Source organism: Methylorubrum salsuginis (assembly GCF_900114375.1).
Classification (GTDB): domain Bacteria; phylum Pseudomonadota; class Alphaproteobacteria; order Rhizobiales; family Beijerinckiaceae; genus Methylobacterium; species Methylobacterium salsuginis.
Window position 1 is genome coordinate 1 of record NZ_FOSV01000001.1, and the last position, 112841, is coordinate 112841.

Here is a 112841-nt window from a genome sequence, read left to right on the forward strand (position 1 = left end):
GGCCTGCACGCCCGAGACCACGTCGAACTTGACCACGCCGTGATAGCGGTCGGCGCTGGCCTCCGCCGGGCCATAGCCCTTGCCCTTCTGCGTGACGACGTGGAGCAGGATCGGGCCCTGGTCCGAGTCGCGCACGTTCTTGAGCACCGGCAGCAGGTGGTTGAGGTTGTGGCCGTCGACGGGCCCGACATAGTGGAAGCCCATCTCCTCGAACATCGTGCCGCCGCCGACGATCAGCGAACGGGCATATTCCTCCGCCGCCGCCGCGCGCTCGTAGAGGGCCTTGGGCAGCAGCTTGCCGAGCTGCTTGGCCGTCTCGCGCAAGCAACGGTAGGTGCCGCCCGAGGCCAGCCGGGCGAGATAGGCCGACATCGCGCCGACGGGCGGCGCGATCGACATGTCGTTGTCGTTGAGGATGACGATCAGGCGCGAATGCAGGGCGCCGGCATTGTTCATCGCCTCGTAGGCCATGCCCGCCGACATCGAGCCGTCGCCGATCACCGCCACCATGTTGCGGCGCCGGCCCGGCGCCTCGCCCTTCGCCTTGGCGTCGGCTTCCGCGAGGTCGCGGCCCACCGCCATGCCCAGCGCCGCCGAGATCGAGGTGGATGAGTGCGCCGCGCCGAACGGGTCGTACTCGCTCTCGGAACGCTTGGTGAAGCCCGACAGCCCGCCGCCCTGGCGCAGCGTGCGGATGCGGTCGCGGCGGCCGGTGAGGATCTTGTGCGGGTAGCACTGGTGGCCGACATCCCAGACGATGCGGTCGTCGGGCGTGTCGAACACGTGATGCAGCGCCACGGTCAGCTCGACCACGCCGAGCCCCGAGCCGAGATGGCCGCCGGTGATCGAGACGGCGTCGATCATCTCGGCGCGCACGGCGTCGGCGACCTTCTGCAGCTCGCTCTCCGGCAGAAGCCGCAGCCGGTCGGGCGTCTCAAGACCCTCGAGGATCGTCGTGTCCGCTAGTGCCACCGGAGCAGCCTCATGCCCGAAGAGAAGAAAGGCGCGCAAATCCTTGCGCACGATGATGTTTTGCGATTTGCCGAACGAGCATCCCGCGCCTACTCGACATCGAGCGGCGCGGTGCCGGCGGCCCGGCCGTCGGGCCCGACCGCGATGGTCTGGATGCGCGCCTCGGCCCGCTTCAGCAACGCCTCGCAATGGCGCTTGAGCGCCTCGCCGCGCTCGTAGATCGCCACGGATTCGTCGAGGGGCACGTCGCCGCGTTCCAGCCGGCGCACGATCTCTTCGAGCTGCTCCATGGCCCGCTCGAACGGCAGATCGTCCGGCAGCGCCTCCGCGGGCGCGGCAGGTCGTTGAGCGTTCATCCCGGCTTTCCTGCCCGATCCCCCATCGGGCGGGTTATGACGGGCCGGCTTCCGTCGCACAAGCCCGGGTGGATTGCGTGCGACCGATCGGAGGGGCACGTTGACGCGAGCCGGCCCGCGCCGGCCTCAGCCAACCTCACGGCAACGCGACCCGCTTATACCAAGCGGCACGGAACCGGACCGATGGTCCTGTTCCGTGCATCCGGCGGACGCCCGCCGCCCCGCATTCGCGGGGGGCCATCGGCGATGCGTCGGGATCATCGCCGATTTGTATTATGGCAGAATAAGCCGAAACGGCGTGCCCTCGAATGCCTCGGCCCCACGGCCGATCGCGGCGATGGCGGCGCTCATGCGGCCCCGGCGCCCGAGCAGGCCGTCGGCGATCTCGACGAACAGGCGATTCGGCGTGGCGCTCGGTGCGAGCCGGCGCAGCGTCCGGGCCAGTTCCGCCTCGTCGCGCTCCGGTGCCAGGGCGCAGGCCACCGCGTAGGCGGCGGCCGTCGAGCGGCTGATGCCGGCATAGCAGTGCAGGAGCAGCGGGCGCTCCCTGTCCGGCCCCTCTGCCCAACCGGCGGCGAAGTCGAGCACGGCGCGCACATGAGCCTCGCCCGGCGGCAGGTGGCCCTCCATCGGCGCGACGATGTCGCTGAAGCCGACCCGCAGATGGTTCTCCGGGGCGATCGTTTCCGGGCGCTCGATGGCGAGCCCCGGACTCCCCAAGGTCGCCAGCGTCACGAGATGGCGGGCCCCGCTCGCCGCCAGGGTCTCGGACAGGCGCGACAGCGGGCAGACATGAAGAGCCGACATGATCAGGCGCCCGCCTGGAGCGCGCCGAGGCGGGCGAGGTAGGCGGCCTCGGCCTCCGCGGTCGGGCGGGGGGTGAGCAGCGCCTCGATCGCCGGCATCGTCTCCGCGGGAAGAGCCGGCGGGCGCCCGAAGATCTGGTCGGCCTCGGCCATGGAGAAGCCGGCAAGCCGCGTCGCCTCGAGATAGGCCGCGATCCGGTCGGCGCGCTTGACCAGGCGGGTGAGGGTCGGGGCCGGGGCGGCCAAGCCGACGCGCTGGCGGATCGCCCCGAGCAGGCGCCGCTCGACGCTGCGATAGGCGTCGCCGATGGCGTTCTTCAGGGGCGAGATGATGTCGCCGATGACGTATTCCGGGGCGTCGTGCAGCAGCAGTTCCAGCCGCTCCGGGGGGCCGAGCCGCGGGTCGAGGGCGCCGCCGATGGCCTCGACCAGGAGCGAGTGCTGCGCCACCGAGAAGACGTGCGGCCCCGCCGTCTGCCCGTTCCAGCGGGCGACGCGGGCGAGCCCGTGGGCGATGTCGGCGATCTCGACATCGAGCGCGGAAGGATCGAGCAGGTCGAGGCGGCGCCCCGACAGCATCCGCTGCCACGCCCGCGGTTTTTTGGGAGTTCGCGTCGGCGCGTTCACGGGCGGGGCGCCTCGCCGAGGGCGGCGCAGGCGGCGTGGCGGTGACAACCGACGAGATGGTCGTTGACCATGCCGACCGCCTGCATGAAGGCATGGACGATGGTGGGGCCGACGAAGGTGAACCCCTTCTGTTTCAGGGCCTTGCTCATCTTGCGCGAGATCTCGGTCTCGGTGGCGATGTCCGCCCGGCTCCTCGGATTGGTCTGGATCGGCCGCCCGTCGCAGAAGTCCCAGAGAAAGTCCGAAAAACCGGGCCCGCCCTCCTCGATGGCCAGCCACGCTCGCGCCCCACTGACCGTCCCGCGGATCTTGGCGCGGTTGCGGATGATGCCGGTGTCGCCCATCAGCCGCTCGATGTCGTCCTCCGTGAAGCGGGCGACGCGCTCCGGCTCGAAGTTCTGGAAGGCCCGGCGAAACCCGTCGCGGCGGCGCAGGATGGTGATCCACGACAGGCCGGCCTGGAACCCGTCGAGGATCAGCTTTTCGTAGAGCGCGCGGGAATCGTACTCGGGCACGCCCCATTCGGTGTCGTGATAGGCGACGTAAAAGGGGTCGAGCCCCGGCCACCAGCAGCGCGGGCAGCCGTCGGGATGCGTGGTGATCAGGCCGTCCGCACTCATCCGGCGGCGGCCGTGTCGGTGGGGAAGGCGAAGGTCGCGAAACCCGGCTTCTCGACGCCGGCCACGCCGCCGCCGGCCCGCACCGGCTCACCCGCGGCGAGCGCGTCGCCGAGGCGGTCGAGGCGGATCGTGGCGAGACCCCGCCCGCCGGCCGCGCTGCCGGTGACACCGAGGCTGCGGGCGCCGGCCGTCACCTCGGTGCCGGGCGCGGGCGCCGTCCCCTCGGTGAAGACGAGCGGCAGGATGCGGGTACGGGCGGTGCCGCGGTGCTGCATGCGCGAGACGACCTCCTGGCCGACATAGCAGCCCTTCCTGAAGTCGACGCCGCCGAGTTGGTCCATCAGGGCCTCGTGCGGAAACGCATCGGTGAACGCGAAGTCGCGCCCGCCCTCGGGGACGCCGAGGCCGATGCGGTGGACGTGATAATCGTCTTCCGAGGTATCCGCCGAAAAGGCGCCCTCGGTGAAGTAGAGGCGCTCGCCGAGGGCGGGCAGGCGCCCGTCGCGCAGCCGGATGGTCTCGGCCGCCGTCCCGGCGCCGTCCCAGGCGGCGGCCACGCCCAGCGTCGGGTCGGCAGCGATGCCGACCTTGGCGCGCAGGCGGTAGAGCCCGAGCCTTTTGACGAGGTCGGGCGCGCGCTCGGCCGCCACGTCGAGCCGGAAGCCCTCCGCCCCGTCGCGCGACACCAGAAAATCGAACTGGATTTTTCCCTGCGGCGTCAGCAGGGCGCCGAGCCTCGCCTCGCCCTCGGGCAGGGTCTCGACGTTGCAGGTGAGGATGCCTTGGAGGAAGGCGCTCGCCTCCGCGCCCGTGACGGCGACGACGGCGCGGTCCGGCAGCAGGGCGATCGGCATGGTCTCTCCAGAGGTTGGCGTTGCATGGGGTCCGCGGCTGACATAAGCCGCCCCCATCCCGGCCTCAATCGCCCGACCGGAGAGAAGAGCCCCGATGGACACCCCCATGGATATTTCCCTGGACACCCCCTTCGATCTCGTCCTCGCCGGCGGCACGCTGGTCAACCACGACGGCGCCAACCTCGCCGACCTCGGCATCCGCGGGGGCCGCGTCGCCGCCATCGGCGATCTGTCGAACGCGGCGGCGAACGAGCGCCGCGATTGCCGCGGCCTGCATCTGCTCCCCGGCGTGATCGACAGCCAAGTGCATTTCCGCGAGCCCGGCCTCGATCACAAGGAGGATCTGGAGACGGGCTCGCGCGCCGCGGTGATGGGCGGCGTGACGGCGGTGTTCGAGATGCCCAACACCAACCCGCAGACCACGACCGCCGAAGCGCTCGCCGACAAGGTGGCCCGCGCCCATCACCGGATGCATTGCGACTTCGCCTTCTGGGTCGGCGGCACGCACGAGAACGCGGGCGAGGTGGCGCGCCTGGAGCGGCTGCCGGGGGCGGCGGGCATCAAGGTGTTCATCGGCTCTTCCACCGGCTCGCTGCTGGTCGAGGACGATGCGGGCGTGCGCGCGATCCTGCAGAACATCCGCCGCCGCGCCGCCTTCCATTCAGAGGACGAGCCGATGCTGCGCGAGCGCAAAGGCTTGCGCGTGCCGGGCGACCCGGCTTCGCACCCGGTCTGGCGCTCGCCGGAAGTCGCGGTGAAGGCCACCGAACGGCTGATCGCGCTGGCCCGCGAGACCGGCGCGCGCATCCACATCCTGCACATCTCGACCGCCGACGAGATGCCGCTTCTGGGCGCCGCCAAGGACGTGGCGAGCGTCGAGGTGACACCCCATCACCTGACCCTCGACGGCACCGAGGCCTATGCGCGGCTGGGCACGCTGGTGCAGATGAACCCGCCGGTGCGCGACAGCGCCCATCGCGACGGGATCTGGCGCGGCCTCGCGCAGGGCGTCGTCGACGTGCTCGGCTCCGACCACGCGCCGCATACCCTGGACGAGAAGGCCAAGCCCTATCCCGATTCACCGTCGGGCATGACCGGCGTGCAGACGCTGGTGCCGATCATGCTCGACCACGTGGCGGCGGGGCGGCTCTCGCTGGCCCGCCTCGTCGATCTGACGAGCGCGGGCCCCAAGCGCCTGTTCGGCATCGCCCGGAAGGGCCGCCTCGCCCTCGGCTACGACGCCGACGTGACGGTGGTGGACCTCAAGCGCCGCGAGACCATCCGCAACGAATGGATCGCCTCGAAATGCGGCTGGACGCCCTATGACGGCGTCACCGTCACCGGCTGGCCGGTCGGCACCCTGGTACGCGGCGTGCCGGTGATGTGGCAGGGCGAATTGGCCAACCCGTCGCGGGGCGAGGCCGTGGTGTTCGAGGAAGCCCTGCCGGTCTGACGGGCCTCCAAGCTCCTGTGCCGCATCGGCTTTTTCCGAAAGCCGGGAACCACCTTTTCGGGCCGATGCTCTACTGCGGCTGCGCCCAGATCAGGTGCAGCCCGGTGCGGCTGCGGAACCAGCGCGTCATCGGCGGCAGGTCGCAGCCGTTCTCCTCGAACACGCCGGCCAGACTCTCCACGAGTTGCCCGGCGGCGCGCCGTCCTTCGATGTCGATGGCCAATGTCTGAGACGGATGGACGACTTCGGGGTCGATCCGGCGATACTTGATCGCAAAACGCATAGCACACACCCTGACGCGTTGTTGACGAAAGCCCGACAGGGCTCACCCTAACAATCGCACGACTTGGCATGCCGCTGCATACGCAAAATGAGAAACTGCATTGTTGTGCAGACAAGACAAAAATATAAGTAAAATTTTTTGTATTTACGATGTCTTCGACGCCATCGCGACTTCTTCCCCTCGATCCTGAGGTGCGGAGCCGATCGCAGCACCGCAGGATCAGGGAGATCGATGGAACAAGCCGGGCGAGCGGGCCCTCAGTGCTGCAACGTCGTGGTGAAGCCGCCGCCGCGGATACGCTCGGGCAGGGTCTCGGCGTAGCGGGCGGTCGCGTCCTCGCCATACGTGGCGACGAGCTCCTGGAAGGCGGCGAACAGGGCGGCCTGGGCCATGCAGTCGCCGTCGATCCCGTCGAGGCAGCCTTCGGCGAAGGCCTCGGTCACGAGGCCCAGCGCGGCGCGCTTGCTCTCCGGATCGGATTCGAACGGAGCGGGGTCATGGATCATGGCGCGGACTTCGTTTCCCGGCCGGCATGATGCCGGCAAGACATCGTTACGATACGGCCTTGGGGACGGGCCGGGAAGCGGGGAATTGCGAAGAGGTTAACGCGGACGCTCGATTGCGAAGGTTTTTTCTACGGGGTCCGGCCTGTGGCGTTCGGGCAACAGAGCGCCTTCGGCAGCCGTGCGGCACCGCCGCGACGACGATCCGTCGGGCGACAAGACTCAACCGCCGAAGCGGCCAGCGATGGCGTGGGAGAGGCGCTCGCCCTCGGCCAGATAGCGCCGGGAGGCCTCGGTCGCGGCCGGCGTGCAGACCCGGTAGGTCAGGCTGTAGCCGCGAAAGCCGCGGTTATAGGCGCCGGCGAGGCGGTCGCGGCGGGCCGGAGTGACGCCCTCGCTCTCGAGGATCGCCTTCATCCGGGTCGGCCACTCGGCGGCGTCGGGGGCGGCGCAGAGATTGCGCAGGAAGGCCAGCGCCCCGACGATCTCGGACAGCCGCATTAGGTCGCGGTCGTAGGGCGCGGGCGGCGGCTCCGGCGGAGGCGGGGGCTCCTTCTCCTTTTCCGGCGGTTTGGCCGGCGCGCGCGCGGGCGCGGAGCGTTGCTGCGCCCACGCCTCGGAGGCCGCCAGCACGGGGCCGAGCACCAGCAGGGCGGCCAGAGCGAAGGTCGCCGGCCGCCTCATGCGGTTTTCTCTCCGGACACGCGAAAGAACGCCTCGCGCAGGGTGTCGATCAGGCCCGGCGTGGTGGCGAGGCCCGCGACCTCGTCGAGATGCGCCCAGCGCACCGCGAGTGCTTCCGGCCCCGGCGCGGGCTCGACCGCGCGCCACAGGGCGGCATGGGGATGGATGACGTAGTGGTGGCGCAGGCGGCCGTCGGAATCGCGCATCAGGATCTCGGTCGGCGTCAGGCTTGGGCCGACCACCTCGGCGCGGCTGCCCACCTCCTCCTCCAACTCGCGGAGCGCCGCCTCGGCCAGACGCTCGCCGGCCTCGACGAGGCCGCCGGGCAGCGTCCAGACGCCGCGCATCGGCTCGGCGGCGCGCTGCGCCAGCAGCACGCGGCCGTCGCGAATCACCGCGATGGAGACGCCGATCAGCGGACGGCCCGGAAACAGGCGCCCGTCGTCGGCGGGGGCAATCGCATCCGCGCTCACGGGGCCACCGTCGCGGCGGCCAGCCGCCCGTCGGCAAGGCCGACGAGGACTTTTTGGGGGCTCAGGGCGGCAACGCCGTGGGCGGCGGGGGCGGGCAGGGGGATGCGCAACCGCTCGACCAGGGCGCCGCCCTTCAGCGACAGCACGGCGAGGGCGTTGCGGCCCGCCAGCGGCAGCACGAGCGAGGCCGGCTCACCGGGGAGCACCGCGGCGAGGCTCGCCGCCTCGCCCGCATCCGGGCCGGCATAGCCCGACCATGCGCCGGCTTGCGTCAGGGTGCTCCCGGAGGGGCGCCAGAGCTGGAGTTCGCCCCCGCCCTCCGTCGTTCGCACAGCGGCGATTTCAGAGCCGGCCCCGGAGAAGGCGGCGATGCCGGCGACGCTCAAGGGCGCGCTGCCCGCCTGCGGCGGCGTCCGCGCCGTGAGACTCCAGCCGGCGTCCTTCTCCTTGGCGGCGACGACGAGGCTCGATTCCGCCGGGCCCTGTACCGTCACGGCGATCACCGCGGGGCGGCCGTCGAGGGTCGCGATGCGCGGCGCGCGGCCGGCGAAGACCTGATCGGGGCCGGGCGTCAGGGTTGCGGTCGCCACCGGCACCGCCTTCGGCTCGGCGGTGACGCCGATGGGCTGGCGCTCGCGGATGGTCAGGCCCGCGGCGTGAATCGTCTCTCGGCCCGGCGCGCCGCCGAGCGCCCGGGTCGGGCCGGTGAGGTAGGCGCGCAACGGGCCGTCCTGCGCCATGCGCGAGCCCGGCACCGCGCCGCGCGGGGTCTCGGCGGCGGCGAACCCCTCGATCGCCTCGGAGCCGACCAGCGTGGTGCGGAGGCGCTCGCCGTCGAGGTCGATCACCGCCCCGCCGCCCTCGCCCCAGACCACGACCACGGGCCGCGGCCCCTCATCCGCCTTCGACCCGCGCTTGGGATCGGCGCCGGCGCCCGCGCGGGCGACCGGCAGCAGGCCCGAGGTCGCCACCGCGAGCGCGACCTCGCTGCCGGGGCCGCGCATCGCCGTGACCCGGAAGGGCAGATCGAGCGGCTGCGCCTGGACCGTGGCGGGCTCAGCCAGGGCGGGGAGGGCGACGAGGGCCAGCAGGGCGGTGGGCGCCAGCAGGGCGGTGGTGGGCGCCAGCAGGGCGGCGAGCGCCGCCCGGCGGTCACACATGCTGGCCGCCGTTGATGTGGAGTTCGGCGCCGTTCACGTAGGAGGAGGCCTCGGTGCAGAGGAAGTAGATCGCCTTGGCGACCTCGTCCGGCGTGCCGAGCCGCCGCTGCGGGATCTGCTCCACCAGCTTGTCGGTGCCGGGCGAAAGGATCGAGGTGTCGATCTCGCCCGGCGAGATCGCGTTGACGCGAACCCCCAGCGGCCCGAAATCCGCGGCCATCTCGCGGGTCAGCCCGGCGAGCGCCGCCTTCGAGGTGCCGTAGGCCGCCCCCGCGAAGGGATGGACCCGCGAGCCCGCGATCGAGGACACGTTGACGACCGAGCCGCGGGCGCGGGTGAGTTCGTCGCGCAGGCCCCGCGCCAGAAGAATCGGCGCGAAGAAGTTGACCTGGAACACGCGGGCCCAGTCGGCATATTCGGTGTCGATGGCGCCCAGCCGCGCGCCGCCGGGGCCCTTGGGCGAGATGCCGGCATTGTTGACGAGCGCGTGCAGCAGGCCGCCCTCGGCGGAGAGCCGCTCGGCCACCTCGCGCACGCCGCGCACGGTGTCGGCGGCATCCGCCAGATCGACCTGGAGGTGATCCTCCGGCCCCATCTCCCACGGGCAGTTCTCGGGGAAGGGGTGGCGCGAGCAGGTGATGACGCGCCAGCCCGCGGCGGAGAAGCGCTTCACCGTGGCGTGCCCGATGCCCCGGCTCGCGCCGGTGAGCAGCATCACCCGTCGACGTTCGTTGGAGGCCAAGGCCGGTCCCTCGCTGCCCCGTTTCGCGGCATCGCGTGAGGGGCCTGTCCGTCCTCAGGTCTAAGCCGCGCGGGGGCGGAAATCCAGGGTCGGCGCTGCATTGCGAAAGGGGAAGCGATCCCCCGCGTTCGCACGGGGAATTGTCACGCGGATCGGCGGGAGCCTGTTATTTCGTTCGGAGGTTGCCCGGGCGTGCGTTCCGTGCGACCGGAGGGCCTGGGCGGGCTCCCGCAGGCGTCGAGGACGAAGAAGCGTGAGCGAGGCGCTGCCGAGGCCGACCGTGCTCGTGGTCGAGGACGACGCCGTCACCCGCCACGCCGCGGTCGCCATGGTCACCGATGCGGGCTTCTCGGTGCGCGAGGCCACCAACGGCAACGAGGCGATCCGCCTGCTCGACCGGGAGGTCGGCATCCGGGTCGTCGTCACCGACATCGACATGCCCCTCGGCATCGACGGCATCAAGCTCGCCGCCTGCATCCATCGGCGCTGGCCGGAGATCGGCATCGTCATCACCTCCGGCAAGGTGCGACCCAAGGACGGCGACGTGCCGGCGCAAGGCCGCTTCATCCGCAAGCCCTACAGCGAGGAGCAGGTGATCGAAGCGATCCGGGGCGTGCTGGCGCCTCATCGCTAAGTCGGCCCGGCGGACGACCGCCGCCGTGCGGGCGTCCGTGACGAGCCCGCCCGTCACGGATCGAAGTCAGGGATAGAGCCGCGACCGGCTCCAGTCGTCGCCCTCGCGGGTGAAGCGCACCCGGTCGTGCAGCCGGTAATCGCCGTTCTGCCAGAACTCGATCCGCACCGGATCGATGCGGAAGCCCGTCCAGTGCTCGGGCCGCGGCACCGGGCCGTCCTCGTACTGCGCCGAGAGTTCCGCCACCGCCGCCATCAGGGTCGGGCGGTCGGCCAGCGGACGCGATTGCTGGCTGGCGATGGCGCCGATGCGGCTGTCGCGGTGGCGGCTGGCGAAATAGGCGTCGGCCTCCTCGGGCGTCACCGGCGAGACCGGACCGCGGGCACGGATCTGGCGGCGCAGCGACTTCCAATGCAGCACGAGCGCCGCCTGCGGGTTGGCCGCGAGCTGCTCGCCCTTGGTCGATTGCGCGTTGGTGTAGAACACGAAGCCGCGCCGGTCGAAGCCCTTCAGCAGCACCACCCGCACGTCGGGCAAACCGTCCGCGTCGGCGGTGGCCAGCGCCATGGCGTTGGCGTCCTCGGGCTCGGCGCGTTCGGCCTCCGCCATCCACACCGCGAACAGCGCGAAGGGATCTGACGACAACGTGAAATCGGTCGCGTCCACGCCGGCGCCGGCCGGCTCACCGTCTCTTAACCGTTCGATGGCCATTTTCACCCCTGTGGCATCCGGGTCGGGGGGCACCGGCACGGGCAGCACACCCCGACGCGCAATCCGACCGTCGAACGGACTGCGCGTCAAAACAGAACTGCGAGCCAGGCTCGACCAGCGGTCGGGCATGGCTCGGACGGACCCTTCAGTCTGCCTCGAGTTCAGGTGTAATGCGTCTGCGTCTGTGTAAAGTCCTCGACCGGGCTCTCCCGGTGGCCTTCGCGTGGATGGCGGCGGGTTTCGTCGTCGCATCCTGCACCGGCTGCAGCGGCCCCGTGCTGTCCTTCCAGGCGAAGGAACCGGCGGCCGCGCCCGAGCCGCTGGTGACCGGCAGCATCGCCCGGCGCCCCACCCGGTTCGGCCCCGATCTCGGCGACGAGGATTGGCGACGCGCCCACGGCGCCCTGTCGATGGCCCTCGACCCGCAGGGCAACGGACGCCCGGTGAAGTGGGACAATCCCGAGACCGCCATGCGCGGCTCGGTCAACCCGACCGGCTTGCCCTACGTAGCGGGCGACGAGATCTGCCGCGACTTTTTGGCGACGGTGGTCGCGGGCGGGGAGGGCAAGGGCCGCTTCCTGCGCGGCACCGGCTGCAAGCTTACCGGCGGCGAGTGGGAGCTGAAGCGGCTGCGCTCGGCGAAATCCTGAGGCCGCTTCGGATGGCCTCACGGGGGTGTTGCAGAACCGCAACGGCCTTCCCACGTTGAAGCGACGCGGCCAAGGCCGTATCCCTCGACGGTTGATCCCACCAAAAGAACATCGATGCGCAACCCCTACGACGTGCTGGGCGTGCCGAAAGGCGCGAGCGAGGCCGACATCAAGAAGGCCTTCCGCAAGCTCGCCAAGGCCTATCACCCCGACAGCAACAAGGACCCGAAGGCCAAGGAGCGCTTCTCGGAGGCGAACACCGCCTACGAGATCCTCGGCGACAAGGACAAGCGCGGCCAGTTCGACCGCGGCGAGATCGACGCCGAGGGCAAGCCACGTGCGACCGGCTTCGAGGGCTTTTCCGGCTTCGGCGGCGGCGGCTTCGACGGCTTCACGCAGCGTCGCGGCGGCGGCGGGGCCGGCCCCGGCGGCGTCGGCGAGGATTTCCTCAGCAGCATCTTCGAGCAGGCGTTCCGCGCCGGCGGCGCGGGCGGCGCCGGCATGGGCGGGCGCGGCGGGCCGGCCCGCGGCGAGGACGTGGCGGCCGAACTCAGTGTGAGCCTGGAGCAGATCGCGGGCGAGGAGAAGATGCGCATCGGCCTGCCCGGCGGGCGCGACGTCGACGTCATGGTCCCCAAGGGCGTCGTCGACGGCCAGACCATCCGCCTGCGGGGCCTGGGCGGCCAAGCCGGCCCCCGTGGCGAGCCCGGCGACGCGCTGCTGACCATCCGCGTGCTGCCGCATCCGGTCTTCAAGGTCGAGGGCGCGGACCTGCGCGCCACCGTCGATCTGCCGCTGGAGGACGCGGTGCTGGGCGGAACGCTGCGCGTGCCGACGCTGACCGGCGCCGTCGAGATGAAGGTGCCGGCCATGACCAGTTCCGGCCGAACCTTCCGCCTGCGCGGCAAGGGCCTGCCGAAGAAGGACGGCACCCGCGGCGACCTGCTGGCCACCACCGCCGTCACCCTGCCCGCGGGCGAGGACGCGGCCCTGGTCGATTACGCCCGCCGCCGCCGGGAGGCGAAGGCCGGGACGGCGTAGGCCGGCGCTCGGCACGCGCGATGGCACCGTGCGGCCGGGCGCGAAGAGCGCCCCGCCCGAGCGGCCTCGGCTCGAGCCGAGGCGTCGAGCGGAGCGAGCAGCCTCGGGCCGCAGACGCGGCCGCCGGCGCTTGAGGCCCAACATGGAAGACGCCTTCAGGCTTCCCCCCTCGGCGGGCCTCCGCTAAGGAAGCGGCCTTGGGCGGCGGCCTCCGGCAGGGTCGGCCGCTTGACCGAAGCGAAGGTGACGCATGTCGGATCAGAAGGCGGGCGGATTGCTCGCGGGCAAGCGCGGGCTCGTGCTGGGCGTGGCCAACAACCGCTCGATCGCCTGGGGCATCGCCCGCAGCGCCGCGCAGCACGGGGCCGAACTCGCCTTCACCTATCAGGGCGACGCGCTCAAGAAGCGGGTCGAGCCCCTGGCGAAGGAGCTGAACGCCAAGGTCGTCGGCCATTGCGACGTGACCGACCCGGCCTCGATCGACGCCGTGTTCGCGGCGACGGCGGATGTGTTCCCGGGCGGCATCGACTTCGTGGTCCACTGCATCGCCTTCTCGGACAAGGACGAGCTGACCGGCCGCTACATCGAGACCTCGGAGGGCAACTTCACCAAGTCGCTCCTGATCTCCTGCTACTCGTTCACGGCGATCGCCCAGCGCGCGGAAAAGATCATGCGCGACGGCGGCTCGCTGCTGACGCTGACCTATTACGGCGCCGAGAAGTGGATGCCGCACTACAACGTCATGGGCGTCGCCAAGGCCGCGCTGGAAGCGTCCGTGCGCTATCTGGCCGCCGATATGGGCCCCAAGCAGATCCGCGTGAACGCGATCTCGGCGGGCCCGATCAAGACGCTGGCCGCCTCAGGGATCGGCGACTTCCGCTACATCCTCAAATGGAACGAGTACAACGCCCCCCTGCGGCGGACCGTGACCATCGAGGAGGTCGGCGAGACCGCCGCCTACCTGTTCTCCGACATGTCCAAGGGCGTCACCGGCGAGGTGCTGCACGTGGACGCGGGCTACCATGTGGTGGGCATGAAGCACCCCGACGCACCGGACATCGCCCGCGAGCGGGAGTAGCCAAAAGCAGCGCCGCCGCTCTTCCCTCTCCCCTCCGCGGAAGAGGGTGGCCCCCAAAGGGGGTCGGGTGAGGGGCTGGCTCCGCACTTTCCGACACCGTCGCTCCCCTCTCCCGCCCGCTCCGCGGGCACCCTCCCCCCGCAGAGGGGGGAGGGTTTGGCGCTGCCCCCGGCCGACGGCTCAATCACCCCGCGTCGCCGAGCCGCCGCGACCAATCCTCCACCGCCCCACTCGCCAGCCGCCGGGCGGCCAGACTCCGCCAGCTCTCCGAGAGTTCCGGCAAAGCCGCGATGTCCCGCAAAGCCGCCCCGTCGAGGCGATCGACGTAGACGTGGTGCAGCAGGCGCGACAGCGGCCAGTCCGGATGCGGGCGCTCGACCAGGGCGAGCCTGTCACCCGCGGCCACGATGCCCTCCTCGATCACACGATAGTACCAGCCGGTGCGCCCGCTCGCCTGGACCCGCCGGGCCATGTCCGGCACGCCGAAGCGCAGGTTCAGCTTGAAGCAGGGCTGGCGCGCCTGCGAGACCTGAAGCAGGGCGCCGCCCGCCCGCCATAGGTCGCCGACGCAGACCTCCGCCTCGGTCAGCCCCAGGGTCGAGACGTTCTCACCGAAGGCGCCGGACCGCTCGATCAGGTCAGGCGCCTTAGGCAGGTCCGGCGCCTCGGGGAGGTCCGCGCGCCACGCGGCGGCGTGGTCGAGGGCGTAGTGGTGGATCGCCTTCTCGGGGCCGCCGTGGAAGCGCCGGTCGGCCTGCTCGTCGCCCGCCAGCCCCAGGCGCCCGACCGCGACCGGCCCGGCGACGGGCCTCTTGTCGATGCCGCTGCGCGTTTCGCTTCGGCCGAGCGGCGCGACGCGCCCGGTCAACAGCGTGCGGATCGCAATCTCCACGCTCAATCCTCCTCGTCCGAAAAATCGCCGCCCAACCGAAGGCCCTCGATCCAGGTCGCGCCGTCGCGCTTCGTCACCACGCGCGGGCGTACGCCGCTGGCCTGCGCCACCGCGGCGGCGAGGCGTTCGGAATGGGTCACCAGCCAGACCTGCGTGCGCCGCGCCGCCCGCGCGATCATCTGGGCGAGCGGCTCCATCAGATCAGGGTGCAGGCTGGCCTCGGGCTCGTTCAGGGCCACGAAGGGCGGCAGGCGGTAGGCCAGCAGCGCGCCCGCCAGCACGAGGTAGCGCAACGTGCCGTCCGACAATTCGGAGGCCTCGAACACCCGTTTCGGATAATCCGGGAAGACGAGGCCGAAGCGCGCCTCGCGCCCCGGCTCCGGCACGACGAGGCGGGCGCCGGGAAAGGCCTCGTCCACCGCCGCGTCGAGATCGGCGGTGTCGCCCCGGATATGCGCGAGCGTCGCGAACACCCCGGCGAGGTCGCTGCCGTCGGAGGCCAGCGTCGGCGCGGTCACCGCAAGGCAGGGTCTTCGCAGCGGCGAGCCCGCATCGGTGCGGACGTCGTGGTAGAAGCGCCACGCGCCCATCGCCTGCCGGACGATCTGCAGTTCGGGGAAGTGCATCCCGTCCTGGAGCGCGGCGAGCGCCGTCTCGGTCGCGAGCAGGTCGGTGCCGAGCGGGCGCTTGCGGCCTTCCTCGTCGCGCACGAAGCCCGACGGCCCGTCGCGGTCGAGCACGACCGTGGGACGGGCGCCAGCCTGCACGGTGAGCCGCTCCGCCTTCACCTGCGGCTCCAGGCGGAACGCCGCCCCGAAGATCGCATCGCCGACTTGCGGCACGAGGCCGACCTCGACGGCGTAGCCGTAGCTCAAGCCGGTCTCGCCATCGGCCAACTCCGCGCGCAGGCGCACCCGGGCTGGCTCGGTCCGGCGGCGGGGGCCGGCCCACAGCACCGATTCCATCCCGCCTTCCGTGGCGAGGTCCCGCGTTAGCGTGCCGGTAGAAGCGGCCTGGAGCAGCGCCAGCGCCCGGTAGAGGTTGGTCTTGCCCGTGCCGTTCCCGCCGACGAAGACCGAGAGCGGGCCGACGGCGAAGCGCAGGCTCCGCAGTGAGCGGTACCCGGCCGCCTCGATGTCCCGGACCGCCAGCATCCGCGCCTCCGCCTCACTTGTGAGGCCCTGAACCTAGAGGGTTCGAAGACAAGCTGTCAGGGCGCCCGGCGCGGCTCGCGACATCCTGATGTCGTGCGAGACCCCTACCGGAACGCCAGCACCAGCGCCCCCACCGCGATCGCCCAGAGCGCCAGCGTCGACCACAGGGCCCGGCGCTGCTCCAAATGGGCGATGCGCTCCAGCGCCTTCACGTCCCGCGCGCCCTCCTCGTCGAGGCGGATCATGATGCGGCGGATGCGCTGGGCGATGTCGGGGATGTCGGAGACGACCTCGGACAAAGTCAGCGCGGCCCGCGCCCCGCCCTCGATCCGGCCGATGGGGCCGAGATGGCGGGTGATCCACGAGCGCACCACCGGCTCGGCGCCGGTCCACATGTCGAGCTGCGGATCGAGGGATCGGGCGACGCCCTCCACCACCACCATGGTTTTTTGCAGCATCACCAGTTCGGTGCGGGTGCTCATGTCGAAGAGCGCGGTGACGTCGAACAGCAGGGTCAGCACCTTGGCCATCGAGATCTCGTCGGCCTTCCGCTGGTGGATCGGCTCGCCGATGGCCCGGATGGCCTGGGCGAAATCGTCCACCGAGTGGTGGCGCGGCACGTAGCCGGCCTCGAAATGCACCTGGGCGACCCGGCGGTAGTCGCGGGTGATGAAGCCGAGGAGAATCTCGGCGAGGAAGCGCCGCTCGGCATGGCCGAGGCGCCCCATAATGCCGAAATCGACCGCCACCAGCTTGCCCTGCGGGTCCACGAACAGGTTTCCGGGATGCATGTCGGCGTGGAAGAAGCCGTCGCGGATGGCCTGCCTCAGGAAGGACTGGATCACCGTGCGCCCAAGCGCCTTGGCGTCGTGGCCCGCCGCGACGATGCCGGCGCGGTCGTTCAGCCGAATGCCGTCGATCCACTCGCTGGTGAGCACGTCCCGCGCCGTCAGCGCCCATTCGGGCCGGGGCGTGCGGAAATCCTCGTCGCCCGCGGTGTTCTGGGCGAGTTCGGACATCGCCGCCGCTTCGAGGCGAAAGTCCATCTCCATGGTGACGGAGCGGGCCAGGATCTCGACGACCTCGCGCGGGCGCAGGCGCTCGGCGTCGGGCAGCAACGCCTGGACGATGCGCGCCATGAAGCGCATCGCCTGGATGTCGCGGGCGAACCGTTCGCGCACGCCGGGGCGCATCACCTTGACGGCCACGTTGCGCTGGGTGCCGTCGGCGTCGAGCACGGTCGCCTTGTGGACCTGGGCGATGGAGGCCGCCGCCACCGGCTCGCTGAAGGCGGTGAACAGGGCCGAGACCGGCTTGCCGAATTCCTGTTCCACCACCCGCAGCGCCGTGCCTTGAGGGAAGGGCGGCACCCGGTCCTGAAGGCGCTCCAGATCGCGGGCGGCGGCCATGCCGACGATGTCGGGGCGCGTCGCCAGGAACTGGCCGAACTTGACGTAGGACGGCCCGAGCCGGGTCAGCGCCCGCTCCAGCGGGCTGGCGCCGGGATCGGCCGCGATGCCGCGCCGTTCCAGCGAGCGCCCGAGCCGGAGCGCGAGGCGCAGATGAGGCGGCAACGCCTGCGCATCGATCAGCGCGAGCCCGCCCTCGCGGGCCAGCACGAAGCCGACATGGGCGCCGCGGGCGAGGTGGAAGACCGCGCCTAGCATGGTTGGAACCCGCCCTGCGGTAATGCCGAATGCCGGGCGCGAAGAGCGCCCCGCACAATGGCCTCGGCGTCAGCCGAGGCGTCTAGCGGAGCGAACGCCCGAGGGGACTTCACCCCCGCGGATGCGGCCGCCGGCGTCTGAGGCCGGAAGAAAATCAAGTGATTTTCCAGCCCGAATGAATCGCCACGATCCCGCCCGACAGCCGGCGATGCGTCACGTGCGAAAAGCCCGCCGCCTGGATCATGGCGGCGAAGGTGGCCGGGGAGGGGAACTTGCGGATCGATTCTACGAGGTACTGGTAGGATTCCCGATCACCCGCCACCCGCTCGCCGATGCGCGGGATCACGTGGAAGGAATAGGCGTCGTAGATCTTTTCCAGCACCGGCAGGTCGACGCGGGAGAATTCCAGGCACAGGAACCGCCCGCCGGGCTTGAGCACGCGCCGCGCCTCCTTGAGCGCCGCGTCGATGCGCGGGACGTTCCGGATGCCGAAGGCGATGGTGTAGCTGTCGAAGGTGTTGTCGGGCAGCGGCAGGGTCTCGGCGTTGCCGGTGACGAAATCGATGCGGCCGTCGTACTTGTGCCCGGCCCGCTCGGCGCCGACGCGCAGCATCGCCTCGTTGATGTCGAGCACGGTCACCTGCGTGTCCGGGCCGCCGGCTTCCAGCGTGCGGAAGGCGATGTCGCCGGTGCCGCCCGCCACGTCGAGATGGCGGTAGGGGCGCGTGCGCGAGGGGCGCAGCATGCCGATGAGGTGGGACTTCCAGGCCCGGTGCAGGCCGCCGGACATCAGGTCGTTCATCAGGTCGTAGCGGCGGGCGACCGAGCGGAAGACGTCGTCGACCCGCGCCTGCTTCTCGGAGAGCCGGACGCGCTCGTAGCCGAAATCGGCGGTGTCTTCGCCGCCCGCTTCAGAAGCCGCGTCTCGGCCGATTCCGGTGCTGTTGCCGCTCATCCGATTCCGTGCCGTCCGCGCCGCTGCCGCCCTTGGCCGAGCCTCATAGCGAAAGCGCGCGGGAACCGCCATGCGGCAGGGGGAGCGGCGGAAGGCGCCGGTGCGGATCGCGCAGCGTGAGCCTATGTGTGAGCGTCCGTTTCGAAAAAAATCGCCAAAAGAATGCCCGAACTGCCCGAAGTCGAGACCGTGCGCCGGGGCCTCGCGCCCGCGATGGTGGGCGCGCGGATCACCCGCGTCTCCCTGCGACGGCCGAACCTGCGCTTTCCCTTCCCCGACCGTTTCGTCGAACGGCTGGAGGGGCGGCGCGTCCTCGACCTGTCGCGGCGGGCCAAATACCTGATTGCGGGGCTCGATTCCGGCGAGAGCCTGATCCTGCATCTCGGCATGAGCGGGCGCTTCGACGTGGCCTTGCCCGACGGCTCGAACCTGTCGCCGGGCGACTTCTACCTCGACGGGGCGCTCGGCACCCCGAAGCACGACCACGTGGTGATGGCGTTCGAGACGGGGGCCACCGTCACCTACAACGACGCCCGCCGCTTCGGCTTCATGGACCTCGTGGCGACGGACGGCCTCGAACGCTGCCGCCACTTCGCCCAGATGGGGATCGAGCCCCTGAGCGAGTCCCTCGACGGCGCGGCCATCGCCCGCCTCTTCCGCCACAAGATCACGCCGCTGAAGGCCGCCCTCCTCGACCAGCGCCTGATCGCGGGCCTCGGCAACATCTACGTCTGCGAAGCCCTTCACCGGGCGGGCCTGCACCCGGCGCTGCCGGCCGGCGCGCTGGCCAAGCCCGACGGCAGCCCGACGCCGAAGGCGAAAAAGCTCGCCAAGGACATCAAGGCGGTGCTGACCGAAGCGGTCGCCGCGGGCGGCTCCACCTTACGCGACTACGCCCACCCCGACGGCCAGAGCGGCGGCTTCCAGCACGTGTTTCGGGTCTACGACCGCACGGGTTTTCCCTGCCAGGCGCGGGGCTGCACCGGGCACGTGACGCGCATCGTGCAGGGGGGACGCTCGACGTTTTTTTGTGAGGTGTGTCAGGTGATGCCGGGATCGTGATCGCCCCGGAACGGTTTCCCCGCGCCCATCGTTCGCTTCACGGACATCGAACGGAGGAATCGTCCCCCATGCGTATCGCCCGCCTTCTGCCCGTCTTCGGACTCCTCGCCTTGGGCCTCGCTGCCTGCAAGGACGAGAAGAAGGACGCTCCGCCGCCTCCGCCCCCGCCGCCGGCCACCACCGCGCCGACCCAGCCGAGCGCGCCGCCGCCGGCCCCCGCGCCCGCCACGCCGCCGGCCAACAAGCCCGCCGGGCAGTAAGCGTCGTCACGAGGGAGGGCGCGCCCGCGCGGGCGGGCCCTCCTGCCGCAGGGGTGCGTGAACGATGAGGCGATGCTCGCGTTGGTTCGGCTGAATCCACCGAACGGGAGCAACCATGAAACCGCTGTTCCTCGCCGCCCTCGCCCTGCCGCTGGCCACCGCCGCTTTCGCGCAGACCGGCCCCGCCGAGATCAAGCAACCCGGCCCGAAGCAGACGCTCGGTCCCGCCGACGGAACCACCACGGTGGTCCATCCGGGGGGCGTCGACAATGGCGGTCCGGGCTCGGTCGGGACGGTGGCGCCGGGCGTCACGGGCTCGACCAACATCACCAACAATCCCGGCACCGCCGGCAATTCCGAGAAACCGGAGCAGCCGATCGGCAATGCCGGCTCGCCCGATACCGCGGGCGGCGGCTAGAGCCTCGGCCCGGAAGGTGGGAACCGGCTTTCGGAAAAGTCCGATGCGCCACAGTCACTTAGACAATCGCCTACTTGCCGGTCACTTGACGTAAAACCTCAGCCAGCTCCTGCGCCGAGTACGGCTTGCGCAGGAGTTCGAACCCGTGCGCGTCGTCCTGGGCCAGCACGTGGCTGTAGCCGGAGGTCAGCACCACCGGCAGCTCCGAGAATTTTTCGCGCAGAAGGCGGGCCAGCGCGATGCCGCCCATGCCGGGCATCACGACGTCGGAAAAAACCGCGTCGAACGGATCGGGCGACGCGGCGAGGGCCGCGAGCGCGGCCTCGGCGTTCTCGGTCCAGACCGGCCGATGGCCGAGGTCTTCGAGGATCTGGGTGCAGAAACGCCCGACCTCCAGATTGTCCTCGACCACGAGGACGCGCAGGGCCGCGGCCGCGCCGTCGGAGACGCTCTCGCGGCGCGCCGTCGGCGCCTCGGCGGGGGCGGGCACCTCGGGCAGATAGAGGGTGAAGGTGGCGCCCGAGCCCGGCTGGCTCTTCACGTCCACGTCGCCGCCCGATTGCTTGGCGAAGCCGATCACCTGCGACAGGCCGAGCCCCGTGCCCTTGCCGACCTCCTTGGTGGTGTAGAACGGCTCGAAGATGCGCATCAGGTCGGTGTGCGGGATGCCGGCACCCGAATCCGACACCGAAACGGCGACGAAAGCCCCCGCCGCGCCGGCATGGCCCCGGATCGGCGGCAGCGCCAGCGGCGCGTCGAGGCGCAGCGTCAGGACGCCCTCACCGTCCATGGCGTCGCGGGCGTTGACCGCCATGTTGACGAGCGCGGTCTCGAACTGGCTGGCGTCGGCACGGACGTAGCAGGCGCCGCCGGGCAGGTCGGTGACGACGCGGATGCGGGCGCCGGTCACCGAATCGAGCATCTCCGAGATGCCGCGCAGGCGCTCGCACACGTCGAAGGTCTCGGGCTTGAGCGCCTGGCGCCGGGCGAAGGCCAGCAATTGCCCGGTCAGCTTGGCGGCCCGGTCCACCGTGTCGGAGACCGCGTCGAGGTAGCGGGCTTTCCGCGCCTCCGGCAGCTCGGGCCGTCGCAGGAACTCCACCGAGGAGCGGATGATGGTGAGGAGGTTGTTGAAGTCGTGGGCGACGCCGCCGGTGAGCTGGCCCACCGCCTCCAGCTTCTGCGACTGGCGCAGGGCCTCCTCGGCCTGGCGCTGCTCGGTGATGTCGCGGCCGAAGCCGTAGAGCAGGCCGTCCTCCGGCACGATGGTCCAGAGCACCCGCCGCGGCTCGCCGAGGGCGGCGAGGCAGGTCAGCTCCAATTCGAGGTCCCGGCGGGTCAGGCCGTCGGCCACGAGCCGTTCGAGGGCGCCCGTGAGGGTCGCGCGCTCCTCGGGGACGACGAAGGCGTCGAGGGGCCGACCGAGGGACTCGGACGCGGGCCAGCCCAGCGCGCGGGTCCAGGAAGGGTTGACCGCCGCGATCCGCCCGTCGGGCGCGATCACCGCCTTCAGCACCGGCGAGAGCGCCCAGACGCGGTCGCGGTCGCGCCGCTGCGCCGTCACCTCGGCCTCCAAATCGGCGGTCTTGGCGTGAAGCCGGTGCTCCACGCGCCGCCGGGCGGTGATGTCTTGGAACAGCACCGCCACCTGCCGCCGCTGCGGCGGCTCGATGCGGAAGGCGGCGAGTTCGAGATAGCGGCCGGTCTCGACCAGTTCGCGCTGGAACCGGATCGGCGTGCCGGTGCGCAGGACCTCGCCGTAGAGGGCGAGCCACCCCTCCGCCTCGTCGTCCGAGACGATCTCGCGCAACCGCCGGCCCACCACGTTCTCGATGCCGGCATGCTGCGCGTAGGCGCGGTTGGCCTCGACATGGACGTAGTCGCTCAGCGCTCCCTGCGGACCGTCGAGGAACTGGATGACGCAGTAGCCCTCGTCCATCTGCTCGAACAGGGCGCGGTAATGCTGCGCGCGCTCGGCCAGTTCGGTCTCGTGGCCGCGCTCCGCGGTCACGTCGCGCACCACGCCCGCCTGGCGGACGAGCCCGCCCGCCGCGTCGCGCTCGGCCACGAGGGTGCGGTGCAGCCACGCCACCGCACCGGTATCGGCCCGGCGGATGCGGTAGACCGCCTTCTCCGGCGACGCCTCCCCGGAGAGGGCGGCCCCGTCCTCGGGCAGGGTCAGCGCCTCCACCGCGGCGAGGGGGAGGGTGGCCTGCGGCGCGAGGCCGTGCAGGCGGCAGAAGGCGGCGTTCGGGCGCAACATCGTGCCCGGCGGGTCGAGGGTGAAGAGGCCGAGCCCGGCGGCGTCCTGGGCGCGGGCGAGGGCATCGGCCTCCGGGGAGAAGGCGCCGGAATCCGGCTCGTCGATGGGGCGAAGGGTCTCGGTCTCGGTCACAGCCGCCATCCTACTCCACCGGACATGGCGTGGGGCTGATCTAAGATAGCAGCAGCCACGCTTCCGGACAGCGACCGAGGCGCGCAGGGGAAGCGTTTGTACGGTATCCGGAGGACCCGTGTCGGAGGCCGCCCCACGCTCTCGTCGCGCGGCGAGCGACCGGACGCCGTGTCATACCAAATCCGGCCAAATCCGGTTGATCCCTTCGGGATGGCGGATTTGGGCTTCGCTCAAGGGCCGCGCGGGCTCCTGACACGGTTTCCGCTCGAAGCAAGCGGAAGCCGTGTCAGTCGGCGTCCAGCTCCGGGTAGCGTCGAAAGATGCCCTCCTCGCTGAACGGGCGGCGCCGGTCGCTCGCCCGATAGGCGGCGATCCGCGGCAGGCAGCCGATGCGCTCGCCATGGGCGGCGAGGCGCGGCGTCGCCTCCAGCGCCCGGGCGGTCGCGGTCGGGAAGGCGTAGCGCAGGCCCTCGACCAGCTGGAACAGCGAGGTGTCGGCGTAGGAGACGGCGGCGCCGACGAGATGATCCGGTCCCGCCGGGTTGCGGGCGAGCACCCGCTCGAACCAAGCGAGGAATTTCGGGATGCGGTTCTCGCGGAAATCCCGCGCCCGGCGCAGGGCCTCGGGTTTCTGGTCCTCGTAATACAGCCCGACGCCGACCGGATGGTGGGTGTCGTGGGCCTCGGCGACCATGTCGGCGACGGTGAGCTGGATCTGGTGGGTCCAGATCCGGTCGGCATCCGTCGCGCCGACGAGGCCGATGCGGGGGCCGAGATAGAGCAGGATCGCCGCGGTCTGGCCGATGACGAGATCGCCGTCCTTGAGGAAGGGCGGGGCGAAGGGCGGGCGGATCGGCTCGTCCTCCAGCCGGTCCATCATCGCCGCGATGCCGCCGCCCTCTTCATGCGGTCGGCGGGCGACGTCGATATAGGCGGCGCCGGCCTGTTCCAGGGCGAGGCGGACGAACTCGCCCCGCCCCTGGATCATCGGCCAATAGTGCAGCTCGTAGGCCATCGGTGCCGCTACCAGCCGCGGGCATCCTCGCGGCTCGGCGGGCGGCCCTGCGGGGTGAGAGCGTCGATCACGCCGGGAAGCGCCTGGGCGAGCTGCCCGAGCAGGTCGTCGCGCGACAGGCCGGTCTCGCGGCTGAGCGACGCGACGGTGTCGGGGCCCAGCGCCTCGGCGAGGCGGTTGGGAGCGACCTGCTGGTTCGGGCCGTGGCCGATCCACGAGCCGATCACGTCGCCGAGCCCGCTGCGCTCGAAGCTCTCGATCAGGCCGCCGAGCCCGCCCGCGGCTTCCGCCCCGGCGGCATCCGCCTGATCCCGGTCGAGCCGCGCATAGGGGCCGGCACCGGGCGCGCGCTCGGCGTTGTCGCCGGGCCCGTCGAGCATGCCGGCAAGGTCGCCGAACTCGCCGCCCTCGTCTCGCTGAACCGGCGGGCCGCTACGGCGGCCCTGGCCGAACCCGCCGAGATCGCCGTCATCGGCACCGGGCTCCGGAAACCGGGATTGAGGGGAGGGCGGGCGGCCCTCGTGTCCGCCGCCCTCCTGTCCGCCGAGCCGGCCCAGGATGTCGCCGAGCCCGCCGCTCGCGCCCTTGGCGAGCAGCAGCATGAGCAGCGCCTTGACGATCGGCGACGACAGCGCGCCGCCGCGCCCTCCTCCCAGAACCTGTCCGACGACCCCGCCGATGACCTGATCGAGCAATCCCATAGGGCTCTCCCTTGTCCGATCCCGGTCCAACGGCCGGGTTGGGGCCGCGGTTGCGGCGCGGTTCTCCGGATCAGTTCTCGAGGCTGGAGCGGTAGCGCGCCGAGAGATGGTCGAGGGGGTTGGTGCGGGTCTTGCCGCCGTCGGGCACCACCGAGGTCGAGGGCCGGATCGCGCTCGGGGCCCGCACGTCGCCGGTCGGCCGGTCGGGGGCGGGATCCTGGCGGGGCAGCGTGCCGATGCCGGAGGGAAGGGTGCCGGCGGTGGGCTGATCGTTGGGGTTGGCCACGCTCTGGGCGAGCGCCGCACCGGGGAGGATCGTCGCGGCGAGGAGGGCCGCCGCGAGGGGGCGTCGAAGGGTAGGGCGCATCGGAGGGCTCCGTCGTGCGGCAAGCGGATCTGACAAGCCAATCCGGGCCTGCGGCCGAGGTTCCGATTTCGCCCTGCCGGAGTTTCGGGCATGCTTCCTCTCGGCCTCAATCGCCGGCGCCCGCCTCGGCGGGCCTAGAGCATCGTCCTGGATATCGGATCCAGGACGATGCTCTATGTGCTTGTGTTGCATCGTCTTTTTCTGAAAGCCGGAAACCACCTTTCGGGACGATGCTCTAGGCTTTCGCTTCGCTCGACGCCTCGGCAGAGCCGAGGCCCGCTCCGCGCGGCGCTCTTCGCGCCGCGAAGCCGCTGCGCGGCTTCGAGATCGCTCTTACCCCCGCTTGCGCCCGCCGCCGCCCTTGTAGCGGGGCTTCTGTCCGCCCAGCCCTTGCGTCGAGCGCGCCTTGGGCCGCTCCTGCCAGGGCACGGCGTCGGCGGGCAGTTCGCGGTCGGTGCCGGGGCCCATGTTGTCGAGCGTCGGCTTGGAGATGCGGCTGCCCTTCTGGCCGTAACGGCCGGCCTCGCGCTCGATGTCACCCTGGCGGGCCATGGGATCGTCGGAGACCATCAGTTCGGTCGTCTGGAGCCGCTTCAGCTCGTCGCGCAGGCGCGCGGCCTCCTCGAAATCGAGGTCGGCGGCGGCCGCCCGCATCCGCTTCTCGAGGTCGGCCATGACGGCCTTGAGGTTATGGCCGACGGTGATCGCGTCCTTAGCCAGCCCGGTATCGACGCGGACATGGTCGCGCTCGTACACGCTCTCGAGGATGTCGCTGATGCCGCGCTTGACCGATTGCGGCGTGATGCCGTGCTCTGCGTTGTAGGCGAGCTGCTTGGTCCGCCGACGCTCGGTCTCGGCCATCGCCCGCTCCATCGAGCCGGTGATGGTGTCGGCGTAGAGGATGCAGCGGGCGTCCGCGTTGCGGGCGGCGCGGCCGATGGTCTGGATCAGCGAGGTCTCGGAGCGCAGAAAGCCTTCCTTGTCGGCGTCGAGGATGGCGACCAGCGCGCATTCCGGAATGTCGAGGCCCTCGCGCAGCAGGTTGATGCCGATCAGCACGTCGAACGCACCGAGCCGCAGGTCGCGGATGATCTCGATGCGCTCCAGGGTGTCGATGTCGGAGTGCATGTAGCGCACCCGCACCGAGTTCTCGTGCAGGTACTCGGTCAGGTCCTCGGCCATGCGCTTGGTCAGCGTCGTCACCAGCGTGCGGTAGCCGGCCTGGGCCACCGCGCGGACCTCGCCCAGCAGATCGTCGACCTGGGAGCGGGCGGGGCGGATCTCGATCACCGGATCGACGAGGCCGGTCGGGCGGATCACCTGCTCGGCGAAGACGCCCTGCGTGCGCTCCATCTCCCACTTGGCGGGCGTGGCCGAGACGTGGATCGACATGGGCCGCATCGCGTCCCATTCCTCGAACCGCAGCGGGCGGTTGTCGAGGCAGGAGGGCAGGCGGAAGCCGTATTCGGCGAGCGTGGCCTTCCGCCGGAAGTCGCCCCGGTACATGCCGCCGATCTGCGGCACGGTGACGTGGCTCTCGTCGGTGAAAACGAGCGCGTTGTCCGGCAGGTACTCGAACAGGGTCGGCGGCGGCTCGCCGGGTTTGCGGCCCGTTAGATAGCGCGAATAATTCTCGATGCCGTTGCAGGCGCCGGTGGCCTCGATCATCTCGATGTCGAAGGTGCAGCGCTGCTCCAAGCGCTGCGCCTCGATCAGCCGGCCCATCTTCGTCAGCTCCTCGACGCGGAGCTTCAGCTCGGTCTTGATGCCCTTGATCGCCTGCTGCAGGGTCGGGCGCGGCGTGACGTAGTGCGAATTGGCATAGACCTTCACGAACTTGAGTTCGTTGATCTTCTTGCCCGTCAGCGGATCGAACTCGACGATCGACTCGATCTCGTCGCCGAACAGGCCGATGCGCCAGCCGCGATCCTCCAAGTGGGCCGGCCACAGCTCGATCACGTCGCCGCGGACGCGAAACGTGCCGCGGGCGAAGTCCGACTGGATGCGCTTGTACTGGAGCGCCACGAGGTCGGCGATGAGCTGGCGCTGCTCGATCTTCTCGCCGAGCGAGACCGTGAACGACATCGCCGTGTAGGTCTCGACCGAGCCGATGCCGTAGATGCAGGACACCGAAGCGACGATGATGACGTCGTCCCGCTCCAAGAGGGCGCGGGTGGCCGAGTGGCGCATCCGGTCGATCTGCTCGTTGATCGAGCTTTCTTTTTCGATGAACGTGTCGGAACGCGGGACGTAGGCCTCGGGCTGGTAGTAGTCGTAGTAGGAGACGAAGTATTCTACGGCATTGTCTGGAAAAAAACTCTTGAATTCGCCGTAGAGCTGCGCCGCGAGCGTCTTGTTCGGGGCCAGGATCAGGGCCGGGCGCTGCGTCTCCTCGATGACCTTGGCCATCGTGAAGGTCTTGCCCGAGCCCGTGACGCCGAGCAGCACCTGATCGCGCTCGGTCCCCTTCACGCCCTCGACCAAAGCCGCGATGGCGGTCGGCTGGTCGCCCGCGGGGGTGAAGTCGGATTTCAGGGTGAACTTGTAGCCGCCCTCGGACTTCGCCGGGCGCTCCGGCCGGTGCGGCACCCAGGCCTCGCCGTTCTTGAACAGCGGATTGCCCTCGGTGAGCAGTTTTTCCAGTGCCTCGACGGTGGCCGAGACGCCCTCGGTGGCCAGCGACGGGGCTTCCTCCGGGGTGTTGCCCGGCGCCGGGCCGTCGTCGGGCGGGGTCAGGCCGAGCGCCTGGGCCAGGCGCGGATCGACATCCGCCGCATCGCCCAGGGCGAAGCCCGCCTGCGGCGCCTCGGCGAAACCGTCCTGCGCGAGTCTTTTGCGAGTTTTGGCCGCGCCCTTCCGGTCGCGCGGCGGCTCCGGCACCGGCTCGGCCGGGCGGATGCGCTCGCGGTTGAGCGCCGGGCTGAGCAGGGCGGCCAGATGCTCGTCGAGGGGCTTCAGCTCGGGCTTGTCGGCCCGCGCGGTCGCGGCGCGCGGTTTCTTGGGTGCGGGCATGGGTGCAATATGGGCCGGACCGGGCTCCGGCGGAAGACGGTCGCGGGTTCGGTGTTGCCGCGCCCGCGGTCGCCCCATACCGTGGGGGCCCCGGCGGGAAGGGCGACAATCACGAGGCGGGTCGGCCTCCGAGGCCGAGACGGAGCCGTCGCGCCATGCCTGATCCGATCCATCCGCAGACCCGCATCGGCCATGTCCACCTCAAGGTCGCCGATCTGGAGCGGGCGCTGGGCTTCTATTGCGGCGTGCTGGGCTTCGCGCTGACGCAGCGTTACGGCAGCCAGGCCGCCTTCGTCTCGGCCGGCGGCTACCACCACCATATCGGTCTCAATACCTGGGAAAGCGCGGGCGGCTCGCCCCCGCCTCCCGGCACCACCGGGCTCTATCACCTCGCGATCCTCTATCCCGACCGCGCCGCGCTGGCCGACGCCCTGCGCCGGGTCGAGGCCGCGGGCATCCCGCTCGACGGGGCCAGCGACCACGGCGTGTCGGAGGCCCTCTACCTGCGCGATCCCGACGGCAACGGCGTCGAACTCTATCGCGACCGCCCGGAGGCCGAATGGCCGCGCGACCCGGAGGGAGGGCTCGCCATGGTCACCCGGAGACTCGATCTCGCGGGGCTTCGCACAGAGGCCTGATCCGGTTTCCCGAAAGGCTCGGCCCTGCGGCCGGTCGCCGGGGCAAGCCCCCGGAAAGCCGAACCCGCTTGACGGCTCTGCATCCGCGTGTACTTTGCATTGCAAAGTACGGCCGTCCTCGGAGGGGGCGCCCCATGCGCGATCTGGACAAGGCCCTGGCCGACATCGTCGCGATCCGGATGCAAATCGCGCGCGACACCGCCTTCCGCGGCCTCGGGGCGGCGACGCTCGCCGCGACCGGCGCGCTGGCGCTCGCGGTGGCGGCGGGTCAAGCGCTCGTTCTCGACGATCCGACCGGGCGGCCGGTCGCCTTCTTCGGGCTTTGGATCGCGACCGCCATCGCGGCCTGCGCGCTGATCGGCTTCGAGGCGGTCCGGCGCTCCCGCCGGGTCCATTCGGGGCTCGCCGACGCCATGGTGTTCAACGCCATCGAGGGGTTTCTGCCGGCGGGCGGGGCGGGGTTCTGTCTCGGGCTGGTCTTCGCCCGCTTCATGCCCGAGGCTTTGTGGATGCTGCCGGGCCTGTGGCAGGTGCTGGTCGGGCTCGGGCTGTTCGCCTCCGCCCGCATCCTGCCGCGCCCGGTCCAGCTCGTCGGCGCGTGGTATCTGCTCGCCGGCCTTTCCGTGCTGGCGCTGGCGAGCGAGGGCCGCCACCTCTCGCCCTGGTTGATGGGCCTGCCCTTCGCGGTCGGCCAGGGGCTGCTCGCGATCATCGTCCACCGCCAGAGCGAGGGAGGCCTCGATGCCTGACGCGACGGAAGCGCGCTTCTCCTACGAGGGGCTCGACCGGGTGATCCACGAGCGGGCGCGGCTCTCGGTGCTGACCTCGCTGGTCGCTCATCCCCGCGGCCTCGCCTTCCCCGACCTCAAGCGCCTGTGCGGGCTCACCGACGGCAATCTCAGCCGCCACCTCGCGGTGCTGCAGGAGGCCGACCTCGTCGCCTTGGAGAAGGGCTACGACCACAACCGCCCGCAGACCCTGTGCCGGCTGACGCCGTCCGGCCGCGCCCGCTTCCTCGACTACCTCGCGGTGCTGGAGCAGGTGGTGCGCGACGCCCAGAGTGCGGGCGGCAAGCTCGCCGGCAAGGACGCCGCGGCCACCGGTGGCAAGAAGTCCACAGGCCTCGCCGAGCCGGCCTGACCGGCACCGAATTCGCATCCGATCCGCGCGTTGGTGTGTTCTCGTTTCCGATTTCGTCCGGGAGCTTTACGATGCAAAGCAATTTCGACCGCAGATCGAAGCTCCATACGGCCATCATCATGGACGGCAACGGTCGCTGGGCCAGCGCCCGCGGCTGGCCGCGCGGGGCCGGGCACCGGGCCGGCGTCAAGACGATCCAGCGGGTGGCGGAGGCCGCCCCCGATCTCGGCATCGGGACGCTGACGCTCTACGCCTTCTCCTCCGACAACTGGCGCCGCCCGGCCGACGAGGTCGGCGGGCTGATGCGCCTGCTCAAAGCCTATCTGCGCAGCGAGACCGACCGTCTGGCCCGCACCGGCACGCGGCTCACCGTGATCGGCCGCCGCGACCGCCTGCCCGACGGCATCCCGCAAGCCATCGAACGCGCCGAGGCTGCCACCGCCGCCGGCACCCGGCTGACCCTGCGCATCGCCGTCGATTACTCCTCCCGCGACGCGATCCTCTCGGCCGCCGCCCGGCTCGGCCCGGAGGGTTTTTCGCGCGAGGCGATGAGCGGCGCCCTGGGCGAGGCCGGCGACGTCGATCTCCTGATCCGCACCGGCGGCGAGAAGCGCCTGTCCGATTTCCTCCTATGGGAGGCGGCCTACGCCGAACTCCACTTCACCGACCGGATGTGGCCGGATTTCGGGGAGGCGGATCTGGCGGCGGCGGTGAGCGACTTCACCGCGCGGGATCGGCGGTTCGGCGGGTTGAACGCGCCGCGGGTACCGGAGGCGGCGTGAAGTCCGGGGTTCCCAAAGGGCGAGCCCTCTGGCGGGGTCTCGGGGCAGCGCCCCGAGGCTGGCTTCGCCGACCCGGGCTTTGCCCTGGACCCACGAAAGGACTCGGTCCTTTCGAAACCGGGATTACCCGTAGGCCGCCATCGCCCGCACCCCGCCGGGCTCGGCCACCTGCACGCCGGCATCGACGTACTCGTTGAGCTTGTTGCGCAGGGTCCGGATCGAGATGCCGAGGATGCGGGCGGCATGCGTCCGGTTGCCGAGGCAGTGGTCGAGGGTGTCGAGGATCAGGTCGCGCTCGACATCGGCCACGGTGCGGCCGACGAGGCCGCGGGTGGCGGCTTCAGCCAGGCTCGCGGCGCGCTCGACCGGGCCGGACGGCGCGGGCGCCGCCAGGGAGTCGCCCTCCGGGCTCAGGATCGCGTCCGCGCCGATCTCAGCGCCCTGGGCCAGGAGCACGGCGCGGTGGATCGTGTTCTCCAACTCGCGCACGTTGCCGCGCCACGGGTTGCGGGCGACGAGACCTTGCGCCTCGCGGGCCAGCGCGCGCACCGGCACGCCGTTGATCTCGGCATATTTGCGGGCGAAGTGGCCGGCGAGTTCGAGGATGTCGGCGGGGCGCTCGCGCAGGGGCGGCAGGCGCAGGTGCACGACGTTGAGGCGATAGAACAGGTCCTCGCGAAACGTGCCCTTCTTCACCTCCTCGGCGAGGTTGCGGTTCGAGGTCGCGAGCACGCGGATATCGACCTTCACGGGCGCGGCGCCGCCGACCCGGTCGATCACCCGCTCCTGCAGGGCGCGCAGGAGCTTCGATTGCAGCCGCACGTCCATCTCGGAGATCTCGTCGAGGAGCAGCGTGCCGCCATTGGCCTCCTCGAACCGGCCGATGCGCCGGGCCACCGCGCCGGTGAAGGCGCCCTTCTCGTGGCCGAACAGCTCGGATTCGAGCAGGGCCTCGGGGATCGCCGCGCAATTGACCGAGACGAAGGGCCGGCTGCCGCGGTTCGACTTGGCGTGGACATGGCGGGCCAGCACCTCCTTGCCGGTGCCGCTCTCGCCGGTGATGAGCACCGAGGCCTCCGAGCGGGCGACCTGCTCGGCGAGCTTCACGACGCGCTCCATCGACGGATCGCGCCAGACGAAGCTGCGGGCGTCCGCCGCCACCGCCTCCAGCACCGCCGCGATCAGCTCCGGGTCCGGGGGGAGGGGGATGTATTCCTTGGCGCCGGCCTGGATCGCGGCCACCGCGGCGCGGGCGTCCGAGGCGATGCCGCAGGCGACCACGGGGGTGCGGATGCGCTCCTCGCTGAGCGCCTGCACCAGCCGGGCGATGTCGAGCCCGACATCGACCATGACGAGGTCGCCGCCCTTGGCGCGCAGCACCGCGAGCCCCTGATCGAGCCCTTCGGCATGGGTCACCGAGGCGCCCCGGTGCATGGCGATCTTCGAGGCGGTGACGAGCTCGCTCGAGAGCCGTCCGACGATGAGGAGCCGCATGGTGGGTTCTCCGGATTCTTTCTCGCTGCGAGGCGGCCCGCCCCGAACCCCGATGAATCCTCATCGGGGTTCGGCCCCCGCAATGGCGGGGCGGCGGCCGTCCGCCGGGCGCGCCACTCCCGACCCCGGTCGGGAGTGGCACAACAGGGAAATCAGTGATCGTTCTTGATGATCTCGGTCATGGTGACCCCGAGGCGCTCCTCGACGAGCACGACCTCGCCGCGGGCGACGAGGCGGTTGTTGACGAAGACGTCGATGGCCTCGCCGACCTTGCGGTCGAGTTCCAGCACGGCGCCGGGGCCGAGGCGGAGCAGGTCGCCGATCGGCATGCGCGAGGAGCCGAGCACCGCCGAGACCACCACCGGCACGTCGAAGACCTGTTCGAGGTCGGCGGCGCTTTTGGGGGCGGTCGGCACGTCGCGCACCGAGCCGGGGCCGCCCTCGTCGTAGGCGAAGTCGGCGTCGTTGAGCTGGGGCAGGCTGAAATCGTCGCTGGACATCGGGACCTCAGTCTTCGGAAGGGAGGCAGGGCGTCAGGGCGTCGTGGACGGCGGCCTCGATGCGGGCGCGCTCGCGGACGACGCCGCCATCGGCCCATTCGAGGCGGGCGTCGCCCGGCGGCATGTCGGGCTCGCCGAGCACGACGAGGCGGCCCTCGAAGCCGTGCTCGCGGGCGAGCCGCCGCATCAGCGTCTCGGCCTCCTCGACGAGGTTTTCGTTCAGGCGCAGCACGAGGTGGGGCACGCCGCGCAGGTGGCGCAGAGCGGCGCGGGCGGCCTCCTCGACGCCGGCGAGCGGCTTGGCGTCGAGGGCCTCGCCCGCGATCCGCTTGGCGAGCGCGGTCGCGAAATCCAGGGCCTGCGCCTCGCGCTCGGCGTCGCGGGCATCGGACTGGTGGATCAGGCCGGCGGCGGCCAGGCCGATCCGGGTGAGCGCGTCGGCGAGCCGCGCCTGCACCTGGGCGGTGGCCTCGGCCCGGCCCTCCTGCAGGCCGCGGGCATGGGCCGCCGCGGCGACCGCCTGGCGCTCGGCATCGGCGGCGGCTTGCTCGGCGGCGACGCGGGCGGCGGCCTCGGCATCGGCCGGGGAGGGGCCGCGGGCGCGGCCGAAATCGGTGTCGAACAGGAAGGGGCGGGAGGCGCGCATCAGTAGACCAGCTCCTCCTCGCCGCCGTTCTTGGTGATCATGATCTCACCCTTCTCGGCCAGTTCCTTGGCGAGTTCGGTCATCTTGGCCTGGGCCTCGTCGACCTCCTTGAGGCGGATCGGCCCCATCGAGCCCATCTCGTCGTTGAGGTTCTTGGCGGCGCGGCTCGACATCTGGGCCATGAAGAAGCTCCGCACCCGCTCGTCGGCGCCTTTGAGCGCCCGGCACAGGGTGTCGTTGTCGACCTTGCGCATCAGGGTCTGGACCGAGCCCGGATCGAGCTTGAGCAGATCCTCGAAGGTGAACATCAGCTGGCGGATCTTCTTGGCCGAGCCGCGGTTGGCCTGGTCGATCGCGGCGAGGAAGCGGGTCTCGGTCTGGCGGTCGAAGGCGTTGAACACGTCCGCCATCAGCTCGTGGGCGTCGCGGCGCGTGGTCTGGGCGATGGTGGAGACGAACTCCACCCGCAACGTCTCCTCGATGTGGCGCAGGGCCTCCTTCTGCACCGTCTCCATCCGCAGCATGCGGTTGAGCACGTCGATGGCGAACTCTTCCGGCAGGATCGTGAGCACCTTGGCGGCGTAGTCGGCCCGCACCTTGGACAGCACGACCGCCACCGTCTGCGGATACTCGTTGCGCAGGAAGTTCGCGAGGATCTCGGGGTCGATCTGGACGAGGCTGCCCCAGACGCGCTTGCCGGAAGCGCCCTTGATCTCCGCCATGATCGCCGAGACCTGCTCGGGCGGGAAGATCTTCAGCAGCAGCGACTCGGTGCGCTCGAAGTTCGAGGTCATGCCGCCGCCCGACGACAGGCGCGAGACGAAGTCGACGATCAGCTTCTCGACGGTGCCGGCCTCGAGCGAGCCGAGCTGCACCATCGCGTGCGAGACGATCTTGATCTCCTCTTCCTCGAGCCGCTGCCAGATCGGCGCGCCCTCCTCCTCGCCGAGCAGCAGCAGCAGCGCGGCGGCCCGCTGCGGCCCCGTCATCTGCGCGAAGGCCGCGGACGAGTCGATGCTCTCCATCGCGGCGGTGAAGTTCACGCCCGGAATCGGATTGATGCCTGCCGACATGATGGGTCTTCCTCCTCAGGCGGCTCAGCTGTCGTGGATCCAGTTGCGCAGCACCTCGACCGTCTCGGTCGGGCTCGCCCGCACCATGTCGACCACGCGTTCCACCGTCTCGGCCTGGATCTGGCCGTTGATCTTGGCCGACTCGAGGAACTTGTTGGTGCTGCTCTCGCGCACCGGCTCGGCGCCGGCCTCGCTCACAGCCCCCTCGCCCCCGGCCAGCGCCAGCGCCCCGGCCGGGCCCAGGATCGCGACGACCGGCGCCTCGGATTCGAGCACGCGCTTGAGCAGCGGGCGCACCACCGCCATCAGGACGATCAGGGTGAGGAGGCTCAGCACGACGAGTTCGACCATGCGCATCACCTCCTCCTTGCTCGGGTTCATGAGCGATTGGAGCAGGCCGGGCTCGGCGAAGTCGCCGGCCGCGGGGGTCTCGGCGAAGCGCAGGTTGACCACCTCGACCTGATCGCCGCGCGCCTTGTCGAAGCCGACCGCGGTGCGGACCAGGGCGGCGATGCGCTCGATTTCGGCCGGGGGACGGGGCTGGTAGGTGGCCTTGCCGTCGGCGCCGGGCACGTAGAGCCCGTCGACCACCACGGCGACCGAGAGCCGCTTGAGGCGCCCGCCCTCCAGAGTCTCGACGCGGGTCACGCGGGAGATCTCGTAGTTGGTGGTCTCCTCGTTCTTCTGGCTCTGGTCCTTCTGGGCCTGCTGGCCCTGGTTCTGGTTGGCGCCGGGCAGTTCGTTGCCGACGGTCACCTGCCCGTCCCCGTTCGAGGTCTGGGAATTCTCCGAGCGGGTCTGGGTCGAGCGCACGACGCGGCTCTCGGGATCGAAGCTCTCGGAGCGACTCTCGACCCGGTTGAGGTCCATCTCGGCGGCGACCTGCACCCGGGCGCGCCCCTGGCCGACGATGCCGGCGACGATCTCCTCGATCTGCGAGCGCAGGCGCCGCTCGATGCCGCTCTGGCGCTCCTCGACGAGGCCCGCGCCCTCGGCCTCGGCGCCCCGCGCCCCGTCGGCGAGCAGCCGGCCCCGCTCGTCGACGATCGAGACCCGCTCGGGCTTCAGGCCCTCGACCGCCGAGGCCGCGAGATGGCGGATGGCGCGGACCTGGCCCGGATCGAGGTCGCCCATCAGCTTGACGACGATGGCGGCGGAGGGCGCCTCGCGGTCGCGCTCGAACAGGCGCCGCTCGGGAATGACGAGGTGGACGCGGGCCGCCTGGACCCGGCCGATGGCGCGGATCGAACGGGCGAGCTCGCCCTCCATCGCCCGCAGATGGTTCACGTTCTGGACGAAGCTCGTCGAGGAGAAGGCATCGCCCTTGTCGAAGATCTCGTAGCCGACGCCGCCCTGGCTCGGCAGGCCCTTGCCGGCCAGATCCATGCGGAGTTTGGCGAGGTCGGCGCGGGGCGCCATCACGGTCTGGCCGGAATCGCCCTTGGTCTCGTAGGCGATGCCGCGGGCGTCGAGCTCGCGCACGATCGCCGAGGAATCCTGCATCGACAGGTCGGAAAACAGCACGCCCATGTCCGGGTGCGAGAACCGCAGGATCACGAAGGCGAAGAAGCCGACGAGCGTCAGCGTCACGGCCGCCATCGCGGCGATGCGCGCGGGGCCCAGCTTCGTCACCAGTTCGAGGATCGGCTTCACGGTGCGGCGCGGCCCAGGCAGGAGGCGGGGCGCGACCGGCGCCCACCCGGCAAGAATTGCCCAGGTGGTGGTTAGCGAGGAGTTAATGCGCCGCGGCGGGCCGTCGAGAAACGACGAAAGCCGCCTCGCGTCTCCGCAGGCGGCTTTCCGAAGGTCGATCACGCGGCAAGCCTCACACCAGCTTGACGCGCTTGAAGGGAATCAATGCCGGTAGTGCTGGATTCGCGTGGTGCGCAGGCCCGCCAGACCGTGCTGGTCGATGGAGTACTGCCAGCTCAGGAACTCTTCGGTCGTCAGCGTATAGCGCTGGCAGGCCTCCTCCAGGCTGAGCAGGCCGCCGCGCACCGCGGCGACGACTTCGGCCTTGCGGCGGATGACCCAGCGGCGGGTGGAAACGGGGGGGAGATCGGCGATCGTCAGGGGGCTGCCGTCGGGCCCGATCACATACTTCACGCGCGGCCGGGGGGTCTCGGTCATGATACGCTCTACACTCGACTGACCTGTCGAGAGGCAAGCTACTTGTGTCCGCTTAAAAGTTCTTGAAGCGGGTGCGTAGAATGCGATTCGTCGTTTTGGGGCAGGTGTGGACAACACGTGCTGCATCGCGCTAAGAGGCTGATGCAACAAGCGATTTGACCGCAGATGCCGGAACGCGGGACGAGCCGATCGTCAGCACCGGTTCAGTTCCGCTGAGGTCCACCCCGTCGACTTTGCCGCTCACCTTGGTGTCCACGGCGACCTTGGCGCCGGTGGCGTCGATGGCGTCGACCGTGATCGTGTACTGCCCGTCCTTGGCGGTGAGGCCGGACGCGGTGGCCCCGTTCCAGTCGAAGGTCTGGGTGCCGGCCTTGAGCGTCGTCGTCTTGGTGGCGACCACGCTGCCGTCCGATCCCTTGATGGTGACGATCGCCCGGGCCGCGGCGCGGGCCGGATTGAGGGTCCAGCTCGCCTTGCCGCCGGTCAGGTCGGTGGTGGCGCCGTCGGCCACGACCGAGCGGCCGATCAGGCTCGAGGTCGAGGCCGCGGCGGACGCCTTCGAGCTCGCCAGGATGGTGCCGAGCTGGTCGTTGGTCTTGAGCTGCTGCTCGACGCCCGCGAACTGCACCAGCTGCTGGGTGAACTGGTTGGTGTCCATCGGGTCGAGGGGGTTCTGGTTCCTGAGCTGGGTGGTCAGCAGCGTGAGGAACTGGGTGAAGTTGCCCGCGATCGCCTTGGTGTCGGCCGTGGTCGTGGCCGTCGCGCTGGTGATGCTGGTGCTGCTGGCGATGCCCGCGGCCATGGCGAAACAATCCTAGATGCGGAGGTCGAGGCCGCCGACTGCCCGCAGGCGGCGGAAGGTGGATGGATCGAGGGCGGTCGCGGCGGGGCGGTCGCTCGCGGCGCCCGCCGGGGTTCCGGGCGCACCGCCGCGCTCGGGCTCACGCCCGGAACCCTGCCCGCTCTGGCCGTCGGCCTCGCCGCGCAGCGACAGGCCGATCCCCTCGGCGGCCTCGAAGCCGGCCTGCGCCAGCGCCTGCTGCAGCGCGCCCGCGTCGCGTTGGAGCAGGGCCAGGGTTTCGGGCCGCTCCACCGTGAGATGGGCTCGCGCCCGACCGGCCTCCCGGTCGAGGTCGAGCGACACCTCGATCGCACCGAGTTCGACCGGGTCGAGCCGGATCGCGAAGCGGGCGGCCCCGGCGAGCGTGCGCAGGCCGATGGTCATCGGCACGGCGCCGAGGGGGATCGGAGCGGGCAGGGCGGGGGTGTTCGCCGTGGCAGGCGCCGCTTCCGCGGCGGATGCGGCGCCGCCCGGCGCGGCGGCAGTGTGAGAGAGGGGGGAGGGGGAGGCCGCGGGTGCGGAGCCGGCCTCGCTGCCGCCTCCGGCCGCCACCAGGGCCGCCTCGAACGCCTTGGCCCCGGCACCGAGCGCATCGCCTTTGACCGCCTCCCCCGTGGCCGCCTCGTTCTTGCTCACATCGGACTTGCTCACGTCGTTCTTGACGGTTTCGGCTGTGGCGGTGCCGTCGGCCGCAGCCTCGCCGACGGGCACGGCCGCCACGGCTTGGCCTCCCGAGGCGATCGCCTGCTCCGCCGTACCGGGCCGGTCCTCCACCGCCGTCCCGGCGGCCGGCGCGAGCGGGGCCGCAGCGGGGGTGAGAGGCGGCGTCGGCGTGGGGCCGGCAACGCCTTCGGGCGCGCGGTCGGTCGCGCCGGCCTCGTCCTCCGAGGTCGCGCGCGGGCCAGCCGCGTCCTTGCCCGTCGCCCCAGCGCCGGCGTCCCGTGCCACCCCCTCCGGTGCGGGGGCCGCCTCGGCCTCCGGATCGGCCCGCGCGGCGCCCCGCGCGTCGTCTCCTTGCGCCTTCGCCCCCCTCGCGGGGAGCGGCGCGGCTTCCTTGGTGGCGACCTTCGTGGTGTCCTTGCTCGTATCCTCGGCGGCCTCGGAGCGCGGCGCGGCCGCCTCGGCGACCGGCGCCTTGGCCGACGACGCGCGCTTCGCCGCCGCTCCGGCGAGGGCGGCCCGGCTCGCATCGTCAGCCCGGCGGGCCTCGCGCCCGGCCTCGATCTGGCGTGCATCGGCTCGGCGTGCGTCGGCTTGGCGTGTATCGACTCGGCGCGCGTCGGCGCGGGCATGGTCCTGCCGCGCGGCGGCGTTTCGCGCCTCCCCCCGTGCCGTGTCCAGGCGCTCCTGCGCGAGGCTGAAGCGCTCGCCGGTCCCGGCCACCCGCGTCGGCGCGGCCGGGCGCGCGGGCGCCCATGCCGCCCCCTCATTCCTGTCCGTGCGCGCGACCGTCATGCCTCGACCTCGTTCCGACAAGCCACGCGCAAGCCGCGCGCCAGACGGCGGATTCGGGCAAATCCCTCCCGGATCGAACGAATTTTTCGAGACGTCTCGGTCCGTCCGGCCGAGACCGATCCAAAGATGCCGCCCATCCGGCAGCTTTTGCCGGTCTCCCGTCCCTGGAAAACCGGGACCGGGATCGCTATAGACTCCCGCACACGCGCCGGGCCCTCAGCCCGCCCGCGCCCTCGCGACGGCCCGCACGGGCCCATCACGGCCATGAACTCGCTCGATCTCCCGAAGCCCCCGCACGAGACGCGCGTCGTCGTCGCCATGTCGGGCGGCGTCGATTCCTCGGTGGTGGCCGGGCTGCTGAAGCGCGAGGGCTACGATGTCGTCGGCGTCACCCTCCAGCTCTACGACCACGGCGCCGCGACCCATCGCAAGGGTGCCTGCTGCGCCGGTCGCGACATCCACGACGCCCGCACCGTCGCCGAGACGCTGGGCATTCCCCACTACGTCCTCGATTACGAGGACCGCTTCCGCGAGTCGGTGATCGACCGCTTCGCCGAGAGCTACCTGTCGGGCGAGACGCCGATCCCCTGCGTCGAGTGCAACCGCTCGGTGAAGTTCCGCGATCTGCTGGGCATGGCCCGCGATCTCGGCGCCGAGGCGCTCGCCACCGGCCACTACGTCGCGAGCCGGCCCGCGGCCGACGGTGGGCGTGCCCTCTACCGCGCCCTCGATCCGGCCCGCGACCAGAGCTACTTCCTCTACGCCACCACGCCCGAGCAGCTGGCCTTCCTGCGGTTTCCGCTGGGCGAGCGCCCCAAGGACGAAACCCGCGCGCTCGCCCGCGAACTCGGTCTGGCGGTCGCCGACAAGGCCGACAGCCAGGACATCTGCTTCGTGCCGCAGGGCGGCTACGCCGACGTGATCGCCAAGCTCAGGCCCGAGGCGACCCGCCCCGGCGCCATCGTCGATCTGGAGGGCCGCCAGCTCGGCGAGCACCAGGGCATCGTCCACTACACCGTCGGCCAGCGCCGGGGCCTGAAGCTCTCCGTCGGCGAGCCGCTCTACGTCGTGCGGCTGGAGCCCGAGACCGCCCGCGTCGTCGTCGGCCCCCGCGCCGCGCTCGCCACCCGCCGCATCCGCCTGACCGACCTCAACTGGCTCGGCGAGGGCGCCCCCGAAACGCTGACCGACCTGCCGGTGGCGGTGCGGGTGCGCTCCACCCGCGAGCCGCGCCCCGCCCGCCTGTCGTGGAACGGCGCGGAAGGCTATGCCGAGGTCGAACTCGCCGCCCCCGAGGACGGCGTCTCGCCGGGTCAGGCCTGCGTGATCTACGCCGATGACGGCCCCCGGGCCCGCGTGCTCGGCGGCGGCACCATCAGGCGCATCGGCGCGTTGCAAGCCGGGACGGCCGAGGCGGCCTGATGGGGGCTGTCGTGCAGCGCCCGTCGCAATCCGGTTTTCCGATATCTTTATCCTCCGCGCCGTCCGGGCTTGCGTCCGGTTCGCGGCGCGACGGGACGATCTGACAAAAGGGTCACGCACGAGATGCTGAACCAGCGGGCGCCCGAGGCCGGGCCGACCACCGACCTGATGCGCAAGGCCTATGCCCGCTGGGCGCCGGTCTACGACGTGGTCTACGACAAGCTCACCGAGCCCGCCGCCCGCGCCGCCGTCCAGGCCGCCATCGCCCACGGGCCGCGGGTGCTGGAGGCCGGCGTCGGCACCGGCCTGTCGCTGGGCTACTACCCGCGCGACAGCTTCGTCTGCGGCGTCGATCTCTCCGAGGACATGCTCAAGCGCGCGGGTCGCAAGGTCGCCCGCCGCGGGCTGACCCACGTCAAGGGCCTGCAGGTCATGGACGTGTGCCGCCTCGGCTATGCCGATGCCAGCTTCGACGCGGTGGTGGCGCAGTTCCTCATCACCCTGGTGCCGGACCCGGAAGCCGCGCTCACCGAGTTCCTGCGGGTGGTGCGCCCCGGCGGCGGCATCGTGCTCGCCAACCATTTCGGCCAGTCGAACGGGCCGGTCGCCCGCGTCGAGGAGATCGTCGCCCCGCTCTGCACCAAGATCGGCTGGTCCTCCGACTTCAAGGCCACCCGCATCGAGGCCTGGGCCCGCCGCAACGGCGTCGAGGTGATGGGCCTCGCTCCGACCTTCCCCGGCGGCTTCTTCAAGATCCTGCGGATGCGCAAGCCCGGGTGATGAGTGTGCCCGGGATACCGAAGGGATCATCCCTTCGGCGGGGCGCCGGGGCAGAGCCCCGGCTTCCCTCTCGACCAGGGCTCTGCCCTGGACCCGCGAAAGGACGCGTCCTTTCGAATCCCGTGATTTTGCGATGAGCGGAGCCGGTCCCCGTCGCGCTTGGCTGCGCTGGCTGCCGCTCGTGGTGCTGCTGGCCCTGTCCCTCGGGATCGCCGCCGCCGGCGGCTCGCGCCTGCTCGATCTCGACCGCATCGCCGAGGCCCGCGCCGCGCTCCAGGCCGCCGTCGCCGAGGACCGGGCGCAGGCGATCGGGCTCATGGCCCTCGTCTTCATCGCGGGGGTGGTCGTCTCGATCCCCGCCGTCACCGTGGCGCTGACCGCCCTGTCCGGCCTCCTGTTCGGCACGCTGACCGGCGCCCTGATCTCGATCGGTTCGGCGACCACGGGGGCGATGATCGTGTTCTCGATCGGGCGCCTCGCCGCGGGCGACCTGATCCGCCGTAAAGCCGGGCCCCGCCTCGGGCGCTTCGCCGAAGGCTTCCGCCGCGACGGATTCGGCTATGTCCTCACCTTGCGGCTCCTGCCGATCTTTCCCTTCTGGATGACCAACCTGACGCCCGCGGCCTTCGGCGTGTCGTTCCGCAGCTTCTTCCTCGCCACCGTGCTCGGCTTGACCCCCGGCGCCTTCATTTTCTCCGGTCTCGGCGCCGGCCTCGACGAGCTGTTCACCGCCCGCGAGGCGACCCGCACGGCCTGCCTCGATGCGGGCGGCTCGGACTGCGCCGTCGGCCTCGAATTGCGCTCCCTGGTGAGCCCGACCCTGATCGCCGCGCTCGCGGGGCTCGCGGCCTTCGCCCTTCTGTCGGTTTATCTACGCAGACGTCTTGAGCGGCGGACGCTCCGAGCATAAGACTTGTGCACAAGCGAGTGGCGCACGCCCCTCGCCCCGGGCGCCTCGGCCAGAGGTCAGGCCGGGCGAGGGATGCGCCGCTCAGATCGACAGCCACAACGACGGGTGACGCTTGAGACGGCCCCGCTTTCCGTTCTCGCGCCGGGCTGGCACCCCGGAGCGGACGGACCGGCACGAACCGGCGGCTTTGGCCGCCCTTCCCGTGCCCCTGACCCTGCATTGTGAGACCTCGGCCGGGACTGCGACGACGGGGGGAGCATCCCGCTTCCGTCCGGCCTTGCGCCTGGGCCTGTCCGGCCGGTTGTTCCTGCTCACCGTGGCCTTCGTGGTCCTGGCCGAGATCCTGGTCTTCGTGCCGCTGCTGGCGAGCTACCGCCAGTCGCGCCTGTCCGACCGGGTGGCGGCGGCCCAGATCGCCGCCCTGGTGCTGCGGGCCGCCCCCGAGGGGAACGTCTCCGACGACCTCGCCCGGCGCCTGCTGGCGGAATTGGGGGCGCGGGCCGTCGCCGTGCGCGACGGCGAGGCGTGGCGGCTGCTTTCCGTCGAGCCGATGCCCGAGACCGTCGCAGAGACCGTGGATCTGCGCGAGCAGGACTGGGCGGGCGCCATCCGCGGCGCCTTCCGCACCCTGCTGTTTCCCGCCGACGCGCCGATCCGGGCGGTCGGGAACGGCCGCAGCGGCGTCGGGGCGGTCGAGGTTCTGGTCGACGAGGCGCCCCTGCGCCACCGGCTCATCGCCTTCGCGCTGCGCCTGCTCACCGCCTGCGCCGTCATCGCGGCGCTCGCCGCCGGCCTCGTGTTCTTCGTCCTGCAGCGGACCATCGTGCGGCCGGTCCTGCGGCTCGCGCGCAACATCGCGTCCTTCGCCGACGATCCCGAGCGGCCCGACCGTCCGACCTCCCGCTCGCGCCGCACCGACGAGATCGGGCAGGCCGAGACCGCGCTCGCCCGGATGGAGGTCGCGCTCGGCGGCGAGTTGCGCCAGAAGCGGCGGCTGGCCGAACTCGGCCTCTCGGTGAGCAAGATCAACCACGAACTGCGCAACCTGCTCACCACCGCTCAGCTGCTGGGCGACCGGTTCGAGACCTCCTCCGATCCGCTGGTGCAGCGCGTGGCGCCCCGGCTCGTCGCGACCCTCGACCGGGCGATCCGCTTCTGCGAGGCGACGCTGGCCTACGGCCGGGCGACCGAGCCCAACGCCCAGCGCCGCATGGTGGCGTTGGCGCCTCTCCTCGACGAGTTGACGGATCTCGGCGGCCTGATGCCGGCCGCGGGCGTGCAGGTGAGCGTGCGCGCCTCCGACGACCTCGAGATCGATGCCGATCCCGAACAGCTCCTGCGGGCGCTGACCAACCTCGTGCGCAACGCGGTCCAGGCCCATGCGGCGGCGCGCACGCAGGGCGCCCATGTCGAGATCGAGGGGTTTCGCGATGGCCCCCGCGGCTCGGGGCGGGTGACGATCCTCGTCTCCGACAACGGGCCCGGCGTACCGCCCCGCGCGCGGGCCAACCTGTTCGCCGCCTTCCAGGGCTCGACCCGCCCCGGCGGCACGGGCTTAGGCCTCGCCATCGCCTCGGAGCTGATCCGCCTCAACGGCGGTACGCTGGGCCTCGACGAGACCGCGAACGGCGCCTGCTTCCGCATCGTCATCCCGGATCGGGCGGCGCAGGCCAAGGCGGCGTAGGAACGACGGCGGGGGACGCGGGCGGCGTGAACGCGGCGTCGGAAGCCGCGTGAGCGCCGCCTACTCGGCCGCGGCCAGCGTCACCTCCGGCACCGGCACGCCGATGTCGCGAAGCAGCGCGGCGTCCTCGTCCGCCTCGTTGTTGGCGGTGGTGAGCAGGCGCTCGCCGTAGAAGATCGAATTGGCGCCGGCCAGGAAGCACAGGATCTGCGCCTCGCGGGTCAGGCTCTTGCGGCCGGCGCTGAGGCGCACGCGGGCCTTCGGCATGACGATGCGGGCGGTGGCGCACATCCGCACGAGGTCGAGCGGGTCGATCGGCGGGCGGTCCTCCAGCGGCGTGCCCTCGACGGCGACGAGCGCGTTGATCGGCACGCTCTCCGGATGCGGCGCGTGGTTGGCGAGCACCAAGAGCATCTCGGCCCGGTCGCGCACCCGCTCGCCCATGCCGACGATGCCGCCGCAGCAGACGCCGATCCCGGCCTCGCGCACGTGCTCCAGCGTCTGGAGCCGGTCCTCGTAGGTCCGCGTCGAGATGATGTCGCCGTAGAATTCGGGGCCGGTGTCGAGGTTGTGGTTGTAGGAGGTGAGCCCCGCTTCCGCGAGGCGCTGCGCCTGGCTCTGCGTCAGCATGCCGAGCGTCACGCAGGCTTCCATCCCGAGGCCGCGCACGCCGCGCACCATCTCCAGCACCGCGTCGAACTCAGGCCCGTCCTTCGGCTTGCGCCACGCCGCGCCCATACAGAAGCGGTGCGCCCCGTTGGCCTTGGCCGCAGCCGCCTCCTTCAGCACCGCGTCCACCGGCATCAGCCGCTCGCGGGGCAGGTTGGCGCCCTTGTGGTGGGCCGATTGCGGGCAATAGGCGCAATCCTCGGGGCAGCCGCCGGTCTTGATCGACAAGAGCGCCGCCCGCTGGATGTCGGCCGGGTCGTTGTGCGCCCGATGCACGAGGCCCGCCCGATGCACGAGATCGAGCAGCGGTAGGTCGTGGATCGCCTGGATCTCGGACAGCGTCCAGTCGTGGCGGATCGCGGCCGGGGCGGCGGAAGAGGTGAGGGGGACCACGGTGTCGCTCATGAACACCTTTGAGAGCGAAGGCGGGGGAAAAATCAAGCCTTGCCGTTGGGCGTCCTTCTCGCGAGGCGCGCGGCTTCCCCGTATCGCCCAACCGGTTCCCGGCCCGGATCGAGATCGCGGGGAGAGATGAGATCCGAGGAGATCGAGCCCGCCACGGTGCAGGATGGCTCCGTCGATCGAAATGCCTCCACATTGCAATCAGAGGGTGCGCCTTTTAGAGGTGCCTGGTGTGGCTGGGACTTCCGATTCATGCCTCTCTCAAGACATCCTGCGCAGCGGCCCTCGTCGCGCTGATCTCGCTCCCGGCAGGGGCAAAGCAACTCTGCGGGCGGCAGGTTCTACCCTTCGACGCGATGCTGGCCGCCATCAAGTCCGATCCGGGGACCGAGGTGGTGCGCGATACCGCCTCGTTCGTCCAGATCGACGACCAAAAGCGGAGGATCGCCTGGACGCTCTGGAGGGCCAAGGAGCACCAGCCGGCCGCCTATCAGTGCCTGCGGATCATCGAGGTGGGCGGACATACGGAGATCCACGTGTCGGCCGAATGTAACGGGTGGCCCCCCTCTTGCCAGGATCTGGTCGGCCGCCTCCTCTCGGAAACCGCACCTCCTTGAGATCGGTCGTCAGTTCGTCGGCTCGCCCGCGGCGACCTTCGCGGTCCAGTCGTCGAAGGCCACCACCCGCTGGCGCTGCTCGCCCAAACGATCGATGCGCAGCACCATCTCGTCGTCGCTCTTGAGGTAGCGCGGCGGCTTCATGCCGAGCCCCACGCCCGGGGGCGTGCCGGTGGTGATGACGTCGCCGGGCTCGAGCATCATGAAGTGCGAGACGTAGGCCACGATCTGCGCCACGTCGAAGATCATGGTCGCGGTCGAACCGGTCTGCATCCGCCGCCCGTTGAGGTCGAGGCTCATGCCGAGGTTCTTCAGATCGGGAATCTCGTCGAGTGTCACCCGTCAGGGCTGCGCGGACCTTGGATAGGGCTGTTACATACCTCTACGCGGATGAAATCCCGTTCCCGGCCCGTCCGATGAGGTGGAAGCGGTCCGTGATGAGGCTGACCAAGGCGGCCGACCATGGGGCTGGTCACGCGCGAAGGGGGGGCGGGATGTCCGTAGGATTGTTCGTGGCGGGCGTTCAAAAATGCGGCACGACCAGTCTGTTCCACTATCTTGCCGCACATCCGGGACTGCAGCCACCGCGTGTCAAGGAAATCCACTTCTTCGACGACGAGAGCCGCGACTGGAGCCTCGGAGAGTACGGCCCGCTTGAGGAGGCCTTCGAGGGCGAGGCCCGGGGGCGTATCCGCTTCGAGGCGACACCCATCTACATCTTCTGGCCGCCGGCCCTGGCCCGGCTCAAGGCCTACAATCCGCAGGCGCGGTTGATCCTTCTCTTCCGGGACCCTATCGCGCGCGCCTATTCCCATTGGTGCATGATGGTGCGCCAAGGGGCCGAGAACCTTTCCTTCGGCTCATGCGTCCGCGAAGGGAGGGCCCGCCTGCCCGCCGACGATCCAGGGCACGTTTTCTGGGCCACCAAGAGCTATGTCGAGCGCGGGTTCTACGGCGCGCAACTGTCTCGTGTCCTGTCCCTGTTTCCTGCCGAACAGGTCCTACTTCTGGCCGCCGAGGATTTGCGGCACCGCCACCGCGACGTTCTGAGCAGGATCGCCGCCTTCCTCGGCATCGATCCGTTTCCGCCGCTCGATCTTATCCTGGAGCATCGGACGCCACGCGTGCCGCACCTGGCACGCCCCACCAGCGCTGACCACGACCATCTGCACGGGCTCTATGCTGCCGACCTGCCGCAGTTCGCGAGGCTGTCCGGCCTCGACATCTCGGGCTGGGCTGCGGCTCGACCGGCTCACGAGTGACGGCCCAACGGCCGGGTGGCGCTTCCGGCGGGAGACCACGCCTCACAGGGGACCGGCCGTCAGTTCGTCGGCTCGCCCGCGGCGACCTTCGCGGTCCAGTCATCGAAGGCCACGACCCGCTGGCGCTGCTCGCCGAGTCCATCGATGCGCAGCACCATCTCGTCGTCGCTCCTGAGGTAGCGCGGCGGCTTCATGCCGAGGCCGACGCCCGGGGGCGTGCCGGTGGCGATGACGTCGCCGGGCTCCAGCATCATGAAGTGCGAGACGTAGGCCACGATCTGCGCCACGTCGAAGATCATGGTCGCGGTCGAGCCGGTCTGCATCCGCCGCCCGTTGAGGTCGAGGCTCATGCCGAGGGTCTTCAGGTCGGGAATCTCGTCGAGCGTCACCAGCCAGGGGCCGAGCGGGCCGAAGGTCGGGCAGCCCTTGCCCTTCGTCCACGTGCCGCCGCGCTCCATCTGGAATTCGCGCTCCGACAGGTCGTTGCAGATGCACACGCCCGCCACGTAGCGCAGGGCCTCGTTGGCGTGGACGTAGGAGGCGCGCGCCCCGATCACCACGGCGAGTTCCACCTCCCAGTCGGTCTTGGCCGAGCCCTTCGGCAGGATCACCGTGTCGTTGGGGCCGACGATGCAGGAAGGAGCCTTGTTGAACACGATCGGCTCGGCCGGGATCGCCGCACCGGTCTCGGCGGCGTGGTCGGCGAAGTTGAGGCCGATCGCCACGAAGTTGCGGGTGCCGCCGACGCAGGGACCGAGCCGGGTGCCCGCGGGCAGGAGCGGCAGGCTCGTCGGGTCGATGCGCGCCAGCCGGTCGAGGGATTCGCGCGACAGGCCGGGGCCGGCAATGTCGCGCAACACGCCGGAGAGGTCGCGCAGGCCGCCGTCGCGATCGACCAGGCCGGGCCGCTCCTCGCCGCTCTCGCCGTGCCGGATCAGCTTCATCGACGGATCTCCTTGAACTCCCTGGACCTCTTGGGCGCGAGCATGGCCGCCGTGGGGACGGGGTGCAAGCGACGAAGATCCAACGCCGGCACCGCTCCCCCGGCTCCCTCCGCCCGCGCGCCCGGCCGGGCGGCCGATCACGGCGGAACCGTGGCAAAAATCGCGCGGTGGGCAATTCTTGGGTTGTCCGGCCCCTTCACCACTCGACGGACGGCGTGCGAGCCGCTTCCATTGTCGAACGCCACAACGATCAAGAAACGGTGGGGTCACGACATGACTGGGGTTACGATCCGCGCACTCGCCCTTGCGGGCGCGGTCGCGGCGATGGGCACCGCGACGGGAGCACAGGCCGGCGCCTTCGGCCTGCGCGAGCAGAGCGCGCAGGGTCTGGGCCTGTCCTATGCCGGCGCGGCCTCCGGCGCGGCGGGCGTCTCCTCGATGTTCTGGAACCCGGCGACCGTGACGATGCGGCCGGGCTTCACCTCCGAGCAGAGCCTGACCTTCGTGAACCTGTCGGCCGACATTCGCCCGACCGCCGGCACCGCCCCGTTCCTCGCGCCCTTCGGCGATTCCGGCGAGATCGGCCAGGGCGCGGTGCTGCCCTCGGGCGCCACCTCCTACCAGCTCACCGACCGCCTCTATGTCGGCCTCCAGACCGGCGCGCCCTACGGCCTCGTCACCAAGCCGCGCCCCGACTGGGCCGGCTCGATCTACGGCCGCTCCTCGCGCATCTTCTCGCTCTCGTTCAATCCGGTCGTCGGCTACAAGGTCAACGACTGGCTCTCGATCGGCGTCGGCGCCAACATCGAGTATTTCCGGCTGACCCTGCGCCAGGCGGTGCCGGTCGCCGGCCTCTCCCCGGCCCTCTACCCGCCGGCCTTCCTCAAGGGCGATTCGTGGAGCGCGGGCTGGACCGCGGGCGCGACCATCACCCCGTGGGAGGGCACGGTGCTCGGCGTCGGCTACCGTTCCTCGGTCCACCACGACATCGAGGGCTCCTTCGCCGTCCCCAACCCGGCGATCGCCTTCGCGGTCGGTGCGGTCAAGGCCAACCTCAACACGCCGGAGAAGCTCAGCGTCGGCCTGACCCAGGCGATCAACCCGGTCACCCGGATCAATCTCGGCTTCGAGTGGGACAACTGGTCGAGGGTCGGCGACATCGCCATCGTCTCGAAGCTGCTCGGACGGCCGGTCACCGAACTGCCGCTCAAGTTCAAGGATTCGTACTTCTACTCGGTCGGCCTGGAATACGACTGGTCGCCGAACCTGACCGTGCGCGGCGGCTTCGGCTACGACGACGGGCCGATCGACAACTCGAACCGCTCGGTGCGCCTGCCCGACAGCGACCGCTACCTCGTCTCGGTCGGCGGCAGCTACCGCTGGAGCGACAAGCTGACCCTCAATGCCAGCTACGCCCACGTCTTCATCCAGAAGAACCGGATCGTGGCCGGTCCGGGCCAGAACTACAACGTCGGCAACATTCCGTTCACGGCCATCGCCGACGGCAGCGCCGACCTCGTCTCGGTGGGCTTCCGCTACGCCTGGGACAGCCCGGCCTCGGTCGCCCCGGCCCCGTTGGTGCGCAAGTACTGAGCGAGGGCATCGTCCCGAAAGGTGGTTTCCGGCTTTCGGAAACCGACGATGCGGCACGAAGACATAGAACGTCGTCCCGGATCCCGCATCCGGGGCGACGCTTCGGTTTTGGGCCCCTCGGCGATCTCGCCTCGCGCCGCAGCCGCCCCCTCGGAACGGGCCGAAGGACCAGCGTTCATTCGAGTATCGGCGCACCGATTCACGCAACAGCTGCCGATCGGCCTGCGACAAAACCGACATTTCATGACGGAGCCGCGAACAAAGCGGCATAAGTCATCAAAAGCATGTGACGGCGTAATCGTGCTTTAATCAGCGACCCACGAGGAGAAGGGCCTCACTCCCGGTGGTCTCCTCATGTTCAGCATCGTCGCCTGCGTGACGCAGGAGCACGACCTCGGTCTCGTCGCCCTGTCGGCGGGCATCTGTCTGCTCGGCTGCTTCTCCACCGTGACCCTGATGGCGCAGGGCGCGCGGGGCTCGGGCCCCCACGGCGAGGTGGCGCAGGGCCGGCGCACCTTCTCCTGGCTCGCCGCCGCCGCCCTCGTCTTCGGCAGCAGCGTGTGGTCGCTGCATTTCGTGGCGATGCTGGCCTTCCGCCCCGGCGCACAGGCCGCCTACGCCCTCATCCCGACGGCGGCCTCGATCGCGGTGGCGGTCGGCGGGACGCTCACCGCCCTGCTGGTGCGGCACCGGGAGGGCGCCCACCCGCTCGGGCTCACGGGGGCCGGTCTGTTGCTGGCGGGCGCGATCGCCGGGATGCATTACCTCGGCGTCGGCGCGATGCGGGCGAGCAGCCTGCTCACCTACGATCCCGCCCATGTCCTCGCCTCGCTGGCGTTCTGCGCCGCGCTGGCGACGCTGGCGATGGCTCGAGCCCGCGACCTGTCCCGCCTGCGGCGACGCCTCGAAGTCACCCTCTGGCTGACGCTGGCGATCTGCGGGCTGCACTTCACCGGCATGACGGGCCTGAGCGTCGCGCCGATCGCGCCCGCAGACGGCGGCGTCGTTCTCGGCTCGACCCATCTCGGCCTCGCGGTCGGGCTCGTCAGCCTCGCGGTGCTGGCGGCGGGCCTCACCGCGCTGCTGACGCAGCGGCACCTGACCCAGCGCCGCCTGGACGAGCTGAGCCGGATGCGGCTCCTCGGCAATCTCGCCCACGAGGCCTTGCTGCTCCACCGCGACGGGCGCGTGCTGGAGATCAACGAGGCCGGCACGCGCCTGTTCGCGATGCCGGCCGAGGCGATCCTCGGCCGCCCCCTGTTCGACCTCTTCGCCGAGGCCGCGATCCCGGGCCTGCTGCGGCGGGAGCGCTGCCCCCCGGAGGACCGGCGCCCGGAGGAATTCGACATCCGCACCAGCGCGGGCGCCCTCGTCCCGGTCGAGCTGTCCTGCCGGCCCATCACCTATCTCGGCCGTCCGGCCACGGCGGTCGCCCTGCGCGACCTCAGCCAGAGCCGGCGCGATGAGGCGCGCATCCGCCATCTCGCCCTGCACGATGCCCTGACCGATCTGCCGAACCGATACCTGCTGGAAGAGCGCCTGCGCCACGACCTCGACAGGGCGGGCGAGGACGGCGGGCTGCTCGCGGTGGTCTATCTCGACCTCGACCGGTTCAAGCCGGTCAACGACGTGCACGGCCACGCGGCGGGCGACGCGCTGCTGATCCAGGTCGCCGAGCGGATGCGGGCGACCTTGCGTCCGACCGATACCCTCGCCCGGATCGGCGGCGACGAGTTCGTCGCCGTGCTGCCCGGCCTCGCCGCGCCGGAGCAGGCCGGCGAGATCACCGGACGCCTCGTCGCCGGGCTCTCGGCCCCGTTCCGGATCGGCGAGACCCGTGTCGAGATCGGCGCCTCGGCGGGCATCGCCCTGTTTCCCGGCGACGGCGCGACCGGCGAGGCGCTGCTGCGCGCCGCCGACACCGCGCTCTACCGGGTCAAGGACGAGGGGCGCGGCGCGCTGCGCTTCTTCGAGGCGGCGATGGACGTGCAGCTCCAGGGCCGCCGCGAACTGGAGCAGGAGCTGCGCGGCGCCATCGGCCGGGACGAGCTGCGGCTGTTCTACCAGCCGATCGTCAAGGGGGGCGGCGAGATCGAGAGCTTCGAGGCGCTGGTGCGCTGGCACCACCCCGTGCGGGGGCTCGTCTCGCCTGCCGCGTTCATTCCGCTGGCCGAGCAGACGGACCAGATCGCGCGGATCGGCGAATGGGTGCTCGACACCGCCTGCGCCGCGGCCGCCCGCTGGCCTCAGCCCTGGCGCGTCTCCGTCAACGTCTCGCCGAACCAGTTCCGCCAATCCGATCTGCCGGCCGTGGTGGCCGCGGCACTCGCCCGCCACGGCCTGGAGCCGGACCGGCTGGTGCTGGAGATCACCGAGGGCGTGTTCATCCAGGATGCCGCGACGGCGGTCGCCGTGCTCAACGCTCTGCGGAGCCTCGGCGTGCGCCTCGCCCTCGACGATTTCGGCACCGGCTATTCCAGCCTGAGCTACCTGCAGCAGTTCCGGTTCGACAAGATCAAGGTCGATCAGTCCTTCGTGCGCCGGCTCGGCGAGGATGAGAATTCGCTCACCATCGTGCGGGCGATCACCCATCTCGGTCACAATCTCGGCCTCGAAGTCACGGCGGAAGGCGTGGAGACGGCGGAGCAGCTCGCCATGCTGCGCGACTTGGGCTGCGATCAGATGCAGGGCTATCTGTTCGCCCGGCCGGCCGCCGCGACGGCATCGGAACGCGACCGCGCCCGGCTGCGCAGCCTCTTCGCCGGGGAGCCCGCCAAAATCTGCGCCTGAGGATGCGATGGACGCCAACGAGACCGGACGAGTCCTGATCGCGGGCGGCGGCATCGCCGGGCTTGCCGTCCGGCGGGCGCTGGCGCTGCGGAACGTCCCGTCGCTCACGCTGGAGCGGCGCGGCCGCTCCGAGGACGGCGGGCTCGCGATCAACCTTCCGGGCAACGCGGTGCAGGCGCTCGCCCGGCTCGGTCTCGCCGAGGCGATGCGGGCCGTCGGCAGGCCGGTCCGCCGTCGCGAATACCGAACCGAGCGCGACCGGCTGCTGTTCGCCGTCGACGAGGCGGCGTTCTGGGGCGAGGCTCTGGTCCCGCATTGTCTGCGCCGCGCGGACCTTCTGCGCCTGCTCGGCCAGGATCTTCCCCCGGACGATCTGATTGCGGGGCGCGCCGTCGCCGCGATCCATCCCGAGCCCGGCGGCATCACGGTCGCGTGCGACGACGGCGACATCGTGCGCGGTGGCCTCCTCGTCGGGGCGGACGGCGTCCGTTCGGGCGTGCGCCGAGCCCTGTTCGGCGAGGCCGCCCCCCAGGCGGCGACGCTCGCTTCCGCCAGCTGGCGCTTCATGGCGCCCGATCCGGGCCTCGATGCCTGGACGGTCTGGGCCGGGGCCGGCGCGCTGTTCCTGCTGATCCCGGTCGAGCGCGGCACGGTCTACGGCTGGGCCTCGGTCGCGGACGCCACGGGGCGCGATTTACGGGCGGCGCGCGGCGCCTTCGCCGGATTCCCGCGGCCGGTGCGCGACACCCTCGATGCGGCTTTGGAGCGGCCGGACGCGATCCACCATTCCCCGCTCGAGGAAATCCGCATCCCGCACTGGTCCGCGGGCCGGGTCGTGCTCGCGGGCGACGCGGCGCACGCGACCGCGCCGGTCTGGGCCCAAGGGGCGGCGCTCGCGCTGGAGGACGCCCTGGTGCTGGCCGATTGTCTCGCCGGATGCACCGACTGGAGCGGGATAGGCCCGGCCTACGAGACGCGACGGCGCCCCCGCGTCGCCCATGTCCAGGCCATGACCGACCGGATGTCGCGCGCGAGCCAACTCCCCGGCTGGGCGCGACGCATCCTGTTGCCGGTGATCGGCCCGCGCAGCTACCGCGCGACCTATGCGCCGCTGCGCGCGCCGGTCATCGCCTGAGGTCTCACCCCGCGGCGATCCCGTCGAACGACAGGCACAGGTGGCGTGGTCCCCGCAGCGAGGCGCCGGGGCGGTAGGGCGGCGGATCCTCGACGAGGCGCGGGTTGTTCAGTCGCTTGGCCAGCGCGACGAGGGCGACCTCGGCCTCGATCCGGGCCAGCGGCGCGCCGACGCAATAATGCAGGCCGCCGCCGAAGCCGAGATGGCGGTTGTCCGACCGGTCGGGATCGAAGCGGTCGGGATCGGCGAAGCGGTTCGGATCGCGGTTGCCCGAGGCCAGCAACAGCACCACGGGCGCGTCCTTCGGGATCGTCACGCCGGCGATCGGGATGTCGGCGATGGCGAGCCGCGTGCGGTACTGGACCGGCGGCTCGTAGCGCAGCATCTCCTCGATCAGGCGCGGGGCGATGGCGGAATCGTCGCGCAGCCGCTGCCAGTGCTCGGGAAAGCGCAGCAGGGTCAGCACGCTGTTGGTGATCAGGTTCACCGTGGTCTCGTGGCCGGCGACCAGGAGCAGCACCGCGGTGGCGACCAGGTCGAAATCGTTCATCCGCTCGGTGTCGGCGTCGCCCGAGTCACTCCCATTCGCGAGATCGGTCAGGATGTCGTCCTGCGGCTCGTCGCGCTTCTTTGCGATGAGATCGCGCAGGAACTCCGAGATCTCGGTGAAGCACTGCTCGTTCTTGGCCTGCGTCTCCGCGTCGGCGCGCTGGTTCGGCTCCAGCGCGGTGGCGAGCTGCGTCGCCCAGCCCTGGAATTGCGGCTCGTCCTCCGGCGGCACGCCGAGCAGCTTGCAGATCACCGTGACGGGCAGCGGGTAGGAGAAATCGTCGACGAGATCGATGCGGGCCTTGCCCGCGAATTTTTCGATGAGTTCGTTAGTGAGATCGGTGGTCTCCTCGCGCATCCGCCGCACCCGCTCGGGCGAGAAGGCGCGCATCACGAGACCGCGCAGGCGGTCGTGGTCGGGCGGATCGCGGAAGATGAAGGGCTGGTGGCGCCGCCTTATCTCGGCGCGGATCGGGCGCACGAACAGGTCGGTGATCGGGTGCCCGGTCCACCGGAACTTTTGCGGGTCGGGCAGATCCTCCGAGCTGATGCGCGGATCGGAAATCAGGCGGGCGATCTCGGCATGGGTGCTGACGACGTAGGTGCCGTCCTCCTGCCGACAGACCGGCTGGCGCCGCAATTCGGCGAAGAGCGGGTAGGGATTCGCCCGGTTGTCGGGGTCGAGCACCTGCTCGAACAGCGTGGTGCAGCTCACGTCACGGCTCCTCGATACGCAGGCGCGGCTGATCGACGGCATCGGAAATCGGCGGGAACGGCGCGCGTTCGCGGATCGCCGCCGCGTAGGCCGGGAGCCAGCGGGCGCTGTCGATGGAGGCCGCCGCGACCGTGCGGCCCTCACGTCCGTAGAGCGCCACGAAGCGGCGTTCCTCCAGGGAGCCGTGGGCGATCACGAGGCTGTCGGCGCCCTCCGTGAGGCCGACGAGCTTGATCGTCAGCCCGAATTGCTGCGACCAGAAATCCGGCAGGTGGTCGTGGCGGGCCAGCCCCGCGGCGGGTCCGGCCAGCATGTTGCGCGCCGCCGCCTTGGCTTGCGCCCGGGCGTTGCCCCAATGCTCGACGGCCACCAGCGCCTCGTCCTGATGCGGGTTCGGCCAGCGGGCGATGTCGCCCGCCGCGAACACGTCCGGCACGATGTCGCCGTTCTGGCGCAGCACCCGGCAATAGCCGTCGCAGAGCACGCCGCCCTCGTCAGCGGCGAGGCCGGCGCCTTCGAGCCATTCGACGTTGCGCACCGCGCCGATGGCCGCCACCACGATGTCGGCCTCGATCCGTTCGCCCCCCTTGAGGGTTACGCCGGTCAGCCGCCCGCCCTCGGCCTCCATCCGCTCGATCTCGGCGCCGAGGCGCAGATCGACGCCGCGCTCCCGCGCGATCTCGCCGACGAGGCCGCCGAGACGGGGCCCGAGCGCGGCTTCGAGCGGCTGGCCGTCGCGCACCAGCACGGTGACCGGGATATCGAGGTCGCGGCAGGTCGAGGCGACCTCGAAGCCGATGAAGCCGCCGCCGACGAGGACGACGCGCCGGGGCCCCGCCTTCAGCCGGCCCGAGAGCTTTGTCGCGTCGTCGCGGTTGCGCAGGGTGAACACGCCATCGAGCGACGCCTCGTCGGACTTCGGCCAGGGCCGGGCGCGGGTGCCGGTGGCGATCAGCAGGCGGTCGTAGGGCAGCGTCGTGCCGTCGCCGAGGCTCACCGTGCGGGCGTCGAGGTCGAGGCTGCTCGCGGGCGTGCCGAGGCGGAATTCGGCGTTCAGGTCGGGATGGCGGGGCAGGGTGGTGTCGGGCGAGAACAGCCCGCGCAGCACCTGCTTCGACAGCGGCGGCCGGTCGTAGGGCGCGTGTCTCTCGTCGCCGACCAGCGTCAGCGATCCGGCAAATCCCTCGCCGCGTAGCGCGTGCGCGGCGGAGAGGCCGGCGAGCGAGGCGCCGACGACGACGATCCGCTCCGGCGCCCCGGACGGCGCTTCGCTCACTTCGTCTCTCCGGCCGGGTCCGGAGAGGCGGTGATGGCCCGCACCGGGCAGGCCTGGACCGCCCGCTCGATCTCGGCGCGGGCCGCCTCGTCGGGGGAGGGATCGTAGACCAGCGCCTCGCGCCCCTGCAGCACGAAGTGCCGCGGCGCCGCATAGATGCACTGGGCGTAGGCCTGGCAGCGGTTGAGATCGACGACGACCTTCATGCGAACGTTCGTCCGGGCTCCGAAAGCAGGTGTGATGGCCTCATGAAACGCCGCGCACGGCCGGATGTCCCCATCGCGCCCGCGGTATTTCACCGAAGCCCCTGAGCTAGGGCGGGGCCGGGGCTCCACCATGGGCACGGCCCCCTCGCCCGTTGCCTCCAACGCCGCAGGGCCGGAGGGATCGTCTTGAAGAACTACGGCCCGGCGGGCTCGATGGTGCCGAGGGTGTGCCGCCCCATCGCCCGCGCCTTCAGGCGAAGCGCCGGCTTCTCGACGGCGTACCAGGACGCGGCGGCCACGATCAGCGTGAGCAGAACCGCCGGGGCCAGCAGAGCGGAGGCAGAGACCGCGGGCAACAGCGCATGCAGGCTCTGCTGCACCGGCCAGCCGTAGAGATAGACCCCGTAGGAGAGGTCGGCCTTCGGATCGAGGGCGGGGCGGGCGAGCGGCGGTAGGAAGGCGAGCCAGATCGCCGCGGCGCTCTCCGTGAGGAACAGCAGCGTGCGGGCGGGGGCGTACGGCTGGAGCAGGACGGCGAGGACGACGCCGAGACACGTCCAGCCCCCGAGCCGGACCCGATCGCGCCAGAGATAGAGGCAGGCGCCGCAGGCGAAGATCAGCGGCAGGCGCAACGCCGTCTCGACACCCTTCGGCATCGCGGGAGAGGTGGCCTCGATCCAGGCGAGCGCGAGGGCGAGCCCGGCGGCGAGCAGCGGCACGGCCCAGCGGCGGCGCAGGAGCCCCAAAAGGCCGATGACGAGGACCGCAGCGTAGCAGATCGTCTCGTATTTGAGGGTCCAGACCGTGCCGAGGGGGCTGCGGATCGGGTTGGTCTCGAACACACCGGGCAGGCTGGCATGGCTCTTGAACGAGAGCAGCGTGCCGCGCACGAAGCGCCACAAGTCGGGGCTGGCGACGTATTCGGCGAGTGGCAGATGGGTCATCGCCGCGCCGAGGCCGAGGCCGACCACCAGCGTCGCGGCGACGAGCCCCGGCAGGATGCGGAGCGAGCGGGCGACGACGTAGTCGCGCCAGCCGCGCCGGTCGAAGCTCATGGTGACGAGGAAGCCCGAGACGGCGAAGAAGCCGTTCACCGCATGCTCGCCCAGCGAGAAGCCGGTCAGGTGCACCAGCGGCTCGTCCTCGACCCGGCCGGTCACCACGCTGACCGCGTGCGACACGACCACCATCAGGGCGAGCGCGAGGCGCAGGATTGCGAAGCCGTTGTGCGGGCGCGCCAGCGCCTCCGCCACGGTCGAGCCGGCGAGGAGCGCCTTCACGGCCCGGATCCTTCACGGACCAATCCCTCGCGGGCGAGCGCCGAGCCGCCGCGGAGCGCCGCCCAGGCGCCCATCGCCGAGCCGCCGTAGCGCTCGATGCCGGCCCGGCGGAAGGCCAGCGCCGAGAGCAGGGCCTTGGGGGCGTTGGTCAGCAGCATGCCGAGGCTCGGGCTCGGCAGCCCGTATTTCCGTGAAACGTAGGCCCGCGACCACGCCTGATGCCAGCGGGTGCGGAAGGTCCGGCCGGGCTCCGGCGCCGAGGAGCGCCCGCGCCCGTGCAAAGCCACCGCACCGTGGACATGGATCAGCGCGCGCCCCGCATCGGCCACCCGGCGGCAGAGATCGTCGTCCTCGTAGAACAGGAAAATCTCTTCGTCGAAGCCGCCGAGATCGAGGAAGAGCGCGCGCTCGGCCATCAGGCAGGCGCCCGACAGGAACGGGGCGCAGGCGTCGCCTTCGGGGAGCGCGCGCACGCCCTTCGGATTGGTGAGATAGGGGGCGAGCAGCGAGCGCGGCTGGTAGAAGAAGCGCCCGTCCGGCTCGTGGATGCGCGGGGCGAGCAGGCCGGCATCGGGCCATGCGCGCGCCGCCGCCGTCAGCGCCGCGGCGGCGCCGGGCTGGAGGATCAGGTCGGGGTTGAGGATCAGGACGTGGGACGTGTCCGCGGCGCGCACCCCGGTGTTGTTGGCGCGCCCGTAACCCTCGTTGCGGGCATTCTCGATCACGTGAGCGCCGTGCGCCCGCGCCACCGCGACGGAGGCGTCGCGGCTGGCATTGTCCACGACGATGGTGCGCACGCCCTCGCGGGTCAGCGCCGCGAGGCAATCGGGCAGGGCGCTCGCGCTGTCGTGGGCGACGACGATGGCAGTGAGCGCCGCCCCGTTCCCTCCCCCCTCTGCGGGGGAGGGTGGTTCCCGAAGGGGGTTGGGAGAGGGGAGCGACGCTTCCGGAAAGTTCGAAGCCAGCCCCTCTCCCGCCTCGCTCCGCGAGGCACCCTCCCCCGCGGAGGGGGGAGGGTTGGCGGGGCTGCTCACCCCTTCTTCTCGGGCAGGTTCAGCCGGATGTGCAGCTCGCGCAGCTGCTTGGGCGTCACCTCGGCGGGCGCGCCCATCATCAGATCCTCGGCGCGCTGGTTCATCGGGTAGAGCACGACCTCGCGGATGTTCGGCTCCTCGCACAGCAGCATCACGATGCGGTCGACACCCGGCGCGATGCCGCCGTGCGGCGGGGCGCCCAGCCGCAGGGCGTTCAGCATGCCGCCGAATTTTTCTTCGAGCACATCATTGCCGTAACCGGCGATGGCGAAGGCCTTCTCCATCACGTCGGGGCGGTGGTTCCGGATCGCGCCCGAGGACAGCTCGATGCCGTTGCAGACGATGTCGTACTGGAACGCCTTGATCCCGAGGATCTTTTCGGAGTCCGCGTCGCCGAGCGCCAGGAAATCCTCGCGCTCGAAATTGGGCATCGAGAAGGGGTTGTGGGAGAAGTCGATGCGCTTCTCGTCCTCGTTCCACTCGTACATCGGGAAGTCGACGACCCAGCAGAACGCGAACTGGTCCTTGTCGGACAGCCCCAACTCGTCGCCGATGCGGATGCGCGCCTTGCCGGCGAGCCCGGCCGCCTTGGCCTCGGTGCCGGCAGCGAAGAACACCGCGTCGCCCGCCTTGGCGCCGGCCTTCTGGGCGATGCGGGCCTGGATGTCGGCGGGGATGAACTTGGCGATCGGCCCCTTGCCGGTGAGCGCCCCGCCCTCCTCCTCGAACACGATGTAGCCGAGCCCCGGCGCGCCTTCCGAGCGAGCCCAGTCGTTGAGCTTGTCGAAGAACGAGCGCGGCTGGCTCCCCGCCCCCGTGGCGGGGATGGCGCGCACGACGCCGCCCGACTTGATCACGCCCTTGAACGCCTTGAACTCGACCGCGTCCTCGCCGAACTCGGCGGTGACGTCGGCGATGATCAGCGGGTTGCGGAGATCCGGCTTGTCGACGCCGTATTTCAGCATCGCGTCGGCATAGGTGATGCGCGGGAATTCCTTGGTGACGCGCTTGCCGCCCGCGAACTCCTCGAACACGCCGCGCAGCACCGGCTCGACCGCCTGGAACACGTCCTCCTGCGTGACGAAGCTCATCTCGATGTCGAGCTGGTAGAACTCGCCCGGGGAGCGGTCCGCCCGCGCATCTTCATCGCGAAAACAGGGGGCGATCTGGAAGTAGCGGTCGAAGCCCGCGATCATCGTGAGCTGCTTGAACTGCTGCGGCGCCTGCGGCAGCGCGTAGAACTTTCCGGGATGGACGCGGGACGGGACCAGATAGTCGCGCGCGCCTTCGGGGCTCGAGGCCGTGAGAATCGGCGTCTGAAATTCGAAAAAGCCGCCCTCGCGCATGCGGCGGCGGAGCGAATCGATGATCGCGCCGCGCTTCATGATGTTGGCGTGCAGCTTCTCGCGGCGCAGATCGAGGAAGCGGTACTTGAGCCGCGTCTCCTCCGGGTATTCCTGGTCGCCGAAGACCTGGAGCGGCAGTTCGCCCGCCGGACCCAGCACTTCGAGGTCGTCGATATAGACCTCGACGGCGCCCGTCGGCAGCTCGGCGTTCTCGGTGCCGGCGGGCCGCGTGCGCACGCGGCCGTCGATGCGGATCACCCACTCGGAGCGGGCGGTCTCGGCGGCCTTGAACGCCTTGGAATCGGTGTCGATCACGCACTGCGTCAGGCCGTAATGGTCGCGCAGGTCGATGAAGAGCACGCCGCCATGGTCGCGGATGCGGTGGCACCAGCCGGACAGGCGGACGGTGCCGCCGACGTCGGACGGGCGAAGCGCCCCGCAGGTGTGGGTACGGTAACGGTGCATGGCGGGCTCTTGAGAATGAGGCCGGCACCATTCACGGGGAGGGGGGGAAGTCAAGGATGGGAGGCCGGCGGCGGCGGCAATTGGCCTGCGCGGCGCCGATCCGTCGGGCCGGCGCCGACGGCAGGACCGGGGGCGGAAGACGGCTCGCCGCGCGGGACGGGACACGCTAGACGGGCATCTCCGAACGGATACCCCGGCGCCTGCCCATGCTCCTCTCCGTCGCCACGACCCACCGGCCCGCCACCGATCTCGGCTTCCTGCTGCACAAGAATCCGGCGCGGGTGCACGAACTCGATCTCGGCTTCGGGCAGGCGGTGATGTTCTACCCCGAGGCGAGCGCGGAGCGTTGCGAGTTCGCCCTCACCCTCGACATCGATCCGGTCGCGCTGGTTCGCGGTCGCCAGGGCGGCGGCGACGGCCCGCTCGACCAGTACGTGAACGACCGGCCTTATGCGGCCTCCTCGTTCCTGAGCGTGGCGCTCGCCCGCGGCATCCGCGAGGCCCTGGCGGGGCGCAGCCGCGAGCGGCAGGATCTGGCCGACACGGCGATCCCCCTGGTCGCGCGGGTCGCGCCGCTGCCGGTAAGGGGGGCGAGCGAACTCGTCGAGCGCCTGTTCGGGCCCCTCGGTTACGCGGTCGAGATCACGCCCCATCCGCTCGATCCGGCCCGGCCGGATTGGGGCACGGCGCCCTACGTGTCGCTGCGGCTCTCCGGCATCGCCCGGCTCGCCGACCTGCTGACCCATCTCTACGTGCTGATGCCGGTCCTCGACGACCGGAAGCACTACTTCGTCGGCGACGACGAGTTGGAGAAGCTGCTGGCCCGCGGCGAGGGCTGGCTCGCCGCCCATCCCGAGCGCGACCTGATCGTGGCGCGCTTCCTCAAGCGGCGCGGCTTCCTCGTCCGGTCGGCGCTGGCCCGGCTCGTCCCGGACGAGGCCGAGCCCGAGGAGCGGCTCGATCCCGCGCGGGCGGAAGCCGCCGAGACCGCCCTGGAACGGCCCCAGCGCCTCCACGAGCGGCGGCTCGACCGGGTGGCCGCGCTGATCGCCAAGGCGGGGGCGGGGCGGGTGCTCGATCTCGGCTGCGGCGACGGCAAGCTCGTCGCGCGGCTGATCCGCGACCCCGCCGTCACCGAGATCGTCGGGGTCGAGGTGTCGAGCCAGGAACTCGCCCGCGCCGACGCCCGGTTCTCCGACCTGCCCGAGCTCCAGAAGCGCAAGCTGAAGCTGTTGCAGGGCTCGCTCATCTATCGCGACACCCGCCTGCGCGGCTTCGATGCCGCCGCCCTGGTCGAGGTGATCGAGCATTTCGAGCCCGATCGGCTCCCGCATCTCGAACGCGCCCTGTTCGGCGACGCACGCCCCAGGACGCTGATCGTCACCACGCCGAACCGCGACCATAACGAATTGTTCGAGGGCCTGCCGGCGGGCGCGTTCCGGCACCCGGACCACCGCTTCGAATGGAGCCGCCGGGAATTCGAGGTCTGGGGGAGGCGCGTCGCGGCGGAACACGGCTACGCCGTCCGCTTCGAGGGCGTCGGCGACGCGCATTCCGTGCACGGAGCGCCCGGCCAGATCGCGGTGTTCACCCGATGAGCGCCGGCCCCACCTCCGCGGACGGGCGCCGGATCGCCGTCCCCGAATTCGCGATGATCGTCCTGATCGGGGCGTCCGGCTCGGGCAAGTCCAGCTTCGCGCGCCGCCATTTCCGGCCGACCGAGATCCTCTCGTCGGACATCTGCCGCGGGCTCGTCTGCGACGACGAGAACGATCAGGCGGCGACGCCCGACGCCTTCGCGCTGCTTCAGACGATCCTGGAACTGCGCCTCAAGGGCCGCCGCCTCGCGGTGATCGACGCCACCAACGTCCGGCCGGAAGATCGCCGGAAGCTCGTCGAGGTCGCGCGCCGCTTCCACGCCCTCAGCGTCGCCATCGTCCTCGATCCCGGCGAGGAGATCTGCCGCGCCCGCAACGCCGAGCGGCCGGACCGGGCCTTCGGCCCGCACGTGGTCCGCAACCAGATGGCGGCGCTTCGGCGCGGCCTGCGGGGCCTGGCCCGGGAGGGCTTCCGGCAGGTCCACCATCTCGGCTCGCCGGCCGAGATCGACGGGGCCGAGATCACCCGCCAGCGGCTCTGGACCGACCGGCGCGACGAGGCCGGTCCGTTCGACATCGTCGGCGACGTGCATGGCTGCGCCGACGAGCTGGAGGCGCTGCTGACGCGGCTCGGCTACGGCATCGAGCGCCGGGAGGAAGACGGGGAGCCCCGCTACCGCGTCACGCCGCCGCCGGGGCGCAAGGCCGTGTTCGTGGGCGACCTCGTGGACCGCGGTCCCCGCGTCGCCGACAGCCTGCGGATCGCCATGGACATGGTCGAGGACGGCGTCGCGCTCTGCGTCCTCGGCAACCACGAGGCCAAGGTCGAGAAGTGGCTCGACGGGCGCAACGTGAAGGTGGCGCACGGGCTGCAGGCCACCATCGACGACCTCGCCCGCCAGAGCGACGCGTTCCGGGCGCGGGCGAAGGGCTTCATCGGCGGCCTCGTCAGCCATTACCTGCTCGACGGCGGCCGGCTCGCCGTCGCCCATGCGGGCATCAAGGAGGAGATGCAGGGCCGCGCCTCGGGCGCGATCCGCGGCTTCTGCCTGTTCGGCGAGACGACCGGCGAGACCGACGAGTTCGGCCTGCCCGTCCGGCACGAATGGGCGGCCGAGTATCGGGGGCCTGCGCGGGTCGTCTACGGCCACACACCGGTGGTCGAGCCGGCCTGGCTCAACAACACCCTGTGCGTCGATACGGGCTGCGTGTTCGGCGGGCGCCTCACGGCCCTGCGCTACCCCGAGATGGAGACCGTCTCGGTTCCGGCCGCGCGGGTCCATGCCGAGCCGGTCCGGCCCCTCGGCCCGGCTCCCACCGGTGGGACGAGCCCGCAGGCCGAGGCCGACGATCTGCTCGACCTCGCCGACGTGTCGGGCAAGCGCATCGTCACCACGCGCCTCTTACCCTCCGTGACGATCCGCGAGGAGAACAACGCGGCGGCGCTCGAAGTGATGAGCCGCTTCGCCATCGACCCGAAATGGCTGATCTACCTGCCGCCGACCATGTCGCCCTGCGAGACCTCGGCGGAGGCGGGGTATCTGGAGCATCCGCGCGAGGCCTTCGCCTACTACCGGCGCGAGGGCCTCCGCACGGTCGTCGCCCAGGAAAAGCATATGGGCTCGCGCGCCCTCATGGTGGTCTGCCGGGACGCGGACACGGCCCGCGCCCGCTTCGGCGTGGGGAGCGGCGAGATCGGCGCCGTCACGACGCGCTCGGGCCGCGCCTTCTTCACCGATCCGGCGCAACGCGACGCCGTCCTGGGGCGTGCCCGCGACGCCCTCGTCGCGACCGGCGCCTTCGACGAGCTCGGATCGGATTGGGTGCTGCTCGACGCCGAGATCATGCCCTGGTCGGCCAAGGCGCAGGCGCTCATCGCCACGCAATACGGCCCGACCGGCGCGGCGGCCCGGATCGGGCTGGCGGCGGCGCAGGAGGCCCTGGCCCGCGCCGCGGGAGGCGGCCTGCAGCTCGAAGCGCTGGCAAGGAAGACCGCCGAACGGCTCGCCGCCGCGGAGGCCTTCTCGGCGGTGGTGCGCGGCTATGCCTGGCCGGTGGCCGGGATCGACGACCTGAAGATCGCCCCCTTCCACCTGCTCGCGAGCGAGGGGCAGGTCCACAGCGACAAGCCCCATACCTGGCATGGGGAACGGCTCGCCCCTCTGGCCGGGGCCGATCCGCTGTTCAAGGCGACCCGCGTGCTCGGGATCGACCTCGATAGCGAGGCGGAGGTCGAGCGCGGCATTCAATGGTGGCTCGACCTCACGGCGGAAGGCGGCGAGGGGATGGTGGTCAAGCCCGAGGCGTTCCTGGCGCGCGGCCGGCGCGGGATCACGCAGCCGGCCATCAAGTGCCGCGGCCGGGAATACCTGCGCCTCATCTACGGCCCGGACTACGACCGGCCGGAGCATCTCGACCGGCTGCGCCAGCGCGGCCTCGGCGCCAAGCGCTCGCTGGCCTTCCGCGAATTCGCCCTCGGCCTCGAAGCCCTCGACCGCTTCGTCGCCCGCGCGCCGCTGCGGCGGGTCCACGAATGCGTGTTCGGCGTGCTGGCCCTCGAATCGGAGCCGGTCGACCCGCGGCTGTGAGCGCACCCCGCGGTCACAGCCGCGGGTCGAGCGCGTCCGACAGGCCGTCGCCGAGGCGGTTGAGCGCCATGAGGGTCACGACGAGGAAGCCCGCGGGCGCCGCCAGCATCCAGGGCGCGGCCTCCAGGGCGCGGGCGCCTTCGGCGATCAGCACGCCCCAACTGGTCGCCGGCTCCTGCACACCGAGGCCGAGGAAGGACAGAAAACTCTCGAGGATAATCACCCGCGGCACCAGCAGGGTCGCGGCGGCGATGATCGGCCCCAGCGTGTTGGGCACGGCGTGGCGCACCAGCACCGCCCCGGTGCTCGAACCGAGGGCATAGGCCGCGCGAAAAAAGTCGCGGCTTCTGAGGCTCAGCGTCTGGGTGCGGACGATGCGGGCCATGTCGAGCCATTCGACCGCGGCGACCGCCACCAGCACGAGCCACAGGCCGGCGCGGAAGAACACGAGCAGCACGATGACGAAGAACACGAACGGCAGGGCGTAGAGGATGTCGACGACCCGCATCATCAGCGCGTCGAGCCCGCCGCCGACGAGGCCGGAGACCGCACCGTAAGCCACGCCCAGCGACAGGGCGACGAGGGTCGCGACGAGGCCGATCAGCAGCGAGACCCGGCCCGCCACGAGGCAGCGGGTGAGGAGGTCGCGCCCGAGCATGTCGGTGCCGAGGACGAAGTGGAGCCGTCGCACGGGCGCCTCGACCACCAGCCTCCGGCCGTCGGGCGAGCGCTCCACGATGGTCGCGGGCCCGAACAGGTCGGAGCGGGGCAGGAGGACGAGGTTGCGCGGGTCGATGGGTTTGGGTGCGGTGAGCGTCAGGCGGACGGTCTCGCCCTCCCGGCGCATCTCTTCGAGGGTGACGCGCATGCGCTGGGCGAGGCGGTCGAGGGCCGGGCGGATTTCGTCGGGCGTCGGATGGGCGGACAGGCTCGGGGGCGTGCGGACGAAATCGGGATAGATCCGCTCCGGCGCGTGTCCGGTGAGGAACGGGCCGATCAGGCAGGCGAGCGCGATGCCGGCCAGCGCGATCAGCGCCGCCACGGCGCCGCGGTCGCGGGCGAGGCGTCGGCGGGCCAGCGCGGTGAGCGAAGCGCTCATGCCGCCCTCATGCGCGGGTCGAGCCATGCGGCGATGAGGTCGGCGATGAGGTTGAAGGCCAGCACCAGCACGGCCACCAACACCACCGTGCCCATCACCAGCGTGTAGTCGCGGTTCAAGGCGCCATCGACGAAGTAGCGGCCGATGCCGGGCAGGCCGAAGATGGTCTCGACCACGACCGAGCCGGTCATCAGCCCGGCGGCGAGCGGCCCCAGCATCGCCACGACCGGCAGCAGCGCACCGCGCAGGGCATGGCGGGCGACGCGGGCGCGCGAAAACCCCATGGCGCGCTGCGTCCGGATGTGGGGCTGCACCAGCACCTCGGCGAGCGCGGCGCGGGTGAGCCGGGCGATGCCGGCGGCGTGGGGCAACGCCAGCGTGATCACCGGCAGAACGAGATTCTGCGGGGCGCCTCCGCCCCAGCCGCCGACGGGGAGCCACGCGAGCCCGAGGCCGAAGCCGATCTGGAGGAGCGGCGCGATCACGAAGTTCGGCACCGCGAGCCCGAGCGAGGCGACGAGCCCGACGAGCCGGTCGGCGAGCCCGCCGCGGCGGAGGGCGGCGAGGCTGCCGAGCACGAGACCGACGCTCAGCGCCAGCACGAGGGCGAGTGCCCCGAGGGTCGCCGAGACCGGCAGGCCGCGGGCGAACAGGTCGGCCACGGTGAGGTCACGGAAGGTGAAGGACGGGCCGAGATCGCCCCGCGCGAGTCCGGCGAGGTAGCGAACGAACTGAACGGGGAGCGGCGCGTCGAGGCCGTAGAGCCGGCGCAGGTTCTCCATGGCGGCGGGCGGCAGCGGGCGCTCCAGATCGAACGGTCCGCCGGGGGCGAGCCGGATCAGGAAGAAGCTGCCGGCGACGACGAGGAACAGTGTCGGCAGGCTTTGCGCCAGCCGGCGCAGGAGGAGGGCGGTCACGGATCGAGCCGGAGGTAGCGGGTGGGGGCGACGTTGCGGATGTTCTCGTGGACGCCGTGCAGGCGCGGCGCGATCAGCGCCTTCGAGCGGTAATGCAGCACCGGAATCCAGGGCAGCTCATCGAGCACGATGGCCTCCGCCTCGAACAGCATCCGGGCGCGTCGGCCCACGTCGCGCTCCTGGGCCGCCGCGGCGAGAAGCCCATCGAATCGAGCGTTCGACCAGCGCCCGGCATTGAACCCATCGTTGCCGGTGCGGAGCAAAAACAGAAAATTCTGCGGGTCGGAATAGTCGGCGATCCAGGACATCCGGGCGAGATCGAAATCGCCGCCGTCGCGCAGGTAGGCGAAATGGGTCTTGGCGTCGGTGGCGACGAAGCGCGTGGTCACGCCGATGCCGCGCCAGACGTCGGCGAGCGCGATGGCGGTGTTGCGGTTGTTGTCGGTGACGTTGAAGCGGTACTCGACGTTCAACGGGTTCTTCGGCCCGAATCCGGCCTCGGCGAGGAGGCGTAGCGCCTGCTCCTCGCGGTCGATCGGCCCGTCGTCGCGGCCGGGCAGGAGCGGGGAGGGCAGCGCGTTGTCGAGGCCCGGCGGGCAGAAGGAGTAAGCCGGCGCCATGGTCTCGCCCCAGACGGCAGCCGCGATGAACTCCCGGTCGATGGCGAGCGAGAGGGCGCGGCGCACCCGCGGGTCGTCGAAGGGTTTCTTGCGCGTGTTGATCCCGATGGCCATGAGGCCGAGCCCCGGCCCGAGCCGCACCTGCGCGCCGAACCGTGCTTTCAGCGAGGCGATCTGGTCGGCGGGGAGGTCGGCGAGCGAATCGATCTCGCCGGCTGCATAGCGGCGCACGGCGGCTGCGAGGTCGGGGGTCGGTATGAAGTCGACTTGTCCGATCGGGATCGCGCCCGCATCGCGGTGGTGCGGGTTCTTCTTCAAGCTGATGCGGTCGTTGGGCACCCAGTCGATCAGGGCGTAGGGGCCGTTGGTGACGGCGCGGCCCGGGCGGGTGAAGCCGTCGCCCCACTGTGCGAGCGAAGGGCGGTGGACCGGAAGCGCGGTCTGATGCGTGAGGAGTTCGAGCAGGTAAGGCACCGGCTCGGCCAGCCCGATCTCGACGGTGGCGGGATCGGGGGCGGCGACGCCGAGCGTCTCGGGCGGCGCCTGCCCGGCATTGACGGCGGCCGCACCGCGAATCGGAAACAGCACCTCGGCGTATTTGGCGCCGGTCTTCGGATCGAGGATGCGGCGCAGGGAGAACACGAAGTCGTCGGCCGTGACCGGGTCGCCGTTCGACCAGCGCCCGTCGGGGCGCAGGGTAAAGCGGTAGGTCAGGCGGTCGTCGGAGACGCTCCAGCGCTCGGCGGCACCGGGAATGATGGTGCCGAAATTGTCGTAGGTAAGCAGGCCCTCGTAGAGGTCGCGCAGGATATGCGCCTCGGCCACCGTCGAGGTCTTGTGCGGGTCGAGCGTCTCCGGGTCGGCGTCGTTGCCGCGACGGTAGACGGGGGCGCCCGCCGCGCGTGCGGGCCACACGAGGCCGGCGGCGAGCGCCGCACCTCCCTGCAGCCAGCGGCGGCGGTTGGCGTGCATTTTGGCGTCAGGCGCCGGTCTCGGCGACGAGTCCCGCCGCCTCGATCCCGGCGAGCGCGCAGATCTCGTCGTTGTCCGAGGTGTCGCCGGAGATGCCGACGGCGCCGAGCAGGCGGCCTTGCGCGTCACGGACCAGCACGCCGCCGGGCACCGGCACCAGGGCGTCGGGGCCGACGAGATGGCTCACCGCGGCGACGAAGTGGGGCTGCTCCTCCGCCCGCTTGGCGATGGCGCGCGAGCCGAGGCCGAGCGCCAGCGCCCCGTTGGCCTTGCCGCGGGCGATCTCGGCCCGGCGCAGCGAGGTGCCGTCCTCGGCAGCCAGGCACTTGAGAGCGCCGCGGGCATCGTAGACCACGACCGCGAGCGGCTTCAGGTTCCGTTCGCGGGCGGTCCGCAGGGCGGTCGTCACGAGGGTCTGGGCGGCGGCGAGCGTTAGGTCGGTCATCGGCACATCCTTTCGAGCGTCACGATAGAGGGATCGTACGAGTTCCGGCTTCGCTCCGATCTGCCAAGGCCCGTCCCGGGGGTAAATCAGACGGGCCGGGTGGTATCAGGCGTCCTATCGGTCAAGCCTTCACGTCGGCACGGGCCGCTCGAAGGAGGGCCTGCCCTTCGTCATCCGCTCCGCTGGCAAGGTCGCACTCGATGAGTTCGAGCGCCAAATCCGGCCGGATCCTGTCGGCATTTAGAAACGACCCGAAACGCATCCCCAGCGCCGCCCTTGGAAGCACGCCCTGAAGCAGGGCCGCGCCGGCGACCGTGCAATGCGGCACCAACTCATAGTACATCCCGATGAGTTCCGGGTTTTCCGACTTTTGGGTGACGAGATCGAACGCATCGCAGTATCTTTTCATGGCCCAGGGGTCGCCCAGGGCGAACTGATCACCAATCGCAAGATCGGGCAGGCTGGCGAAGTAGGATGCGGCCATTTCCGTGAAGATGTCTTGAGAAAGACGGCTGGCCTCTGCCATATCGAAGATGGCATTCTTTTCGAGAGATGTGATCGCCCGGTCCGGCCGAATTCTGATATACGCATCATAGTCGTCGTACCCGGAAGCAATCCTGAAACCTTCTTTGATCTTATAATACATTTTCCAAGAATTGCTCTTACCCTCAAAATCCTCATCCGGCTCTATCACGACGATTTTAGCATCATAGAAATCGCGCAGTTCGGCATCGTCGGCAAAGTTGGAATTCCTAAAAAATGATGTCAGGTTCGCAAATTTTTCATGGAGATACGGAGTTCCTCTCTCGCGAGCCACCGAGGCATAGGCACGCGCGAGACGATCCTCGAAACATCGATTGGCATTGTGCTCGGTTGGCAAATTGACGCCGATTTTTTTCCAAGTATGCACGAAAAAATCAAGTTCAATTCCACTGTTATCATTCAACATTTTCCAAGTTGCAAATGCCGACCGGTACCCTCGGAGCTGTCCCGAGACGGACACCGCGATCTTCTTGATCTTTTTGCCGCTGAAATGAATTTTTTTCGAAAGCATCGATTCGAAGGTCGGCGCATGGACTTTCGCCGGATCAACGATGCTGTCGCGGTCAGCCTTCAGCTGATTAAAAAGATCAACATCAAGCGCAAGAGCTATCTTCAAAAATGCGACAAACTGAGCAGTATTCAAACCCTGTCCGGAGCTTGAGATACGCGTCACGAACGCGCGGAAGACGGTCCTGTACCTAGTGATCAAGCCGGGATACGTATTCGTCTGAAAGACATACTGCAATATTTTACTATCAGGAATTTCCGTAATATGCTTCAGCACAAGCTCCAGCTCATGATCTTCAATTCCCTGACCTAACAAGGCTAGAACAGAAATCTGTATGAGGTTGATCTCTTGATAAGATCTATATTGCGCAATTCGATCAAGAAAGGGCTGAACTCGCTCCGGATACTCTCGCGAAGCCGGCCCCATATAACGCGTAATTTCCGGGGCATTATTCGCCCAATCGACGGTCGGCTGATTGAGAAATAGTTCGACCACGCCTTGCTCGACGGCATACGGGATATCACGAATAAAGACTTCCCACAGCTTTCTATAGTTTTCGGCAGAGACGACATCAGGTCGCCAAATCGCCAAAAGCCGTGCGTGATCGCCCTTGCGCATGACTGCGTAAGTATATTTCATATATAAATGTGTGTCATTCGGAAATTCATCGCAAGAATTTCTACATATTTCGAGCAATTCATCTATTTCTAAATTTTCATCTAACAACTCGATTAATTTATAAACTGGCCAAACCGTTTCGGGAAATCGACTTACAACAAGCTTCCAGCGCGCGATCGCCTCTTCTCTTCCATGCTGCGATAGCCCAAGATCCGCAAATTGATAGTGCAACCAAACGATATCTTGAAATCGCTCGACTGCGATTTTTGACACCTCATCGGCAATCGCGACGCGTTCGAGCTTGATGCATTCATCGATATAACGATGATATGCGATCGCGAGATCGGGGTGCGCTTGAATCAGCTCGGCCCAAAACGTCCTGGCTCCGTCGTGGTCGCCGACCGCCGCCAGCAGTTCGCCTCTTTTAATTGAAATCCATGGATTCTTGGGATAGGCAAACAAAGCTAGTTCTATAGCATCTTCGGCAGCGGAAAAGCTTTTTTCACACAGAAACGCATCGATTTCAGAGAGATACTCACTAATAGCCTTCACGTCTCGTCTCCTCTCTCGATCATGCGCCACATCGACATCGATACTTGAGAAAATTATGCGCTTCTCAATTGAAAATAACGATCTCAAAACATGAATCAAATCGACATATCAAGAATAACAGCTGAAATGTCGAGCAGAGCGCCACATTGGCGGAACAGAAAACGCGTCGATGCAGAAGATCAAACAGCACCGCAATCTTGAGGACCGGCACCGAGCCCCTCACGACTCCCCGATCGCCCGCATGTTTCACCGGCCAACGGCAGCGCAACCTGAATTTCCCGAGAAACACGCAGCTGAGCAGCACATAAACGGAGCGCAATGGAAAAGCGACACCACTTGTGCGTGATAGTTTTGAGGATGGTTCGGAAGCCTCCGGCGGCTCGACGCTGCGAACGCCTTGAGCGGCGGGGACACAGGGTAGGGCCTGAGGAAATGCGGCAGGGGGCACCGTCCCACCGAGCCGTCAGGCGACGATCACCTCCGCCCGCACCGAGTTCGCGATGAAGCAGACCGCGTGCGCCTCCGCGTGCAAGGCCGCAAGCCGGGCGGCATCCGGGGCGTCCCCGGTCCAGTCGATGGCGGGGTGGAGCACCACCCGCGTCACCGCCTGCCGTCCGGGCGCGATCTCGGCCATCGTGCCCTCGGCCCGGTCGCGGTAGCCGCTGATGCCGAACCCGGCGAGGCGGGCAACGTGGAGGAAGCTCAGCATGTGGCAGGCAGAGAGCGCGGCCACCAGCATCTCCTCGGGGTCGATGGCCGCCGGGTCGGCCCATTTCCCGACCACGTGGAGCGAGGCCGAGCCCGCGACCTCGATCCCGCCGTCGAAACGAAGAACGTGGCCGCGGCCGTAGCGGCCGGCGGCAAAATCCTCGCCCTCGCGCAACGACCAATCGACCTCCGCGACGTAGCCTGCCATCCGTCCCGCCTTCCCTCTCATCCCGAAACGAACCTATCGGGCTCGCGTGGGCCGCGCACCACGTTGTGCCGCCCGCGCCGGCCGGGCATGGTGGAGCGGGGAACGAGCGAGACTCGCGGAAAGCGGCGGCCATGCGCTACGGCACGATGAAGAAGATCCTCGTCACGGGGGGGGCGGGCTTTCTCGGCTCGCATCTGTGCGAGCGGCTGATCGCGCAGGGCCACGAGGTTCTGTGCGTCGACAACTTCTTCACCGGCGCGCGTCGCAACGTCGCCCACCTGCTCGACCATCCCTCCTTCGAGCTGATGCGCCACGACGTGACGTTCCCGCTCTATGTCGAGGTCGACGAGATCTACAATCTCGCCTGTCCCGCCTCGCCGGTGCATTACCAGTTCGATCCGGTGCAGACGACCAAGACCTCCGTCCACGGCGCGATCAACGTGCTGGGGCTGGCCAAGCGCGTGAAGGCCACCGTGCTCCAGGCCTCGACCTCGGAGGTCTACGGCGATCCGGAGGTGCATCCGCAGCCGGAGGAATATTGGGGCCGGGTCAATCCGATCGGCTTCCGCTCCTGCTACGACGAGGGCAAGCGCTGCGCCGAAACGCTGTTCTTCGACTACCACCGCCAGCACAAGGTGCCGATCAAGGTGGTGCGCATCTTCAACACCTACGGGCCGCGCATGCACCCCAATGACGGGCGCGTGGTCTCGAACCTGATCGTCCAGGCCTTGAAGGGCGAGGACATCACCCTCTACGGCGACGGCCAGCAGACCCGCTCGTTCTGCTACGTCGACGACCTGATCGAGGCGATGATGCGGATGATGGCGACCGGTCCCGAGGTGACCGGGCCGATCAACATCGGCAATCCCGGCGAGTTCACGATCCGGGAACTGGCCGAGGCGGTCATCGACCTCACCGGCTCGACGTCGAAGCTCGTCCACCGCCCGCTGCCCCCGGACGACCCGCGCCAGCGCCGGCCCGACATCACCAAGGCCCAGACCGTGCTCGGCTGGGAGCCGACCATCGCGCTGCGCGAGGGCCTGACCAAGACCATCGCCTATTTCGACGCCTACCTCGCCTCCGAGCCGAAGGAGGGGTGAAGTCTCTCTGCTTGGCCTCAAGCGCCGGCACCCGCATCCGCGACTTTAGGCTTCTCGCTCCGCTGGACGCCTCGGCAAAAGCCGAGGCCGCTCGAGCGGGTCGCTTTTCGGGCTTGGCCACGCGGAGCTGCCGCTCGTTCCGGGCAGAGGCGTTGAGATGGCACCGAGGGTGGTTTGACCCGAACCTCTCGTTTGAATTATGAATTCAAAAAGGCCGGCAACGGCCGTCGAGAGGGGAGGCTCGGTTGGGCGCGAGCGCGAAACCGGCAGCGAGTCCGCGGGCGACGGCCCGCAATGCGGCGGGGCTGCCCCGCAAGCTCGCGGAGGTGCTGCGGGGTGAGGCGCGCTTCGACGCCTTCACCCGTGGGCGCTACGCGACCGACGCTTCGATCTATCAGATCATGCCGGCGGGCGTGGTCTTCCCCAAGAGCGCCGAGGACATCGCCGCGACCCTGAAGGTCGCGGCCGACCACGATCTGCCCGTCATCCTGCGCGGCGGCGGCACCTCGCAGAACGGCCAGCCGATCGGCTCCGGCCTCGTGGTGGATTGCTCGCGCCACTTCAACGCCGTGAAGGATTACGACGCGGCGGCCGGCACGGTCACGGTCGAGCCCGGCCACGTGCTGGAGCGGCTCAACGCGCGGCTCAGGGCCGACGGCTGGTTCTTCCCGGTCGAGCCCTCGACCGCGACCCGCTGCACCCTCGGCGGCATGGCCGGCAACAATTCCTGCGGCGCCCGCTCGCTCCGCTACGGCAAGATGAGCGACAACGTGCTCAGCCTGGAGGCCTTGTTCCACGACGGCCGCGCCTTCGGCTTCGGGCTGACCGGCAACGAGGCGCAGGCGGTGACGGGCGGCGCGCGGGCGGACGACCTCGCCCGGAGGATGCTCGCGCTGGCCGAAGCCCATCGCGACGAAATCCTCGAAAAATATCCGCGGGTGCAGCGGCGGGTCGGCGGCTACAACCTCGACAGCTTGATCGAGCCGCGGCCGAACCTCGCCCATCTCCTCGTCGGCTCGGAGGGGACGCTGGCCGCCACCACCTCGGTGACGCTCAAGCTCTCGCGGCTGCCCACGCACCGGGCCATGGGCGTGTGCCACTTCCCCTCGTTCCGCGCCGCGATGGAGACGACGCGCCACATCGTCGATCTCGATCCCGTCGCGGTCGAACTCGTGGACAACAACGTGCTGGTGCTCGGCGCCGACATCCCGCTGTTCCGCACCACGCTCGCCGACATCACCAGGGGCCGGCCGAACTGCCTGCTGCTCGCCGAGTTCGCGGGCGACGATCTCGCCGCGCTCAAGCGCGACCTCAAGCGCCTCGACCAGTGCATGGCCGACCACGGCTTTCCCGATGCGGTCGTCGAGGTGGTCGAGCCCAACCGCCAGAAGGCGGTGTGGGAGGTGCGCGAGGCCTGCCTCAACATCATGATGTCGATGAAGGGTGACCGGAAGCCGGTCTCGTTCATCGAGGATTGCGCCGTCCCGCTGGAGCATCTGGCCGACTACACCGACGCCGTCACCGAGGTGTTCTCGAAGCACGGCACCCGCGGCACGTGGTACGCCCACGCCTCCGTCGGCTGTCTGCACGTGCGCCCGATCCTCAACATGAAGGACGGGGGCGACGTGGCGACCATGCGCGCCATCGCCGAGGAGACGGCGGAGCTGGTGCGCCGCCACAAGGGCTCGTATTCGGGCGAGCACGGCGACGGCATCTCGCGCTCGGAATTCATCGAGCCGCTGTTCGGCGCCAAGCTCACCCGCGCCTTCGAGGCGGTGAAGGACGATTTCGACCCCGACAACCGCCTGAACCCCAACAAGATCGTCCGCCCGCTCAAGATGGACGACCGGAGCCTGATGCGCTTCGCCCCCGGCTACGCCGTGACCGAGCCGGCGCAGACGGCCCTCGACTGGTCCGACTGGGGCGGGTTCGGCCCGGCGGTCGAGATGTGCAACAACAACGGCACCTGCCGGAAGCTCGCGGGCGGCGCCATGTGCCCGTCCTACCGCGCCACCAAGGACGAGCAGCACCTGACGCGGGGCCGGGCCAACTCGCTGCGGCTGGCCATCTCCGGGCAACTCGGCCGGGACGCGTTCCTGTCGCCGGAGATGAAGCGCACGATGGATCTGTGCGTCTCCTGCAAGGCCTGCCGCCGGGAATGTCCGACCGGCGTCGACATGGCCAAGATGAAGGTCGAGTTCCTGCACCATTACCACGCCCGGCACGGCCTGCCGCTGCGCGAGCGGCTGGTCGCCGAGATGCCGCGCTTCGCCGGGATCGCCGCGGCTTTGGCGCCGCTGCTCAACCTGCGCAACCGCTATGCCCCGCTCGCCAAGTTCGGCGAGCAAAAACTCGGCTTCTCGGCCCGGCGCTCGCTGCCGGCGTGGCGCCGGCCCTGGCGCGAGGCGGGCGAGCCGGCCCACCCCTCCGACGTGACGGGGGAGTTCCGCGACATCGTCCTGTTCGGCGACACCTTCAACCGTGCCTTCGAGCGCGAGAACCTGGAGGCCGCCGAGCGGGTGCTGACTGCGGCGGGCTACCGCCTGCACCGGGTGCTGGCGCATTCCGGCCGGCGCGCGCTCTGCTGCGGCCGCACCTGGCTGGCGTCGGGCCAGACCGACCGGGCGCGGGAAGAGGCGCGGCGGACGCTCGACGCGCTCCTGCCCTTCGTGCGGGCCGGCGCCCGCGTGGTCGGGCTCGAGCCCTCCTGCCTCCTCACCTTCCGCGACGAGTTTTTGTCATTGCTGCCCGGCGAGGAAGCCAAGACCTTGGCGCAGAGCGCTTTGCTGTTCGAGGAGTTGCTCGCCGCCGACCTCGCGGCGGGCCGCATTGCCCTGCCGATGAAGGATCAGGGCGGCCGCGTCGCCCATCTCCACGGCCATTGCCACCAGAAGTCCTTCGGGGTGATGGGGTCCGTCGAGACGGTGTTGCGCCACGTGCCGGGGCTCGATGTCCGCGTGATCGAATCGAGTTGCTGCGGCATGGCCGGGGCGTTCGGCTACCGCGCCGACACCATCGACGTGTCGTTTGCCATGGCCGAACTCTCGCTGTTCCCGGCGCTCCGCAAGGCGGGCCCCGACGACCTCGTCGTCGCCGACGGGACGAGTTGCCGCCATCAGATCCATGACGGGCTGAAGCGCGAGGCGATCCACGTGGCGCGCGTGCTCGACGCTGCGCTGGCCTGAAGGCCCGCGGCCCCTCGGCGCGGGGCGGAACACCGCCCCATGCCCCCGGTTGTCGCGGCATTCCTTAGAGGAGCCGTGATGACCGATCCCCTCACAAAGTACCCGCGCCCGCCCTTCCCCGAGCAGCCCCAGAGCTTTCCGGGCAAGACGCGCAAGATGCAGCCCGAGCCGGACCACGGCGAGGAGAGCTATCGGGGCGCGGGCAAGCTCGACGGCAAGGCCGCGCTGATCACCGGCGGCGACAGCGGCATCGGCCGGGCGGTCGCCATCGCCTATGCCCGCGAGGGCGCGGACGTGGCCATCGCCTACCTGCCCGAGGAGCAGGCGGATGCCGAGGCCGTCGGCCAATGGATCGAGAAGGCGGGCAAGCGCGCCCTGCTGCTGCCCGGCGACATCAAGGACGCCGCCTTCGCCCGCGAGATCGTGGAGCGGACGGCAAAAGAGTTCGGCCGCCTCGACGTGCTGGTGAACAACGCCGCCTTCCAGGAGCCGAACCGGGGCCTCGACGCGCTGGACGACGAAACGTTCGAAAAGCACTTCCGCACCAACGTGTTCGGTGCGTTCTACGCCACCAAGGCGGCCTTGGCGCATCTGCCGCCGGGGGGCAGCGTGATCTTCACCTCCTCGGTGAACTCCAAGCACCCGATGCCGACCCTGATGGCCTACAGCGCCACCAAGGGGGCGCTGAGCAACATGGTGCTGAGCCTGTCCCAGTTGCTCGCCGAGAAGGGCATCCGCGTGAACGGCGTGCTGCCGGGCCCGATCTGGACACCGTTCATCCCCTCCGGGATGAGCCAGGACGCGGTGAAGACCTTCGGGAGCCAAGTCCCGTTCAACCGCCCCGGCCAGCCGGCGGAACTGGCCTCTGCCTACGTGATGCTGGCCACCGAGGAGTCGAGCTACACCTCGGGCGCGCTGATCACGGTCGCGGGAGCGATGCCGGTTTTGTAGAAAAGGTTGATGTTCCAAAAGGCTAGAGCATCGTCTGGGATATCGGATCCAAGACGATGCTCTAGATCCTTGAATCGCATCGTTTTTTCCTCGAAAGCCGGAAACCACCTTTCGGGACCGTACCTCTCGATTGCCTCGAAGCCGGCGTCGCGCGCCGCCGCGAAGCGTTCGAGGAGCGGGCGCTCGGTGAAGAGCAGGCTGAGATTGGCGGAGAAGCGCGGCATTCGCTGTCGGCCCGAAAATGCATGCAGAATCGAGGAGGAGGCTGCGCCTCACTCGGCGAGATCGGCCTCGCGGTCGGCGGCGGCGCGGCGCTTGTTGCGCAGATGGCGGAACAGGATGTCGGACAATTCAGCCCCGGCCCGGCGGCGCAGCGCGTCCAGGATCTCCTCGTGCTCGCGCATCGCCTCGCCCCAGCGGTCGCGGTTGGCGTCGAGGTTGGCCGAGTAGCGCGCCCGCCGCAGCCGCCCGGCGAAGCTCGCATAGGTCGCCTTGAGGGCGGCGTTGTCGGCGGCCTCGACGATGCGGTCGTGGATCGCTTGGTTGCAGGCGAAGTAGCCGTGCAGGTCGCGCTTCAGGTAGTGGCCGTACATCGCGTGGTGCAGCCGCTCGATCTCGGCGAAGCCCGCCTCGGTGAGACGCTCGCAGGCGAGCCGCCCGGCCAGCGCCTCCAGCCCACCCATCACGTCGAACAGTTCGACCATCTCCCGCTCGCCGATCCGGCGCACCCGCGCGCCGCGGTTGGGCAGGAGTTCGATCAGCCCCTCGGAGGCCAGCACCTTCAGGGCCTCGCGCAGGGGCGTGCGGGAAATGCCGAAACGCTCGCACAACAGCCGCTCGGGCACGCGTGCGCCGGCGGCGAGGTTGCCCTCGACGATGAAGTCGCGCAGCCGCGCCAGCACCTCATCGTGCAGCGACGGGACGAGGATTTCGCGCGCCGCCGAGGTGGATCGAGGAGCCGGCGCGGCGGGGGGCTCAACGCCTTCGGAAGCGCGCGTCATGGCAGACATATCCGACTGGTAGCAGCGGTCCCGACCGGCGTCACGGGACAATTGCCGGCATGATAATGCTTGTATCCCGCAAAATTGAATGCAAAATTACGCGAGCGTCGCACCGGTCCGAGGATCGCCCCCTCTCCATCTCGCGGGAGCGGCAGGATCGTGCCGGAAGCCGCCCGTCAGAGGCAGCCTGCGCCGAACGACAATCCCAGGAGGAAACCGCCGATGATCACGATCCCCCGCCGCGTGACGGCGCCGGGCATGGTGCTGTTCCTGCTCTGCCTGATGTATTTCATCACCTATGTGGACCGGGTGAACGTCGGCACCGCCGGCCCGGCGATCAAAGGAGAACTGGGGCTCACCAACACCCAACTCGGCCTCGTCTTCTCGGCCTTCGCCTATCCCTACGCGGTGTTCCAGATCGTCGGCGGCGCCATGGCGGACAAGTGGGGCGCACGGCGCACCCTGTTCATCTGCGGCCTGATCTGGGCGGCGGCGACCATCGCCACCGGCTTCGTCGGGGGCGTGGTCTCGCTGTTCCTGGCCCGCTTCGCGCTCGGCTTCGGCGAGGGCGCCACCTTCCCGACGGCGACACGCGCCATGCAGTCCTGGGTCGCGAAGGATCAGCGCGGCTTCGCCCAGGGCATCACCCATTCCTTCGCCCGCTTCGGCAACGCCATCACGCCGCCGCTCGTGGTGGTGCTGATGGCCTTCGTCGGCTGGCGCGGCGCCTTCGTCATCCTCGGCATCGTCAGCTTCGCCTGGGTCGTGGTGTGGTTCGCCTATTACCGGGACGACCCGCGCGAGCATCGGGGCGTGACCGACGCGGACCTGACCCGCCTCGCGATCCGCGACCGCACGGTGAAGCCCGTGGCCAAGCCCCCGGTGCCGTGGCGCCGTCTCGTGCCGCGCATGGCTCCCGTCACGCTGACCTATTTCTGCTATGGCTGGTCGCTGTGGCTCTACCTCAACTGGCTGCCCTCGTTCTTCAAGGACGGCTACGGCCTCGACATCAAGAACTCGGCCCTGTTCGCCTCGGGCGTGTTCTTCGCGGGCGTCGTCGGCGATACGCTCGGCGGCGTGGTCTCGGACCGCATCCTGAAGCAGACCGGCGACCTGCAGAAGGCGCGCCGCAACGTGATCTGCCTCGGCATGCTCGGCGCCGCCGCCTGCCTCGCGGGCGTGTTCTTCACCAAGGACCTGACGCTGGTGGCGCTGCTGCTGTCGGGCGGATTCTTCTTCCTCGAACTGGTGATCGGGCCGATCTGGTCGGTGCCGATGGACATCGCGCCCCAATATGCCGGCACGGCGAGCGGGCTGATGAATTTCGGCTCGGCCTTCGCCGCGATCGTCTCGCCGCTCACCTTCGGCTTCATCGTCGACATGACCGGCAACTGGATCCTGCCGTTCGCCGGCTCGATCGGGCTCCTGATCCTCGGGGCGGGCCTCGCCTTCACCATGCACCCGGAGCGCCCCTTCGTCGACGAACCCGACGCCCTGGCCCCGAGACCGGTGCCGGCGGAATAGGATCGGGGATTCCGAAGGGATCGTTCCTTCGGCGGGAGACCGGGGCTCTGCCCTGGACCCGCGAAAGGACATCGTCCTTTCGAAACCCGGACTTCTCGTACCGATCGGCGATGATCCTGAGGCATCGCCGATCGCCCCCGCGACGGCGGGGCGGCGGGGCGGCGGGGCGGCGGGCCTCCGCCGGACGCACGCAACAGGACCAGCGGTCTTGTTGCGTGCCGCTTGGCATCAGTCCTTCGGCCAGCGGTTTTGGAGCGTGGCGAGCATCTCGACGGCGTCCTGGGAGAGGCCGGCCTCGCGGGCGGCCTTGAGGGCGGGGTCCTCCGGTCGCGGCTCGGGGGGTCTCGCCTCGAACTGGCGGCGATGGGCGTGGTCCAGGATGTCGGCGATGCGGCTGCCGACCGCGACCGCGATGGTCGTCGAGTCCGGCCCTTCCGAGCGGTGGACGTGCATCCGCTCCAGCGCCTCGGCGATCTGGCGTTCGAAGGCCTGGAACAGATCGCTCGCCGCCCGCGGGTTCATCCGCATCAGTGCCGCGGCGGCCGCCCCGTAGGTCTCCTTGAGCATGTAGAGCGTCAGCCGCTCGACCGCCCGGTCGTCCTCGTCCGTCGGCTTGTCCGCCATACCGCCCGTTCCGTTCCGCTGTCGCCCCGAGGGCCGCCTTTCCGGCCCGGAAGATGCCACCCTACGCGAGGCGGCCCGTTCTGTCCGGCCCCTTCGGTCGGCCAGGACAGGAAACGACGACGATCGCCCGTGGGTTGCCGCGCAACGTCCCGTCAACCTGCGCCCGGGCGGGCGGCGACCCCGCCGCTCGCTGGGGGAGCGGCGGGGCGTGTCGTGTTCCGCACGACGGAGCCGATACGCAACGCGGCTCGACAGGGACAATGCCCCGTTCAGGTTAGCCGGCCCTCAAGGACCGGCCTTCGTCACGGTCCCGGAATGGGATGGCCTCACCCCGCCTCCCCGGCGGCCGGGGGCCGCGCGAAGACGAGGCGCTGGTAGACGAGGCCGATGCCGATCAGGCAGGCGCCGAGCCCGAGGAAGGACAGGGCCCGCAACGGCCCCTCCAGCCCGGCGAGGTCGAACAGGAACGCCTTGAGGGTCGCAAGCCCGACCAGCACGGCGGAGGCGTAGCGGGCGAGCGTCGAGCCGCGCCGGATGCCGTCGGCGAGCGCCAGCAGGCCCAGCACCAGCCACGCCGCCGAATAGGCGTACCATTCGGGCTGGCCGGTCTCCCGGTCGAGGCCGATCCGCTCGCCCTGGAAGCCGTGACGGACCATCAAGCACGTGCCGAGGAAGGCGAGGCCGAGACCCAGCAGTCCCGCGGCCCGCACGAACCAGACCGGCCGGCGCCCCTGCGCGGCCCGCGCCAGGGCGAACGCCGCCAGCGCCGGCGCGCCGTAGGCCAGCGCGATGTCGTTGAACACGAGTCCCCCCGCCACCGGCGCATCGGTGAGCAGCGGGTTGGCGGCGAGCCCCAGGCCGAGCGCCCCCTGCACCAGGGCCAGCACGGCGAAGGCGAGGCCCGCGACCCGGATCACCGGCGAGGCGGCGGCCCCCGAGACGCGGCCCAGCACCAGGGAGAAACCGAGGCCCGAGAGCGTCGCCAGCCCCTGCTCGACGAGGCTGGTGCCCGGCGCCGCGAGGTCGCCGCCGTGGAGCGCGTGGCGGATCTCGAGGAAGACGAGCAGGCCCGCCAGCACGAGGCTCACCGCCTGGGCGATCTGCTCCGGGACATCCGGGGCACCGCGGCGGATCACCCCTGCGGCCAGCCCGAGGCAGAGGGCCGGCAGGCCGTAGGCGATCAGCAGCCCGTTGAGGATCGGCGTCGCCGACAGGCCGGGGCCGGTCAGCAGCGGATCCCAGGCGAGGCGGCCCGCCACCAGGGCGGCCAGGCCGGCGACGCACCAGCGCAGGGCCGGGATGTCGAGGCGTCGCGCGATCAGCCCGGTCGCGAGCGCCGCCCCGGCCAGCGCCGGAGTCAGCGAGCCGCCCGACAGCGCGAAGACGAAGCCGAGGCAGAGCGCCGCCACGGCCGCGGAGGCGAAGGCGCCGAGCCCGAGGGTCAGGGCCGGGGAGGGCGTGCGCTCGCCCTCGCGGCGGACCAGGGCGGCGAGCCCGCAGAACAGGGCGGCCAGCGCGCCCGCGCCCGCGGCGAAGCCCGGCGCGACCGCGCCGTCGGAGAGGCGGAGATAGGCCATCGCCAGGGCGCCGAGCGGCCCCAGCGCCGCCCCCGCTGCGGCGGCGAGGGCGGTGGCGTAGGGCAGGCGGCTGCCGCCGAGGAGGCGCAGGGTGCCGGCCGCCGCGACGAGGGCGGCCGCCACGAGGGCGAACCACGGCATCGCCGAGGCCGCGTCCGTGCCGTGCCACAGGCCGAGCGGATCGCGCGCGGGCTCGCCCGCCTCGGGCCAGAGGGCGAGGACGCCCGCGAGCGCCAGCGCCGCCACCGGCAGGCCGAGGGCGGCCGGGGCCGCCAGCAACCCGGCGGCGGCGGGGAGCGCCACCGTCGCGAGCGCCGCCGCGATCCAGCCCGCCGCGGCACCCTCGCCGGCGGTGAGGCCGAGCACGACGCCGGCGACGAGAACGAAGGCGGCCAGCGCGCCGGCGGCGAAGCGGTCGAGGCGCGCGTCCTCATCCGCCACGCCCCGGCCCGGCAGCACGGCGAGCACCAGCGCGGCCAGCGCCCCCTGCAGCACGAGATGCGCCTGCGCCGGCCCGCTTCCGATGCCGGTCCCGAGGCCGAGGAGGGCGATCAGCACCGACCACGCCGCCGCGCCGAGCCCGCCCGCGACCGCGAGGGCGCGCCAGCCCTTCAGCCACGCGAAGCCGTAGGCGCTGCCCGCTACCACCGGCAGGTAGAGGGCGAGCGGCCACAGGCTGGCCGAACCGCTGCCGACGAGGAACGGCGCCCCCATGGCGCCGACGAGGCCGATGCCGGCGAGCGCCGGGCCGTGCAGCAGGGCCGCGGCCATGGCGGCGAGCCCCGTCGCGGCGAGCCCGGAGAAGGCCGCGAGCGGCCCGAGGAAGCCGTAGAGGGCATGCGCCGCGTAGATCGCACCGAACAGAGCGACCGTTCCGGCGGCGGTGACGACCGCCGGCACGTCGGGCCAGTTCGGCGGAACCGGCGCCGCGCCGCGCAGGCGCCGGCGCAGGAACTCGCCCGCGGCGAGCAGCCCGAGCGCCAGAAGCACCGCGCCCGCGACCCGCACGCCCGGCCCGAACAGGCCCCGCTCGGCCGAATAGCGCACCAGCAGGGCCGCGCCGAAGGCGAGCGCCAGCCCGCCGGCCCAGACGGTCCAGCGGGTGCCGAACCGCTCTTCGAGGGAAGGGCGCGGCGTCGCCGGGCGCGGAGCCGGGGAGGCGATCTTCGGCGCGGTCTTCGGAACCGGTTCCCGATTCGGCGGGACCGGGGGCGCGTCCGGTGGGGGGCCTTCCGGCGAGACCACGTCCGGCCTCGGCGCCTGCGGAGGCGGCGCCGCCGTCCTCACGGCGGTAGGTCTGGGATCGGGGGCGGTGGCGTCGCTTTCGAGCCGGGCGATGCGGCGCTCCAGCGCGGCGATGCGCCCGCGCTGTCCCAGCACGAGGAACAGCCCCGCCGGGCCGGCGACGATCGTGGCAAGCCCGAGGAGGGTGAGCAGAAGGATGAAGCTGTCGTCCATGGGCACGGCCGTCCGGTTCGGAAGGCCGCAAGCTTAGCGCAAGATGCAGGCGATGCGGGTGCCGCCCCTCACCACCAAGACGTCAGCGCATATAAGCGAGGTGCAGCCGGCTGCCCTCGCGCTCCACGACGGCGCAGGGACGGTCGATCTCCGGCGAAGCGATCGAAAGATGGACGGTGTCGGGGACGATCACCGCAGGGTCGACTACGACATCGACACCGTCGGGCAAGAAATCCCACACGAGGCACCCGATCGACCCGGCATCGTTGCTGGATGAAATCAGTCCTACACTAAAGGCGTCTTGGAGAAATAAATCACGGCCCGCATTCAACATTGCCTAACCCCGCGAGCTGAGCGGCTTCGAGGGTTAACTGTACGGTTACTTTTTTCCGAAATCACGCGGGAAATTTTCGATTGGCTGGCAAAAAATCGATTGCACGGCGCGAGAATTCATGACTGCCCAAATTTCGTTGCTTATTCGTTCCGCAACAAACCTTTTGGTTGCGTCCCGCCGGACTTGAAGGTCAAGGTTTTCTTCGCGCCGCCCGGTGGCGGCCCGGCCGGCCGCGAGGGCGCAGACTGCGGGCTCATCCACGGCGAAGGCGGCTTGCCGGCCCAGGGCGACTTGACCCGCTGCGACGCCCGCCCCACGATCCGATTCGTGCGAAGAAGGTTCTAGAGGCGTGGCGACAGGCCGTTTGGCGAGCATCCCGTTCTTCAAGGAGCCGGGTGTCGATCTCACTCCCTACGAGACGCGCTGCCATTGGCGGCGCTTCGACGAGAACGAGACGCTCGTCGATTACGACGACATCTCGACCGACGTGTATTTCCTCGCCACCGGCGAGGTGCGCATCCTCAACCGCTCGCAATCCGGCAAGGAAGTGATCCTCGGTGAGATGCGCGCGGGCGCCTTCTTCGGCGAACTCGCCGCGCTGGACGGGATCGGCCGCTCGGCCAACGTCACGGCGCTGACCCGCGGCGAGGTCTGCGTGGTGCCGGCCGCCGTTTTTCGCCAGATCGTGTTCGCCTCCGAGCCCATCGCCGACCGGCTGTTCCGGCTGCTCGCCAAGCGCGTGCGCGAGTTGAACACCCGGCTGATGGAGCACGCGCTCCTCGACCTGCGCCACCGCCTCTATGCCGAATTGCTGCGCCTCTCGGTGCCGCGGGCGGGGCATGAGGGCGAGCGCGTCGTGACGCCGCCGCCCTACCACCACGTGCTTGCCGCCCGCATCGGCTGCCGCCGCGAGCAGGTGACGCGCGAGTTCACCGTGATGGCCGGCGAGGGCCTGATCGACCGCACCCGCGGCGCCCTCGTGATCCGCCGCCCCGACCTGCTCGAAGCGCGGGTGCAGGAGGCGCTGCGGGAAGACGCGTGATAGGGATGAACCAGGTCCTTTCGAGCCCCTGACCGATCGTCTTGCCCGCGCCCCTTCCCCCCACCGCCCCGCTGCTCGGTATCGAGCGGATCACCAAACGCTTCGGCCCTCAAACGGCCGTCGATGGCGTCTCCCTCGATCTCGCGCCGGGCGAGGTGTTTTGCCTGCTTGGGCCCTCGGGTTGCGGCAAGAGCACCCTGCTGCGGCTCATCGCCGGTTTCGAGACGCCGGACGCGGGCGCGATCCGGCTCGACGGGGCGGACCTGACCGCGCTGCCGCCGCATCGGCGGCCGGTGAACATGATGTTCCAGTCCTACGCGCTGTTTCCGCATATGAGCGTGGCGGCCAATGTCGGCTACGGGCTCAAGGGCTTGGGTTTGAGCCGGAAGCAGGCGGCCGAGCGGGTCGCCGGGCTGATAAAGCTGGTGCGGCTCGAAGGCTTCGAATCGCGGCGTCCCGAAACATTGTCGGGCGGGCAGCGGCAGCGGGTGGCGCTCGCCCGCGCCCTGGCACGCGAGCCGAAGCTGCTGCTCCTCGACGAGCCGCTGGGCGCCCTCGACCGCACCTTGCGGGAGGAGACGCAAGGGGAACTGCGGGCGATTCAGCGGCGGCTCGGCACCGGCTTCGTCGTCGTCACCCACGACACGCAAGAGGCGATGGCACTCGCCGACCGCATCGGCGTGATGGAACGCGGGCGCCTCGTTCAGGTCGGCCCGGCCCGCGACCTCTATGAGCGCCCGGCGAGCCGCTTCGTCGCCGGTCTTTTGGGCGACGTGAACCTGATCGAGGGCCGGCTCGGGCCGGACGAGCCCGGCGGCCTGCGCACCGTCGAGACCGCCCTCGGGCCGATCCGGGCGAGCGGGGAGGGCGCGGCGGGCGCCGCCGTGGTGGTCGCGGTGCGGCCCGAGCGGCTGGTCGTCGGCGGGGCGGACGGGCTGCCCGGCACGCTCCAAGGGACACTTGTCGAGGCGACCTTCCTCGGCGACCGCATCCGCTCCCGGATCAGGATGGCCGACGGCACGGTCCTGCGCGCCTCCGCCGCCCTTCCGGCAACGGGGCCGATGCCGGGCGTGGGCGAGGCCGTCACCGTCGCGATTCCCGCCGATGCCGCCCGGGTGCTGTCGGCATGAGCGGGCGCTTGGCGCGGCTGCTGGTGCGCGGGCTGCCGCTCGCGTGGCTGGTCCTGTTCTTCCTCGTGCCCTTCGCGGTGACGCTGAAGATCAGCTTCTCCTCGCCGGCCACCGCCCAGCCGCCCTACCTGCCGGTGATCGACTGGCAGGGCGGGCTGGAGGGCTGGCGCGAGTTTCTCGAAGCGCTCGACTTCCAGAACTACCGCATGATCGCGGAGGACGCGCTCTACCGCGACGCCGCCCTGTCCTCGCTCGGCTATGCGGCGCTGGCCACCGCGATCCTGGCGCTGACCGGCACGCCGACCGCCTACGCCATGGCCCGCGCCTCGAAGCGCTGGCAGCCGATCCTCGTCGCGCTCGTCATCGTGCCGTTCTGGACGAGCTTCCTGATCCGGGTCTACGCCTGGATCGCGATCCTAAAACCCGAGGGGCTGCTCAACGGCGCCCTGATGAAGCTCGGGCTGATCGCAAGCCCGTTGCCGATCCTCGATTCGCCCACCGGCGTGCTGATCGGGCTGACCTACGCCTACCTGCCCTTCATGGTGCTGCCGCTCTACGCGGTGATGAGCCGGCTCGACCCGGCCCTGCTGGAGGCGGCCGCCGATCTCGGCGCCGGGCGGGCGCGGGCCTTCTTCACCGTGACCCTGCCGCTCGCCCTGCCGGGGGTCGCGGCCGGGGCGCTGCTCTGCTTCATCCCGATGGTCGGCGAGTTCATCATCCCGGATCTGCTCGGCGGCTCGGACACGCTGATGCTCGGGCGCGTGCTGTGGAGCGAGTTCTTCTCGAACCGCGACTGGCCGCTGGCCTCCGCGGTCGCGGTGCTGCTGCTGATCCTGATCGTCGGCCCCGTGGTGCTGTTCCGCGAGGCGGAGCTGCGCCGGGAAGAGGCCGCCGAGGGGAGGGGACGATGACGCCTTTCGCCCGCACCGCGCTCGGCCTCGCCCTCGCCTTCCTCTACGCGCCGATCCTCGTGCTGATCGTCTATTCCTTCAACGATTCGAAGCTCGTCACCGTCTGGGGCGGGTTCTCGACCCGCTGGTACGCAATCCTGTTCGCCGACGGGCCGCTGATCGCCGCGGCCCTCGTCTCGCTCAAGGTGGCGCTGCTCTCGGCCGGGATCGCGGGCGTGCTCGGGACGCTCGCCGCGCTCGCGCTGGACCGGCACGGACGCTTCCGCGGGCGCGGCGCCTATACCGGGCTGCTCTACGCCCCGATGGTGATGCCGGAAGTCATCACCGGCCTGTCGCTGCTGCTGCTGTTCGTCGGCATCGGGCTCGATCGCGGCATCGGGACCATCGTGATCGCGCACGCCACCTTCGCCACCGGCTTCGTCGCCGTGGTGGTGGGCGCGCGCCTCAAGGGCCTCGACCGCTCGCTCGAGGAGGCCGCCGCCGATCTCGGCGCGTCGCCGGCCCGCGTCTTCTTCGGCATTACCCTGCCGCTGATCGCCCCATCCGTCGCGGCCGGCTTCCTCCTCGCCTTCACCCTGTCGCTCGACGACCTCGTGATCGCGAGCTTCGTCTCGGGCCCCGGCGCCACCACCCTGCCGATGCGGCTCTACAGCCAGGTTAGGCTCGGGGTGAACCCGGAGATCAACGCCGCCTCGACCCTGATGATCGCGACCGTGGGGCTGGTGGTGCTGGCGGCGTCCTGGCTGACCGCGCGGCGGGGGGCGTAGAACTCATCCCGGTGGCGCCAGAACCTGGGCGCGCCGCGCCTCCAGTGTCTGCCAGACGAGGAGCGCGGGCAGGCCGAGGACGACGTCGGGGACGCGCTTGGCCAGCGACAGGGCAATGGCGATGCCCGCGTCCAGCCCGAACAGGGCGCCGACGAAGACGAAGCCGCCCTCTTGGACGCCGAGTCCGCTCGGCACCGGGAAGGCCGCCGACTTGATCGCCTGCGACAGCGATTCCAACACCAGAACCTCGGTCAGGCTCGCCTCGACGCCGATGGAGGCAAGCACGATCCAGATCTCGGCGGCGCCCAGGAGCCAGCCCGCGGCGTGGAGCAGCGTCGCCTGGGCCAGCGGGCCGCGGCGGTCGCGCCCCCAGACCGCGTCGAGGGCGTCGCGCACGGACGGGCCGGCGGCGGCACCCGGCTCGGGCCCGCCGAGGACACGGCGCAGGAGGCCGGCGAGCCGCCGCTCCAGACCGCGGGCGGAGCCGAGGCGCTGCAGGGCGAAGAAGGCCGCGACCGCCGCCACCGCGACGGCGGCCACCTCCACGGTCCAGCGGGCGAGCGTCGCGGCGGCCTCGCCGGGCAGCCGCCACAGGAGCCCGGCCCCGAGCACCGTGAAGCCGACCTGCGTGGCGACCTGGATCAGCATGTCGGCCAAGAGCGAGGCCGCCGCGAAGCTGCCGGCCACGCCCCAGAAGGTCAGCAGGCGCCCGCCCACCACCTCGCCGCCGACCGAGGCGACGGGCAAGAGCACGTTCACCCCCTCGCGCACGAAGCGCAGGATCACGAAGGCCCCGGTCTCGACCCGTCCCCCATCCGGCACGGCGGCACCGAGCCCGGCGAGCAGGCGGGCCCAGGCGAGCCCGCACAGGAGCACGATCAGCGCCCGCACGACGACGATGCCCACGAGTCCCAGGGCGCCGATCCGCCCGAACGCGTCGCCGATGGACGCGAGGTCGTTGGTGGCCACGAGCCAGCCGCCCAGCCCCAGTCCGGCGAGGGTTCCGAGGAGCGGCAGGCGGCGCGCGAAGCCCCGCAGCAGGCGGCGCGGCGGGGAGGCGGGGTCAGCCATCGGCATCGGGCGAATCCGGCGCCGGGCGGGCGGGCGCGTCGAGGGAGAGGGATGCGGCGCAGACGGCATCGAGTCCGGGATCGAGCAGCACGACGCGGCCCCGCGCCAAGGAGGCCGCGGTCGCCACCGTGAGCATCCGCTTGGGGCAGGGGCCGAGGCAGCCGGTCTCGACGATCTTCACCTTGCGGGTCTTCTGGCGGGCCTGCTGGCGGGCGTCCGGGCGCAGCACCGCCTCCCCCTCGGGCCGGCCCGCGGCGCGCTTGAGGACGCGGCCGAGGCGCTTGCGGTCCACACCCTGGCGCTTGGCGCACTTGCCGCAGACCAGCACGACCTCTGCGAAGCCGGCTTTCGCCGTGCGGGCCTTGGCAGGCACCGCCTCGGGCGCCTTCGCCGTGAAGTCCTGCGCCGTGCGGATCGGGCCGCGCGGTTCCTGACGGCGTCCCAATCGCCCCTCCGCTCCCGCTTCGCCCCGCCCTCGCGAGGTGAGGGCGGCCTATCGCAGCCCGGCTGCGCCCGGCAATCCCGGCGGATCGCCGCGCCTTAAAAAGGGCCGAAAAGAACGGGACCTCAGCCCCGGCGGCGAGCGCCCGCCCGACGCTTCGCGGCCGGGCGCGACAGGAGCCCGGCAGACGGCCGGCGGCGGTTTTCCCGCGAGGATGTCTCTTCGATGAGTTCGGACGAGGTCAAGCAGGAGACGAAGGTCCGGTCGAACCCGAGCGTCCAGTCGCTCATCGACCTCGCCCGCCGCTCCGTGCCGGATCTGCGGCGCAATGCCGAGACGATCGAGCCCGTGCCCGCGCGCCGGGGCGGGCCCCTGGTCGCCCGCGTGCGCCGGACCCTCGACTGGACCCGCCTGCCCGGCCTCCGGCGCCGGGAGGAGGCGCGCCCGCAGCCGCGGCTGCTGGTGCGGCTGGTCCGCAGCTACGCCCTGTTCGTGCTGGTGCCGACGGCGGCCGTGGGATTCTACGTCTTCGTGCTGGCCACGCCGCAATACGTCGCCGAATCGCAGTTCGCCGTGCGCGGCGACATCGAGCCGATGGCGAACACCTCGCTCGGCGTGTATCAGGAGCTGATCCAGAAGCATAACAGCCAGGACAGCTTCATCCTGCGCGACTACATCAGAAGCCGGCCGCTGGTGGAGGCGGTCGATGCCAAGCTCGGCCTCCAGACGATGTTCTCGCAGGACGGGATCGACTTCTGGGCACGTTACAATTCCGATCAACCGGTCGAGAGGCTGGTCCGCTACTGGCGCGACCACGTCACGCCACAGATCGACGTCGTCTCGGGGGTGATCCGGCTGACCGTGCGGGCCTTCTCGCCCCAGGACGCGGTGGCGATCTCCAAGGAGGTGATCGCCCAGTCGGAGACCCTCATCAACACGATCTCCCGCCGCGCCCAGCAGGATATGCTGACCCAGGCGCAGAAGGAGGTCGACAAGGCGGTGGAGCGACTCAAGCGGGCTCGCACGACGCTGCAGGAATTCCGCAACCGCTGGGGCATCATCGACCCGTCGCAGTCCGCCCAGGCGACGGCCACCACGATCGAGCTGTTGCGCAAGGACAAGATCAAGGCCGAGAACGACCTGCGCGTCCTGCGCGACTCCAAGCTCGACGAGAAGACCCGCAGCATCCAAGTGCTCGTCGCCACCGTCGCGGCCATCGACGGCCAGATGAAGGACCTGCAGAACCGCCTCACCACCGACGGCCTCGTCAGCGACGCCTCGCACAATCTCACCCAGGCCCTGCTCGAATACGAGGGCCTGATGGTCGAGCAGACGATCGCCGAGAAGCTCAACGCGTCGATGAACATGATCCTCGACCGAGCCCGCGTCGCCGCCTCGAAGCAACAGATCTATCTGGCGACCTATGTCGAGCCGCTGCTGCCGAGTTACTCGGCCTATCCGGCACCGTTCTACGCCGTCGGCGTGGCCCTGTTCCTGTTCACGATGTTCTGGAGCGCCCTCTCCCTGATCCGGGCCGCCGTCGTCGACAACCGACTTTGATTGTTTGGCCCCAAACGCCGACGGCCGCCTGCGCGGCCTCGGAGCATCGTCCCGAGAGGCGGATACCGGCTTTCGGGAAAGACGATGCAGCACAGGAACCTGGGAACCGTCTTGGATCCGACATTCAGGACGGTACTCGAGCTTTCGCTTCATGCCCGAATATACGGCGCTGCCCGCGCGATTGCCCTGGCTCGAGGGGGCCGCCCCTTGATCGGGCAGCCGCCGCAGGCGATGTCCCTCGCCTTGCCGGAGCGGTCTCGGTCCGCCGCGAGCGCCGGCGGAACGTGTCACAGGAGCAGGCCCATGGCGGATTTCTCGGATCTCGTCGCCCGCGCGGTGAGCCCGGCGATGAGCCGGGAGGAGCGCGAAGAGGTCTACAACGTGGTCCGGGCGGCGGTGCAACGGCTTCAGGAGCGCGAGGGCCTCGCCGCGGACGATCCGGGCATCCTGCTGCAGCGCCACCTGATCGAGGAGACGATCCGGGACGTCGAGTTCGACATCACCCGCTTCCTGACCCTGCGCCGGATCGCGGAGGCCAAGGCCGCCCAGGACGCCGAGGCGGCGCGGCACGCGGGACGGCGGCGCTGACCGGACGACGCGCTGGACGACCTCGACCCGGGCCCCACATCACGCCCCCTTCAGGACATCTCGACGAGACCTTCGATGCAGGCCGATCCCCCCGCCGATTCCCCCGCAGCCCTCGACGACGCGACCCTCGCCTTCGCGGCCCGTGTCTTCCAGTACGCCCGGATGGGGCATGCCGAGGAACTGGCCGGGCTGTTCGCGCAGGGGCTGCCGGCCAACCTGCGCAACGACAAGGGCGACAGCCTCCTGATGCTCGCCGCCTATAACGGCCAGGCGGAAACCGCGCGGGTGGTGCTGGAGGCCGGCGGCGACCCGGAACTCGCCAACGACCGCGGCCAGACTCCGCTGGCGGGCGCCGCCTTCAAGGGCGATGCGGGTATCGTCGATCTCCTGCTCGACCATGGCGCGGCGGTGGACGGCACGGCCGACGGCGCGCGCACGGCGCTGATGCTCGCGGCCATGTTCGACCGCGTCGCCATCGTCGAGCAATTGCTCGCCCGCGGCGCCGACGCGGCCCGCCGCGACGCCTCGGGGATGAACGCCGCGGAACTGGCGCGGCAGATGGGCGCGAAGGAGACCCCGGCCCTGCTGGAGCGGGCGGCGGGCTGAGGTCGTCCACCCGAACCGGTGTCGCTCAAACGCCACGCAACGAGTGTTCTTTCGATCTATATGCAACGCTTGCTTGAACTGCCGAGTGTCATCACCTAGGCCAAGTGCAGAGGTGATGCGACAATGTCCAAGACGGTCAGCGATTATACGGCCCTGCTCTCGGGGTCGAGCTGGTGGGGGGATAAGACTGTCGGCAAGCCGGTCTTCATTACTTATTCGTTCGAGACCGAAGCCTACGATTACCTCTCGGATCTGGGATTTTCGGCCGAGTTCAAGGACTCGTTCAGGCCGCTGGGCCAGATGGAGGAGTCAGCCGCCTTCTTCGCTCTCCTGCATTGGGACGGGGCGAGCGGGATTAAGTTCCTCGAGGTTCCGGCGGGGCAGGGCGACATCCGGTTCGGGCGCTACGACCTCGGCAAGAACCCGGACACCTCCGATGCCGCGGCCTTTGCGTACAATCCCTTCACCACGATCGACCGCAGTGGGTCCTATGATCTGGCGCCCGGCGGTGACATCTTCATCGACCTGACCGTCGAAGATTACTCGTTCTACGGCGAGATCCACGTGCTGACGCACGAGATCGGCCACGCGATCGGCCTGAAGCATCCCTTCGAAGGCGATGTCCTCCTCGATCCGACCCTCGATACCGTCGCCCACACGGTGATGAGCTACAGCGATGTGCCCTCGACGCTCCCCAAGCTCGGCGATCTCGACGAGGCGGCCGTCGCCTACCTCTACGGCTCGGACAGGGCGGACGGCACTCAGGTCACCAGTTGGAACTGGGACGACAAGACCTACACTCTGACCCAGACTGGCGGCGTTGGAGACGACACGATCCGGGGCGTCTCGACCAGGGACGTCATCCGGGCCGGAGCCGGCGACGACCTCGTGTTCAGCGGTGCAGGCGACGACCGAATCTTCGCCGGTGCGAACGACGACGTGGTCTTCGCCGACGATGGCGACGACACTGTCTACGGCGACGATGGCGGCGATGTCCTCCATGCCGGAGCCGGCAAGGACGCACTCTTCGGCGGCACCGGGGACGACGGCCTCGGCGGGGACGAGGGTGACGACGTCCTGAAGGGCGAGGCGGGCGACGACTACCTCGATGGCGGAGCGGGCGACGACCTCCTCATCGGCGGAGCCGGCGACGACGTGCTGGCCGGCGGCGCAGGTAACGACACGCTCGACGGCGGCGATGCCGGGCGGATCGGCAACACTGCCGATTACGGTGACGCACGCCAGCAGGTCCGGGTCGATCTGGGCGGCATGCGCGCGACCGTCGGCGGCAAGGCCATGGTCTATCATGCCACCGGGACCGAGATTGGCCGCGACACGCTCACGGGTATTGCGAACGTCGTCGGCGGAAACGGTTCTGACGTGCTGACCGGCGATGTGGGTGCAAACAGCCTCTGGGGTGGGGCCGGCGACGACCTGCTCGAGGGGCGGGACGGCGACGACGTCCTCGATGGCGGCAAAGGCGGCGACCGATTGGAAGGCGGCGCGGGCAACGACCGGCTCGAAGCCGGCGCGGGCAACGACACGCTCCTGGGCCAGGATGGGGACGACAGGCTGGTCGGTGGCGACGGCGGCGACCGGTTGGACGGCGGAACCGGGAACGACCTGCTCCATGGCGAGGCGGGCAGCGATACGCTCGACGGCGGTACAGGGGACGACAGGTTGGTCGGCGGCGCGGGCAACGATGTGCTCAGGGGCAGCGATGGCACCGACCTCCTCGACGGCGGTGATGGCGGCGACCGGCTGGCCGGCGGGGCCGGAAACGACGCGCTCAAGGGCGGTGCGGGCCACGATACGCTCTTCGGCGAGGCCGGGGACGACAGGCTGACGGGTGGCGCGGGCGACGACCTGCTCGACGGCGGGCGTGGCGGCGAAGTCCGAGGCGATACGGTCGATTACGGCGACGCGCGCCAGCAGATCCGGGTCGATCTGAACGGTATGAGCGCGACCGTCGGCGGCAAGACCGTGAGCTATCACGCCGTTGGGACCGAGATCGGCCGCGACACCTTCAAGAACGTCGAGAACGTTACCGGCGGCCTCGGATCCGATTTGCTGACCGGCAGCGCAGCCGCGAATCGCTTGTCGGGCGGGGGCGGGAACGATGGGCTCAAGGGTCAGGACGGTGCCGACCTCCTCGACGGCGGCGATGGCGCCGACCGGCTGGAAGGCGGGGCCGGGAACGATGCGCTCCTGGGCGGCGCGGGCAACGACAGGCTCTTCGGCGAGGCCGGGGACGATCGGTTGGTGGGCGGTGGGGGCGACGACACGATCGAGGGGGGCCGCGGCGGCGAGATCCTTGGCGACACCGCCGATTACGGCGCGACAACCGAGGCGATCCAAGTCGATTTGAACGGCATGCGCGAGACCGTCGGCAGCAAGAATGCCGTCTACCACGCCATCGGCGCCGAGATCGGCCGCGACGTGCTGCTGAACGTCGAGAACGCCGTCGGCGGCTCGGGTGCCGACGCCCTGTTCGGCAACGGGGCCTCGAACCGTCTCGCGGGCGGCGGCGGCAACGACACGCTCAAGGGCGGCGCGGGCGCCGACATCCTCACCGGCGGGGCCGGCGCCGACCGGTTCGTGTTCGACACGAAGCTCGGTGCGAACGAGGCCGATCGCATCACCGACTTCACCGCCGGCAGCGACGTGCTCTGGCTCGACGACGACGTGTTCACCGCATTGAAGGCCGGGCGGCTGGCCGAGGGGCAAATCTACGCCGGCACGAGCGCCCACGATGCCGACGACCGCCTGATCTTCGACGCCAGGACCAAGGCCCTGTTCTACGATGCCGACGGCACCGGGGCGCAGGCCCAAATCAGGATCGCGGTGCTCGACAAGGTCGCGGCGCTCGCCGCTTCCGACTTCCTGATCGTCGTGTAGGATCGCCCTCGACGGCCCCGGACGTGACGATCCGGGCCGGGGAGGGACGCCATGGGGCACGCGGCGCGTGAAGCGGTCGGGGCGATCGACCAGGGCACCACGAGCACGCGCTTCATCGTGTTCGACCGCTCCGGCGCCATCCTGGGGCAGGCCCAGCGCGAGCACGAGCAGATCTTTCCCAAAGCCGGATGGGTCGAGCACGATGCCCGCGAGATCTGGCGCAACACCCGCACGGTGATGCGCGAGGGGCTGGTGCGGGCCGGACTCGAGCCCTCCGACCTGTCCGCCATCGGCATCACCAACCAGCGCGAGACCGCCTTGTTGTGGGATGCCACGACCGGCGAACCGCTGCACAACGCGCTCGTCTGGCAGGACACCCGCACCGACCGGCACGTCGCCGCGCTGGCCCGCGACGGTGGCCGCGACCGGTTTCGCGCCCTCACCGGTCTGCCGCTGGCGAGCTATTTTTCCGCCTCCAAGCTCGCTTGGCTGCTCGACCATGTCGAGGGGGCGCGGGAGAAGGCCGAGGACGGGCGGGCGCTGTTCGGCACCATCGATTCCTGGCTGGTCTGGAACCTCACCGGCGGCGAGGAGGGGGGCTTGCACGTCACCGACGTGACCAACGCCAGCCGCACCCAGCTCATGTCGCTCGCGACCCTCGACTGGGACGAGGGCATGCTCGGCGTGTTCCGCATCCCCCGCGCGGTGCTGCCGAAGATCGTCTCGTCGAGCGCGGTGCTGGCCGAGACCTGCGACCCATTCGAGGGCGTGCCGGTGGCCGGCATCCTCGGCGACCAGCAGGCGGCGCTCTTCGGCCAGACCTGCTTCGCGGCGGGCGAGGGCAAGAACACCTACGGCACCGGCGCCTTCGCGCTGATGAACACCGGCCCGGAGCCCGTCGCCTCGAAGGCCGGGCTCGTCACCACGGTGGCCTACCGGATCGGCGACGAAGCCCCGGCCTATGCGCTGGAGGGCTCCATCGCCATCACCGGCGCCCTGGTGCAGTGGCTGCGCGACAATCTCGGACTGATCCGCGAATCCTCCGAGATCGAGGCGCTGGCCCGCAGCGTCGAGGACAATGGCGGCGTCTACGTCGTGCCGGCCTTCTCCGGCCTCTACGCGCCGCATTGGCGCGACGACGCCCGCGGCCTCATCATCGGGCTGACCCGCTACGCCAACAAGGGCCACATCGCCCGCGCGTGTCTCGAGGCCACTGCCTACCAGACCCGCGAGGTGCTGGAGGCCATGGAGCGCGATTCCGGTATCACCTTGAGCGAGTTGCGCTGCGACGGCGGCATGACCGTCAACGACCTGCTGATGCAGTTCCAGGCCGACATCCTCGACCGCGAGACCCTGCGCCCGAAGGTGTCGGAGACCACGGCCCTGGGAGCCGCCTATGCCGCGGGCCTCGCCACCGGATTCTGGGGCGGTTTGTCGGACCTCACGGACAATTGGGCGGTTGACCGGCGCTGGCATCCGCATCTCGACGCGGAGCGGCGCGCGGCCCTGTTCTCCGGCTGGAGCCGGGCGGTGGAGCGCTCCTTCGGCTGGGTGGAGGACGAGGCATGAGGACGGGCCGAGCGGCATTCCTGGCGATGAGTCTGCTTTTTGCGAGCGCGAGCAGCGGCTTGGCCGCACCGCAGACCTATCCGGGCCAGCGCGAGGGCGACGTCGTCGTCCGGGATTTCCGCCTCGCCGGCGGCGAGAGCCTGCCCGAGGCCAAGCTGCACTACACCACGCTCGGCACGCCCCATCGCGGCGCCGACGGCGAGATCGACAACGCGGTGCTCGTCCTGCACGGCACCACCGGCACCGGAAAGAGCTTCCTGATCCCGACGCTCGGCCCCGAGCTGTTCGGCGAGGGGGCGCCGCTCGATGCGCGGCACTGGTACGTGATCCTGCCCGACGGGCTCGGGCGCGGCGGTTCGTCGAAGCCGTCCGACGGGCTCAAGGGCCGCTTCCCCCGCTACGGCTACGGCGACGTCGTCGCGGGTCAGCACCGGGTGGTCGAGGACCTCGGCGTCAAGCGCCTGCGCCTCGTGCTCGGCACCTCCATGGGCGGGATGCAGGCCTGGATGTGGGGCATCCGCTACCCGAAGGGCATGGACCTGATCATGGCGGTGGCGAGCCAGCCGATTCCCGTGAGCGGCCGCAACGCCCTGTGGCGGCGCCTCCTGATCGAGGGCATCCGCTCCGACCCCGACTGGAACAACGGCGAATACACGAAGCAGCCCAAAAGCTTCGAGCGCATCCTGCCGATCTTCAACATCATGACCGAGAGCGTGCTCAGCCTCCAGAAGCAGGCCCCGACCCGCGCCGCGTCGGACGCCGTCTACGACAAGATGGTCGCGGGCTACGCCGACAAGGCCGACGCCAACGACTGGCTGCGCTGGTTCGATTCCTCGTTCGACTACGATCCCTTCCCCGATCTCGGGAAGATCGAGGCCAAGGTGCTGGCGGTGAACTTCGCCGACGACGAACTGAACCCGCCCCAGCTCGACGTGATGAACGCCGCGATGGCGCGTGTGAAGGACGGCCGCTTCGTGCTGGTGCCGACCTCGCCCGAGACCCACGGACATCAATCGTTGCGCTACGCCTCCCTGTGGAAGCGGCATCTGGCCGAGTTTCTGGGCTCGCCCGAGGCGAAGACCGAAGGAGCGGACTCGCTGGAGAGGCCGCTCAGCCGGTAGTTGCTCCCCTTGGCGGCCCGCCGCTCGGATCAGGATTCCTGACGCATTCGTGAGTGCAAATCTGCAACGCTGGTTGCAATTTTCAGTCGCCCCCTGCGAGTCTTATGGATGAATGGATTTCACACCCTCTACAAGGGTGACTCGATTTGAAGCGGGAACGACCATGGCCACTGTTCGCATCATTGATGGCGCATTTTCCATTGCTGCAATTGATTCTGCCTGGGAAGGAACATTCGACAAACAAACTTCTACAAAATGCGTCGTCGTCGACGAAAGCACGTCGTACGGAATAGAGCTTAGTGGATCGAATTTTACATATAGTGATAGTTACTATGGTGGACTTGAATCCGGCAGGATCAAGGGCATTACGATCTTTAACACCGACGGCTCCGTGCGCTGGACGATGTCCGGCCTCAGCCTCAACGCGAACGAGTTCAATACGGCGGTCAGCAATGCCTACTCTTCGAACCTGTCTCCGCTCCTGACCCTGTTGAAGGACGTGCCGCTGATCGTTTCCGGGGGAACGCTCGACGACAACTTCATCGGTGGCCAGAAGAACGACAAATTCTTCGGTGGGGTCGGCTCCGATACGTTCGTCGGCAATGGCGGCCGAGACCAGATGGACGGCGGCGTGGGCGACTACGATATCGTCAACTATTCCCAGGAAAACGGCGGCGGCGGCATCAAGGTTAATCTGACAAAGAACACGGTCGTCGATACGTATGGCAGTGTCGACACGGTCAAGAATATGGAGTTGATCGTCGGGACCGACGAGGTCGACACGTTCGTTGGTTCCAAGACAGCCGCCTATGAGGCGTTCAGCGGCCGCGGCGGTGGCGACACCATCAACGGTGGCGGCGGTTCACACAACACGGTCCGTTACGACTATGACAACGACTATGGCATCGACGTGAACCTCGCGGGCAACCCGGATGGGACGGGCTATGGGAAGTTTGGCTATTATGGAGATGTCGATACGCTGATCGGAATCCAAGATATCATTGCAACTAATGGCCAGGACACACTGGTCGGCTCCGCCGAGGCTAATACTTTCACGGGATTGAGCGGCTCTGACGACATCAACGGCGGCCTCGGAATCGACACAATCAATTATTCATTTGAGAATGGCACTCAGGGCGTCACCGTAGACCTTGAGCGTTATTTTGCCTTCGACTCCTATGGGTATAAGGATACGCTGGTCTCGATCGAGGATGTGCTCGGCACGGGCTTTCGAGACCTGATGAAGGGCTCGTCCGGCAACAATGTCCTGTTGGGCTTGGGCGGAAACGACTCGTTGAAGGGCTTGGCTGGCATCGACCGCCTTGAGGGCGGCACGGGCAACGACAGGCTGGCGGGTGGGCTTGGAAACGATAGGCTGATCGGCGGCGATGGCTACGACGACTTCGTCTTCGACACCGCTTTGAACGCGAAAACCAATGTGGATCGCATCACCGACTTCGCGGTCGCCAGCGACAGCATTGCGCTGGAAAACGCGATCTTCAAGAGCTTGAAGGTCGGCGACTTGGCCGCTGGCGCTTTTTACATCGGCTCGGCTGCCCATGACGCGAGCGATCGGATTATCTATAACAATAAAACAGGCGCCTTGCTGTACGATGCCGACGGTAAAGGCGGCCAGGCCGCCGTTCAGTTTGCTACCCTCGATAGCAACTTGAAGCTTACCGCCGATCACTTCGACATCTTTTAAGATGTTCAGTTTGGATCGACATCACCGAAGCACCTGAAATCCAATGAGACGGCATCGTCCCGGATGGCTCGGCCAGTCCGGGACGAACCATGAGATTCTGGCATCGCGCGCAGGGGCCAAGCTCGGAATCGAGGACGCGGCATACGACGCCGATCCCGGATTCACCGCTGCGACGTTTGGGATGTCGGGCCGAGCCCGGCCCGGCTCGACGGGATGAACGGCGCCATCGCCCGAGACCCACGGACATCCGTCGCTGCGCTACGCCTCCCTGTGGAAGCGGCATCTGGCCGAGTTTCTGGGCTCGCCCGAGGCGAAGACCGAAGGGGATAATTCGCCGGAGGGGCCGGCGAAGCGCTGAGGCCGGCGGGCACGTTCACCTGAGACGGCAGGCAAAATACGCAAGACGCCTGAAGTCGTTCTGTCATAATTTTAGCGGATGATCGCTTCTTCACTCCACGCTCACGCCGATCACGGCGGCGTGACGTGCGTTCACCCGACCACTCAAGGAGCGATGACTATCATCGACGCATCCGCGACGAAAAATTAACGCTCGAATTGTTAGTTCGGTCACGGAAACGCCCCCGACTCGACCGGACGACAGCATGCGCATCTCTCTCAAAGCGGCCCTCGCCGGCTCGTTCAGCCTGCTCGCCGTCGTTGCGGCCGTTCAGGGCGGGCTCAGCATCGTGAAGCTGGCGACGATCGACCGAGAGGTGCGGGAGATCGCCACCGACTGGCTGCCCTCGGTCGGGCTGCTGGGCGACATCAGCACGGCGACCCGCGACGAGCGGGTGAAATCCTATCGCTACGTCGCCACTTCGGACACGCCGGAGCTGCTCGCCGCCAACGAGAAGAGCGTGCGGGTCAGTCAGAAGGCGCTGGCCGATCTGCGCAAGGCCTACGAGCCGCTGATTTCCTCGCCGGAGGAGCGGGCGATCTACGAGCGCTTCTCCGCCACCTGGGCGACCTACAGCGCGCGGCTGGAAGAGATCATCGGGCTGATGCAGGCCGGGCGGAAGGACGAGGCGCTGACCCTGCTCGCCAGCGCCGACACGCTCGCGCTGGCCCAGACCGCCACCAAGACGCTGCAGGAGAATCTCGCCCTGAACAAGCGCAGCGCCAAGGACAGCGTCGAGCACACCGTCGGGAGTGCGGCCTCCGCTGCCACGACCGCCTGGGTCGCCATGGCGGTGACGCTGCTGGCCGCGCTCCTGGCCGCGCTGTTCGGCTGGCTCGGCATCTCGCGGCCGATCGAGGGGATGACCGAAGCGATGGGCCGGCTGGCCGCGGGCGATGCCACCCTCGACGTGCCGGGCCGGGGCCGGCGCGACGAGATCGGCGCGATGTCGGCCGCCGTGCAGGTGTTCAAGGACAATCTGATCCGCGCCCGCGCCCTCGAAGAGGAAGCCGGGCTCGCCCGCGCCGGGATCGAGGCCCAGCGCAAGGCGGCGGCCCGCGAGTTGGCGGACGCGTTCGAGCGGACGGTGGGCGGCGTGATCGGCGGCGTCTCGGCGGCGGCGACCGAGTTGCAGGCGACCGCGAAAGCGATGACCGCCACCGCCGCCCAGACCGCGGCCCAGTCCGGCTCGGTCGCAGCCTCCGCGGACGAGGCGGCGACCAATGTCGGCACCGTGGCCGTGGCGGCGGAGGAACTCGGCGCCTCGGTGCAGGAGATCGGACGACAGGTCGACGGCTCGGCCGCGCTCGCGCAAGCCGCCGTCGGCGAAGCCGGGCAGACCGCGATCCTCGTGCGCGACCTGTCGGATGCGGCCGCCCGCATCGGCGACGTGGTGGCGATGATCGCCACCATCGCCGGCCAGACCAATCTTCTGGCCCTCAACGCCACCATCGAGGCGGCCCGCGCCGGGGAGGCGGGGCGCGGCTTCGCGGTCGTCGCCGCGGAAGTCAAGGAATTGGCGAACCAGACGGCGCGGGCCACCGAAGAGATCACCGGCCAGATCGGTCGCATCCAGACCTCGACCGGTCAGGCGGTGACGGCCATCGACGGGATCGCGGGCCGGATCCGCGAGATCAGCGGCGTCGCCACCGGCATCGCCGCGGCGGTGGAGGAGCAGGGCGCGGCGACGCAGGAGATCGTCCGCAACGTGGCCCAGGCCGCGACCGGCGCCGGCGCGGTGACGGCGACCATCGCGGGCGTCGCCGCCGCGGCCGACGACACGGGGGCCGCCGCGAGCCAAGTGCTCGCCTCGGCCACCGAGCTGTCGCGCCAGTCCGAGCAGCTCGGCGCCGAGGTCGCCCGCTTCCTCGACACCGTGCGGGCGGCCTGAGCCGGGATTTCAGAAGACCGGCGGCTCGACGCTCGCGGCTTCGGGGGCGGGCGCCGCCTTCTTGCGGAGCTTGCGCCGCCTGATCGGCGCCTCCTCGTCGGTGGCGCGCTCGTGGATTGCGAAGGCGTGGAGGTCGTGCGCCCGAGCCGGTGTCGGCTCCTGATGGCCCTCGATCAGCGCGTAGAAGGCGGCGCGCACGACCTCCTTCTTGCTCGCCTCGGGATGCCGCTCGCGCACGGCGCCCAGCAAGTCCTTCGGCTTCATGCCGGCCGTCGCCACGCTGCGCAGCGTGGCCGCGATCTCGTCGATCGACGCCATCTCGTCCCTGTCCCTCGGTCGCAACCGCCGGCTCCTGTCCGGCCCCGCGATCTTAACACAGGTATGGTTGCGCAGCCCTCCGTCAGGGGCGGAAGCCCTCGAACACCATCTGGTCGGCATGGGCCTGCGCCAACGCCCGCTGCTCGGGCGTGCGGACGGTCCAGGTCATCACCGGCATGCCGCCTAGGCGGCGGCAGAGATAGGGCACCGGCCCCGGCAGGTCGCCGACGCGCCAGGACAGGAAGTCGGGCCGACTCTCGTCGAGATGGAGCAGACCCGAGAGGGCGGTGCGCAGCGACGGGCTCAGCCGCTCGTATTCGGGATCGTCCTGGCTCGCCTCGGCGACGATGCCGCGCGGCACGGTCGGCGCGATCGCGGCCAGGGTGCCGACGATGCCCGGATCGAAGGATTTGAGCGCGATCGGCGCCGAGAACCCGGCCACCACCTCGGCGGTGCGGCGGGTGAGGCGGCGGTCGCCGTCGAAGCGGCTCTTGATCTCGACCACCACCGGCACCCGCCCGCCGACATGGCGCAGGAATTCGGCGAGCGTCGGGACGCGCTCGGCCGTCCCGAAGATCGTCAGCCCGCCGAGATCCGCCGCGCTCGTCGCCTCGACGGCCCCCTCCGCGCCCGTCAGCCGCCCCAGGGTCGCGTCGTGAAACACCATCGCCTCGCCGTCGGCGCTGATCTGCACGTCGCACTCGATGGCGTAGCCCGCACTCGCCGCGGCTTCCGCCGCCGCGAGGGTGTTCTCGGGCACGCCGGCCGCACGGTCGTGCAGCCCGCGATGGGCGATCGGCCGCGCGGTCAGCCAGTCCGGCGCGTTGAGGGCGCGGCTCACGCGACCTCGAACATCGCCTCGACCTCGACCGCGGCGTCGAGGGGAAGTTCGGCCACACCCACCGTCGAGCGGGCGTGGCGGCCCTTGTCGCCCAGCACCGCGACCATCAGGTCGGAGGCGCCGTTCATGATCGGCGCCAGCGCGGCGAAGCTCGGCACGGCGTTGATGAAGCCGCCGAGCCGGACGCATTGCACGACGCCGCGGTCGAGATCGCCCACCGCCGCCTCGATCTGGGCCAGCACGTTGAGGGCGCAGAGCTTGGCCGCCTCGATCCCGGCCTCGTTCGAGACCTCGGCGCCGAGCTTGCCCTTGTGGGCCTCGGACAGCTTGCCGTCGGGCCCGAAGCAGATCTGGCCGGAGACGATCACGAGGTTGCCCGAGCGCACGAACGGCACGTAGTTCGCGACCGGCGCCGCCGCCTTCGGCAGGGTGAGCCCGAGGGCCTCCAGGCGTTCCTTGACCGAGTTCATCGCCATGCATCTCCCGCTTCGGTTCGTGGCCGGCGTCTCAGCACGGGGGCAGGGCAGGGCGCAAGGGGGCCGCTTCCCCTCCCCACAAAGGGGAGGAGAACGCCTCATCCGGCTGCCGGGAGAGAGGCGTCCTCTCGCGCTGCCTCCGCCGCCTCCCGGCTCGCCGAAAAATCGTAGCGCAAATCGGCGTGCGCCACGGTCGCGGGCCGGTGGGCGACGATGACGCGGGTCATCCTGAGGTCGCGGAGGGCGGCGGCGATGACCGCCTCGGTGGGTTCGTCGAGCGCGCTCGTCGCCTCGTCGAGGAACAGGATCTCGGGGCGCCGGTAGAGGGCGCGGGCCAGGATCACCCGCTGGCGCTGGCCGCCGGACAGCGTCGAGCCCATGTCGCCGACCAGCGTCTCGAAGCCCATCGGCGTGCGGGCGATGTCCTCCAGGATCGCGGCACGGGCCGCACATTCGCGGATCCAGCCGGGATCGGGGCGCTCGTCGAAGCAGGCGATGTTCTCGGCGATCGAGCCGGCGAACAGCCCGTCGTCCTGCATCACCCCGGCGATGCGGGAGCGATAGGCCGCCGCCCCGCCGGCCCGGATGTCGCGGCCATCGACCAGCACCGCGCCCTCGGTGGGCGCGATCAATCCCATCATCACCCGCATCACGCTGCTCTTGCCGCAGCCCGAGGGGCCGGTGATGGCGAGACTCGATCCGGCCGGGACGGCGAGGCTCAGGTTGCGAAACACCCAGGGCTCGTCGGCGCCGTAGCGCAGCGACAGGCCCGCCGCCCTTAAGGCCGCGCCGCGCACTTCGCCGCCGACCAGCGCCGGGGCGGCGGGGGGAGCGGCCTCCGGGGCAGCCGGCAGCGCGGAAAAACTCTCCTCCGGCTCGGTCATGACGATGTCGGCCAGCCGGTCGGTCTGGACGTTGAGCATGCGCAGCTGGAAGCCCGCCTGCATCAGGTTGCCGATGCGGGTCGAGAACTGGTCGCGATAGGCCAGGAAGGCCACCAGCATGCCGAGCGACATCCGCTGGTCGATGACGGCGCCCGCGCCCAGCACGAGCAGCAGGAGTCGGTCGGTGCCGAACAGGAACTCGTTGCCGCGCCCGAACACGAGGTCGAGCCGTTGCAGCCGCAGCCGGGCGTTCAGCGCCTGGACGAACTGGTTCATCCACACGCCGCGGCGGCGCTCGCGCAGGTTCAGGAGCTTCACGCTCGCCATGCCGCGCACGGTCTCGATGAAGTGGCTCTGCTGGCGGGCTTCCGCGACGAGCGCCTCCTCGGTGCCCTCGCGATACGCCTTGTAGGCAATGACGCGCAGCCCCACGGTGAGCGCGGTGGAGGCGAGCGCCACGAGCGCCAGCCAGCCGCCATACACGAACAGCATGATCAGCATGCCGACCGACATGATGCCGTCGAGGGCCGCCTGGACGAGGTCGGTGGTGAGCCCCTTCTGGATCGTGGCGAGCGAGCCGAAGCGGGAGATCACGTCGCCGACGTGCCGCTTCTGGAAATAGTCGAGCGGCAGCCGCGACAGGTGGTCGAACAGCGAGCCCGACCATTGGTAGTTCAGCTTCGAGCCCGTCAGCATGATCGCCCAGGTGCGGGTGACGCCCAGTCCCAGTTGCAGGAGCAGCAGGAGGGCGAGCCCGAGGCCGACGACGAGCAGCAGGTCGCGGTCGCCGTTCACGATGACCTCGTCGATGACGATCTGCGAGGCGATCGGCATCAGGATCGAGACGAGTTCGATGCCGAGCGAGAGCGCCAGGATCTGCGCCATCGCCCCGCGGATGCCGGCCAATCCCCGGAACAGGTCGGGGATGCCGAAGCGGCGCTCGGCCTTCTCCCGCACGAAGCTCTGGTTCGGCTGGACCTCGAGCGCCACCCCGGTGAACTCGCGGGAGGCTTCCACCAGACTCAAGGTTCGGCGGCCCCGGGCGGGGTCGTGGATGACGATGTCCTTGCGGCGCACCTCCGCCAGCACGACGAAATGGTTGAGGCCCCAGTGCAGGATGCACGGGGTGCGAAGCCGCCCGAGATCGTCGAGTTCGACCCGGAGCGCGCGGGCCGAAAGGCCCATCGTGCCCGACAGGTCGATGAGGTTTCTGAGCGTCATGCCCTTGAGCGAGAGGGCATGACGGGCCCGCATCGTGCCGAGATCGACCGCGCGGCCGTGATAGCCCAGCACCATGGCCAGACACGCCATGCCGCATTCGGCGGCCTCGGCCTGGAGCAGGACGGGCAGGCGGCGACCGAAGCCGAACTTGAGGTCGGCGATCAGGCTCATCGGATGCCTCCGTCCGTCACGAGATCGACGCTGCGCTTGACGTGGGTGATGGGGTCGAGGAGCCAGCGGTAGAGCGGGCGCTTTTCCAGCGCGATGTCGGCCTCGACCCGCATCCCGGCCTCCAGCCGCCGCTTCTCGCCATAGGCCGTGACGCTGTCGGCATCCGGCCGCACGACGATGCGGTAGACGCCACCGCCGGCCTTCTTCGAGGGGTCTCTCGCCGCATCGGGGGCGGCGTTGCCGTCCTCCAGCGGCGCGCGGGTCACCTCGGTGACGCGGCCGCCGTAGAGGCCGAAGCGCTGGAACGGGAAGGCGGCGTAGCGCAGCATCACGGTGGCGCCCGGTTCGATGAAGCCGATGGCCGAGGAATCGACGTAGAGGTTGGCCTGCAATCGCCCCTCGCTCGGCAGCAGCGTCAGCAGGCTCGCGCCCGCCGCCACCGTCTGCCCGGCCTGCGCCCGGATCGAGGTGAGGATGCCGCGCTCCGGGGCGCGCACCTCGATGGCCCGGCGCGCCTCGCTCTCGGCCCGCTGCTGTTCGAGCTGCGCCGCGGTGCGGTCGAGTTCGGCGAGGTCGCGGGCGAGCGTCTCGTCGTAGGTCGCGAGCTTGGCCTTCAGGTCGCCGAGCTTGCCCGCCACCTGCAAGCCGTTCTGGCGGAACTGGGCGAGCTGCGAGGTCGCCTGGAGATAGAGGTAGTTCTGGCTCTGGAAGTCGGCGGCGCGGGCGAAGCCCTTGGCGACGGCGTCGGCGAGTTCCTGGGCGCGGGTCTTGAGCGGGGGAACCAGCTTCTCCTGGAGCTCGACCTGCTCGGCGACGCGCGCGCCCTGCTCCTCCAGGTTGGCGATCTGCTCCGTGAGCCCCCGCTTCTCGGCCTCGGCCATGGCGGCGCGAGCGGCGCGCTGGCGCTCGACGCTGTCGCGCTGGCGGGCGAGCTGAGCGATCACCCGCTCCTGGGTCGGGCCGCTGGCCGAGACCGCGTCGAGGTCGATGGTGAAGAGGAGCTGGCCGCGCTCGACCCGCTCGCCCTCCTTCACGCCCGAGGCGCTGACCCGGCCTGCGAGCGGGCTCGCGACTGTGATGAGGCCGACATCCGGCGCCAGCAGGCCGTCGGCGTGAACGCGGCGGGTATAAGTGCCGAGCCACACGTACAGCGCGACCGCCGCAACGAAGCCGAGGCAGAGACGGACGACGATCCGTACCGGCAGCGGCTGGACGATCTGCGCCTCGCCGAGCCACGCGCTGCGCCGGGCTTCGGCGACCTCGCGACGGAACAGGGGCTTGGTCACCGGAGGCCTCCCTCGGCAGCGATTCGGCACTCCGAACCTGCGTTGTTCTGTCGCATTATCCCGGTAAACCCCATATTCTTCAAACGATTAGACCTTACCCTCGTGGCATCGGCACCGGCTTCAGCCCCTAGGTCAATTTTTGATCCCTCGGCGCGCGCGCCGCGACATTTCGTCAATGCGGTCCGAGCGGAGCCACCCTCCCCGGTCGCGGCGGGCGAAGGGCAAAATGTGACCACCGATCCCGATCCAGAGCCGTATGGGGCAGGTATCGGCTGCGGCAAGGGTTGCCTCCCGAAACAATATCCGTACCTTCCATAGCAGAGCAGCGCACAGCGCCGCTCTTATTCCATGGGAAGACAGAAATACAGAACGTCTTTCTCAGTATCGTGCGACACGCAGGAGAAAACCATGCAGCAGAACATTGACACCATCCGTGAGCTCGACGCTGCGGAGCTGGATCAGGTCGGCGGCGGGCTGTCCCTGGGCCTCGGCCTCGAGGTCGACCTCAGCCAGGAGCTGGGCGCGGTGTCCGGCACGGTCGATCAGGTGGGCGGCCTCGTGGGCGGCGTGCTCGACAAGGTGCTCGGTGCCGCCGGCGGCCTTCTCTAAGACCTGACGGGTCAGACCCGGCCCGCCCGCGCAGCGCGACCAGACCCGCTGCGCGGGCGGGCCTATGCCGCTTCCGGCGAGCGGCATCGGCGGCGGAACAGCGAACCGCGCGCTTCCGTTGCCTGTCATCGAAAGCGTGGCCGGCCGGCCCGCAGGAGACCGGAGAGATGGGTGCCCGACCGTGAACGGGCACCGCGACGTTGATCGAAGAACGCCGGGGCCTCTCGACGCGCCCGTCGGCGCCGACATTCGGGAGCGATGCGAACGATGGGCGTGCCCTTCGCCAACGGATGCGTGCAGGGAGAGGTGAGCGCACCGCCCGACCGGGTGTTCGGGCGGATCGAGGCCGGCGGCGTCGAAGGGTTGACCTTCATCGACTACGCCTACGGCGCACCCGGGCACAGCACGCATCAGGTCGGCGGCCTCCTGGTCGGCACGTGGCACGGCGAGCCCTGGACCCGGCTGACCTTCTCCGGCGATGCGGAGGGCGAGGCGACCGAGGAATGGTCGGGCGAGACCTTCGTCCTGCGCGGTCCGGGCTATGCCGGCCGCACCCGCTGGAGCGGGCGGTACCGCGCCCGCTACATCGCCTTTTCCCCCGGCGCGGTCGAGCGGATGACCGAAACGCCGCTCACCGACATTCCCGTCCCTTCGACCGCCTGCGACCTGACCGAGCGGATGACGGTGTTCCATCTGCTCGCCGCCCTCGGCCGCCAAGCGGAGGAGGGGAGCCCCACGGACACGCTGCTGCTCGACAGCGTCGGCCTCGCGGTCCTGCGCGCCTCCGGGGCGCTGCCGGCCGCGCCGGCCCGCCGCAGCGCGACGCTGACCCGACGCCAAGCGGCCCGCATCCGCGAGCTCGTCGCCGCGCGGATCGGCACGCCGCTGACGCTCGGCGAGATGGCGCGGGCCGTGGATCTCTCCGAGGGCTATTTCGTGCGCGCCTTCAAGGGCTCGTTCGGGGTGACGCCCTACCAATACGTACTGCGCGAGCGCGTGGCGCTCGCGCAATCGCTGATCCGCTCCGGCACGGTCTCGCTCAGCGAGGCGGCGGCCCGCTCGGGCTTTCCCGACGCGCGCCGCATGGGCCGCACCTTCCGCAAGGTGACGGGCCGCTCGCCGACCGCCATGGCCCGGCTGCGCAGCGCCTGATCGACCGCGTCACGACTGAGCCGGCAAAGGACACTGTCAAGACACAACCGCCGCTCCGCGACGTTGCGGTTACCCCCTTTTCCAGTGTAATCGCGACCGTGCCGCCCGCGCCCCGAGGCGGCACTTTCGTTTGGGAAGTCCTCTCAGAGGAAGCCGGATGACCGCGACCTCCGCCCTGCTGCCGACCTATGCCCGCGCGCCGCTCGCCTTCGAGCGCGGCGAGGGCGCTTGGCTCGTGACGGAGGGCGGCGAGCGATATCTCGATTTCGGGGCCGGCATCGCGGTCAACGCCCTCGGCCACGCGCATCCGCACCTCGTCGAAGCGCTGACCCACCAGGCGCAAAAACTCTGGCACACCTCGAACCTGTTCCAGATCCCCGAGGGCGAGCGGCTTGGCCGGCGGCTCGTGGACGCGACCTTCGCGGACGTGGCCTTCTTCGCCAATTCCGGTGCCGAGGCGAACGAGGCCGCCATCAAGATGGCGCGCAAGTACCACGCGGCCGGCGGCCATCCGGAGCGCTACCGCATCGTCACCTTCGAGGGCGCCTTCCACGGGCGCACGCTCGCCACCATCGCGGCGGGCGGGCAGCAGAAATACATCGACGGCTTCGGCCCCAAGGTCGAGGGCTTCGATCAGGTGCCGGTCGGCGACTTCGAGGCTCTGGAGGCCGTGATCGGGCCCGAAACCGCCGCCCTGATGATCGAGCCGATCCAGGGGGAAGGCGGCCTGCGGCTGATCCCCGGCGAGACCCTGCGGCGGCTCCGCGCGCTGTGCGACGCGCACGGCCTCCTCCTCATCATGGACGAGGTCCAGACCGGCGTCGGGCGCACCGGCAAGTTCTTCGCGCATGAATGGTCGGGCGTGACCCCGGACATCATGAGCGCGGCCAAGGGCATCGGCGGCGGCTTCCCGCTCGGCGTCTGCCTCGCGACCGCGGACGCCGCCCGCGGCATGACGGCGGGCACCCACGGCACCACCTTCGGCGGCAACCCGCTCGCCATGGCGGTGGGCAACGCCGTGCTCGACGTGGTCCTGGGCGAGGGCTTCCTGGCGCATGTCGAGCGGATGGGGCTGCTGCTGACGCAGAAGCTCGCCGGCCTCATCGACCGCCATCCGCACGTCTTCGCCGAGCTGCGCGGCCAGGGCCTGATGCGCGGCCTGAAGCTCAACCTGCCGAACACCGAGTTCGCGGCCGCCGCCCGCGCGCGGCACCTCCTGGTGATTCCGGCGGGCGACAACGTGATCCGCCTCTTGCCGCCGCTCATCGTCGGCGAGGCGGAAGTGGACGAGGCCGTGGCCCGGCTCGAGGCCGCGGCGACCGATCTGGAGGCGCAGATGCGCGGCGCGGCCTAACGGGCTTTTCCCTCGAGACGCCTTGAGCGGCGACTCGAGGGCCCCCGGCCGCCTCGCGAAGCGAAGATTCAATGAGCACGACCCTGAACGGCAGCGGACCCGCAGTTCGCCACTTCCTCGACCTCAAGGATTTCTCCGCCGAGACCCTGCGCGGCATCCTCGATTCCGGCGCGGCCATCAAACGCGCGCGGGTGAAGGGCCGGCAGGCAACCGAGCGCCCGCTCACCGGCAAGATGCTGGCCATGGTGTTCGACCGGCCGTCCACCCGCACCCGCGTCTCGTTCGACGTCGGCATGCGCGAACTCGGCGGCGACACCCTGATGCTGACCGGCAAGGAGATGCAGCTCGGCCGCGGCGAGACGGTGGCCGACACCGCGCGCGTGCTGTCGCGCTTCGTCGACGCCATCGTGATCCGCACCCTCGACCATGCCCTGATGCTGGAGCTCGCCGAACACGCCGAGGTGCCGGTGATCAACGCGCTGACCAAGGTCTCGCATCCCTGCCAGATCATGGCCGACATCATGACCTTCGAGGAGCATCGCGGGCCGATCAAGGGCCGCACCATCGCGTGGTCGGGCGACGCCAACAACGTGCTGGCGAGCTGGGTCCACGCCGCCGCCCGATTCGATTTCACCCTCACCGTCGCCGCCCCGGACGAGCTGGCGATGCCGCCGGCGCTCGTCGCCTGGGCCGAGCGCGAGGGCGCGCGGGTTCACGCCACCAAGGACGCCTTCGAGGCAGTGAAAGGCGCGGACGCCGTCGTGACCGATTGCTGGGTCTCGATGGGCGACGACGACGAGCATTTCCGCCACAACCTGCTCTCGCCCTACCGGGTCGATTCCGCCCTGATGGCGCATGCCGCCAAGGACGCGATCTTCCTGCACTGCCTGCCGGCTCACCGCGGCGAGGAGGTGACGGCCGAGGTGATCGACGGCCCGCAATCGGTGGTGTTCGACGAGGCCGAGAACCGGCTCCACGCCCAGAAGGGAATCCTGGCGTGGTGCCTGGGGAACGAGGGGTAGGGCCCCGGCTCGACAGATGGATGCCGGCCTTCGAGAAAAGGTCCGTGCGGCGCGAGACATGAGCGACACGTCCCGGATCCGAGATCCGGGACGTTTCTTTTAGGCCCCTCGGATCGCCCCTCAGAACTCCATGTCGAGTTCCTCGATCTCGTCCGGCTCTTCTTCGGCCAGGGCTGCCCATTCGTTGAGCAGATCCCAGCCGAGAATCGTGTCGCGGTAGGTCGCGGCGGTGAAGGGCAGGGCGACGTCGTAGGTGCGGAAACGCGTGCAGACGGGGGCGTACATCGCGTCCGCCATGGTCGGCCGGGCGCCGAACAGGAACGGCCCGCCCGAGCGCGACAGGCAATCCTCGAAGATCGCGCAGATGCGCTCGATGTCGCCCTTGGCGCCGTTGAAGATCTTGAAGCCGCGATGCAGGCTGCGCAGGTTCATCGGCAGGGCCGAGCGCAGGTTGATGAAGCCGCCATGCATCTCCGCGCAGACCGAGCGGCAGCGGGCGCGCTCCGACGGCGCCTCCGGCAGGAGCCCGGCCTCGGGCCTGATCTCGTTGAGATATTCGGCGATGGCGAGCGCGTCCCAGACCGCGATGCCGCCATGATCGAGCCGCGGCACGAGGAAGGACGGCGAGAGGTGGAGCAGTTCGGCCCGCGTCGAGGCGTCGGTGCCGGGCAGCAGCTCCACGGCGAGATCGAGCCCGGCCATCCGGCACAGCAGCCAGCCGCGCAGCGACCAAGAACTATAATTCCGGCTGGAGATCGTGAGCGTCGCCTCGGCCATGGTGTTCCCCCGCTTCGTCCCGGCGGGGGCGATCCAAGACTTGTGCCGGATGCTTGGCAAGATGCTCGACGAAGAACTTGGCAAGCCGTTTGCCAGGGACGGTGCGGGCCGGACGCACGGCCCGGCGCAAGCCCGGCTCAAGCCACTCGTGCGAAACGAGGAACGGACGTTCTCCCGGAAGCCGTCCGCCCGATGTGATGCATCCACGCCACAGGCTGCATCTGTGTACTTTTGGTCGGTTGCGCGGTTTTACGAACGGCTTAGCCTGGACCGTCCGACATCGCGGCGTGAGGGCAGCGGCCGCGACTTGAAAAGTGCCACGGACGACGCCGGGCATCGGGACGTTCGTGCTGGGGAGTGTGACCCGATGCTGTATCAAGCCTTCGATGTCCAGTCGGACATCGCCCGGCAGACGCGCCAGTGGGGGAGTCTCCTCCACGACGCCGCCGCGCCCTGGCTGCGCACGCCCTGGCATCATAACGCCAAATGGTGGTCCGCGGGCGCCCGGATGATGATGCGCGCCGGGCTCACCTTCGTCCGCCCCGCCTACGGCATCAACACGGTGACGGTCGGCAACCGCGAGGTGCCGGTGATCGAGGAGCCGGTGCTGGCTACGCCCTTCGGCACGCTCCTGCGCTTCCGCAAGGACATCGACACCGCCCAGCCCAAGGTGCTGCTGCTCGCCCCCCTCTCGGGCCACTTCGCCACGCTCCTGCGCGGCACCGTGCGCACGCTGCTGCCCGACCACGACGTCTACATCACCGACTGGCACAACGCCCGCGACGTGCCGCTCTCGGAGGGGCGCTTCGGCTTCGACGACTACGTCGATCACGTCGTGCGCTTCATGGAGGCGATCGGCGAGGGCGCCCACCTCATGGCGGTGTGCCAGCCCGCGGTGCAGGCGCTCGCCGCCACCGCCGTGATGGCCCACACCAGGAACCCGGCCCAGCCCCGCAGCATGACGCTGATGGCCGGGCCCGTCGATTGCCGCATCAGCCCGACCTCGGTGAACCAGCTTGCCACCTCGAAGCCGATCGAGTGGTTCGAGGACAACCTGATCGCCACCGTCTCGGGCCGCCACAAGGGCGCGGGCCGGCGGGTCTATCCGGGCTACATGCAGGTGACGGCCTTCGTGGCGATGAACGCCCAGCGCCATCAGGACGCGCACACCAACCTGTTCTGGCACTACGTCGACGGCGAGACCGAGAAGGCGCGCGCCGTCGAGGCCTTCTACGACGAGTATTTCGCCGTGCTGGATCTGGCCGCCGAGTTCTACCTCGAGACGGTCAAGACCGTGTTCCAGGACTACACGCTGGCGCGCAACGAGCTGACCTATCGCGGCGAGCGGATCGACATGGGCGCGATCCGCCGCACCGCCCTGATGACGGTCGAGGGCGAGCGCGACGACATCTGCGCGGTCGGCCAGACCATGGCGGCGCACGACCTCTGCTCGGGCCTGCCGCCGCACATGAAGAGCCACCACCTCCAGGCGGGGGTCGGCCATTACGGCGTGTTTTCCGGCCGCAAGTGGGAGAGCCAGACCTACCCGCTCGTGCGCAACTTCATCGCCGCGCACGCGTGAGGCGGGGGCCGAACGGCCTTCGAAATCCTCCACCGCCGTCGTTCCGGGGCCGCGCAGCGGAACCCGGAACGACGGCGGTGGGCCTCGGCGCTCGGGCGGGTCCCCCACGGAAGCGCAAAATCCGCGTGGGGAAAAACTTTCGGGAGGCCTTGTCTTCCGCGCGCACTTCCAACCGGAGCCGGCTTCGTGTAAGTCGCGCGCCCAGGTGCAATTCATTCGCGCCGACTCGGCCGCCGTCGCGACGCCTCCCCCGGAAGGAAACCGGGGACCGGGGCGCCTGACGGCTTTTTCCCGGTTCAGCCGGGAATCTGAGGCCGGCGCGGTCCGAAACAGCAGAACTCAGGGGTTGATTCCGTTGCAGGTACTCGTCCGCGATAACAACGTCGATCAGGCGCTTCGCGTCCTCAAGAAGAAGATGCAGCGCGAAGGCATCTTCCGCGAGATGAAGCAGCGCAAGGCCTACGAGAAGCCGTCCGTGCGCAAGGCTCGCGAGAAGGCCGAGGCCGTCCGCCGCGCCCGCAAGCAGGCCCGCAAGACCGCGATCCGCGAGGGCCTGATCGCCGCGCCGAAGCCGAAGCCCCGCACCGGCGGCCCGCGTCGTCCCGGCGCTCCGAGCTTCTCGCAGCAGCCGGCCGCCGCTCCCGCCGCGACGCCCGCCGCCGCGTCCTAAGCTTTTCGCCGGCCCCGGCCGGTTCGAGAGCATCGGTCCGAACGGTGGGAACCGGCCTTCGGAAAAAGCCGATGCTCTCGACGCGACACGAAAAAGGCCCCGCCGTCGGCGGGGCCTTTTTCGTGTCCGAAGCGTCAGGCCGCCCGGGCCGTGAGGGTGGCGCGCTCGGCCTGCCGCAGCAGGTCGAGGGGCAGCCAGGGCTTGCTCATGTAGACGGCTCGCGGCGGCAGGTCGGCGCGCGCCGCGCCCTCGGAGGTCACCACGAGCCGCACCTGCGGCCAGCGGTCCCCGACCGTGCGGGCCAGTTCGGCCCCGTCCATCTTCCCC

The 112841-nt window shown here is 70.2% G+C and carries 102 protein-coding genes and 2 pseudogenes (1 of these 104 running past the window's edge); 45 read left to right on the plus strand and 59 right to left on the minus strand.

Annotated elements, in window-relative coordinates:
• The 6 genes from BM140_RS00005 to ygfZ form a co-directional block, all read right to left on the minus strand.
• A partial coding sequence (locus BM140_RS00005; RefSeq protein WP_280142569.1) for a 1-deoxy-D-xylulose-5-phosphate synthase N-terminal domain-containing protein occupies positions 1-972 on the minus strand: 972 nt, incomplete at its 3' end.
• An 89-nt stretch (positions 973-1061) separates the two neighbouring features.
• Complete coding sequence (locus BM140_RS00010) at positions 1062-1328, minus strand: exodeoxyribonuclease VII small subunit (protein ID WP_056238601.1); 267 nt, start codon at positions 1326-1328, stop codon at positions 1062-1064.
• 273 nt (positions 1329-1601) lie between these two features.
• Positions 1602-2135 (minus strand): tyrosine phosphatase family protein, encoded by a 534-nt coding sequence (locus BM140_RS00015; RefSeq protein WP_091940708.1) that lies wholly within the window; start codon positions 2133-2135, stop codon positions 1602-1604.
• A gap of 2 nt (positions 2136-2137) precedes the next feature.
• Positions 2138-2713, minus strand: coding sequence for an HD domain-containing protein (locus BM140_RS00020; protein WP_091940711.1), 576 nt, complete (start codon positions 2711-2713; stop codon positions 2138-2140).
• Between the two features lie 44 nt (positions 2714-2757).
• Positions 2758-3381, minus strand: a complete 624-nt coding sequence (locus BM140_RS00025; protein ID WP_091940714.1) for a DNA-3-methyladenine glycosylase I — start codon at positions 3379-3381, stop codon at positions 2758-2760.
• Positions 3378-4235, minus strand: coding sequence for a CAF17-like 4Fe-4S cluster assembly/insertion protein YgfZ (gene ygfZ / locus BM140_RS00030; RefSeq protein ID WP_091940717.1), 858 nt, complete (start codon positions 4233-4235; stop codon positions 3378-3380). The genes BM140_RS00025 and ygfZ overlap by 4 nt, the downstream gene beginning before the upstream one ends.
• Before the next feature lie 118 nt (positions 4236-4353).
• On the opposite strand from ygfZ, the gene BM140_RS00035 reads away from it, so the two are divergent.
• Positions 4354-5688, plus strand: a complete 1335-nt coding sequence (locus BM140_RS00035) for a dihydroorotase (RefSeq protein WP_091941662.1) — start codon at positions 4354-4356, stop codon at positions 5686-5688.
• 70 nt (positions 5689-5758) lie between these two features.
• Here BM140_RS00035 and BM140_RS00040 read toward each other — a convergent pair whose 3' ends face one another.
• From BM140_RS00040 to BM140_RS00065, 6 genes are all read right to left on the minus strand, one after another.
• Positions 5759-5971, minus strand: a complete 213-nt coding sequence (locus BM140_RS00040; RefSeq protein WP_091940720.1) for a hypothetical protein — start codon at positions 5969-5971, stop codon at positions 5759-5761.
• A gap of 257 nt (positions 5972-6228) precedes the next feature.
• On the minus strand, positions 6229-6477 hold the full coding sequence (locus BM140_RS00045) for a hypothetical protein (RefSeq protein WP_056238899.1): 249 nt from the start codon (positions 6475-6477) through the stop codon (positions 6229-6231).
• Positions 6478-6696: 219 nt separating this feature from the next.
• Positions 6697-7158: a TIGR02301 family protein gene (locus BM140_RS00050; protein ID WP_091940723.1), complete on the minus strand. Its 462-nt coding sequence runs from the start codon at positions 7156-7158 to the stop codon at positions 6697-6699.
• Entirely contained in the window at positions 7155-7631 is a 477-nt protein-coding gene (locus BM140_RS00055; RefSeq protein ID WP_207549408.1) for an NUDIX hydrolase, read from the minus strand. The genes BM140_RS00050 and BM140_RS00055 overlap by 4 nt, the downstream gene beginning before the upstream one ends.
• A complete protein-coding gene (locus BM140_RS00060; protein ID WP_244535220.1) occupies positions 7628-8791 on the minus strand; it encodes a hypothetical protein in 1164 nt (387 codons plus the stop codon). Before BM140_RS00060 ends, BM140_RS00055 begins: the two co-directional genes overlap by 4 nt.
• Complete coding sequence (locus BM140_RS00065; protein WP_091940726.1) at positions 8784-9506, minus strand: SDR family NAD(P)-dependent oxidoreductase; 723 nt, start codon at positions 9504-9506, stop codon at positions 8784-8786. Before BM140_RS00065 ends, BM140_RS00060 begins: the two co-directional genes overlap by 8 nt.
• Before the next feature lie 280 nt (positions 9507-9786).
• Between BM140_RS00065 and BM140_RS00070 the strand changes: the two genes are divergently transcribed.
• A complete protein-coding gene (locus BM140_RS00070) occupies positions 9787-10167 on the plus strand; it encodes a response regulator (RefSeq protein WP_091940729.1) in 381 nt (126 codons plus the stop codon).
• 66 nt (positions 10168-10233) lie between these two features.
• On the opposite strand, the gene pdxH is transcribed toward BM140_RS00070, so the two are convergent.
• Positions 10234-10878, minus strand: coding sequence for a pyridoxamine 5'-phosphate oxidase (pdxH, locus tag BM140_RS00075; protein ID WP_091940732.1), 645 nt, complete (start codon positions 10876-10878; stop codon positions 10234-10236).
• 170 nt (positions 10879-11048) lie between these two features.
• Between pdxH and BM140_RS00080 the strand changes: the two genes are divergently transcribed.
• The 3 genes from BM140_RS00080 to fabI all read left to right on the plus strand — a co-directional run bounded on the left by BM140_RS00080 (position 11049) and on the right by fabI (position 13647).
• The gene (locus tag BM140_RS00080) at positions 11049-11528 is read left to right on the plus strand and encodes an RT0821/Lpp0805 family surface protein (RefSeq protein ID WP_091940734.1); all 480 of its coding nucleotides are present in this window, start codon (positions 11049-11051) and stop codon (positions 11526-11528) included.
• A 114-nt stretch (positions 11529-11642) separates the two neighbouring features.
• Positions 11643-12569 carry a DnaJ C-terminal domain-containing protein gene (locus BM140_RS00085; RefSeq protein ID WP_091940737.1) on the plus strand — a complete coding sequence of 309 codons (927 nt, stop codon included), beginning with the start codon at positions 11643-11645 and terminating at the stop codon, positions 12567-12569.
• A 250-nt stretch (positions 12570-12819) separates the two neighbouring features.
• Entirely contained in the window at positions 12820-13647 is an 828-nt protein-coding gene (gene fabI, locus BM140_RS00090) for an enoyl-ACP reductase FabI (protein WP_091940742.1), read from the plus strand.
• A 184-nt stretch (positions 13648-13831) separates the two neighbouring features.
• Here fabI and BM140_RS00095 read toward each other — a convergent pair whose 3' ends face one another.
• The 4 genes from BM140_RS00095 to ubiE all read right to left on the minus strand — a co-directional run bounded on the left by BM140_RS00095 (position 13832) and on the right by ubiE (position 18315).
• Positions 13832-14539, minus strand: a complete 708-nt coding sequence (locus BM140_RS00095; protein ID WP_091940745.1) for an MOSC domain-containing protein — start codon at positions 14537-14539, stop codon at positions 13832-13834.
• Positions 14540-14541: 2 nt separating this feature from the next.
• Entirely contained in the window at positions 14542-15693 is a 1152-nt protein-coding gene (locus BM140_RS00100; protein ID WP_091940748.1) for an AAA family ATPase, read from the minus strand.
• Between the two features lie 104 nt (positions 15694-15797).
• Entirely contained in the window at positions 15798-17360 is a 1563-nt protein-coding gene (ubiB, locus tag BM140_RS00105) for a 2-polyprenylphenol 6-hydroxylase (protein ID WP_091940751.1), read from the minus strand.
• 154 nt (positions 17361-17514) lie between these two features.
• Positions 17515-18315: a bifunctional demethylmenaquinone methyltransferase/2-methoxy-6-polyprenyl-1,4-benzoquinol methylase UbiE gene (gene ubiE / locus BM140_RS00110; protein ID WP_091940753.1), complete on the minus strand. Its 801-nt coding sequence runs from the start codon at positions 18313-18315 to the stop codon at positions 17515-17517.
• A gap of 162 nt (positions 18316-18477) precedes the next feature.
• On the opposite strand from ubiE, the gene mutM reads away from it, so the two are divergent.
• From mutM to BM140_RS00125, 3 genes are all read left to right on the plus strand, one after another.
• Positions 18478-19377 carry a bifunctional DNA-formamidopyrimidine glycosylase/DNA-(apurinic or apyrimidinic site) lyase gene (mutM, locus tag BM140_RS00115; protein WP_091940758.1) on the plus strand — a complete coding sequence of 300 codons (900 nt, stop codon included), beginning with the start codon at positions 18478-18480 and terminating at the stop codon, positions 19375-19377.
• A 68-nt stretch (positions 19378-19445) separates the two neighbouring features.
• Positions 19446-19637, plus strand: coding sequence for a hypothetical protein (locus BM140_RS00120; RefSeq protein ID WP_091940761.1), 192 nt, complete (start codon positions 19446-19448; stop codon positions 19635-19637).
• Between the two features lie 115 nt (positions 19638-19752).
• A complete protein-coding gene (locus BM140_RS00125) occupies positions 19753-20055 on the plus strand; it encodes a hypothetical protein (RefSeq protein WP_091940763.1) in 303 nt (100 codons plus the stop codon).
• 70 nt (positions 20056-20125) lie between these two features.
• On the opposite strand, the gene BM140_RS00130 is transcribed toward BM140_RS00125, so the two are convergent.
• From BM140_RS00130 to uvrB, 5 genes are all read right to left on the minus strand, one after another.
• The gene (locus tag BM140_RS00130; protein WP_091940765.1) at positions 20126-22459 is read right to left on the minus strand and encodes a hybrid sensor histidine kinase/response regulator; all 2334 of its coding nucleotides are present in this window, start codon (positions 22457-22459) and stop codon (positions 20126-20128) included.
• 277 nt (positions 22460-22736) lie between these two features.
• Positions 22737-23465 (minus strand): glutathione S-transferase, encoded by a 729-nt coding sequence (locus BM140_RS00135; RefSeq protein WP_091940767.1) that lies wholly within the window; start codon positions 23463-23465, stop codon positions 22737-22739.
• A gap of 8 nt (positions 23466-23473) precedes the next feature.
• Positions 23474-24166, minus strand: a complete 693-nt coding sequence (locus tag BM140_RS00140) for a YidB family protein (protein WP_091940769.1) — start codon at positions 24164-24166, stop codon at positions 23474-23476.
• Between the two features lie 70 nt (positions 24167-24236).
• Positions 24237-24533 (minus strand): hypothetical protein, encoded by a 297-nt coding sequence (locus tag BM140_RS00145; RefSeq protein WP_091940771.1) that lies wholly within the window; start codon positions 24531-24533, stop codon positions 24237-24239.
• Between the two features lie 333 nt (positions 24534-24866).
• Positions 24867-27545: an excinuclease ABC subunit UvrB gene (gene uvrB, locus BM140_RS00150; protein ID WP_091940774.1), complete on the minus strand. Its 2679-nt coding sequence runs from the start codon at positions 27543-27545 to the stop codon at positions 24867-24869.
• A gap of 155 nt (positions 27546-27700) precedes the next feature.
• Here uvrB and BM140_RS00155 point away from each other — a divergent pair, with 155 nt between their 5' ends.
• The 4 genes from BM140_RS00155 (at position 27701) to BM140_RS00170 (ending at position 30105) form a co-directional block, all read left to right on the plus strand.
• A complete protein-coding gene (locus BM140_RS00155; RefSeq protein WP_091940776.1) occupies positions 27701-28183 on the plus strand; it encodes a VOC family protein in 483 nt (160 codons plus the stop codon).
• Between the two features lie 134 nt (positions 28184-28317).
• Positions 28318-28932, plus strand: a complete 615-nt coding sequence (locus tag BM140_RS00160; protein ID WP_091940778.1) for a hypothetical protein — start codon at positions 28318-28320, stop codon at positions 28930-28932.
• Positions 28925-29323, plus strand: coding sequence for a transcriptional regulator (locus BM140_RS00165; protein ID WP_091940780.1), 399 nt, complete (start codon positions 28925-28927; stop codon positions 29321-29323). Before BM140_RS00160 ends, BM140_RS00165 begins: the two co-directional genes overlap by 8 nt.
• A 71-nt stretch (positions 29324-29394) precedes the next feature.
• Positions 29395-30105: a di-trans,poly-cis-decaprenylcistransferase gene (locus BM140_RS00170; protein ID WP_091940782.1), complete on the plus strand. Its 711-nt coding sequence runs from the start codon at positions 29395-29397 to the stop codon at positions 30103-30105.
• A 123-nt stretch (positions 30106-30228) separates the two neighbouring features.
• Here the strand turns inward: BM140_RS00170 and flbD are convergent, their stop codons facing one another.
• The 8 genes from flbD to BM140_RS00210 form a co-directional block, all read right to left on the minus strand.
• Entirely contained in the window at positions 30229-31599 is a 1371-nt protein-coding gene (gene flbD, locus BM140_RS00175; protein WP_091940784.1) for a sigma-54-dependent transcriptional regulator FlbD, read from the minus strand.
• A 152-nt stretch (positions 31600-31751) separates the two neighbouring features.
• On the minus strand, positions 31752-32099 hold the full coding sequence (gene fliN / locus BM140_RS00180; protein WP_091940786.1) for a flagellar motor switch protein FliN: 348 nt from the start codon (positions 32097-32099) through the stop codon (positions 31752-31754).
• Between the two features lie 7 nt (positions 32100-32106).
• Positions 32107-32745 (minus strand): FliH/SctL family protein, encoded by a 639-nt coding sequence (locus BM140_RS00185; protein ID WP_091940788.1) that lies wholly within the window; start codon positions 32743-32745, stop codon positions 32107-32109.
• Entirely contained in the window at positions 32745-33770 is a 1026-nt protein-coding gene (gene fliG, locus BM140_RS00190) for a flagellar motor switch protein FliG (RefSeq protein ID WP_244535258.1), read from the minus strand. The genes BM140_RS00185 and fliG overlap by 1 nt, the downstream gene beginning before the upstream one ends.
• Positions 33771-33842: 72 nt before the next feature.
• Complete coding sequence (gene fliF, locus BM140_RS00195) at positions 33843-35471, minus strand: flagellar basal-body MS-ring/collar protein FliF (protein WP_091940792.1); 1629 nt, start codon at positions 35469-35471, stop codon at positions 33843-33845.
• A gap of 201 nt (positions 35472-35672) precedes the next feature.
• The gene (gene sciP, locus BM140_RS00200; protein WP_056238806.1) at positions 35673-35948 is read right to left on the minus strand and encodes a CtrA inhibitor SciP; all 276 of its coding nucleotides are present in this window, start codon (positions 35946-35948) and stop codon (positions 35673-35675) included.
• Positions 35949-36078: 130 nt separating this feature from the next.
• On the minus strand, positions 36079-36750 hold the full coding sequence (locus BM140_RS00205; RefSeq protein ID WP_091940794.1) for a flagellar hook assembly protein FlgD: 672 nt from the start codon (positions 36748-36750) through the stop codon (positions 36079-36081).
• A 12-nt stretch (positions 36751-36762) separates the two neighbouring features.
• A complete protein-coding gene (locus BM140_RS00210) occupies positions 36763-38244 on the minus strand; it encodes a flagellar hook-length control protein FliK (RefSeq protein WP_244535221.1) in 1482 nt (493 codons plus the stop codon).
• Positions 38245-38508: 264 nt separating this feature from the next.
• On the opposite strand from BM140_RS00210, the gene mnmA reads away from it, so the two are divergent.
• The 4 genes from mnmA to BM140_RS00230 all read left to right on the plus strand — a co-directional run bounded on the left by mnmA (position 38509) and on the right by BM140_RS00230 (position 43040).
• Entirely contained in the window at positions 38509-39666 is a 1158-nt protein-coding gene (mnmA, locus tag BM140_RS00215; protein WP_091940796.1) for a tRNA 2-thiouridine(34) synthase MnmA, read from the plus strand.
• Between the two features lie 123 nt (positions 39667-39789).
• Entirely contained in the window at positions 39790-40446 is a 657-nt protein-coding gene (locus BM140_RS00220; protein ID WP_091940798.1) for a class I SAM-dependent methyltransferase, read from the plus strand.
• A gap of 133 nt (positions 40447-40579) precedes the next feature.
• Entirely contained in the window at positions 40580-41356 is a 777-nt protein-coding gene (locus BM140_RS00225) for a TVP38/TMEM64 family protein (protein WP_091940800.1), read from the plus strand.
• Between the two features lie 187 nt (positions 41357-41543).
• The gene (locus BM140_RS00230; protein ID WP_425287026.1) at positions 41544-43040 is read left to right on the plus strand and encodes an ATP-binding protein; all 1497 of its coding nucleotides are present in this window, start codon (positions 41544-41546) and stop codon (positions 43038-43040) included.
• A 60-nt stretch (positions 43041-43100) separates the two neighbouring features.
• Here BM140_RS00230 and bioB read toward each other — a convergent pair whose 3' ends face one another.
• Positions 43101-44114, minus strand: a complete 1014-nt coding sequence (bioB, locus tag BM140_RS00235) for a biotin synthase BioB (RefSeq protein WP_091940804.1) — start codon at positions 44112-44114, stop codon at positions 43101-43103.
• A 227-nt stretch (positions 44115-44341) separates the two neighbouring features.
• Here bioB and BM140_RS00240 point away from each other — a divergent pair, with 227 nt between their 5' ends.
• The gene (locus BM140_RS00240) at positions 44342-44728 is read left to right on the plus strand and encodes a hypothetical protein (RefSeq protein WP_244535222.1); all 387 of its coding nucleotides are present in this window, start codon (positions 44342-44344) and stop codon (positions 44726-44728) included.
• 9 nt (positions 44729-44737) lie between these two features.
• Here the strand turns inward: BM140_RS00240 and BM140_RS00245 are convergent.
• A pseudogene (locus tag BM140_RS00245) lies at positions 44738-45067 on the minus strand (fumarylacetoacetate hydrolase family protein); the annotation flags it as partial.
• A 155-nt stretch (positions 45068-45222) separates the two neighbouring features.
• Between BM140_RS00245 and BM140_RS00250 the strand changes: the two are divergent.
• Positions 45223-45990, plus strand: coding sequence for a sulfotransferase (locus BM140_RS00250; protein WP_091941673.1), 768 nt, complete (start codon positions 45223-45225; stop codon positions 45988-45990).
• A gap of 59 nt (positions 45991-46049) precedes the next feature.
• Here the strand turns inward: BM140_RS00250 and BM140_RS00255 are convergent, their stop codons facing one another.
• Entirely contained in the window at positions 46050-46934 is an 885-nt protein-coding gene (locus BM140_RS00255; protein WP_091940806.1) for a fumarylacetoacetate hydrolase family protein, read from the minus strand.
• Positions 46935-47207: 273 nt separating this feature from the next.
• On the opposite strand from BM140_RS00255, the gene BM140_RS00260 reads away from it, so the two are divergent.
• The 3 genes from BM140_RS00260 to BM140_RS00270 all read left to right on the plus strand — a co-directional run bounded on the left by BM140_RS00260 (position 47208) and on the right by BM140_RS00270 (position 52452).
• Positions 47208-48527, plus strand: a complete 1320-nt coding sequence (locus tag BM140_RS00260; RefSeq protein WP_091940808.1) for an OmpP1/FadL family transporter — start codon at positions 47208-47210, stop codon at positions 48525-48527.
• Positions 48528-48881: 354 nt separating this feature from the next.
• The gene (locus tag BM140_RS00265) at positions 48882-51317 is read left to right on the plus strand and encodes an EAL domain-containing protein (protein ID WP_091940810.1); all 2436 of its coding nucleotides are present in this window, start codon (positions 48882-48884) and stop codon (positions 51315-51317) included.
• Between the two features lie 7 nt (positions 51318-51324).
• Entirely contained in the window at positions 51325-52452 is a 1128-nt protein-coding gene (locus tag BM140_RS00270; protein WP_091940812.1) for an FAD-dependent monooxygenase, read from the plus strand.
• A gap of 4 nt (positions 52453-52456) precedes the next feature.
• On the opposite strand, the gene BM140_RS00275 is transcribed toward BM140_RS00270, so the two are convergent.
• The 6 genes from BM140_RS00275 to aspS all read right to left on the minus strand — a co-directional run bounded on the left by BM140_RS00275 (position 52457) and on the right by aspS (position 59323).
• Positions 52457-53716, minus strand: a complete 1260-nt coding sequence (locus BM140_RS00275) for a cytochrome P450 (RefSeq protein WP_091940814.1) — start codon at positions 53714-53716, stop codon at positions 52457-52459.
• 1 nt (position 53717) lies between these two features.
• Complete coding sequence (locus tag BM140_RS00280; protein ID WP_091940816.1) at positions 53718-54992, minus strand: NAD(P)/FAD-dependent oxidoreductase; 1275 nt, start codon at positions 54990-54992, stop codon at positions 53718-53720.
• Complete coding sequence (locus tag BM140_RS00285; RefSeq protein ID WP_091940818.1) at positions 54989-55198, minus strand: ferredoxin; 210 nt, start codon at positions 55196-55198, stop codon at positions 54989-54991. The genes BM140_RS00280 and BM140_RS00285 overlap by 4 nt, the downstream gene beginning before the upstream one ends.
• A 194-nt stretch (positions 55199-55392) precedes the next feature.
• Entirely contained in the window at positions 55393-56478 is a 1086-nt protein-coding gene (locus BM140_RS00290) for an acyltransferase family protein (protein WP_091940820.1), read from the minus strand.
• Positions 56475-57341, minus strand: coding sequence for a glycosyltransferase family 2 protein (locus tag BM140_RS00295; protein WP_244535260.1), 867 nt, complete (start codon positions 57339-57341; stop codon positions 56475-56477). The genes BM140_RS00290 and BM140_RS00295 overlap by 4 nt, the downstream gene beginning before the upstream one ends.
• 167 nt (positions 57342-57508) lie before the next feature.
• On the minus strand, positions 57509-59323 hold the full coding sequence (aspS, locus tag BM140_RS00300) for an aspartate--tRNA ligase (protein WP_091940822.1): 1815 nt from the start codon (positions 59321-59323) through the stop codon (positions 57509-57511).
• A gap of 206 nt (positions 59324-59529) precedes the next feature.
• Between aspS and BM140_RS00305 the strand changes: the two genes are divergently transcribed.
• Together BM140_RS00305 and BM140_RS00310 are read left to right on the plus strand one after the other, a co-directional pair.
• Positions 59530-60921, plus strand: a complete 1392-nt coding sequence (locus BM140_RS00305; RefSeq protein WP_091940824.1) for a 3' terminal RNA ribose 2'-O-methyltransferase Hen1 — start codon at positions 59530-59532, stop codon at positions 60919-60921.
• Positions 60918-63509 (plus strand): polynucleotide kinase-phosphatase, encoded by a 2592-nt coding sequence (locus tag BM140_RS00310; RefSeq protein WP_091940826.1) that lies wholly within the window; start codon positions 60918-60920, stop codon positions 63507-63509. The genes BM140_RS00305 and BM140_RS00310 overlap by 4 nt, the downstream gene beginning before the upstream one ends.
• Before the next feature lie 13 nt (positions 63510-63522).
• Here BM140_RS00310 and BM140_RS00315 read toward each other — a convergent pair whose 3' ends face one another.
• The 6 genes from BM140_RS00315 to BM140_RS00340 all read right to left on the minus strand — a co-directional run bounded on the left by BM140_RS00315 (position 63523) and on the right by BM140_RS00340 (position 70699).
• A complete protein-coding gene (locus BM140_RS00315) occupies positions 63523-64608 on the minus strand; it encodes an ABC transporter permease (RefSeq protein WP_091940829.1) in 1086 nt (361 codons plus the stop codon).
• On the minus strand, positions 64605-65525 hold the full coding sequence (locus BM140_RS00320) for an ABC transporter permease (RefSeq protein WP_091940831.1): 921 nt from the start codon (positions 65523-65525) through the stop codon (positions 64605-64607). Before BM140_RS00320 ends, BM140_RS00315 begins: the two co-directional genes overlap by 4 nt.
• On the minus strand, positions 65522-67117 hold the full coding sequence (locus BM140_RS00325) for a peptide ABC transporter substrate-binding protein (RefSeq protein WP_091940833.1): 1596 nt from the start codon (positions 67115-67117) through the stop codon (positions 65522-65524). Before BM140_RS00325 ends, BM140_RS00320 begins: the two co-directional genes overlap by 4 nt.
• 7 nt (positions 67118-67124) lie before the next feature.
• Entirely contained in the window at positions 67125-67562 is a 438-nt protein-coding gene (locus BM140_RS00330; RefSeq protein WP_091940835.1) for a GlcG/HbpS family heme-binding protein, read from the minus strand.
• 121 nt (positions 67563-67683) lie between these two features.
• Entirely contained in the window at positions 67684-69783 is a 2100-nt protein-coding gene (locus BM140_RS25305; protein ID WP_131803709.1) for a tetratricopeptide repeat protein, read from the minus strand.
• Positions 69784-70246: 463 nt separating this feature from the next.
• Positions 70247-70699, minus strand: coding sequence for an OsmC family protein (locus BM140_RS00340; RefSeq protein WP_091940840.1), 453 nt, complete (start codon positions 70697-70699; stop codon positions 70247-70249).
• Positions 70700-70830: 131 nt separating this feature from the next.
• Between BM140_RS00340 and BM140_RS00345 the strand changes: the two genes are divergently transcribed.
• The 3 genes from BM140_RS00345 to BM140_RS00355 all read left to right on the plus strand — a co-directional run bounded on the left by BM140_RS00345 (position 70831) and on the right by BM140_RS00355 (position 75935).
• Positions 70831-71799, plus strand: a complete 969-nt coding sequence (locus BM140_RS00345; protein ID WP_091940842.1) for a UDP-glucuronic acid decarboxylase family protein — start codon at positions 70831-70833, stop codon at positions 71797-71799.
• Positions 71800-72044: 245 nt separating this feature from the next.
• Positions 72045-74984: an FAD-binding and (Fe-S)-binding domain-containing protein gene (locus BM140_RS00350; protein ID WP_091940844.1), complete on the plus strand. Its 2940-nt coding sequence runs from the start codon at positions 72045-72047 to the stop codon at positions 74982-74984.
• 78 nt (positions 74985-75062) lie between these two features.
• Positions 75063-75935, plus strand: a complete 873-nt coding sequence (locus BM140_RS00355) for an SDR family oxidoreductase (protein WP_091940846.1) — start codon at positions 75063-75065, stop codon at positions 75933-75935.
• A gap of 113 nt (positions 75936-76048) precedes the next feature.
• Here the strand turns inward: BM140_RS00355 and BM140_RS25030 are convergent.
• Positions 76049-76159 (minus strand): annotated as a pseudogene (locus BM140_RS25030) (hydroxypyruvate isomerase); the annotation flags it as partial.
• Between the two features lie 48 nt (positions 76160-76207).
• A complete protein-coding gene (locus tag BM140_RS00365) occupies positions 76208-76936 on the minus strand; it encodes a GntR family transcriptional regulator (protein WP_425287027.1) in 729 nt (242 codons plus the stop codon).
• A gap of 222 nt (positions 76937-77158) precedes the next feature.
• Here BM140_RS00365 and BM140_RS00370 point away from each other — a divergent pair, with 222 nt between their 5' ends.
• The gene (locus BM140_RS00370; RefSeq protein ID WP_091940852.1) at positions 77159-78460 is read left to right on the plus strand and encodes an MFS transporter; all 1302 of its coding nucleotides are present in this window, start codon (positions 77159-77161) and stop codon (positions 78458-78460) included.
• 228 nt (positions 78461-78688) lie between these two features.
• Here the strand turns inward: BM140_RS00370 and BM140_RS00375 are convergent, their stop codons facing one another.
• The 3 genes from BM140_RS00375 to BM140_RS00385 all read right to left on the minus strand — a co-directional run bounded on the left by BM140_RS00375 (position 78689) and on the right by BM140_RS00385 (position 82453).
• Positions 78689-79084: a hypothetical protein gene (locus BM140_RS00375; protein WP_091940854.1), complete on the minus strand. Its 396-nt coding sequence runs from the start codon at positions 79082-79084 to the stop codon at positions 78689-78691.
• Positions 79085-79410: 326 nt separating this feature from the next.
• Entirely contained in the window at positions 79411-82119 is a 2709-nt protein-coding gene (locus BM140_RS00380; protein WP_091940856.1) for a DUF2339 domain-containing protein, read from the minus strand.
• 82 nt (positions 82120-82201) lie between these two features.
• Positions 82202-82453, minus strand: a complete 252-nt coding sequence (locus tag BM140_RS00385) for a hypothetical protein (protein ID WP_091940858.1) — start codon at positions 82451-82453, stop codon at positions 82202-82204.
• Between the two features lie 349 nt (positions 82454-82802).
• On the opposite strand from BM140_RS00385, the gene BM140_RS00390 reads away from it, so the two are divergent.
• The 4 genes from BM140_RS00390 to BM140_RS00405 are packed head-to-tail and all read left to right on the plus strand — an operon-like array spanning position 82803 to position 86303.
• Positions 82803-83495: a Crp/Fnr family transcriptional regulator gene (locus BM140_RS00390; protein ID WP_091940860.1), complete on the plus strand. Its 693-nt coding sequence runs from the start codon at positions 82803-82805 to the stop codon at positions 83493-83495.
• Between the two features lie 41 nt (positions 83496-83536).
• Positions 83537-84625 carry an ABC transporter ATP-binding protein gene (locus BM140_RS00395; protein WP_091940862.1) on the plus strand — a complete coding sequence of 363 codons (1089 nt, stop codon included), beginning with the start codon at positions 83537-83539 and terminating at the stop codon, positions 84623-84625.
• Positions 84622-85536, plus strand: coding sequence for an ABC transporter permease (locus tag BM140_RS00400; protein WP_091940864.1), 915 nt, complete (start codon positions 84622-84624; stop codon positions 85534-85536). The genes BM140_RS00395 and BM140_RS00400 overlap by 4 nt, the downstream gene beginning before the upstream one ends.
• Positions 85533-86303 (plus strand): ABC transporter permease subunit, encoded by a 771-nt coding sequence (locus BM140_RS00405; RefSeq protein ID WP_091940866.1) that lies wholly within the window; start codon positions 85533-85535, stop codon positions 86301-86303. Before BM140_RS00400 ends, BM140_RS00405 begins: the two co-directional genes overlap by 4 nt.
• Positions 86304-86306: 3 nt before the next feature.
• On the opposite strand, the gene BM140_RS00410 is transcribed toward BM140_RS00405, so the two are convergent.
• Both BM140_RS00410 and BM140_RS00415 read right to left on the minus strand, forming a co-directional pair.
• Complete coding sequence (locus tag BM140_RS00410) at positions 86307-87374, minus strand: lysylphosphatidylglycerol synthase domain-containing protein (RefSeq protein WP_091940868.1); 1068 nt, start codon at positions 87372-87374, stop codon at positions 86307-86309.
• Positions 87367-87819 carry a hypothetical protein gene (locus BM140_RS00415; RefSeq protein ID WP_207549409.1) on the minus strand — a complete coding sequence of 151 codons (453 nt, stop codon included), beginning with the start codon at positions 87817-87819 and terminating at the stop codon, positions 87367-87369. The genes BM140_RS00410 and BM140_RS00415 overlap by 8 nt, the downstream gene beginning before the upstream one ends.
• A gap of 222 nt (positions 87820-88041) precedes the next feature.
• Between BM140_RS00415 and BM140_RS00420 the strand changes: the two genes are divergently transcribed.
• From BM140_RS00420 to BM140_RS00455, 8 genes are all read left to right on the plus strand, one after another.
• Positions 88042-89376, plus strand: coding sequence for a KpsE/RkpR family capsule polysaccharide export protein (locus BM140_RS00420; RefSeq protein WP_091940870.1), 1335 nt, complete (start codon positions 88042-88044; stop codon positions 89374-89376).
• A 303-nt stretch (positions 89377-89679) separates the two neighbouring features.
• Positions 89680-89964: a hypothetical protein gene (locus BM140_RS00425; RefSeq protein ID WP_091940872.1), complete on the plus strand. Its 285-nt coding sequence runs from the start codon at positions 89680-89682 to the stop codon at positions 89962-89964.
• 75 nt (positions 89965-90039) lie between these two features.
• On the plus strand, positions 90040-90570 hold the full coding sequence (locus tag BM140_RS00430; protein ID WP_091940874.1) for an ankyrin repeat domain-containing protein: 531 nt from the start codon (positions 90040-90042) through the stop codon (positions 90568-90570).
• Between the two features lie 123 nt (positions 90571-90693).
• Positions 90694-93468, plus strand: a complete 2775-nt coding sequence (locus tag BM140_RS00435; RefSeq protein ID WP_091940876.1) for a matrixin family metalloprotease — start codon at positions 90694-90696, stop codon at positions 93466-93468.
• Between the two features lie 51 nt (positions 93469-93519).
• A complete protein-coding gene (gene glpK, locus BM140_RS00440; protein ID WP_091940878.1) occupies positions 93520-95037 on the plus strand; it encodes a glycerol kinase GlpK in 1518 nt (505 codons plus the stop codon).
• 26 nt (positions 95038-95063) lie between these two features.
• Positions 95064-96158 carry an alpha/beta fold hydrolase gene (locus BM140_RS00445; RefSeq protein ID WP_280142570.1) on the plus strand — a complete coding sequence of 365 codons (1095 nt, stop codon included), beginning with the start codon at positions 95064-95066 and terminating at the stop codon, positions 96156-96158.
• Positions 96159-96321: 163 nt separating this feature from the next.
• Positions 96322-97863 (plus strand): calcium-binding protein, encoded by a 1542-nt coding sequence (locus tag BM140_RS00450; protein ID WP_131803711.1) that lies wholly within the window; start codon positions 96322-96324, stop codon positions 97861-97863.
• A gap of 602 nt (positions 97864-98465) precedes the next feature.
• Entirely contained in the window at positions 98466-100151 is a 1686-nt protein-coding gene (locus tag BM140_RS00455; RefSeq protein ID WP_091940884.1) for a methyl-accepting chemotaxis protein, read from the plus strand.
• A 9-nt stretch (positions 100152-100160) separates the two neighbouring features.
• Here the strand turns inward: BM140_RS00455 and BM140_RS00460 are convergent, their stop codons facing one another.
• The 5 genes from BM140_RS00460 to BM140_RS00480 all read right to left on the minus strand — a co-directional run bounded on the left by BM140_RS00460 (position 100161) and on the right by BM140_RS00480 (position 105348).
• Entirely contained in the window at positions 100161-100469 is a 309-nt protein-coding gene (locus BM140_RS00460) for a hypothetical protein (protein WP_244535224.1), read from the minus strand.
• A gap of 82 nt (positions 100470-100551) precedes the next feature.
• Entirely contained in the window at positions 100552-101310 is a 759-nt protein-coding gene (locus BM140_RS00465; protein WP_091940886.1) for a glycerophosphodiester phosphodiesterase family protein, read from the minus strand.
• On the minus strand, positions 101307-101780 hold the full coding sequence (locus BM140_RS00470) for a RidA family protein (RefSeq protein ID WP_091941680.1): 474 nt from the start codon (positions 101778-101780) through the stop codon (positions 101307-101309). Before BM140_RS00470 ends, BM140_RS00465 begins: the two co-directional genes overlap by 4 nt.
• Positions 101781-101884: 104 nt before the next feature.
• A complete protein-coding gene (locus BM140_RS00475; RefSeq protein ID WP_091940888.1) occupies positions 101885-104062 on the minus strand; it encodes a peptidase domain-containing ABC transporter in 2178 nt (725 codons plus the stop codon).
• Positions 104059-105348, minus strand: a complete 1290-nt coding sequence (locus BM140_RS00480) for an HlyD family secretion protein (protein ID WP_091940890.1) — start codon at positions 105346-105348, stop codon at positions 104059-104061. Before BM140_RS00480 ends, BM140_RS00475 begins: the two co-directional genes overlap by 4 nt.
• Positions 105349-105756: 408 nt before the next feature.
• On the opposite strand from BM140_RS00480, the gene BM140_RS00485 reads away from it, so the two are divergent.
• The 4 genes from BM140_RS00485 to argF all read left to right on the plus strand — a co-directional run bounded on the left by BM140_RS00485 (position 105757) and on the right by argF (position 109485).
• Positions 105757-105957: a hypothetical protein gene (locus tag BM140_RS00485; protein WP_091940892.1), complete on the plus strand. Its 201-nt coding sequence runs from the start codon at positions 105757-105759 to the stop codon at positions 105955-105957.
• A 267-nt stretch (positions 105958-106224) separates the two neighbouring features.
• Positions 106225-107109 carry a helix-turn-helix domain-containing protein gene (locus BM140_RS00490; protein WP_091940894.1) on the plus strand — a complete coding sequence of 295 codons (885 nt, stop codon included), beginning with the start codon at positions 106225-106227 and terminating at the stop codon, positions 107107-107109.
• Between the two features lie 157 nt (positions 107110-107266).
• The gene (locus BM140_RS00495) at positions 107267-108463 is read left to right on the plus strand and encodes an aspartate aminotransferase family protein (RefSeq protein WP_091940896.1); all 1197 of its coding nucleotides are present in this window, start codon (positions 107267-107269) and stop codon (positions 108461-108463) included.
• A gap of 71 nt (positions 108464-108534) precedes the next feature.
• Complete coding sequence (gene argF / locus BM140_RS00500) at positions 108535-109485, plus strand: ornithine carbamoyltransferase (protein WP_091940898.1); 951 nt, start codon at positions 108535-108537, stop codon at positions 109483-109485.
• A 120-nt stretch (positions 109486-109605) separates the two neighbouring features.
• On the opposite strand, the gene BM140_RS00505 is transcribed toward argF, so the two are convergent.
• Positions 109606-110262, minus strand: a complete 657-nt coding sequence (locus tag BM140_RS00505) for a glutathione S-transferase family protein (RefSeq protein ID WP_091940900.1) — start codon at positions 110260-110262, stop codon at positions 109606-109608.
• Positions 110263-110629: 367 nt separating this feature from the next.
• On the opposite strand from BM140_RS00505, the gene BM140_RS00510 reads away from it, so the two are divergent.
• Positions 110630-111844 (plus strand): polyhydroxyalkanoate depolymerase, encoded by a 1215-nt coding sequence (locus tag BM140_RS00510; RefSeq protein WP_091940902.1) that lies wholly within the window; start codon positions 110630-110632, stop codon positions 111842-111844.
• A 355-nt stretch (positions 111845-112199) separates the two neighbouring features.
• Positions 112200-112514, plus strand: a complete 315-nt coding sequence (rpsU, locus tag BM140_RS00515) for a 30S ribosomal protein S21 (RefSeq protein WP_091940904.1) — start codon at positions 112200-112202, stop codon at positions 112512-112514.
• 134 nt (positions 112515-112648) lie between these two features.
• Here the strand turns inward: rpsU and BM140_RS00520 are convergent, their stop codons facing one another.
• Positions 112649-112841, minus strand: partial view of a response regulator gene (locus tag BM140_RS00520; protein WP_091940906.1) — the 3' end only. It continues 206 nt past the right edge of the window; 193 of the gene's 399 nt are visible here — the last part of the coding sequence; its start codon lies off the right edge, out of view; it ends in the stop codon at positions 112649-112651.

What these genes read in the sequence shown, in the direction of transcription:
- argF (WP_091940898.1), top strand. Translation starts at nt 108,535, where the DNA reads ATGAGCACGACCCTGAACGGCAGCGGACCCGCAGTTCGCCACTTCCTC.
- fliG (WP_244535258.1), bottom strand. Translation starts at nt 33,770, where the DNA reads ATGGAGAGCATCGACTCGTCCGCGGCCTTCGCGCAGATGACGGGGCCG.
- BM140_RS00400 (WP_091940864.1), top strand. Translation starts at nt 84,622, where the DNA reads ATGAGCGGGCGCTTGGCGCGGCTGCTGGTGCGCGGGCTGCCGCTCGCG.
- BM140_RS00155 (WP_091940776.1), top strand. Translation starts at nt 27,701, where the DNA reads ATGCCTGATCCGATCCATCCGCAGACCCGCATCGGCCATGTCCACCTC.
- BM140_RS00080 (WP_091940734.1), top strand. Translation starts at nt 11,049, where the DNA reads ATGCGTCTGCGTCTGTGTAAAGTCCTCGACCGGGCTCTCCCGGTGGCC.
- BM140_RS00255 (WP_091940806.1), bottom strand. Translation starts at nt 46,934, where the DNA reads ATGAAGCTGATCCGGCACGGCGAGAGCGGCGAGGAGCGGCCCGGCCTG.
- BM140_RS00425 (WP_091940872.1), top strand. Translation starts at nt 89,680, where the DNA reads ATGGCGGATTTCTCGGATCTCGTCGCCCGCGCGGTGAGCCCGGCGATG.
- BM140_RS00020 (WP_091940711.1), bottom strand. Translation starts at nt 2,713, where the DNA reads ATGCTGTCGGGGCGCCGCCTCGACCTGCTCGATCCTTCCGCGCTCGAT.
- BM140_RS00140 (WP_091940769.1), bottom strand. Translation starts at nt 24,166, where the DNA reads ATGGGATTGCTCGATCAGGTCATCGGCGGGGTCGTCGGACAGGTTCTG.
- BM140_RS00355 (WP_091940846.1), top strand. Translation starts at nt 75,063, where the DNA reads ATGACCGATCCCCTCACAAAGTACCCGCGCCCGCCCTTCCCCGAGCAG.
- mutM (WP_091940758.1), top strand. Translation starts at nt 18,478, where the DNA reads ATGCCCGAACTGCCCGAAGTCGAGACCGTGCGCCGGGGCCTCGCGCCC.
- ubiB (WP_091940751.1), bottom strand. Translation starts at nt 17,360, where the DNA reads ATGCTAGGCGCGGTCTTCCACCTCGCCCGCGGCGCCCATGTCGGCTTC.
- BM140_RS00250 (WP_091941673.1), top strand. Translation starts at nt 45,223, where the DNA reads ATGTCCGTAGGATTGTTCGTGGCGGGCGTTCAAAAATGCGGCACGACC.
- uvrB (WP_091940774.1), bottom strand. Translation starts at nt 27,545, where the DNA reads ATGCCCGCACCCAAGAAACCGCGCGCCGCGACCGCGCGGGCCGACAAG.
- BM140_RS00015 (WP_091940708.1), bottom strand. Translation starts at nt 2,135, where the DNA reads ATGTCGGCTCTTCATGTCTGCCCGCTGTCGCGCCTGTCCGAGACCCTG.
- BM140_RS00495 (WP_091940896.1), top strand. Translation starts at nt 107,267, where the DNA reads ATGACCGCGACCTCCGCCCTGCTGCCGACCTATGCCCGCGCGCCGCTC.
- BM140_RS00310 (WP_091940826.1), top strand. Translation starts at nt 60,918, where the DNA reads ATGAGCGCCGGCCCCACCTCCGCGGACGGGCGCCGGATCGCCGTCCCC.
- BM140_RS00380 (WP_091940856.1), bottom strand. Translation starts at nt 82,119, where the DNA reads ATGGACGACAGCTTCATCCTTCTGCTCACCCTCCTCGGGCTTGCCACG.
- BM140_RS00330 (WP_091940835.1), bottom strand. Translation starts at nt 67,562, where the DNA reads ATGACCGACCTAACGCTCGCCGCCGCCCAGACCCTCGTGACGACCGCC.
- BM140_RS00370 (WP_091940852.1), top strand. Translation starts at nt 77,159, where the DNA reads ATGATCACGATCCCCCGCCGCGTGACGGCGCCGGGCATGGTGCTGTTC.
- BM140_RS00060 (WP_244535220.1), bottom strand. Translation starts at nt 8,791, where the DNA reads ATGTGTGACCGCCGGGCGGCGCTCGCCGCCCTGCTGGCGCCCACCACC.
- BM140_RS00135 (WP_091940767.1), bottom strand. Translation starts at nt 23,465, where the DNA reads ATGGCCTACGAGCTGCACTATTGGCCGATGATCCAGGGGCGGGGCGAG.
- BM140_RS00375 (WP_091940854.1), bottom strand. Translation starts at nt 79,084, where the DNA reads ATGGCGGACAAGCCGACGGACGAGGACGACCGGGCGGTCGAGCGGCTG.
- BM140_RS00040 (WP_091940720.1), bottom strand. Translation starts at nt 5,971, where the DNA reads ATGCGTTTTGCGATCAAGTATCGCCGGATCGACCCCGAAGTCGTCCAT.
- BM140_RS00325 (WP_091940833.1), bottom strand. Translation starts at nt 67,117, where the DNA reads ATGCACGCCAACCGCCGCCGCTGGCTGCAGGGAGGTGCGGCGCTCGCC.
- BM140_RS00085 (WP_091940737.1), top strand. Translation starts at nt 11,643, where the DNA reads ATGCGCAACCCCTACGACGTGCTGGGCGTGCCGAAAGGCGCGAGCGAG.
- BM140_RS00160 (WP_091940778.1), top strand. Translation starts at nt 28,318, where the DNA reads ATGCGCGATCTGGACAAGGCCCTGGCCGACATCGTCGCGATCCGGATG.
- BM140_RS00220 (WP_091940798.1), top strand. Translation starts at nt 39,790, where the DNA reads ATGCTGAACCAGCGGGCGCCCGAGGCCGGGCCGACCACCGACCTGATG.
- BM140_RS00405 (WP_091940866.1), top strand. Translation starts at nt 85,533, where the DNA reads ATGACGCCTTTCGCCCGCACCGCGCTCGGCCTCGCCCTCGCCTTCCTC.
- BM140_RS00205 (WP_091940794.1), bottom strand. Translation starts at nt 36,750, where the DNA reads ATGGCCGCGGGCATCGCCAGCAGCACCAGCATCACCAGCGCGACGGCC.
- flbD (WP_091940784.1), bottom strand. Translation starts at nt 31,599, where the DNA reads ATGCGGCTCCTCATCGTCGGACGGCTCTCGAGCGAGCTCGTCACCGCC.
- BM140_RS00025 (WP_091940714.1), bottom strand. Translation starts at nt 3,381, where the DNA reads ATGAGTGCGGACGGCCTGATCACCACGCATCCCGACGGCTGCCCGCGC.
- BM140_RS00365 (WP_425287027.1), bottom strand. Translation starts at nt 76,936, where the DNA reads ATGACGCGCGCTTCCGAAGGCGTTGAGCCCCCCGCCGCGCCGGCTCCT.
- BM140_RS00385 (WP_091940858.1), bottom strand. Translation starts at nt 82,453, where the DNA reads ATGTTGAATGCGGGCCGTGATTTATTTCTCCAAGACGCCTTTAGTGTA.
- ygfZ (WP_091940717.1), bottom strand. Translation starts at nt 4,235, where the DNA reads ATGCCGATCGCCCTGCTGCCGGACCGCGCCGTCGTCGCCGTCACGGGC.
- BM140_RS00065 (WP_091940726.1), bottom strand. Translation starts at nt 9,506, where the DNA reads ATGCTGCTCACCGGCGCGAGCCGGGGCATCGGGCACGCCACGGTGAAG.
- BM140_RS00410 (WP_091940868.1), bottom strand. Translation starts at nt 87,374, where the DNA reads ATGGCTGACCCCGCCTCCCCGCCGCGCCGCCTGCTGCGGGGCTTCGCG.
- BM140_RS00170 (WP_091940782.1), top strand. Translation starts at nt 29,395, where the DNA reads ATGCAAAGCAATTTCGACCGCAGATCGAAGCTCCATACGGCCATCATC.
- bioB (WP_091940804.1), bottom strand. Translation starts at nt 44,114, where the DNA reads ATGAGCGACACCGTGGTCCCCCTCACCTCTTCCGCCGCCCCGGCCGCG.
- BM140_RS00270 (WP_091940812.1), top strand. Translation starts at nt 51,325, where the DNA reads ATGGACGCCAACGAGACCGGACGAGTCCTGATCGCGGGCGGCGGCATC.
- BM140_RS00430 (WP_091940874.1), top strand. Translation starts at nt 90,040, where the DNA reads ATGCAGGCCGATCCCCCCGCCGATTCCCCCGCAGCCCTCGACGACGCG.
- BM140_RS00165 (WP_091940780.1), top strand. Translation starts at nt 28,925, where the DNA reads ATGCCTGACGCGACGGAAGCGCGCTTCTCCTACGAGGGGCTCGACCGG.
- BM140_RS00460 (WP_244535224.1), bottom strand. Translation starts at nt 100,469, where the DNA reads ATGGCGTCGATCGACGAGATCGCGGCCACGCTGCGCAGCGTGGCGACG.
- BM140_RS00045 (WP_056238899.1), bottom strand. Translation starts at nt 6,477, where the DNA reads ATGATCCATGACCCCGCTCCGTTCGAATCCGATCCGGAGAGCAAGCGC.
- pdxH (WP_091940732.1), bottom strand. Translation starts at nt 10,878, where the DNA reads ATGGCCATCGAACGGTTAAGAGACGGTGAGCCGGCCGGCGCCGGCGTG.
- BM140_RS00210 (WP_244535221.1), bottom strand. Translation starts at nt 38,244, where the DNA reads ATGACGGTCGCGCGCACGGACAGGAATGAGGGGGCGGCATGGGCGCCC.
- fabI (WP_091940742.1), top strand. Translation starts at nt 12,820, where the DNA reads ATGTCGGATCAGAAGGCGGGCGGATTGCTCGCGGGCAAGCGCGGGCTC.
- BM140_RS00470 (WP_091941680.1), bottom strand. Translation starts at nt 101,780, where the DNA reads ATGAACTCGGTCAAGGAACGCCTGGAGGCCCTCGGGCTCACCCTGCCG.
- BM140_RS00315 (WP_091940829.1), bottom strand. Translation starts at nt 64,608, where the DNA reads ATGAGCGCTTCGCTCACCGCGCTGGCCCGCCGACGCCTCGCCCGCGAC.
- BM140_RS00100 (WP_091940748.1), bottom strand. Translation starts at nt 15,693, where the DNA reads ATGCTGGCGGTCCGGGACATCGAGGCGGCCGGGTACCGCTCACTGCGG.
- BM140_RS00475 (WP_091940888.1), bottom strand. Translation starts at nt 104,062, where the DNA reads ATGAGCCTGATCGCCGACCTCAAGTTCGGCTTCGGTCGCCGCCTGCCC.
- BM140_RS00505 (WP_091940900.1), bottom strand. Translation starts at nt 110,262, where the DNA reads ATGGCCGAGGCGACGCTCACGATCTCCAGCCGGAATTATAGTTCTTGG.
- fliN (WP_091940786.1), bottom strand. Translation starts at nt 32,099, where the DNA reads ATGTCCAGCGACGATTTCAGCCTGCCCCAGCTCAACGACGCCGACTTC.
- BM140_RS00010 (WP_056238601.1), bottom strand. Translation starts at nt 1,328, where the DNA reads ATGAACGCTCAACGACCTGCCGCGCCCGCGGAGGCGCTGCCGGACGAT.
- BM140_RS00485 (WP_091940892.1), top strand. Translation starts at nt 105,757, where the DNA reads ATGCAGCAGAACATTGACACCATCCGTGAGCTCGACGCTGCGGAGCTG.
- sciP (WP_056238806.1), bottom strand. Translation starts at nt 35,948, where the DNA reads ATGACCGAGACCCCCCGGCCGCGCGTGAAGTATGTGATCGGGCCCGAC.
- BM140_RS00455 (WP_091940884.1), top strand. Translation starts at nt 98,466, where the DNA reads ATGCGCATCTCTCTCAAAGCGGCCCTCGCCGGCTCGTTCAGCCTGCTC.
- BM140_RS00050 (WP_091940723.1), bottom strand. Translation starts at nt 7,158, where the DNA reads ATGAGGCGGCCGGCGACCTTCGCTCTGGCCGCCCTGCTGGTGCTCGGC.
- ubiE (WP_091940753.1), bottom strand. Translation starts at nt 18,315, where the DNA reads ATGAGCGGCAACAGCACCGGAATCGGCCGAGACGCGGCTTCTGAAGCG.
- BM140_RS00260 (WP_091940808.1), top strand. Translation starts at nt 47,208, where the DNA reads ATGACTGGGGTTACGATCCGCGCACTCGCCCTTGCGGGCGCGGTCGCG.
- BM140_RS00435 (WP_091940876.1), top strand. Translation starts at nt 90,694, where the DNA reads ATGTCCAAGACGGTCAGCGATTATACGGCCCTGCTCTCGGGGTCGAGC.
- BM140_RS00285 (WP_091940818.1), bottom strand. Translation starts at nt 55,198, where the DNA reads ATGAAGGTCGTCGTCGATCTCAACCGCTGCCAGGCCTACGCCCAGTGC.
- BM140_RS00305 (WP_091940824.1), top strand. Translation starts at nt 59,530, where the DNA reads ATGCTCCTCTCCGTCGCCACGACCCACCGGCCCGCCACCGATCTCGGC.
- BM140_RS00145 (WP_091940771.1), bottom strand. Translation starts at nt 24,533, where the DNA reads ATGCGCCCTACCCTTCGACGCCCCCTCGCGGCGGCCCTCCTCGCCGCG.
- BM140_RS00225 (WP_091940800.1), top strand. Translation starts at nt 40,580, where the DNA reads ATGAGCGGAGCCGGTCCCCGTCGCGCTTGGCTGCGCTGGCTGCCGCTC.
- BM140_RS00265 (WP_091940810.1), top strand. Translation starts at nt 48,882, where the DNA reads ATGTTCAGCATCGTCGCCTGCGTGACGCAGGAGCACGACCTCGGTCTC.
- BM140_RS00340 (WP_091940840.1), bottom strand. Translation starts at nt 70,699, where the DNA reads ATGGCAGGCTACGTCGCGGAGGTCGATTGGTCGTTGCGCGAGGGCGAG.
- BM140_RS00345 (WP_091940842.1), top strand. Translation starts at nt 70,831, where the DNA reads ATGCGCTACGGCACGATGAAGAAGATCCTCGTCACGGGGGGGGCGGGC.
- mnmA (WP_091940796.1), top strand. Translation starts at nt 38,509, where the DNA reads ATGAACTCGCTCGATCTCCCGAAGCCCCCGCACGAGACGCGCGTCGTC.
- BM140_RS00185 (WP_091940788.1), bottom strand. Translation starts at nt 32,745, where the DNA reads ATGCGCGCCTCCCGCCCCTTCCTGTTCGACACCGATTTCGGCCGCGCC.
- BM140_RS00490 (WP_091940894.1), top strand. Translation starts at nt 106,225, where the DNA reads ATGGGCGTGCCCTTCGCCAACGGATGCGTGCAGGGAGAGGTGAGCGCA.
- BM140_RS00510 (WP_091940902.1), top strand. Translation starts at nt 110,630, where the DNA reads ATGCTGTATCAAGCCTTCGATGTCCAGTCGGACATCGCCCGGCAGACG.
- BM140_RS00125 (WP_091940763.1), top strand. Translation starts at nt 19,753, where the DNA reads ATGAAACCGCTGTTCCTCGCCGCCCTCGCCCTGCCGCTGGCCACCGCC.
- BM140_RS00445 (WP_280142570.1), top strand. Translation starts at nt 95,064, where the DNA reads ATGAGTCTGCTTTTTGCGAGCGCGAGCAGCGGCTTGGCCGCACCGCAG.
- BM140_RS00130 (WP_091940765.1), bottom strand. Translation starts at nt 22,459, where the DNA reads ATGGCGGCTGTGACCGAGACCGAGACCCTTCGCCCCATCGACGAGCCG.
- BM140_RS00120 (WP_091940761.1), top strand. Translation starts at nt 19,446, where the DNA reads ATGCGTATCGCCCGCCTTCTGCCCGTCTTCGGACTCCTCGCCTTGGGC.
- BM140_RS00450 (WP_131803711.1), top strand. Translation starts at nt 96,322, where the DNA reads ATGGCCACTGTTCGCATCATTGATGGCGCATTTTCCATTGCTGCAATT.
- aspS (WP_091940822.1), bottom strand. Translation starts at nt 59,323, where the DNA reads ATGCACCGTTACCGTACCCACACCTGCGGGGCGCTTCGCCCGTCCGAC.
- BM140_RS00420 (WP_091940870.1), top strand. Translation starts at nt 88,042, where the DNA reads ATGAGTTCGGACGAGGTCAAGCAGGAGACGAAGGTCCGGTCGAACCCG.
- glpK (WP_091940878.1), top strand. Translation starts at nt 93,520, where the DNA reads ATGGGGCACGCGGCGCGTGAAGCGGTCGGGGCGATCGACCAGGGCACC.